This is a genomic window from Actinoplanes sp. NPDC051859, assembly GCF_044452725.1.
Classification (GTDB): Bacteria; Actinomycetota; Actinomycetes; order Mycobacteriales; family Micromonosporaceae; genus Actinoplanes.
In genome coordinates this window covers 227528-339510 of sequence record NZ_JBITBX010000005.1, presented here as the reverse complement: position 1 = coordinate 339510, position 111983 = coordinate 227528, and the positions used below count along the sequence as shown (strand labels likewise).

Annotated in this window: 113 protein-coding genes (2 of these 113 running past the window's edge); 74 read left to right on the top strand and 39 right to left on the bottom strand. The window is 70.2% G+C overall.

Annotated features, from left to right (window positions below; translation table 11 throughout):
* Together ACIA1L_RS15565 and ACIA1L_RS15560 are read right to left on the bottom strand one after the other, a co-directional pair.
* On the bottom strand, window positions 1-102 hold the 5' portion of the coding sequence (locus ACIA1L_RS15565; protein ID WP_396073367.1) for a transglycosylase domain-containing protein. 2043 nt of this gene lie to the left of the window's left edge; the window shows 102 of its 2145 coding nt (coding positions 1-102); its start codon is at window positions 100-102; its stop codon lies beyond the left edge, outside the window.
* A 160-nt stretch (window positions 103-262) separates the two neighbouring features.
* Window positions 263-1246, bottom strand: coding sequence for an alpha/beta hydrolase family protein (locus ACIA1L_RS15560; protein WP_396073366.1), 984 nt, complete (start codon window positions 1244-1246; stop codon window positions 263-265).
* Between the two features lie 124 nt (window positions 1247-1370).
* On the opposite strand from ACIA1L_RS15560, the gene ACIA1L_RS15555 reads away from it, so the two are divergent.
* Window positions 1371-2153: an LLM class F420-dependent oxidoreductase gene (locus ACIA1L_RS15555; RefSeq protein ID WP_396073365.1), complete on the top strand. Its 783-nt coding sequence runs from the start codon at window positions 1371-1373 to the stop codon at window positions 2151-2153.
* 57 nt (window positions 2154-2210) lie between these two features.
* Here ACIA1L_RS15555 and ACIA1L_RS15550 read toward each other — a convergent pair whose 3' ends face one another.
* The gene (locus ACIA1L_RS15550; RefSeq protein ID WP_396073364.1) at window positions 2211-3674 is read right to left on the bottom strand and encodes a GntP family permease; all 1464 of its coding nucleotides are present in this window, start codon (window positions 3672-3674) and stop codon (window positions 2211-2213) included.
* 98 nt (window positions 3675-3772) lie between these two features.
* Between ACIA1L_RS15550 and ACIA1L_RS15545 the strand changes: the two genes are divergently transcribed.
* The 5 genes from ACIA1L_RS15545 (at window position 3773) to thrS (ending at window position 7847) form a co-directional block, all read left to right on the top strand.
* Window positions 3773-4354, top strand: a complete 582-nt coding sequence (locus tag ACIA1L_RS15545) for a GNAT family N-acetyltransferase (RefSeq protein WP_396073363.1) — start codon at window positions 3773-3775, stop codon at window positions 4352-4354.
* Window positions 4347-5207, top strand: a complete 861-nt coding sequence (locus ACIA1L_RS15540; RefSeq protein ID WP_396073362.1) for an amidohydrolase family protein — start codon at window positions 4347-4349, stop codon at window positions 5205-5207. The genes ACIA1L_RS15545 and ACIA1L_RS15540 overlap by 8 nt, the downstream gene beginning before the upstream one ends.
* Window positions 5208-5301: 94 nt before the next feature.
* A complete protein-coding gene (locus ACIA1L_RS15535) occupies window positions 5302-5457 on the top strand; it encodes a hypothetical protein (RefSeq protein ID WP_396073361.1) in 156 nt (51 codons plus the stop codon).
* A gap of 40 nt (window positions 5458-5497) precedes the next feature.
* Window positions 5498-6391 carry a PfkB family carbohydrate kinase gene (locus ACIA1L_RS15530; protein WP_396073360.1) on the top strand — a complete coding sequence of 298 codons (894 nt, stop codon included), beginning with the start codon at window positions 5498-5500 and terminating at the stop codon, window positions 6389-6391.
* A 202-nt stretch (window positions 6392-6593) separates the two neighbouring features.
* A complete protein-coding gene (thrS, locus tag ACIA1L_RS15525) occupies window positions 6594-7847 on the top strand; it encodes a threonine--tRNA ligase (RefSeq protein ID WP_396073359.1) in 1254 nt (417 codons plus the stop codon).
* Here thrS and ACIA1L_RS15520 read toward each other — a convergent pair.
* The 4 genes from ACIA1L_RS15520 to ACIA1L_RS15505 form a co-directional block, all read right to left on the bottom strand.
* Window positions 7844-8239 (bottom strand): HIT family protein, encoded by a 396-nt coding sequence (locus tag ACIA1L_RS15520; protein WP_396073358.1) that lies wholly within the window; start codon window positions 8237-8239, stop codon window positions 7844-7846. The genes thrS and ACIA1L_RS15520 overlap by 4 nt on opposite strands.
* A 74-nt stretch (window positions 8240-8313) precedes the next feature.
* The gene (locus ACIA1L_RS15515; RefSeq protein WP_396073622.1) at window positions 8314-9324 is read right to left on the bottom strand and encodes an NADP-dependent oxidoreductase; all 1011 of its coding nucleotides are present in this window, start codon (window positions 9322-9324) and stop codon (window positions 8314-8316) included.
* Between the two features lie 67 nt (window positions 9325-9391).
* Entirely contained in the window at window positions 9392-11236 is a 1845-nt protein-coding gene (gene htpG, locus ACIA1L_RS15510) for a molecular chaperone HtpG (protein ID WP_396073357.1), read from the bottom strand.
* 59 nt (window positions 11237-11295) lie between these two features.
* A complete protein-coding gene (locus ACIA1L_RS15505; protein WP_396073356.1) occupies window positions 11296-12228 on the bottom strand; it encodes a hypothetical protein in 933 nt (310 codons plus the stop codon).
* Between the two features lie 174 nt (window positions 12229-12402).
* Here ACIA1L_RS15505 and ACIA1L_RS15500 point away from each other — a divergent pair, with 174 nt between their 5' ends.
* From ACIA1L_RS15500 to ACIA1L_RS15490, 3 genes are all read left to right on the top strand, one after another.
* Complete coding sequence (locus ACIA1L_RS15500) at window positions 12403-12672, top strand: hypothetical protein (protein ID WP_396073355.1); 270 nt, start codon at window positions 12403-12405, stop codon at window positions 12670-12672.
* Between the two features lie 46 nt (window positions 12673-12718).
* The gene (locus tag ACIA1L_RS15495) at window positions 12719-13498 is read left to right on the top strand and encodes an alpha/beta hydrolase (RefSeq protein WP_396073354.1); all 780 of its coding nucleotides are present in this window, start codon (window positions 12719-12721) and stop codon (window positions 13496-13498) included.
* Window positions 13499-13572: 74 nt separating this feature from the next.
* Window positions 13573-13941, top strand: a complete 369-nt coding sequence (locus ACIA1L_RS15490) for a hypothetical protein (protein ID WP_396073353.1) — start codon at window positions 13573-13575, stop codon at window positions 13939-13941.
* Here the strand turns inward: ACIA1L_RS15490 and ACIA1L_RS15485 are convergent.
* Window positions 13907-14281, bottom strand: coding sequence for a hypothetical protein (locus ACIA1L_RS15485; RefSeq protein WP_396073352.1), 375 nt, complete (start codon window positions 14279-14281; stop codon window positions 13907-13909). The genes ACIA1L_RS15490 and ACIA1L_RS15485 overlap by 35 nt on opposite strands.
* 91 nt (window positions 14282-14372) lie before the next feature.
* Here ACIA1L_RS15485 and ACIA1L_RS15480 point away from each other — a divergent pair, with 91 nt between their 5' ends.
* Window positions 14373-15257 carry an ABC transporter substrate-binding protein gene (locus ACIA1L_RS15480; RefSeq protein WP_396073351.1) on the top strand — a complete coding sequence of 295 codons (885 nt, stop codon included), beginning with the start codon at window positions 14373-14375 and terminating at the stop codon, window positions 15255-15257.
* Window positions 15258-15301: 44 nt separating this feature from the next.
* On the opposite strand, the gene ACIA1L_RS15475 is transcribed toward ACIA1L_RS15480, so the two are convergent.
* Window positions 15302-16096: a CDP-alcohol phosphatidyltransferase family protein gene (locus tag ACIA1L_RS15475; protein WP_396073350.1), complete on the bottom strand. Its 795-nt coding sequence runs from the start codon at window positions 16094-16096 to the stop codon at window positions 15302-15304.
* 113 nt (window positions 16097-16209) lie between these two features.
* Between ACIA1L_RS15475 and ACIA1L_RS15470 the strand changes: the two genes are divergently transcribed.
* The 10 genes from ACIA1L_RS15470 to recQ all read left to right on the top strand — a co-directional run bounded on the left by ACIA1L_RS15470 (window position 16210) and on the right by recQ (window position 26492).
* Window positions 16210-17193, top strand: coding sequence for a zinc-binding alcohol dehydrogenase (locus ACIA1L_RS15470; protein WP_396073349.1), 984 nt, complete (start codon window positions 16210-16212; stop codon window positions 17191-17193).
* A complete protein-coding gene (locus tag ACIA1L_RS15465; protein WP_396073348.1) occupies window positions 17194-17592 on the top strand; it encodes a 6-pyruvoyl trahydropterin synthase family protein in 399 nt (132 codons plus the stop codon).
* Window positions 17589-18626: a glycosyltransferase family 4 protein gene (locus ACIA1L_RS15460; protein ID WP_396073347.1), complete on the top strand. Its 1038-nt coding sequence runs from the start codon at window positions 17589-17591 to the stop codon at window positions 18624-18626. The genes ACIA1L_RS15465 and ACIA1L_RS15460 overlap by 4 nt, the downstream gene beginning before the upstream one ends.
* Entirely contained in the window at window positions 18623-19420 is a 798-nt protein-coding gene (locus ACIA1L_RS15455) for a class I SAM-dependent methyltransferase (RefSeq protein WP_396073346.1), read from the top strand. Before ACIA1L_RS15460 ends, ACIA1L_RS15455 begins: the two co-directional genes overlap by 4 nt.
* 32 nt (window positions 19421-19452) lie before the next feature.
* Window positions 19453-20505, top strand: coding sequence for a lysylphosphatidylglycerol synthase transmembrane domain-containing protein (locus ACIA1L_RS15450; RefSeq protein ID WP_396073345.1), 1053 nt, complete (start codon window positions 19453-19455; stop codon window positions 20503-20505).
* A 37-nt stretch (window positions 20506-20542) separates the two neighbouring features.
* Window positions 20543-21232 carry a RibD family protein gene (locus tag ACIA1L_RS15445; protein WP_396073344.1) on the top strand — a complete coding sequence of 230 codons (690 nt, stop codon included), beginning with the start codon at window positions 20543-20545 and terminating at the stop codon, window positions 21230-21232.
* Window positions 21233-21283: 51 nt separating this feature from the next.
* Entirely contained in the window at window positions 21284-21931 is a 648-nt protein-coding gene (gene ribA / locus ACIA1L_RS15440) for a GTP cyclohydrolase II (protein WP_396073343.1), read from the top strand.
* 104 nt (window positions 21932-22035) lie between these two features.
* Window positions 22036-23949, top strand: a complete 1914-nt coding sequence (locus ACIA1L_RS15435) for a SpoIIE family protein phosphatase (protein ID WP_396073342.1) — start codon at window positions 22036-22038, stop codon at window positions 23947-23949.
* Window positions 23950-23995: 46 nt separating this feature from the next.
* A complete protein-coding gene (locus tag ACIA1L_RS15430; RefSeq protein WP_396073341.1) occupies window positions 23996-24595 on the top strand; it encodes a DsbA family protein in 600 nt (199 codons plus the stop codon).
* A gap of 55 nt (window positions 24596-24650) precedes the next feature.
* A complete protein-coding gene (recQ, locus tag ACIA1L_RS15425) occupies window positions 24651-26492 on the top strand; it encodes a DNA helicase RecQ (protein WP_396073340.1) in 1842 nt (613 codons plus the stop codon).
* Between the two features lie 196 nt (window positions 26493-26688).
* Here the strand turns inward: recQ and ACIA1L_RS15420 are convergent, their stop codons facing one another.
* Together ACIA1L_RS15420 and ACIA1L_RS15415 are read right to left on the bottom strand one after the other, a co-directional pair.
* The gene (locus ACIA1L_RS15420) at window positions 26689-26838 is read right to left on the bottom strand and encodes a hypothetical protein (RefSeq protein WP_396073339.1); all 150 of its coding nucleotides are present in this window, start codon (window positions 26836-26838) and stop codon (window positions 26689-26691) included.
* A 35-nt stretch (window positions 26839-26873) separates the two neighbouring features.
* A complete protein-coding gene (locus ACIA1L_RS15415; protein WP_396073338.1) occupies window positions 26874-27332 on the bottom strand; it encodes a hypothetical protein in 459 nt (152 codons plus the stop codon).
* Window positions 27333-27608: 276 nt separating this feature from the next.
* Between ACIA1L_RS15415 and ACIA1L_RS15410 the strand changes: the two genes are divergently transcribed.
* The 7 genes from ACIA1L_RS15410 (at window position 27609) to ACIA1L_RS15380 (ending at window position 32937) form a co-directional block, all read left to right on the top strand.
* Window positions 27609-28046, top strand: coding sequence for a hypothetical protein (locus ACIA1L_RS15410; RefSeq protein WP_396073337.1), 438 nt, complete (start codon window positions 27609-27611; stop codon window positions 28044-28046).
* 50 nt (window positions 28047-28096) lie between these two features.
* Window positions 28097-28378, top strand: a complete 282-nt coding sequence (locus ACIA1L_RS15405; protein WP_396073336.1) for a DUF6412 domain-containing protein — start codon at window positions 28097-28099, stop codon at window positions 28376-28378.
* 135 nt (window positions 28379-28513) lie between these two features.
* The gene (gene yidC / locus ACIA1L_RS15400; protein WP_396073335.1) at window positions 28514-29248 is read left to right on the top strand and encodes a membrane protein insertase YidC; all 735 of its coding nucleotides are present in this window, start codon (window positions 28514-28516) and stop codon (window positions 29246-29248) included.
* Between the two features lie 57 nt (window positions 29249-29305).
* Window positions 29306-30505: an acyltransferase family protein gene (locus ACIA1L_RS15395; protein WP_396073334.1), complete on the top strand. Its 1200-nt coding sequence runs from the start codon at window positions 29306-29308 to the stop codon at window positions 30503-30505.
* Window positions 30453-30824 (top strand): YybH family protein, encoded by a 372-nt coding sequence (locus ACIA1L_RS15390; RefSeq protein WP_396073333.1) that lies wholly within the window; start codon window positions 30453-30455, stop codon window positions 30822-30824. The genes ACIA1L_RS15395 and ACIA1L_RS15390 overlap by 53 nt, the downstream gene beginning before the upstream one ends.
* Entirely contained in the window at window positions 30821-31699 is an 879-nt protein-coding gene (locus ACIA1L_RS15385) for a class I SAM-dependent methyltransferase (RefSeq protein ID WP_396073332.1), read from the top strand. The genes ACIA1L_RS15390 and ACIA1L_RS15385 overlap by 4 nt, the downstream gene beginning before the upstream one ends.
* Window positions 31700-31704: 5 nt before the next feature.
* The gene (locus tag ACIA1L_RS15380; protein ID WP_396073331.1) at window positions 31705-32937 is read left to right on the top strand and encodes an EAL and HDOD domain-containing protein; all 1233 of its coding nucleotides are present in this window, start codon (window positions 31705-31707) and stop codon (window positions 32935-32937) included.
* A gap of 64 nt (window positions 32938-33001) precedes the next feature.
* Here ACIA1L_RS15380 and ACIA1L_RS15375 read toward each other — a convergent pair whose 3' ends face one another.
* A complete protein-coding gene (locus ACIA1L_RS15375) occupies window positions 33002-34003 on the bottom strand; it encodes a 3-oxoacyl-ACP synthase III family protein (RefSeq protein ID WP_396073330.1) in 1002 nt (333 codons plus the stop codon).
* 182 nt (window positions 34004-34185) lie between these two features.
* Between ACIA1L_RS15375 and ACIA1L_RS15370 the strand changes: the two genes are divergently transcribed.
* The 3 genes from ACIA1L_RS15370 (at window position 34186) to ACIA1L_RS15360 (ending at window position 36859) form a co-directional block, all read left to right on the top strand.
* Window positions 34186-35748: a M4 family metallopeptidase gene (locus ACIA1L_RS15370; RefSeq protein ID WP_396073329.1), complete on the top strand. Its 1563-nt coding sequence runs from the start codon at window positions 34186-34188 to the stop codon at window positions 35746-35748.
* Between the two features lie 73 nt (window positions 35749-35821).
* A complete protein-coding gene (locus ACIA1L_RS15365) occupies window positions 35822-36094 on the top strand; it encodes a hypothetical protein (protein ID WP_396073328.1) in 273 nt (90 codons plus the stop codon).
* A 63-nt stretch (window positions 36095-36157) separates the two neighbouring features.
* Window positions 36158-36859 (top strand): hypothetical protein, encoded by a 702-nt coding sequence (locus ACIA1L_RS15360; RefSeq protein WP_396073327.1) that lies wholly within the window; start codon window positions 36158-36160, stop codon window positions 36857-36859.
* Here the strand turns inward: ACIA1L_RS15360 and ACIA1L_RS15355 are convergent.
* Together ACIA1L_RS15355 and ACIA1L_RS15350 are read right to left on the bottom strand one after the other, a co-directional pair.
* A complete protein-coding gene (locus ACIA1L_RS15355; RefSeq protein WP_396073326.1) occupies window positions 36810-37640 on the bottom strand; it encodes a polysaccharide deacetylase family protein in 831 nt (276 codons plus the stop codon). The genes ACIA1L_RS15360 and ACIA1L_RS15355 overlap by 50 nt on opposite strands.
* Before the next feature lie 130 nt (window positions 37641-37770).
* Window positions 37771-40641, bottom strand: a complete 2871-nt coding sequence (locus ACIA1L_RS15350; protein ID WP_396073325.1) for a M36 family metallopeptidase — start codon at window positions 40639-40641, stop codon at window positions 37771-37773.
* Window positions 40642-40787: 146 nt separating this feature from the next.
* Between ACIA1L_RS15350 and ACIA1L_RS15345 the strand changes: the two genes are divergently transcribed.
* The 3 genes from ACIA1L_RS15345 to ACIA1L_RS15335 are packed head-to-tail and all read left to right on the top strand — an operon-like array spanning window position 40788 to window position 44661.
* Window positions 40788-42239 (top strand): FAD-linked oxidase C-terminal domain-containing protein, encoded by a 1452-nt coding sequence (locus ACIA1L_RS15345; protein ID WP_396073324.1) that lies wholly within the window; start codon window positions 40788-40790, stop codon window positions 42237-42239.
* Complete coding sequence (locus ACIA1L_RS15340) at window positions 42239-43354, top strand: FAD-binding oxidoreductase (protein ID WP_396073323.1); 1116 nt, start codon at window positions 42239-42241, stop codon at window positions 43352-43354. Before ACIA1L_RS15345 ends, ACIA1L_RS15340 begins: the two co-directional genes overlap by 1 nt.
* Window positions 43354-44661 carry a (Fe-S)-binding protein gene (locus ACIA1L_RS15335; RefSeq protein WP_396073322.1) on the top strand — a complete coding sequence of 436 codons (1308 nt, stop codon included), beginning with the start codon at window positions 43354-43356 and terminating at the stop codon, window positions 44659-44661. The genes ACIA1L_RS15340 and ACIA1L_RS15335 overlap by 1 nt, the downstream gene beginning before the upstream one ends.
* Window positions 44662-44669: 8 nt before the next feature.
* Here the strand turns inward: ACIA1L_RS15335 and ACIA1L_RS15330 are convergent, their stop codons facing one another.
* Window positions 44670-45242, bottom strand: coding sequence for a TetR/AcrR family transcriptional regulator (locus ACIA1L_RS15330; RefSeq protein WP_396073321.1), 573 nt, complete (start codon window positions 45240-45242; stop codon window positions 44670-44672).
* 67 nt (window positions 45243-45309) lie between these two features.
* Here ACIA1L_RS15330 and ACIA1L_RS15325 point away from each other — a divergent pair, with 67 nt between their 5' ends.
* The 8 genes from ACIA1L_RS15325 to smpB all read left to right on the top strand — a co-directional run bounded on the left by ACIA1L_RS15325 (window position 45310) and on the right by smpB (window position 52145).
* On the top strand, window positions 45310-45843 hold the full coding sequence (locus tag ACIA1L_RS15325) for a hypothetical protein (protein ID WP_396073320.1): 534 nt from the start codon (window positions 45310-45312) through the stop codon (window positions 45841-45843).
* Window positions 45844-45951: 108 nt separating this feature from the next.
* Window positions 45952-46644 carry an SGNH/GDSL hydrolase family protein gene (locus ACIA1L_RS15320; protein WP_396073319.1) on the top strand — a complete coding sequence of 231 codons (693 nt, stop codon included), beginning with the start codon at window positions 45952-45954 and terminating at the stop codon, window positions 46642-46644.
* 148 nt (window positions 46645-46792) lie between these two features.
* Entirely contained in the window at window positions 46793-47224 is a 432-nt protein-coding gene (locus tag ACIA1L_RS15315) for a hypothetical protein (RefSeq protein WP_396073318.1), read from the top strand.
* A gap of 37 nt (window positions 47225-47261) precedes the next feature.
* Entirely contained in the window at window positions 47262-48575 is a 1314-nt protein-coding gene (locus ACIA1L_RS15310) for an extracellular solute-binding protein (protein WP_396073317.1), read from the top strand.
* Window positions 48572-49522 (top strand): carbohydrate ABC transporter permease, encoded by a 951-nt coding sequence (locus ACIA1L_RS15305; protein WP_396073316.1) that lies wholly within the window; start codon window positions 48572-48574, stop codon window positions 49520-49522. The genes ACIA1L_RS15310 and ACIA1L_RS15305 overlap by 4 nt, the downstream gene beginning before the upstream one ends.
* A complete protein-coding gene (locus tag ACIA1L_RS15300) occupies window positions 49519-50349 on the top strand; it encodes a carbohydrate ABC transporter permease (protein ID WP_396073315.1) in 831 nt (276 codons plus the stop codon). The genes ACIA1L_RS15305 and ACIA1L_RS15300 overlap by 4 nt, the downstream gene beginning before the upstream one ends.
* Before the next feature lie 24 nt (window positions 50350-50373).
* Window positions 50374-51591: an ABC transporter ATP-binding protein gene (locus ACIA1L_RS15295; RefSeq protein WP_396073314.1), complete on the top strand. Its 1218-nt coding sequence runs from the start codon at window positions 50374-50376 to the stop codon at window positions 51589-51591.
* A 74-nt stretch (window positions 51592-51665) separates the two neighbouring features.
* The gene (gene smpB / locus ACIA1L_RS15290) at window positions 51666-52145 is read left to right on the top strand and encodes an SsrA-binding protein SmpB (protein ID WP_396073313.1); all 480 of its coding nucleotides are present in this window, start codon (window positions 51666-51668) and stop codon (window positions 52143-52145) included.
* A gap of 33 nt (window positions 52146-52178) precedes the next feature.
* Here the strand turns inward: smpB and ACIA1L_RS15285 are convergent, their stop codons facing one another.
* On the bottom strand, window positions 52179-52661 hold the full coding sequence (locus tag ACIA1L_RS15285) for a hypothetical protein (protein ID WP_396073312.1): 483 nt from the start codon (window positions 52659-52661) through the stop codon (window positions 52179-52181).
* Window positions 52662-52741: 80 nt separating this feature from the next.
* Here ACIA1L_RS15285 and ACIA1L_RS15280 point away from each other — a divergent pair, with 80 nt between their 5' ends.
* From ACIA1L_RS15280 to ACIA1L_RS15255, 6 genes are all read left to right on the top strand, one after another.
* Window positions 52742-53644, top strand: a complete 903-nt coding sequence (locus ACIA1L_RS15280) for a hypothetical protein (protein ID WP_396073311.1) — start codon at window positions 52742-52744, stop codon at window positions 53642-53644.
* Window positions 53645-53789: 145 nt separating this feature from the next.
* Window positions 53790-55037: a helix-hairpin-helix domain-containing protein gene (locus tag ACIA1L_RS15275; RefSeq protein ID WP_396073310.1), complete on the top strand. Its 1248-nt coding sequence runs from the start codon at window positions 53790-53792 to the stop codon at window positions 55035-55037.
* Between the two features lie 226 nt (window positions 55038-55263).
* A complete protein-coding gene (locus ACIA1L_RS15270; RefSeq protein ID WP_396073309.1) occupies window positions 55264-55977 on the top strand; it encodes an energy-coupling factor ABC transporter permease in 714 nt (237 codons plus the stop codon).
* On the top strand, window positions 55974-56327 hold the full coding sequence (locus ACIA1L_RS15265; protein ID WP_396073308.1) for a PDGLE domain-containing protein: 354 nt from the start codon (window positions 55974-55976) through the stop codon (window positions 56325-56327). Before ACIA1L_RS15270 ends, ACIA1L_RS15265 begins: the two co-directional genes overlap by 4 nt.
* Window positions 56327-57088: a cobalt ECF transporter T component CbiQ gene (gene cbiQ, locus ACIA1L_RS15260; RefSeq protein ID WP_396073307.1), complete on the top strand. Its 762-nt coding sequence runs from the start codon at window positions 56327-56329 to the stop codon at window positions 57086-57088. Before ACIA1L_RS15265 ends, cbiQ begins: the two co-directional genes overlap by 1 nt.
* Window positions 57085-57825 (top strand): energy-coupling factor ABC transporter ATP-binding protein, encoded by a 741-nt coding sequence (locus ACIA1L_RS15255; protein WP_396073306.1) that lies wholly within the window; start codon window positions 57085-57087, stop codon window positions 57823-57825. The genes cbiQ and ACIA1L_RS15255 overlap by 4 nt, the downstream gene beginning before the upstream one ends.
* A gap of 7 nt (window positions 57826-57832) precedes the next feature.
* Here ACIA1L_RS15255 and ACIA1L_RS15250 read toward each other — a convergent pair whose 3' ends face one another.
* Entirely contained in the window at window positions 57833-58360 is a 528-nt protein-coding gene (locus ACIA1L_RS15250) for a LytR C-terminal domain-containing protein (protein WP_396073305.1), read from the bottom strand.
* A gap of 499 nt (window positions 58361-58859) precedes the next feature.
* Between ACIA1L_RS15250 and ACIA1L_RS15245 the strand changes: the two genes are divergently transcribed.
* Window positions 58860-59285 (top strand): STAS domain-containing protein, encoded by a 426-nt coding sequence (locus tag ACIA1L_RS15245; protein ID WP_396073304.1) that lies wholly within the window; start codon window positions 58860-58862, stop codon window positions 59283-59285.
* 94 nt (window positions 59286-59379) lie between these two features.
* Window positions 59380-59712 carry a hypothetical protein gene (locus ACIA1L_RS15240; protein ID WP_396073303.1) on the top strand — a complete coding sequence of 111 codons (333 nt, stop codon included), beginning with the start codon at window positions 59380-59382 and terminating at the stop codon, window positions 59710-59712.
* Between the two features lie 24 nt (window positions 59713-59736).
* On the opposite strand, the gene ACIA1L_RS15235 is transcribed toward ACIA1L_RS15240, so the two are convergent.
* Together ACIA1L_RS15235 and ACIA1L_RS15230 are read right to left on the bottom strand one after the other, a co-directional pair.
* Window positions 59737-60864, bottom strand: a complete 1128-nt coding sequence (locus ACIA1L_RS15235) for a LysR substrate-binding domain-containing protein (RefSeq protein WP_396073302.1) — start codon at window positions 60862-60864, stop codon at window positions 59737-59739.
* Window positions 60865-61030: 166 nt separating this feature from the next.
* On the bottom strand, window positions 61031-62305 hold the full coding sequence (locus ACIA1L_RS15230; RefSeq protein WP_396073301.1) for an erythromycin esterase family protein: 1275 nt from the start codon (window positions 62303-62305) through the stop codon (window positions 61031-61033).
* 103 nt (window positions 62306-62408) lie between these two features.
* Here ACIA1L_RS15230 and ACIA1L_RS15225 point away from each other — a divergent pair, with 103 nt between their 5' ends.
* Complete coding sequence (locus ACIA1L_RS15225; protein WP_396073300.1) at window positions 62409-63146, top strand: hypothetical protein; 738 nt, start codon at window positions 62409-62411, stop codon at window positions 63144-63146.
* Here the strand turns inward: ACIA1L_RS15225 and bluB are convergent.
* Complete coding sequence (gene bluB, locus ACIA1L_RS15220; protein ID WP_396073299.1) at window positions 63143-63769, bottom strand: 5,6-dimethylbenzimidazole synthase; 627 nt, start codon at window positions 63767-63769, stop codon at window positions 63143-63145. The two genes, ACIA1L_RS15225 and bluB, sit on opposite strands and share 4 nt — an antisense overlap.
* A gap of 102 nt (window positions 63770-63871) precedes the next feature.
* Here bluB and ACIA1L_RS15215 point away from each other — a divergent pair, with 102 nt between their 5' ends.
* Window positions 63872-64756, top strand: a complete 885-nt coding sequence (locus tag ACIA1L_RS15215) for a hypothetical protein (protein ID WP_396073298.1) — start codon at window positions 63872-63874, stop codon at window positions 64754-64756.
* On the opposite strand, the gene ACIA1L_RS15210 is transcribed toward ACIA1L_RS15215, so the two are convergent.
* Entirely contained in the window at window positions 64710-66569 is a 1860-nt protein-coding gene (locus tag ACIA1L_RS15210) for a SpoIIE family protein phosphatase (protein WP_396073621.1), read from the bottom strand. The two genes, ACIA1L_RS15215 and ACIA1L_RS15210, sit on opposite strands and share 47 nt — an antisense overlap.
* A gap of 166 nt (window positions 66570-66735) precedes the next feature.
* Entirely contained in the window at window positions 66736-67053 is a 318-nt protein-coding gene (locus tag ACIA1L_RS15205; protein ID WP_396073297.1) for a type II toxin-antitoxin system PemK/MazF family toxin, read from the bottom strand.
* Between the two features lie 211 nt (window positions 67054-67264).
* On the opposite strand from ACIA1L_RS15205, the gene gndA reads away from it, so the two are divergent.
* Window positions 67265-68698, top strand: a complete 1434-nt coding sequence (gene gndA / locus ACIA1L_RS15200) for an NADP-dependent phosphogluconate dehydrogenase (protein WP_396073296.1) — start codon at window positions 67265-67267, stop codon at window positions 68696-68698.
* Between the two features lie 3 nt (window positions 68699-68701).
* On the opposite strand, the gene ACIA1L_RS15195 is transcribed toward gndA, so the two are convergent.
* On the bottom strand, window positions 68702-71029 hold the full coding sequence (locus ACIA1L_RS15195) for a putative bifunctional diguanylate cyclase/phosphodiesterase (protein ID WP_396073295.1): 2328 nt from the start codon (window positions 71027-71029) through the stop codon (window positions 68702-68704).
* A 179-nt stretch (window positions 71030-71208) separates the two neighbouring features.
* Here ACIA1L_RS15195 and ACIA1L_RS15190 point away from each other — a divergent pair, with 179 nt between their 5' ends.
* Window positions 71209-73545, top strand: a complete 2337-nt coding sequence (locus tag ACIA1L_RS15190) for a histidine kinase (RefSeq protein ID WP_396073294.1) — start codon at window positions 71209-71211, stop codon at window positions 73543-73545.
* Window positions 73545-74198: a response regulator gene (locus ACIA1L_RS15185; RefSeq protein ID WP_396073620.1), complete on the top strand. Its 654-nt coding sequence runs from the start codon at window positions 73545-73547 to the stop codon at window positions 74196-74198. Before ACIA1L_RS15190 ends, ACIA1L_RS15185 begins: the two co-directional genes overlap by 1 nt.
* Before the next feature lie 4 nt (window positions 74199-74202).
* Here ACIA1L_RS15185 and ACIA1L_RS15180 read toward each other — a convergent pair whose 3' ends face one another.
* Window positions 74203-76521: a fibronectin type III domain-containing protein gene (locus tag ACIA1L_RS15180; RefSeq protein ID WP_396073293.1), complete on the bottom strand. Its 2319-nt coding sequence runs from the start codon at window positions 76519-76521 to the stop codon at window positions 74203-74205.
* A 76-nt stretch (window positions 76522-76597) separates the two neighbouring features.
* The gene (pgm, locus tag ACIA1L_RS15175; RefSeq protein ID WP_396073292.1) at window positions 76598-78241 is read right to left on the bottom strand and encodes a phosphoglucomutase (alpha-D-glucose-1,6-bisphosphate-dependent); all 1644 of its coding nucleotides are present in this window, start codon (window positions 78239-78241) and stop codon (window positions 76598-76600) included.
* 114 nt (window positions 78242-78355) lie between these two features.
* Here pgm and ACIA1L_RS15170 point away from each other — a divergent pair, with 114 nt between their 5' ends.
* Genes ACIA1L_RS15170 through ACIA1L_RS15160 form a run of 3 tightly spaced genes read left to right on the top strand, consistent with a single transcriptional unit; the run spans window position 78356 to window position 81230 of the window.
* On the top strand, window positions 78356-80041 hold the full coding sequence (locus tag ACIA1L_RS15170) for a copper resistance CopC/CopD family protein (RefSeq protein WP_396073291.1): 1686 nt from the start codon (window positions 78356-78358) through the stop codon (window positions 80039-80041).
* Window positions 80042-80082: 41 nt separating this feature from the next.
* On the top strand, window positions 80083-80424 hold the full coding sequence (locus ACIA1L_RS15165) for an STAS domain-containing protein (protein WP_396073290.1): 342 nt from the start codon (window positions 80083-80085) through the stop codon (window positions 80422-80424).
* A 20-nt stretch (window positions 80425-80444) separates the two neighbouring features.
* Window positions 80445-81230, top strand: coding sequence for a YaaA family protein (locus ACIA1L_RS15160; RefSeq protein WP_396073288.1), 786 nt, complete (start codon window positions 80445-80447; stop codon window positions 81228-81230).
* A 3-nt stretch (window positions 81231-81233) separates the two neighbouring features.
* Here ACIA1L_RS15160 and ACIA1L_RS15155 read toward each other — a convergent pair whose 3' ends face one another.
* Window positions 81234-81836 (bottom strand): FKBP-type peptidyl-prolyl cis-trans isomerase, encoded by a 603-nt coding sequence (locus ACIA1L_RS15155; protein ID WP_396073286.1) that lies wholly within the window; start codon window positions 81834-81836, stop codon window positions 81234-81236.
* A 402-nt stretch (window positions 81837-82238) separates the two neighbouring features.
* Between ACIA1L_RS15155 and ACIA1L_RS15150 the strand changes: the two genes are divergently transcribed.
* From ACIA1L_RS15150 to ACIA1L_RS15135, 4 genes are all read left to right on the top strand, one after another.
* Entirely contained in the window at window positions 82239-83078 is an 840-nt protein-coding gene (locus ACIA1L_RS15150; protein WP_396073284.1) for a hypothetical protein, read from the top strand.
* A 57-nt stretch (window positions 83079-83135) separates the two neighbouring features.
* Complete coding sequence (locus tag ACIA1L_RS15145) at window positions 83136-85919, top strand: efflux RND transporter permease subunit (RefSeq protein ID WP_396073283.1); 2784 nt, start codon at window positions 83136-83138, stop codon at window positions 85917-85919.
* Between the two features lie 76 nt (window positions 85920-85995).
* Window positions 85996-87486 carry an SDR family NAD(P)-dependent oxidoreductase gene (locus tag ACIA1L_RS15140; RefSeq protein ID WP_396073282.1) on the top strand — a complete coding sequence of 497 codons (1491 nt, stop codon included), beginning with the start codon at window positions 85996-85998 and terminating at the stop codon, window positions 87484-87486.
* A gap of 23 nt (window positions 87487-87509) precedes the next feature.
* Window positions 87510-88382, top strand: coding sequence for a GNAT family N-acetyltransferase (locus ACIA1L_RS15135; RefSeq protein WP_396073281.1), 873 nt, complete (start codon window positions 87510-87512; stop codon window positions 88380-88382).
* An 11-nt stretch (window positions 88383-88393) separates the two neighbouring features.
* Here the strand turns inward: ACIA1L_RS15135 and ACIA1L_RS15130 are convergent, their stop codons facing one another.
* Window positions 88394-88966, bottom strand: a complete 573-nt coding sequence (locus ACIA1L_RS15130; protein ID WP_396073280.1) for a TetR family transcriptional regulator — start codon at window positions 88964-88966, stop codon at window positions 88394-88396.
* 61 nt (window positions 88967-89027) lie between these two features.
* Between ACIA1L_RS15130 and ACIA1L_RS15125 the strand changes: the two genes are divergently transcribed.
* A complete protein-coding gene (locus ACIA1L_RS15125; RefSeq protein WP_396073279.1) occupies window positions 89028-89573 on the top strand; it encodes a TetR/AcrR family transcriptional regulator in 546 nt (181 codons plus the stop codon).
* Window positions 89574-90239 carry a lysophospholipid acyltransferase family protein gene (locus ACIA1L_RS15120; protein ID WP_396073278.1) on the top strand — a complete coding sequence of 222 codons (666 nt, stop codon included), beginning with the start codon at window positions 89574-89576 and terminating at the stop codon, window positions 90237-90239.
* A 160-nt stretch (window positions 90240-90399) separates the two neighbouring features.
* On the opposite strand, the gene ACIA1L_RS15115 is transcribed toward ACIA1L_RS15120, so the two are convergent.
* Window positions 90400-91356: a TIGR03885 family FMN-dependent LLM class oxidoreductase gene (locus tag ACIA1L_RS15115; protein ID WP_396073277.1), complete on the bottom strand. Its 957-nt coding sequence runs from the start codon at window positions 91354-91356 to the stop codon at window positions 90400-90402.
* A gap of 33 nt (window positions 91357-91389) precedes the next feature.
* Window positions 91390-91611: a hypothetical protein gene (locus ACIA1L_RS15110; protein WP_396073276.1), complete on the bottom strand. Its 222-nt coding sequence runs from the start codon at window positions 91609-91611 to the stop codon at window positions 91390-91392.
* 212 nt (window positions 91612-91823) lie between these two features.
* On the opposite strand from ACIA1L_RS15110, the gene ACIA1L_RS15105 reads away from it, so the two are divergent.
* On the top strand, window positions 91824-93548 hold the full coding sequence (locus ACIA1L_RS15105; RefSeq protein ID WP_396073275.1) for a hypothetical protein: 1725 nt from the start codon (window positions 91824-91826) through the stop codon (window positions 93546-93548).
* Between the two features lie 91 nt (window positions 93549-93639).
* Window positions 93640-94242: a class I SAM-dependent methyltransferase gene (locus ACIA1L_RS15100; protein ID WP_396073274.1), complete on the top strand. Its 603-nt coding sequence runs from the start codon at window positions 93640-93642 to the stop codon at window positions 94240-94242.
* Between the two features lie 7 nt (window positions 94243-94249).
* Here ACIA1L_RS15100 and paaE read toward each other — a convergent pair whose 3' ends face one another.
* The 9 genes from paaE to paaN all read right to left on the bottom strand — a co-directional run bounded on the left by paaE (window position 94250) and on the right by paaN (window position 102491).
* Window positions 94250-95308, bottom strand: coding sequence for a 1,2-phenylacetyl-CoA epoxidase subunit PaaE (paaE, locus tag ACIA1L_RS15095; RefSeq protein WP_396073273.1), 1059 nt, complete (start codon window positions 95306-95308; stop codon window positions 94250-94252).
* A gap of 1 nt (window position 95309) precedes the next feature.
* Window positions 95310-95813 carry a 1,2-phenylacetyl-CoA epoxidase subunit PaaD gene (gene paaD, locus ACIA1L_RS15090; RefSeq protein ID WP_396073619.1) on the bottom strand — a complete coding sequence of 168 codons (504 nt, stop codon included), beginning with the start codon at window positions 95811-95813 and terminating at the stop codon, window positions 95310-95312.
* 110 nt (window positions 95814-95923) lie between these two features.
* A complete protein-coding gene (gene paaC / locus ACIA1L_RS15085) occupies window positions 95924-96802 on the bottom strand; it encodes a 1,2-phenylacetyl-CoA epoxidase subunit PaaC (protein ID WP_396073272.1) in 879 nt (292 codons plus the stop codon).
* Window positions 96803-96812: 10 nt separating this feature from the next.
* A complete protein-coding gene (paaB, locus tag ACIA1L_RS15080; RefSeq protein WP_396073271.1) occupies window positions 96813-97109 on the bottom strand; it encodes a 1,2-phenylacetyl-CoA epoxidase subunit PaaB in 297 nt (98 codons plus the stop codon).
* Window positions 97106-98032, bottom strand: a complete 927-nt coding sequence (gene paaA, locus ACIA1L_RS15075; protein WP_396073270.1) for a 1,2-phenylacetyl-CoA epoxidase subunit PaaA — start codon at window positions 98030-98032, stop codon at window positions 97106-97108. Before paaA ends, paaB begins: the two co-directional genes overlap by 4 nt.
* Window positions 98029-98898, bottom strand: a complete 870-nt coding sequence (locus ACIA1L_RS15070; protein WP_396073269.1) for a 3-hydroxyacyl-CoA dehydrogenase family protein — start codon at window positions 98896-98898, stop codon at window positions 98029-98031. The genes paaA and ACIA1L_RS15070 overlap by 4 nt, the downstream gene beginning before the upstream one ends.
* Entirely contained in the window at window positions 98895-99629 is a 735-nt protein-coding gene (locus tag ACIA1L_RS15065) for an enoyl-CoA hydratase/isomerase family protein (protein ID WP_396073268.1), read from the bottom strand. The genes ACIA1L_RS15070 and ACIA1L_RS15065 overlap by 4 nt, the downstream gene beginning before the upstream one ends.
* Window positions 99629-100807: a thiolase family protein gene (locus tag ACIA1L_RS15060; RefSeq protein WP_396073267.1), complete on the bottom strand. Its 1179-nt coding sequence runs from the start codon at window positions 100805-100807 to the stop codon at window positions 99629-99631. The genes ACIA1L_RS15065 and ACIA1L_RS15060 overlap by 1 nt, the downstream gene beginning before the upstream one ends.
* Window positions 100800-102491, bottom strand: coding sequence for a phenylacetic acid degradation protein PaaN (paaN, locus tag ACIA1L_RS15055; protein ID WP_396073266.1), 1692 nt, complete (start codon window positions 102489-102491; stop codon window positions 100800-100802). The genes ACIA1L_RS15060 and paaN overlap by 8 nt, the downstream gene beginning before the upstream one ends.
* A 103-nt stretch (window positions 102492-102594) precedes the next feature.
* Here paaN and paaI point away from each other — a divergent pair, with 103 nt between their 5' ends.
* From paaI to paaK, 3 genes are read left to right on the top strand one after another with little or no spacing between them, the layout of a single operon-like run.
* Window positions 102595-102999, top strand: coding sequence for a hydroxyphenylacetyl-CoA thioesterase PaaI (gene paaI / locus ACIA1L_RS15050; RefSeq protein ID WP_396073265.1), 405 nt, complete (start codon window positions 102595-102597; stop codon window positions 102997-102999).
* Window positions 102996-103628, top strand: a complete 633-nt coding sequence (locus ACIA1L_RS15045; RefSeq protein ID WP_396073264.1) for a TetR/AcrR family transcriptional regulator — start codon at window positions 102996-102998, stop codon at window positions 103626-103628. Before paaI ends, ACIA1L_RS15045 begins: the two co-directional genes overlap by 4 nt.
* Before the next feature lie 38 nt (window positions 103629-103666).
* The gene (paaK, locus tag ACIA1L_RS15040) at window positions 103667-104974 is read left to right on the top strand and encodes a phenylacetate--CoA ligase PaaK (protein ID WP_396073263.1); all 1308 of its coding nucleotides are present in this window, start codon (window positions 103667-103669) and stop codon (window positions 104972-104974) included.
* 231 nt (window positions 104975-105205) lie between these two features.
* Here paaK and ACIA1L_RS15035 read toward each other — a convergent pair whose 3' ends face one another.
* Window positions 105206-106198, bottom strand: a complete 993-nt coding sequence (locus ACIA1L_RS15035) for a LacI family DNA-binding transcriptional regulator (RefSeq protein ID WP_396073262.1) — start codon at window positions 106196-106198, stop codon at window positions 105206-105208.
* A gap of 100 nt (window positions 106199-106298) precedes the next feature.
* Between ACIA1L_RS15035 and ACIA1L_RS15030 the strand changes: the two genes are divergently transcribed.
* The 6 genes from ACIA1L_RS15030 to ACIA1L_RS15005 all read left to right on the top strand — a co-directional run.
* Entirely contained in the window at window positions 106299-107468 is a 1170-nt protein-coding gene (locus tag ACIA1L_RS15030; RefSeq protein ID WP_396073261.1) for a Gfo/Idh/MocA family protein, read from the top strand.
* 29 nt (window positions 107469-107497) lie between these two features.
* On the top strand, window positions 107498-108514 hold the full coding sequence (locus ACIA1L_RS15025; RefSeq protein WP_396073260.1) for a sugar phosphate isomerase/epimerase family protein: 1017 nt from the start codon (window positions 107498-107500) through the stop codon (window positions 108512-108514).
* A gap of 118 nt (window positions 108515-108632) precedes the next feature.
* Window positions 108633-109499 (top strand): SDR family oxidoreductase, encoded by an 867-nt coding sequence (locus ACIA1L_RS15020; RefSeq protein ID WP_396073259.1) that lies wholly within the window; start codon window positions 108633-108635, stop codon window positions 109497-109499.
* Window positions 109500-109660: 161 nt separating this feature from the next.
* Complete coding sequence (locus tag ACIA1L_RS15015; protein WP_396073258.1) at window positions 109661-110068, top strand: hypothetical protein; 408 nt, start codon at window positions 109661-109663, stop codon at window positions 110066-110068.
* Window positions 110065-111471, top strand: coding sequence for a hypothetical protein (locus ACIA1L_RS15010; protein WP_396073257.1), 1407 nt, complete (start codon window positions 110065-110067; stop codon window positions 111469-111471). Before ACIA1L_RS15015 ends, ACIA1L_RS15010 begins: the two co-directional genes overlap by 4 nt.
* Window positions 111472-111515: 44 nt before the next feature.
* On the top strand, window positions 111516-111983 hold the 5' portion of the coding sequence (locus ACIA1L_RS15005; RefSeq protein ID WP_396073256.1) for a S8 family serine peptidase. 624 nt of this gene lie beyond the right edge of the window; only the first 468 of its 1092 coding nucleotides appear in the window; the start codon lies at window positions 111516-111518; its stop codon lies off the right edge, out of view.

Here is a 111983-nt window from a genome sequence, read left to right as displayed (position 1 = left end):
CGACGCCGCCGCCACCACCACGCCAGCGAGCAGACCGCAGATCACCAGCGAGCCGGTGTTGGCAAAGATGGAGCGATCACGTTTTCGGGTCCAGAAAGTCACCCGGCCCACGTTAGCCACGAACTTGTAGCACCGCCTCTCGACTGTTGGCCCTATTTGTCAGCAAAGAGGACCGTATCGAGGGATTACTGGCTCCGCCAGCCCCGCCGCACCTGAAAAGATGCTCAGGAGTGGAATCCATCACACCCGCGCCCGGTACGGATTAGAGCTGGTTCTCGAACGTGGCCACGCCACCGGTCGCCGCATCCTGAGGCAGCCTTGCCTTGGCGGCGGCGTCGCCGTACAGGGCCCAACGCAGGAAGTCTGTCGAGGTGGTGGTGACGGCCTCAAAATCGTCGCCCTGGGTGACGTGGCCGCCGTCGGTGATCGAGAGCATGGCCCGCGACCAGGGCACGGCGGAGAAGACCGCATGCCCGGCCCGGTACGTGACAGTCTCGTCCTTGCGCCCGTGCACGAACAGCATCGCGGCCGCCGGCCCGGTGAACGGCGTGCCCTGGAAGTCGGTTCCGTTGAAGATCAACCCGGCCTTGAGGCGCTCGTCACGCCGTGCACTGAACAGCCCCGCCGTGGTGATGCCGCCCGCCGAATGACCCGCCGCGGCGATCCGGTTCCCGTCGATGCCCCCGGCCAGCGGATCCCCCGGTGCCAGCATCGTGTCGATCACATGGGAGGCGTCGGCGGGCTGGTTGATGATGTCCGACGAGTCCAGGTGCTGAGCGCCGTTCGACGTGTTCGGATAGGTCGGGGCGGCAACGACGATGCCCGCCTGTGCCCACCGGGCCAGCATCGCCGCATAGTCGGCCGGTTGCGAGGTGAGCCCGTGGCTGAACAGCACCAGCGGAAACCGCCCCGAGGCGAGCGGCGCCTCATCGACCGGGTTCTGCGCCGCCGCGCCGGACGCCGGATAGAACACCGTGGTCGGCAGTGCCCGGTCACCGCGGCTGAAGGGCAGGACCCGCCGGCCGATCGCGTACGCCGTGACGGGCGCGGTGCCCGGCGGCGGCACGTACGCAGTGGTGACGCTCTGTGGTCCCAGGGATGACGCTGTGGTGGAGCCGAGGATCGGCACGGCCGAGGCCGAGGCGCTGGGCGCCGCCGGCACGGGCACCTGGGGAGCGGGGTCCGCCGAGCAGGCGGCCAGAGAGCCGACTCCGGCGAGTCCGAGCAGCAGTGTCCGTCTACGCATGGTGACCAGTGTGCAAGGCGTTGCTGTGATGACCTTGAGAAACGCGACGAGCCGTGCATCACATCCGGTGACGATGGCGCGTGGGGCGGGCCGGTCCGCACCGATCGGCATAGGCTTCCGGTTCATGACCAACCGGCCTGTGAGAATCGGGCTGCAACTGCAGCCGCAGCACGCGGAATACCCGGCGATCCGGCGGGCAGCCGCCGAGGCGGAAGAGCTCGGCGTCGACGTCCTCTTCAACTGGGACCACTTCTATCCGCTCTATGGCGAGCCCGAGGGTCTGCACTTCGAGTGCTGGACCATGCTCGGTGCCTGGGCGGAGGCGACCTCACGGGTGGAGATCGGCGCGCTCGTGACGTGCAACAGCTATCGCAATCCGGAACTGCTCGCCGACATGGCCCGGACCGTCGACCACATCAGCGACGGCCGGCTCATCCTCGGCATCGGCTCCGGTTGGTTCGAGAAGGACTACCAGGAGTACGGCTACGAATTCGGCACGGCGGGCGGGCGACTGGACGTCCTTGCTGAAGCCCTGCCGCGGATCGAGAAGCGCTTCGGCAAGCTGAACCCGCCGCCGACCCGGGACATCCCCGTCCTCATCGGCGGCGGTGGCGAGAAGAAGACCCTCAAGCTGGTCGCCAAGCACGCCGACATCTGGCACAGCTTCGGTGACGCCGACACCCTGCGGCACAAACTGACGGTGCTCGGCAAGCACTGCGTTGACGTGGGCCGCGACATCACCGAGATCGAGCTGTCCAGCGGAGTTCCGGCGGACAGCAAGCCCGAGGCCGCGGCTGGCCTGCGCGCCCAAGGCGTCTCGCTGTTCACGATCGGCATCGGCGGCCCGAAGCCGGACCTCGCCCCGCTGCGTGACTGGCTGGCCTGGCGCGACGAGCAGAACGGCTGACCGAGTCACGGTGCCAGGTGGCGGGCACCCCGGTCACGGAGGTGCCCGCCGGACGGCTCACACGACCAGGTCGAGCAGCAGCACGCAGCCGAAGCCGACCACCGAGATGATCGTCTCCATCACCGACCAGGTTTTGATGGTCTGACCCACGGTCATCCCGAAGTACTCCTTGACCAGCCAGAAGCCGGCGTCGTTGACATGCGAGAAGAACAGCGAGCCGCAGCCGATGGCGAGGGCGAGCAGGCTCACGCCCGGCTTGTCCAAGGTTGCGGCGAGTGGTGCCACGATCCCGGCGGCGGTGATGGTCGCGACGGTGGCCGAGCCGGTGGCGACCCGGATGCCCACGGCGACGAGGAAGCCCAGCAGCAGCGGGGACAGATCGGCGCTCTTGGCCGCGTCCGCCACCACCGAGCCGACGCCCGCGTCGACCAGCACCTGTTTGAAGCCTCCGCCGGCGGCCACGATGAGCAGAATTCCGGCGATCGGTGGCAGCGCACCGCCGATCACCGACGAAGTCCGCACCCGGTCGAAGCCCACGCGCTTGCCGAGCGTCCACATCGCCAGCAGCAGGCCGGCCAGCAACGCCACCACCGGATCGCCCGCCACCTCGAAGGCCGTCCGCAGATGCCCCTCGGCGAGAGTCAGCTCCGCAACGGCCCGCAGCAGCATCAGCACCACCGGCACCAGCACGGTGAGCACCGCGGCCCAGAAGCCCGGGAAGCGGCGGCCCGCGGGCAGCGCGGCGTCGGTGTCCGGCCCGTCAGCCGGCCCGGACACCGTGGGATCGACGACCCGACCGTCCGCGGCGCGGTCGGCATCCGTCGCCTCGCGCAGCGCGCCGGCGGGCACGGCAAGCGGCACATGCTTGGCGATGAAGGTGCCGAAGATCGGGCCGGAGACGATCACCGTGGGAATCGCGCAGATCAGTCCGAGGGCCAGGGTCAGGCCCAGGTCGGCGCCGAGGCTGGAGATCGCGACCAGCGGACCGGGGTGGGGCGGCACCAGTCCGTGCAGCACGGACAGGCCGGCCAGCGCCGGGATACCGATCTTCAGCAGCGGCACGTCCGTGCGTTGCGCGACCAGCAGCACGATCGGCACCAGCAGCACGACGCCGACCTCGAAGAACAGGGGTAGGCCGATGAGCGCGGCGACGCCCGCCATCGCCCAGGGCAGCGCGGAGCCGGACACCCGCCGCACGATGGTGCCCACGATGCCGTCGGCGCCACCCGATTCGGCCAGCAGGGCACCGATCATCGCGCCGAGGGCGATCAGCAGGCCGACGCTGCCGACCGTGCTACCGACGCCGGCCTTGAAGGAGGTGATGGTGTCGCCCGGCGCGGCGCCGGCGACGATCCCGAGCGCGGCCGCGCCGAGGATCAGGGCGAGAAACGGATGCCATTTCGCCCACGCGATGAGCAGGACGACGACCGCGATTCCGAGCACCGCGGCGACGACGAGTTGGCCGGTCCCGGCGGAGGTGATGGCCTCCGCCGCCCAGGCCGGAGCGGCATGCGCTGTCATGGGCGAGCCGTACCCGGATAGACGGCAATCGAATCTCTGGCGGACACGCGGGGCGGAATTCGCCGGCACGATGCGGCCCGACGGGGCACCATGGTCGCGTGCCGAGCCTTGATCACGCCGAGCTGCGTCCCGCCTATCCCGTCCGCACCGAGCGCCTGCTGCTGCGCCCCCTCACCGAGGCTGACGTGGACGACATGCTGGTTTACCGCAGCCGCCCGGACGTCTGCCGCTACGTGCCGTTCGCGCCGATGGACCGGCAGGTGCTGCTCGACCGGCTCGCCGGGCCGTGGGCTCGCACCGCGCTGACCGGCGAAGACCAGTCCCTGACCCTCGGCGTCGAACTCGCGGCGACGGGCCAGCTCGTCGGGGACGTCATCCTGTTCTGGCACAGCGCGTTGCATCGCGGCGGAGAGGTCGGCTACCTGCTCGATCCCCGGTTCACCGGCCACGGCTACGCCACCGAGGCGGCAGCCGCCATGCTCCGGCTGGGCTTCGAAGAGCTGGGACTGCATCGCATCATCGCCCGCCTCGACGAACGCAACGAGGCCTCCGCGGCGGTGGCCCGGCGACTCGGCATGCGCCTGGAGGCCCGGCTGGTGCTCAACGAGCTCTTCAAGGGCGAGTGGAGCACCGAGCTCGACTTCGCCATGCTCGCCGACGAATGGCGACAGCGTGGCTGATCTCGCCGCAACGCTCGGCCTGCCCGGCCTCGCCGACGTGCACACGCACTTTCTGCCCGAGCGCATGCAGCGCCGGGTCTGGGCGCACTTCGACGAGGCGGGGCCGCTGATCGGCCGGGAATGGCCCATCACCTACCGGGGCACGGAGGCCGAGCGGGTGGCCGAACTCGGCCGGCTCGGCGTTCGGATGTTCACCGCGCTCGCGTACGCCCACCGCCCCGGTATGGCCGCCGACCTCAACGCCTGGAGCTGGGACTTCGCGGCGCGTACCCCGGGCTGCCTGCCGAGCGCCACCTTTTTCCCGGAGCCGTCGGCGGCCGATGACGTACGGACGGCGCTGGACCGTGGCGCCCGGATCTTCAAACTTCATCTGCAGGTTGGCGGGTTCGACCCCCGCGACGAGGCATTGGACGAGGCGTGGGGGTTGCTCGCCGAATCCGGGACGCCGGTGATCGTGCATGCCGGGTCGGGCCCGGTTCCCCACGGGTTCACCGGTCCCGGGCCGATCGGCGAAGTGCTCGCCCGGCACCCGCGACTCGCGATGATCGCCGCGCACCTCGGCGCCCCCGAGTACGCGGGCTTTCTCGCGCTGGCCGAACGTTATGAGCGCGCCGGGCTCGACACCACGATGGCGTTCACGCGGTTCTTCGACGACCTTGCGCCGTTCCCCGCGGACCTGCTGCCGCGGCTGAAGGAGCTGGGCCTGTCCGGCAAGGTTCTGCTGGGCAGTGACTTCCCCAACATCCCCTATCCGTACGCCCACCAGCTCGAGTCCCTCGCCGGGCTGGGCCTCGGCGACGCGTGGCTGCGAGCGGTGTGTTGGGACAACGCGGCAGCATTATTCGGCCTGTGACGGCGTGCCCGCGGCGACCGGGCCAGCGTCGCTGTGCCACGATATCGATCTCCCGGGCTACCACCACCCGGGAGCGCAGCGGGAGGTGAACGGCATGAAGAAGGCCCTCGGATGGATCCTGCTCGCCCTGCTCCTCTTTTACATCGGCACCAACCCCGGGCCGGCCGCCGAAACCGCTCGGGGCGTCGGCAGCGGCATCGCCGACATCTTCCGCAACATCGGCGTCTTCTTCTCCGAGCTGGCCTCCTGACCATCGTGCGCCTCGTCCGCGGCCACGCCGATCCGAGGTCATGAACGCCGTGCGCCTCAGTTTCGTCGGCTTGTCGACCGTGGACCTGGTGCAGCGCGTCGACCGGCTGCCCGGTCTGGACGAGAAGGCCGAAGCGGTATCCGCCGAGGTGGCTGCCGGCGGCCCGGCCACCAACGCTGCCGTCACCGCGGCCGCGCTCGGCGCCGAGGTCACCCTGGTCACTGCGGTCGGGGCGCACCCACTCGGCGACTTGATTCGCGCTGACCTCGCGGCGCACGGCGTCACCCTGCTCGACGCGGCGCCGCACATCACCGCCGCTCCGCCGGTCTCTGCGGTCACGGTGTTGGACGCCACCGGGCAGCGGACGATCGTGAGCCGGAACGCGGGCGGTGTCGCGGTGGGCGTACCCGAGGATCTGGATCGGACGTTGCGCACCGCGGACCTGGTGCTGGCCGATGGGCATCATCCCGCGCTGGCCCGGGCCGCCGCGGCCAGCGGTCGGCCCCTGGTGTTGGACGCCGGTTCCTGGCGGCCGGTCTTCGCCGAACTGCTGCCGGTCGCCGACTTCACTGCCTGCTCGGCGGCGTTCCGGCCCCCCGGTGACCAGCCGGTCGAGCAGGGGTTGCGCAACCTCGGAGTACGGCGCGGCGCGATCACCCGCGGCCCGGACCCGGTGCGGTGGTGGGACGAGGGCCCCGCGGGCGCAGTCGCCACCGAAGGCGACATCGAGGTCCCACCGGCCGCCGCGGTGGACACTGCCGGAGCGGGCGACGCGTTCCATGGCGCGCTCTGCGTGGCGTGGGGGCGCGGCGCGGGCACGGTGGAGGCACTGCAGTTCGCGATCGCTGTCGCCGGGCTCCGCGTCCGGCATCGGGGCGCGCGTTCCTGGCTGGCGGCACTGCGGGAAGACCCCGTCGCGCAGCAGTGGCGTTGAGCTCCGCAGCGCCGAAATTCCCTGTGCCGGGCGGCGGGCGCGGCCTAGCATCAGGGCCATGAACCTCAGGATGGTGACGACCACGCCGGACCGACCCGGCGATAGTTCGCGCTGAATCCTGCGACGACCTGGCCCCGGGCGAGCTGCCCGGGGCCGTCTGCTGTCCAGGGTGATCTCTCCCGGCAGACCCGAGGAGACCACCATGCTTGCCGACCACCGCCGACTCGGCCGTGACCTCGACATCTTCGACTCCGACCCACTCTTGGGCGCAGGCCTGCCGTTCTGGCTCCCCGCCGGCGCCGCGGCCCGCTACGAGGTCGAGTCCTACGTGCGTGACCTGGAGAAACGCGCCGGATACCAGCACGTGTACTCGCCCGTTCTGGGCAAGCGCGAGCTCTACGAGCGCTCCGGCCACTGGGCACACTTCGCTGACGACATGTTCCCGGCGATGCCGGTCGGCGGCGGAGACGACGCACTCGTGCTGCGGCCCAGCCTGTGCCCGCACCACGCGCTGATCTTCAAGTCCCGACCCCGGTCGTACCGGGACCTGCCGCTGCGGATCGCCGAGCTCGGCTCGATGTACCGCGCGGAACGCTCGGGCGTCCTGGGCGGACTGACCCGGGTGCGCGCCATCTCCCTCAACGACGGCCACGTGTTCTGTGCTCCTTCGCAGGCTGGGGCGGAAGTCGCCGAAGCGCTGCGGCTGATGGGCCAGGCTCACGCCGCACTGGGACTGCGAGTGTCGTCCTACCGCGTGTCGCTGCGCGGGGCGCAGGCTGACGGCCCGTCGGCGGGTGGAGACAAAGCCGGCGGCGGATATGCGGGTGGCGACAGCGCGTGGGACGCGGCTGGGCGGGTGCTGCGCGAGGCCCTCGAGGATGCGGGGCTGCCTTACGAGGTGGCCGCCGGCGAAGCGGCGTTCTACGGTCCCAAGATCGACGTGCAGATCGCCGACCCGGTGGGGCGGGAGTCCACCCTGTCGACCGTCCAGCTCGACTTTCACCAGCCGGCACAGTTCGGCTTGTCCTTCGCCGACGCCGCGGGCGGCCGGGACCGGCCGGTGATGGTGCACCGCAGCCTGGTCGGCTCGTTCGAGCGGCTGTTCGCCCACCTGCTCGAGGCCTTCGACGGCGCGCTGCCGCCGTGGTACTCCCCGGTGCAGGTCGTCGTGCTGCCGGTGGCCGCCGAGCAGGACGCGGCGGCCGCAGCGTTCGCCCGGGACGCCATCGCTGCCGGGCTGCGCGCCGAGGTGTCTCACGACGGCTCCCTCGGCGCGCGGATCCGGGCCGCGGCTGGGCGCAAGGTCCCGTACCTCGCGGTGGTGGGGGCCAGGGAAGCAGCACGGGGTGAGGTGGCGTTGCGGCTGCGGGACGGTCGGCAGCTTGCCGTCCAGCCGGGAGCGTCGGCCGTGGCCCGGATGAGGGCGGCGGTGGCAGCGCGCGCGATCGAGGTCTAGCCGAGCGCGTCCAGGATGCGCTTGTGGTGCGCGTCCAGCTCGTCGCCACTCACGTTCGGGTTCGCCCTGGTGAAGTCGAACTCGGCCATCTCCCACGCCGGGAAGACGTGCACGTGGGCGTGCGGCACCTCGAACCCGGCGACCACCAGGCCGACCCGGGGCGCGTCGAACACCCGCTTCAGCGCGGCGCCGATGGTGTGGCTCACCGTCATCACTCGGGTGAGCAGCTCCGGCTCGAGGTCGGTCCACTCGTCGATCTCGGCGCGCGGCACGACCAGGGTGTGGCCGGAGGTCAGCGGCGCGATGGTGAGGAAGGCGGCGACCTGATCGTCGGACCAGACGATCCGGCCGGGCAGTTCACCGTTGATGATTTTCGAAAAGATCGTCGGCACAGAACAACCTTCCTACGGGTACGCCGGACGCGTCCATGACATCACGACGAGTGCGTCCGGCGTACCACCGCCGGTCAGGCGAGCCGCACGAGGTTCTTGCCGACGCCGTCGCCGCGGAGCATGGCGAGGAAGGCCTCCGGTGCGGCCTCGATGCCGTCGAAGACCGTCTCGCGGTGCTTGATGGTGCCGGCGGCGACCAGCGGCGCTACCTCGCGGACGAACTCGTCGCGCAGATCGCCGTGGTCGCTGACCAACATGCCGCGCAGGGTCAGCCGCTTGGCGATCACCATGGCGAGGTTGCGCGGCGCCGGGGTGGGCTCGGTGGCGTTGTAGACACTGATCATGCCGCAGACGCAGATCCGGCCGTGCACGGTGAGCGACGAGATCGCCGCTTCGAGGTGATCGCCGCCGACATTGTCGAAGTAGACGTCGATGCCGTCCGGGGCGGCCGCGCGCAGCTGGTCGCGGACCGGACCGTCGTGATAGTCGAAGGCCGCGTCGAAGCCCAACTCGTCGCGCAGGTACGCCACCTTCTCCGCGGAGCCGGCGCTGCCGATCACCCGGGCCGCGCCCCGATGCCGGGCGAGCTGGCCGACGACCTGCCCCACAGCGCCGGCCGCGCTGGAGACGAAGACCGTGTCGCCGGGCTTGAACTCGGCGGTCCGCAGCAGGCCCGCGTACGCGGTCAGCCCGGTCATGCCCAGCACCCCGAGGAACGCGCCCAGCGGGGCCACCGACGGGTCGACCTTCGCCACCCCCTTGGCCGGCAGCAGCGCATACTCGCGCCAACCGAGGCCGTGCAGCACCATGTCGCCGGACTTCAGGTGGTCGACGCCGCTGCTGACCACCTCGCCGACCGCGCCACCCTCCAGGGCCTTACCGACCTCGAACGGCGGCACGTACGACTCACGGTCGTCCATCCGGCCCCGCATGTACGGGTCGACGCTCATCACCTGATTACGGACGAGCACCTGGCCGGGGCCGGGATCGGGCACCTCGGTGCGGGCAACCTCGAACGTGTCGGCGGTGGGCCAGCCCTGGGGCCGGGCGGCGAGACGGATCTCGGTGGAATTCACGCTCATGATCCGACCCTAGACCGCGATCCCCGCCGCCCGGACCCGCTCTCGGCCCCGGGCGACGAAGATCTCTGTTTCAGACGGTACGGGCCAGCCGGTCGGCGAGCAGCTTGGCGAACCGGGCCGGGTCGGCCAGGTCCCCGCCCTCGGCGAGCAGGGCGGTGCCGTACAGCAGTTCGGCCGTCTCCGGCAGGTCCACGGCGGCGGCGTCCCGGGCGTACGCGTCGCGCAGGCCGGTCACCAGCGCGTGCTCCGGGTTGAGCTCGAGGATCCGCTTGACGGGCGGCACGTCCTGGCCCATCGCCTTGTACATCTTCTCCAGGGTGGGTGTGATGTCGTCGGCGTCGCTGACCAGGCAGGCCGGCGAGTTGGTGAGCCGGGTGGACAGCCGCACCTCCTTGACCTCGTCGAGGGTCTCGCCCAGCCAGGTCAGCAGCGGCGCGAACTCGCCAGTCTGTTCCTCGCTCGGCTTGGAGTCCGAGGGCAGGTCGACGTTGCCGCGGGCGATCGACTGGAGCTTCTTGCCGTCGTAGTCCGGCACGGCGTCGACCCAGATCTCGTCCACCGGGTCGGTGAGCAGCAGGACCTCGTACCCCTGGGCCTTGAAGGCCTCCATGTGCGGGGAGTTCTCCACCTGCGCGCGGCTCTCGCCGGTCATGAAGTAGATCTCCTCCTGGCCCTCCTTCATCCGGGACACGTAGTCGGCCAGGGTGGTCGGCTCGTCGGTGCCGGTGGCGGCGAAGGAGGCGATGTCGAGGATGGCCTTGCGGTCGTCGGCCTCGCCGAGTAGGCCTTCCTTGACCGCGCGGCCGAACTCGCGCCAGAAGGTGCGGTACTTCTCCGGGTCCTTCGTCAGCATCTCCTTGACGGTGGACAGCACCTTCTTGGCGAGCCGGCGCCGGATCAGCTGGATGTGCCGGTCCTGCTGCAGGATCTCGCGGGAGATGTTCAGCGACAGGTCAGCGGCGTCCACCACACCCTTCACGAAGCGCAGGTAATCCGGGATCAGCTCGCGGGTGTCGTCCATGATGAACACGCGCTTGACGTAGAGCTGAATGCCGCGGCGGCCGTCGCGCTGGAACAGGTCGTGCGGGGCGCGGGCCGGAATGAACAGCAGCGCCTCGTACTCGAAGGTGCCTTCCGCCTTGAGGTTGATGGTTTCGAGGGGATCGGTCCAGTCGTGGCTGATGTGCCGGTAGAACTCGGCGTACTCCTCGTCCTTGACCTCGGACCGCGGCCGGGACCACAGCGCCTTCATGGAGTTCAGCGTCTCCGGCTCGCCCTCGGCCTTGACCAGGCGGACCGGGAACGAGATGAAGTCGGAGTAGCGCTTGACGATCTCCCGGATCTTCCACTCGTCGGCGTAGTCGTAGAGCGCGTCCTCTTCGTCCTTCGGCCGCAGGTGGACGGTCACGGCGGTGCCGACGGGCGCGTCTGCCACGTCCTCGATCGTGTACGTGCCCTCGCCCGCCGACTCCCAGCGCGTGCCCGTGTCCTCGCCGGCCTTGCGGGTGACCAGCGAAACGTTGTCCGCGACCATGAACGTCGAGTAGAAGCCGACGCCGAACTGGCCGATCAGTTCGGCGGACTCCTTGTTCTCCTTGAGCTGGCGCAGCATCTCGGCGGTGCCGGAGCGGGCGATGGTGCCGATCAGGCCGACGACCTCGTCACGGGTCATGCCGATGCCGTTGTCCCGGACGGTCAACGTGCGTGCTTCGGTGTCGGCCTCGATCGCGATGTGCGGGTCCTCGGCCTTCAACGCCTCGTCGTGCAGGCCAGCAAGGCGCCGCTTGTCCAAGGCGTCGGAGGCGTTGGAGATCAGCTCGCGCAGGAAGATGTCCTTGTTCGAGTAGATCGAGTGGACCATCAACTGCAATAGCTGGCGGGCCTCGGCCTGGAACTCCAGCGTCTCGGTGCTCATGAACGTCCCTCCGTGCGTACGGTGTCTTTCCGCCGCTGATCGTATGACCCGCCGTCGGGCTACTCGAACGGGTCGCCGGTGGGCACGACCGGCGGCCAGTCCACCGAGCCCGGTCCCGGGAGCCCGCCAGTGCCGGGCAACCACGGGAATTCGTGGTCGTCATCGTCCTTGGCCTGCGACTTTGCCGGTTGCGGCGCGGACGGCTGAGGTTGCGTGGCGGGTGTCGTGGCCGGTGTGGTCGCGGGCGTGGTCGCCGGAGTCGTGGCGGGTGTGGTCGCCGGAGTCGTGGCGGGTGTGGTCGCCGGAGTCGTGGCCGGCGTCGTCGCGGGCGTCGTGGCCGGTGTGGTCGCGGGCGTGGTCGCCGGAGTCGTGGCCGGTGTGGTCGCGGGCGTCGTGGCCGGAGTCGTCGCGGGCGTCGTCGCGGGCGGGCGGGTGGTCGGGGTGGTGGGGGCGGGAGTGGTGGGGCGCGGGACCGGTCGGGTGGTGGGGCGATCCGGGGTGGGGCGAGCCGGGGTGGGCACCGGCGGCTGCACGACCAGCGGAGGCGGCGAGAATCCCGGCGGCCGGGCGCCGGTGGTGGATGGCTGCGGCACGGTGATCACGGGCAGGGGCCCGGAGGTGGTCGCCACCGGAGTCGCGCCGGTCGCAGGCGGCGGGGCCTGAGTTGCCGGTTCCTGCGTCGTCGGGTCCTGGCCTTGAGCCGCGGCAGCGCCGGCCGCGGGCGGGGTGGTCAACGTCAGAATCCGCGAAGGTGTCCTCGGCACGGCACCGTTCTGTCGAGGCACCACCCGCACGCCCGGCGCCGCGCGCAGTGCCGAGCCGATCTCCGCCTCCGCGCCGGCGGCCACGGTCCGGTCTTGCCGGGCCGGACCGGACTGCTCGCTGGTGGCACCGAGAAAGACGGCACCGGTGCCGGAGACCACGCACACCACCGCCATGCACCCGATGATCTGCTTTTCCCGCATCGTCAACTCAACCATGGAAATGGTCATACCGGCATGAAGGTGATTTTTATGGCTGTTCCACAATATTTCCCTCCGTGTCGCCACTGGCGAGAATCATCGCAAATTTCACGCTGAGCAACCCTTGCTGGGCCTCAATTACCCTGGGTATCGTCGCCCTGCACACCGCCAGCGCCCAGCTGACGGGCGGATCAGAGGACAAGTGTGAGACTCAGCGAGATCGCCATGGCGGCGGCTGTGACCGTGAGTGTTTGTGGCGTCTCTTACGCTACGTTAGATTCACGCAATGGCGTCGAAGCGGCCACCAAAGCCGCTCAACGGGCCTCCTGCCGGACCGTCCAAGCCGCGATCATTGCCTACGAGGTGCAGCACCAGACCGCGCCGACCCGGATTGCCCAGCTCAAGCCCCTCGTCGACGGTGATATCTCGAAGTACCGCATCGTCAACGGACGGGTCGCCGGCCCCGGCTGCTGACACTCGGCGACCGTCACGCCAGCCAACGTGCGACGTTGCACGGTTCATGAACAGGCGCACCGTCCTTACCGCTGCCTCTGCCGCCGCCGTGGCCTCGATCGCCGTGGCCGCTGGCGGCTACGCGCGGTCCCGCTATGCCGCCGAACCCGTCATCCCGGACGTGCCGGTGGGCGACGAGCGCCTGGAACAGCGTGAGTCACGAGCACGCGGCCGCACGGTCGACTTCTACACCGCCGTACCCGCCGGCTACGGCGACGGCCGCGGCCTGCCGGTGTGTCTCGTCCTGCACGGCGCGTCGAAGACCGCAACGGACTTCCCTGCGCTGGGGTTCGCCCGGTTCGCCACCGACTCGGTGCGCCGGGGCAACCCGCCGTTCGTTTTCGCAGGCGCGACCGGCGGACGGCTGGCCTGGCGCCCCGCCGGCGCGGACGATCCGCAACGGATGGTGCACGAGGAACTGCCCGCCTGGTGCGCGGAACGCGGCTTCGACAGCAGTCGGCTCGCCGTCTGCGGCTGGTCGATGGGCGGCTACGGCTCACTGCTGCTGGCACAGACCTTCCCGGGCTTCGTCCGGGCCGTCGCGGCCTTCTCCCCCGCCGTGTCGCCGGGCGACGACACATTCACTCACGTGGCGGCATTGCGTGACGTGCCGGTCGGCCTGTGGTGTGGCACCGACGACGGGCTGCTCGCGGACGTCCAGGCGCTGGAGCGGGCATTGCCGCAGCCCAAGGCCGCCGGAACGTACGCCGAGGGGCGGCACAACTTTGCGTACTGGAGCACGTGTCTGCCCGCCGCGTGCGACCTCGTCGCGCGAGTGAATGGGTAGCGACCTTTACGACATCCCCGACCTTCCGTAGCGTTACCACTCAGTGCAACGATTCCGTAACGCTCGGAGGAGCCATGCGCCGTACCGCCGTCCTCATCGGAACCGTCCTCGCCGCGCTCTGGGTCGCCGTACCCGCGCAGGCGTTCGCCCACAACGCCGTCCACCACGCCGGGATGCACGCGCTTCTCGACGGCCTCACCCTCGCAGTCGCCTCCGCACCGGTGTGGACGGCGCTGCTGTGGCGCGGCTCGCACCGCCTGTGGCTGGCCGCGCTGATCAGCGTCGTGCAGATCCCGGTCGCCGTCATCGGTTTCGTGCCGATCGCCAACCCGTACCTGCATCTGACGCTGTTCGCCGTGGCCCTGGGTCTCACCGGCGTCTCGTTGCACCTCGTCCGGCGCAGCGCGCTCAGCGCACCGGCACCGGCGGCCGACCGGCAGTGACCCACTCGCCGGACGGCGTCCGGACGGCCAGGCCCGACACCGGGTCGTCCGGGGCCGCACCGGCCCGCAACACTCGCACCACCGGACAGCCCGCGGTTTCGGGATGCCAGAACCCGGCCGGATCACGGACGGCCGACCAGCGACAGTGCTCCTCGTCGGTGAAGCCCCAGGCCAGCAACAGGTCCCGACCGCCCATCGAATACCGGCCGGCGGAGGCCACCCGGTCCCCGTCGGCACGGTGGAAGTAGTCGGCCCGCAGACCCGGCACGGTCACGCCCTCGAAAGCGGCGTCAGTAACGGTGCGGTGCGGGGTGTAGAAGTCGAGCTCGGGCATCGGCACGCAGAGACCGTGCCACGGAGGCCGGGCGGCCCAGGCGCAGGACACGGCAAGGGAACCGCATCGAGTGACGAATAGGGCAGACTCAGGCGTCATGCGCCTCGTCTCCCTGCTGCCGTCCGCCACCGAAATCGTGTACGCCCTCGGCCTCGGCGACGATCTGATCGGCGTCACCTTCGAATGCGACGAACCGCCCTCGGCCCGCACGGACAAGACTGTCGTAGTCGGCGGCCGGGACACCCGTGGCATGACGCCCGCGGAGATCGACGGCTATGTGAAGGAGCAGATGGCGGCCGGCGCCGACCTCTACACCCTGCACGCGGGGGCGCTGGCCGGGCTCGATCCTGAACTGATTTTGACGCAGGACCTCTGCCGGGTGTGCGCGCTGCCGTCCGGGCAGGTCTCTGGTGCGCTGGATCACCTGGGCTGCCGGGCGGACGTGCTGTCGCTGGATCCGTACACCCTGGAGGAAGTGCTTGCCACATTCCTCGAGGTGGGTGACCGGGCTGGCGTGCCGGAGCGCGCCGCTGAACTGGTGGCCGACCTGCGGAAGCGGCTCGGCGCGGTGGAGGCAGCGGTAGCCGGGCGGCCACGACCGCGGGTCGCGATCGTCGAGTGGGTGGATCCGCCGTTCACCGCCGGCCACTGGGTGCCGGACCTGATCACCGCCGCGGGCGGCGAGCCGGTGGCGGCCCGCGCCGGACAGCGGTCCGTGGAGACCACCTGGGCAGACCTCGCTGGACCGCAGCCCGACATTGTCCTGGTCACGCCGTGCGGCTTCCACCTGGCCGGCGCGGTGGGCCAGGCCGCTCAGGTGGTGCCGCATTTCCCTGAGGCGCAGGTGTGGGCGATCGACGGTGACGCGCTGGTCGTCCGGCCCGGTCCCCGGGTGGTCGACGGGGTCGAGGCCATCGCGGCGATCCTGCACCCGGACGCCGTCCCGGCCGCGCCGGCCGAAACGATCCAGCGGGTCGCCTGAAGCGGGCTACTTCCGAAAGGGGTCGCCCGAGCAAGCCGTCCGGCTCAGACGCCGACCGAGGCCGGGCGGCGGGTGCCGCGGCGCGATGGCGCAGTGCGACGGGTCAGCGGCACCACCACGGCGGCGCGACGGGCCTGCTCGGTGCGCCACAGCCAGGCGACGTCGCGCCCGAACGACCAGGTGAGCGAGACCAGAGCCGCGGCCAGCGCGACGAGTGACACCGCGTCGGGCAGCAGGCTCGCGGTCGCGACGACCAGGACGATGCCCTGCGTCGCGGCGACGACCTTGCGGGAGAACTTCGGCGGCAGCGCGCCGGACAGCCAGGGAGCGGCCCACGAGGCGGCGACGAACACGTAGCGGAAGGCGCCGAGAGCGATGGTCCACCAGCCGAAGGTGCCGGCGACGAAGACGCTCAGCACGAGGATCAGGAACGCGTCGATCTCCATGTCGAAGCGGGCGCCCAGCGGTGTGGTGCTGTTCATTCGACGGGCCACCTGACCGTCCACGCCGTCCAGGGCCAGGGCCACGCCGACGAGCGCTACCAGCACCGGCAGCACGACCGGCTGCGCGAAGGAGGTCGCCACCAGTGCGGTGACTGCGCCGACCAGCGTCGCGCGACCGAGGGTGACCGCGTTGGCGGGACCCAGCGCGCGCATCCCGGCCCGGCGCATCCCGCGGCTGAGCAGGACACCCAACGCCAGCGCGTAGACCGTGCCGGTCAGCCAGCCAGCCAGGCTCAGCCCGGTCGTGGCGGCCAGCAATGCCATGAGGCCGATCTGGACGACCACCCCGGTCAGGGGTCCCCGCTCGATGCGGGCGGTCATCGTGTCGATACTCATAGTCACGCGCCTCCGGGTCTGGTGATCGGGGTCCCCGCTATGGTTGCCCGTGCTGCCCCTGAACACGCATCGATCGCGTGATCGGTTCACCGCACCCGAGGAGATTCACCCCCATGCCCCCTACAGCCGAGGCGTTCTGGCTGGTCAAGCCCGGTTCTGGGGAAATCCGACCGACGCCGGTTTCCGCTCCCGGACCCGGCGAGGTGCTGGTTCGCACGCTGCATTCGGGCGTGAGCCGAGGCACCGAGACGCTCGTCTTCCGCGGTGGCGTGCCGGAGAGCCAGCACACCGCGATGCGCGCCCCGTTCCAGGACGGCGACTTCCCGGCCCCCGTCAAGTACGGCTACCTCAATGTCGGCGTCGTCGAGCAGGGACCGGCCGACCTGCTCGGCCGGACGGTGTTCTGCCTCTACCCCCATCAGACCCGCTACGTGGTCCCTGTCGAGGCGGTGACCGTCGTGCCGGACACCGTGCCGCCCGCACGGGCCGTCCTCGCCGGCACGGTGGAGACCGCGCTGAACGCGCTGTGGGATGCCGCACCGCTGGTCGGTGACCGGATCGCCGTCGTGGGCGCCGGCATGGTCGGCGCCGGGGTCGCGGCGATTCTGTCCCGCTTTCCGGGCGTACGCGTGCAAGTGGTGGACGCCAACCCGGACCGGGCCGACGTCGCCCGCGCCCTCGGGGTGGATTTTGCCCTGCCCGCCGACGCCACCGGCGACCGCGACCTCGTGGTGCACGCCAGCGCCACCGCAGCCGGCCTCACCCGCTCGCTCGAGCTGCTGGCCGACGAGGGCACGGTGATCGAGCTGAGCTGGTACGGCGACCAGCCGGTCAGCGTGCCCCTGGGCGAGAACTTCCACTCTCGACGGCTCACCATCCGCAGCAGTCAGGTCGGCGGCATCGCCCCGGCCCGACGTGGCCGCCGCTCGTACGCCGACCGCCTCGCCGTCGCGCTCGATTTGCTTGCCGACCCGGTCTTCGACACCCTGCTGACCGGCGAATCCACCTTCGCGGAGCTCCCCGCGGTCCTACCCCGGCTGACATCGGGCGAACTTCCCGCCCTGTGTCACCTGATCACCTATCCCAGTGGAGACTGAATGTTCAGCGTTACCGTCCGTGACCACATCATGATCGCGCACAGCTTCGCCGGCGAGGTTTTCGGACCTGCCCAGAAGCTGCACGGCGCCACGTTCGTGGTGGACGCCACGTTCAAGCGTCCCGAGTTGGACGCCGACAACATCGTGGTCGACATGGGCCTCGCCGGGGCCGAGCTGAAGGCGATCTGCGGCGCCCTGAGCTACCGCAACCTGGACGACGAGGCCGACTTCAAAGGCGTCAACACGTCCACCGAGTTCCTGGCCAAGGTCATCGCCGACCGGCTCACCGACAAGATCGCCGCGGGTGACCTCGGTGCCGGCGCGAGCGGGATCACCGGCATCGCCGTGACCCTGCACGAGTCGCACATCGCCTGGGCCGGCTACGAGCGGACGCTGTGACCGATCCGCTGTGGGCGGTGCTGCCGGGCGACATCGACGACCCGGCAGCACCCAGCGGCGGCAACACGTACGACCGGCGGGTGCTGACCGGGCTCGCCACGATCCGGACGGTGCACGAGATCGCGGCCGCCGGGCGGTGGCCGTATCCGTCGGCGGACGACGAGGCTGGGCTGGCTCGTGCCCTCCGCGCGATCCCGGACGGTGCGACGGTACTCCTCGACGGGCTCGTGGCCTGCGCGGCGCCGGACGTCATCGAGGGCGCGGCCGCCCGGTTGCGGCTGGCCGTCCTCGTGCATCTGCCGCTGGGTGACGAGCTCGGCGCCGCTCCCGAGTTGCCCGCCCGCGAACGTCGCACCCTGCACGCCGCCCACGCGGTCGTGGCGACCAGCGCGGGCGCGGCGCGGCGCCTGGAAAGCCTGCACGACCTCCCGGCAGGGACCGTGCACGTGGCGTTGCCTGGTGTCGACCCCGCGCCCGAAGCCGTCGGCAGCGCGACCGGGAACCGGCTGCTCTGTGTGGCATCCCTCACTCCGCGCAAGGCACAGAACGTGCTGGTGGAGGCGCTGCGTTCGCTAGACGACCTCGACTGGACCTGCGAATGCGTGGGCGCGCTCGACGCCGTTCCGGCCTTCGCCGACCGGGTCCGCGCCCGGGCCGGCGACCGCGTGCGATTCCGGGGAACCCGCGCCGGCGCCGCGCTGGAAGCCTCCTACGCGGACGCTGACCTGCTGGTGCTGCCGTCGCTCGCCGAGACCTACGGCATGGTCGTCACCGAGGCGCTCGCCCGCGGCATCCCCGTGCTCGGCACCCAGGTCGAAGGCGTGCCGGAGGCGATCGGCCAGGCCCCTGACGGCACCGTGCCGGGTGGGCTTGTGCCGCCCGGCGACGTAGAGTCCCTGGCCACGGCCCTGCGGCGGTGGCTCACCGACGACGAGCTGCGCCGCGACTGGCGGACCGCGGCCCGAGCCCGGCGCGGCAACCTGCGCGGCTGGGACGAGACCACCCGACGACTGAGCGAGGTATTACACCCATGACCGGAGAGTTCAGCACCGGCTGGCTGTCGCTGCGCGAGCCCGCCGATGCGGCCGCCCGCGCCACCGACCTGATCGACCAGCTGTCGATCGGCGGTGACCTCGTCATCCGCGACCTCGGCTGCGGCACCGGGTCGATGGCCCGCTGGCTGGCCCCGCGGCTGCCCGGTCCGCAACGGTGGATCCTGCAGGACCGCGACCCGGCACTGCTGGCGTACGCCGCCGCGCACGTGCCCGAGGCCGCCGCAGACGGCAGCGCGGTGACCGTGGAGACGGTCGAGGCGGACGTGACGGCCCTCACCGCCGCCGATCTGAAGGGCGTGTCGCTGGTCACCTGCTCAGCGCTGCTCGACCTGTTCACCGCCGAGGAAGTGCGGGCGTTGGCCGAGGTCTGCGTCGAAGCCGGCACCCCGGCCCTGTTCACCCTCTCCGTGGTGGGCGAGGTGCAGCTGGACCCGCCGCACCCGCTCGACGCCGAGGTCGCCGCCGCGTTCAACGAGCACCAGCGCCGCGAGCACGGCGGCCGGTGGCTGCTCGGAGGAGAGTCCGTCGGCGCTGCGGCGGAGGCTTTCGCCACCGCCGGGGCAACCGTGACCACCCGACCAAGCCCCTGGCAGCTGGGACCCGAGCAGGGCGCACTGGCCGCCGAATGGCTGCGCGGCTGGGTCGCCGCGGCCGCCGAGCAGCGCCCTGACCTGGCACTCGACGACTACCTCGCGGCCCGGACAGCCGCTGCGGAGGCGGGCGAACTCCAGGTCACGGTCGGGCATCAAGATCTTCTGGCGCAGAAAGTCTGAACCGCCTGCCACTGTCCGGCCGTATGAGTTGCATGAAGGCAACGCGGAGGGACGGGGCGATGAACCGATCGATCTGGGCTTGGGTGCGAGTGCTCGGTGGGGTGGCCATCCTCGCCGTGCTGCTCTGGCGCCTCGGCACCGGCGCGTTCCTCGACGGGCTGCGGGTCATCGACGCCGGCACGCTCGGCACGGCCTTCGCGATCGGCGTGGCAACCACGGTGCTCAGCGCCTGGCGCTGGTGCCTCGTCGCCCGTGGGCTCGGCATGAGGCTCTCGCTGCGGACCGCGATCGGCGACTACTACAAGGCGCTGTTCATCAACGCGGCCCTGCCGGGCGGCATCCTCGGCGACGTCGACCGGGCCGTCCAGCACGGCCGTGACGCCGGCGACGTCGGCCGTGGCGTCCGGGCAGTGGTGCTGGAGCGTACGGCCGGGCAGATCGTGCTCGTGACGGTCGGACTGACCGTGCTGCTGACCGTACCGTCGCCGGTGTTGACGCAGTTGCGTGAGCACGGCCAGACGGTCGCCGTCGTGGCCGCGACCACCGCGGCGCTCGCGGTGGTGCTCTTCCTCGCGGTCGGCAAGCTCCGCGGCGGCGCCTCGCGGTGGGCGAAGGCGGCGCGGACCGGGGTCAGCGAGATCCGGGCCGGGCTGCTCGCCCGGCGCAACTGGCCCGGCATCGTGCTCGCCTCCACCCTCGTGCTGGCCGGACACCTGTCCACCTTCCTGGTGGCGGCCCGCGCGGCCGGGTCCGAGGCCACGCTGCTGCGCCTGGCCCCGCTGCTGCTGTTGGCGTTGCTGGCGATGACGCTGCCGCTGAACATCGGCGGTTGGGGACCCCGGGAAGGAGTCACCGCGTGGGCGTTCGGCGCCGCGGGGCTCAGCGCCACCCAGGGCCTCACCATCGCGGTCGTCTACGGGCTTTTCGCCTTCGTCGCCGCCCTGCCCGGCCTGGTCGTCATCGTGACCCGCGCCCTGGCCCGGACCCGGGCGAAGACTCCGGTGGTCGCCCCGGCCGCAGAGGTCATCGTCCTCCGTCCCGCCGCCCCGCGGCCCGTCCGGGACCTGGTCGGCAGCAGTGCGTGAGTGTGCCATCACGCTGGATGCCGATTATGTTGGATCAGTGGAAGATCGACCGTACGTGTTGCTGAGTTGCGGCATGTCCATCGACGGATATCTCGACAGCGCCGGCGACGAGCGGTTGATGCTGTCCAACGACGCCGACTTCGACCGGGTCGACGAGGTCCGGGCCAGCTGCGACGCCATCCTGGTCGGCGCCGGCACCGTCCGGCAGGACAACCCACGGCTGCTGGTCCGCGACGCCGCCCGGCGTGCGGCCCGAGAAGCCCGCGGACAGCGGCCCGACCCGGTCAAGGTCACCGTCACCGGCACCTGCGACCTCGACCCCGAAGCCCGCTTCTTCACCCTCGGCGAGACCGAGAAGCTGGTCTACTGCGCCACCCCCGCCATGGAATCCGCCCGACACAAGCTCGCCGGACGCGCCACCGTCATCGACGGCGGCCACCCGGTCGACCTGGCCCGGGTGACCCGAGACCTCGCCGGCCGCGGTATCCGCCGGCTGATGGTCGAGGGCGGCGGCAGCATGCACACCCAGTTTCTGACCGCCGGGCTCGCCGACGAGCTGCAACTGGTGGTCGCACCCTTCTTCGTCGGTGACTCCAAGGCACCGCGCTTCGTCAGTGACGGCGCGTTTCCCTGGGGCCCGCACCGCCGCGCCGACCTGATCGCGGTCCGCCAGATCGGCGACGTGGTCCTGCTGCGCTACGCCCTATCCGAGAAGTTCCGGGAGTAACGAGTGACCACTACGACACACCACGACACCGAGCGACGAGATGGGGGCCCGATGTCTGACACGCTGGGTTGGAAGGACGTTCCGCAGGCCACCGTACGGACCCGCGTGACGGTTCCCCTGCGCTTCGCCGACGGGTACTCGACCACCGCCCACGTGCTGACCTTCGACGGGCTGGCCGACGGACGCGAACACCTGGCCCTCGGCCTCGGCGACTACGAGCACGCGATCGGCGACGTGCCGCTGGTCCGCCCGCACAGCGAATGCCTCACCGGCGACGTCTTCGGCAGCCAGCGGTGCGACTGCGGACCCCAGCTGCGCGAAGCGGTCGAGCGCATCACCCAGACCGGCGGCTACCTGCTCTACCTGCGCCAGGAAGGCCGCGGCATCGGCCTGTACGCCAAACTCGACGCGTACGCGCTGCAGGAGGCTGGGCTCGACACGTACGAGGCGAACGTGGCGCTGGGCCGGGGCGAGGACGAGCGCGACTACACAGCGGCCGCGCAGATGTTGCTGGCCCTCGGCGCCGACAAGATTCGGCTGCTCAGCAACAACCCGGACAAGGCCGCGCAGCTGCAGGCGTACGGCGTGGAGATCAAGGAGCGGATCCCGACCGGGGTGCACCTGTCCCCCGCCAACCTGCGTTACCTGTCCACCAAGGCCACCCACACCGCGCACACCCTCGACATCCCCGGCCTCTGACCCCGCCCTTTCCATCGGGCGGTGGAACCCAGCCCGGACGGGGTGCGGTTGCGCGGGGTGGGCAGCATGATGTCCCCCAGGGATCGACGGAAAGCGCGGGTGCGATGGACGACGAGGAGTTCGGCGATCCGGCGGTGATCACGTCGGCCGCCGAGCAGATGCCGTTCATCGTCATCGTCTGCGAGGGTCCGGAGCTGCGGATCGCGTACGTGAACGCGGCGACCCGGGCCCTGATCCCGGGCCGGGACATCCTCGGTCGGCCCCTGCGCCAGGTCTTCGCGGACGTCGACGGCCAGGGCTGGATCGACATGTACGACCAGGTGCAGGCCACCGGCGAGCCGATCGCCGGGGCGGAGTGGCGGGCGACGCTGGACCGGCCGGACGGTTCGGTGCACGAGCTCTACACCAACTTCACCATCACCGCCTGGCGCCGCCCCGACGGCAGCATCCGGGGTGTCATCGGCGCCGGCTTCGATGTGACCGCCAGCGTGCACGCCCGGCTCGCCGCGGAAAGCCGCACCGCCGAGCTGCGGGAACGCTACGAGCAGACCCACGACGTCATCACCGCCCTGCAGACCGAACTGCTGCCCGACGGCCTACCCGTACTGCCCGGTGTGCAGATCTCGGCCAGCTACCTGACCGCCGACAGCGATCGGACGGCAGGCGGGGACTGGTACGACGCCATCGTCCGGCCCGACGGCATGGTCGCGCTCGTGGTCGGCGACGTCGTGGGTCACGGCGTCACGGCGTCCGGCGTCATGGGTCAGCTCCGGGCAGTGCTGCACGACCGGCTCGACAGCGGCGCGGACGTCGGCGAGGCATTGGCCGCGGCCGACCGATTCGCCCGGCGGCTGCCCGCGGCCCACGCCACCACGGTCTGCCTGGTCCTCGTCGACCCCTCGACCGGCGCGGTCACGTACTGCACCGCGGGGCATCCGCCGCCGCTGCTGGTCACCGCCGCGGGCGAGACCCGATTCCTGGCATCGACCGGCGCCGCCCCGCTGAGCACCGGCGCGAGATTCCCCGTCCGCACCGACACGCTCGACCCCGGCGACGTGCTGCTGCTCTACAGCGACGGCATCCTCGAACGGCCCAGCCTCACCGTGCCGCAAAGCCGCGCCGAGCTGGCCGGTACGGCGGCACGAGCGGCGGGCGGCCGTGCGTTGCACGCACCAGGCACCACCGCCGCGGAGCGGGTCTGCGCCCAGACCGTGGAGCTGCTGGTCCGAGCCACCGGGCACGTCGACGACATCACCCTGCTCGCCGCCCAGCGGGTCCCCGCCCCGGACCGGCTCGACCTGCAACTGCCCGCTGACCTCGGCGCACTGCGGGTGGCCCGATCCGCCCTAGCCGGCTGGCTGGCCGAGGCCGGCGCCGGCGAAGAGGACTCCTTCCTGCTCCAGCACGCGCTGGGTGAGCTCCTCACCAACGCCATCGAGCACGGCTATGCGGGCCTGCCGGGCAAGGATGTCCGGCTCACCGTGGCCCTGACCGCTGCGGGTGAGGTGACCGCCGAGATCACCGACCACGGGTCCTGGCGCGAACCGGCTCGCGAGTCGGCGCGCGGCCGGGGACTTGCCCTCACCGCCCAGCTCGTGACCGACCTTCGGGTCGTCCCTGGCGAGAACGGCACGGTGGCAACAGTCCGCCACCGGCTGCGCCGTCCCGCGCACTCCCCCGGCCAGGGAGATCCGCCCGCTGCTCCGCCACCGCCCGTCGAGACGCTGCACATCGAAGCGACCGGCGAGACCGGGGTCCGCATCACGGGCACGGTCGACGCCGCCAGCGCCCCTGACCTGCAGCACGAACTGCTGCGCCGGACTCGCGGCGGCAACCTCCCGCTGGCCGTCGATCTGACCGGCATTTCCCACCTCGCCAGCGCTGGCGTCTCGATCCTGCACCAGGTCGTCGAGCACCACCGGCAACAGGGCGGCGACCTGCACCTGCACGCCGCGACGGGCAGTCCAGCCCAACTCGTCCTCGACCTGGTAGCCCTGCCGCACCGCAGGGATCCCTAGTGCGGCTTTCGCGGCGGATCCCCGGTGTCGGGCCTATCGTCGGACCATGACGCGCGTCGACTTTTACTTCGATCCGGCCTGTCCCTTCGCCTGGATCACCTCCCGCTGGATCCTCGAGGTCCAGCAGCAGCGCGAGCTGGACCTGCGCTGGCATGTCATGAGCCTCTACGTCCTCAACGAAGGCAAAGACGTCCCCGAGGGCTATCGCGAGTTGATCGACCAGACCCTCGGCGTGGTCCGGGTGGTCACCGCCGCCGCCCAGCAGCACGGCGACGAGGTACTCGGCCCGCTGTACACCGCCCTCGGCACCCGCATCCACAACCGCGGCGAGAAGGACCCCGAACGGCTGATCAGCGAGTCGCTGGCCGAGGTGGGCCTGCCCGCTGAGCTGGCCGCGGCGGCCAAGACCGACGAGTACGACGCCGAACTGCGCCGCAGCCACCACGAGGGCATGGACCCGGTCGGCGACGATGTCGGCACGCCCACGATGCACATCGACGGCGTCGCCTTCTTCGGCCCGGTGCTGTCCAGCATCCCGCGCGGCGAGCAGGCGGTGAAGGTCTTCGACGGTGCCGTGGCCCTCGCCAGCTACCCGGACTTCTTCGAGCTCAAGCGCACCCGGACCGGCGGCCTCAGCTTCGACTGACGTCGTCGTCCACAGGGTGCGACCCACCGCTGTGCGAAGTCACTAAACTCGCGGGGTGACTTCCGCTCCCCCGCTGGCCGGCCCCGCCCATGACGTGCTCAACCGCATCTTCGGCTACGCCGACTTCCGTGGTGGGCAGCGCGAGATCATCGAGCACGTCATCGGTGGGGGCGACGCCCTCGTGCTGATGCCCACCGGGGGCGGCAAGTCGCTCTGCTACCAGATCCCGGCGCTGGTCCGACCCGGCACCGGTGTCGTGATCTCCCCGCTGATCGCCCTCATGCAGGACCAGGTCGACGCGCTGCGCACCCTCGGCGTCCGCGCCGGCTTCCTCAACTCGACGCAAGACCTCGACGAGCGCCGGATCACTGAGCAGCTCCTCGTCGCCGGCGAGCTCGACCTGCTCTACGTCGCCCCCGAAGGCCTCGGCGTCGCCGCCACCCAGCGGCTGCTCGACCGCGGCCGCATCGCGCTCTTCGCGATCGACGAGGCGCACTGCGTGTCGCAGTGGGGCCACGACTTCCGGCCCGACTACCTCAACCTGTCGATGCTGCACGAGCGCTGGCCCGACGTGCCCCGCATCGCCCTGACCGCCACGGCCACCAGTGCCACCCGCGACGAGATCGCCGCCCGGCTCGACCTGACCGCAGCCCGACACTTCACCGCCAGTTTCGACCGGCCCAACATCCAATACCGGATCGTCGCCAAGAACGAGCCCCGGCGCCAGCTGCTCGACCTGCTCCGCAACGAACACAAGGGCGACGCGGGCATCGTCTACTGCTTGTCCCGCGCCTCAGTGGAGAAGACCGCGGAATTCCTGACCCAGAACGGCATCGCCGCGCTGCCGTACCACGCGGGGCTGGACGCGGGCACCCGCGCCCGCAACCAGAGCCGGTTCCTGCGCGAGGACGGCCTGGTGATGGTCGCCACGATCGCCTTCGGGATGGGCATCGACAAGCCCGACGTCCGGTTCGTGGCCCACCTCGACCTGCCCAAGTCGGTCGAAGGCTACTACCAGGAAACCGGCCGAGCCGGACGCGACGGGCAGCCGTCCACGGCCTGGCTGGCGTACGGGCTGCAGGACGTGGTCCAGCAACGCAAAATGATCGAGACCTCCGAGGGCGACTTCGCGCACCGCCGCAACCTGGCCGCCCACCTGGAAGCGATGCTGGCCCTCTGCGAAACCGTCCAGTGCCGACGCCGCCAACTCCTGGCCTACTTCGGCCAGGACGCCGACACCACCTGCGGCAACTGCGACACCTGCCTGACCCCGCCGGAATCCTGGGACGGCACGGTTCCCGCCCAAAAACTGCTGTCGACGGTGCTGCGCCTGCAGCGCGAACGCGGCCAGAAGTTCGGCGCCGGCCAGTCCATCGACATTCTGCTCGGCAAAACCACCGACAAGATCACCCAGTTCCGCCACCACGAGCTATCCGTCTACGGCATCGGCACCGACCTACGCGAACAGGAATGGCGCGGCGTCGTCCGCCAACTCCTCGCCCAGGGCCTGCTCGCCGTCGAAGGCGAATACGGCACCCTCGCCCTCACCGACTCCAGCGCCGACGTCCTCCGCGGCGGCCGCCAGGTGATGATGCGCCGCGAGCCAGAACGCACCCGCGCGCCCCGCGCCCGCCGCGCCTCTTCGGCCGCGGCCGCCCCAGCCGCCGACCTCGACCCGGCTGCCACCGCCGTCTTCGAACGCCTCCGCGCCTGGCGTGCCGCAGCCGCCCGCGAAGCCGGCGTCCCCGCCTACGTCATCTTCCACGACGCCACCCTGCGCCAGATCGCGGCGCTGGGCCCCGGTTCGCTCGCCGAGCTGGGCACTGTCGGCGGCGTCGGCGAGGCCAAACTCGCCAAGTTCGGGCAGCAGGTTCTGGAAACCCTCGCCGCCGAATAGCGGCTGAGTGCCGGCAATGCCTGCGCTCCGCGGTGATGGGGACCTGCGCCCGTGCATGGGGCTCTCCCGAAAGCCATTCGCTTGTGGAGTTGTTTGAGGCATCACCCGGACAGGCGAATCCCCGGCCGGGTTTCGGGTGGTTGACCTTCGGTGGTCCGACCCGCCGGCGGTGGCCCCCGTCCGTCGCCGGCGGGGCTCAGCCGGGCAGTTCCTCGAAGTTGACCGTGGCCTCGAGCGCGATGAGCTGCGCAAGCACGCCGCGTTCGACGAATACGCCGCCCAGCTCACCGTCTCCACCGGCCGCGGCCGCGGCCGCCGGCCGTCCCCGATCACCGCTGTCACACATGGGGCATCGTTGGCCGACCGCATCCGTCAGCGAGGTCAGTCACTCTCGTCTGAACGGTTCGTCGGACCATGCGGCCCATGGCGAAGCGTGTCGGCTGCCGCCCTCAGCTCCTTCGAGCAACGATCGAAGTAGTGCGCCAGCTGGTCCGGATCATAGGAGGGTCCGGACTCGGCGGAGCCGCGGGTGAATCGCTGGGGCTTTCGCCGGACGGAGGTCGCCAGGTTGTCCATATAGCGAGCCAGGAACTCGACCGTGTCGTGCGCGAAGATCCAGGGCTCCTCGACGTTGGGGTGTGTGTCGACGAGGTCTTCAAACTCGCTCGCCTTGGCGATCGCCGCGCCGACCGCGGCCATGTGGTAGCCAGCACGGATGATGGTTCCGCCGGTAACCGGCGCTGGCACGGTCATCGCATTCATCAGCCTTGCGGCGTCATCCGTCATATCGCGGTCCACAGTGTCGTACCAGCCGAGGGGTTCTTTCGCATCAAGCCACATGTAGGCACCCTAACGGGATGAAGTGGACCATCAGGTCGGGGTCTGCCGGACGCAGCAAGGACCCGTAGCCCAGCACTCCTTCTAGCTCCGCCAGCACTGAGATGATGTTGAATTCGACAAGCAGGCGCCGCATGCGTCGTCGCTCCAGGCCCTCCCGTAGTTGCTTATCGTGTAAGGATGATCACGGAATGGCGAGATCTCACCGCGCGGAGGCTGCAGCTCCTCCGGCAGCGGTTGAAGCGATCGCACAAGCCACGCCTGCGCCAGCGATGGGCGATGGGCGATGCTAGCGCTGGTACTGCCGTGGCCCCCGCCGCGGTGCGCGAACTGACCGGCGTGCTGGTGTGCTCGACGGGGACCGCAGGGGCATGGGTGTGGTGGCGGACGCCGCGCGCGAGCCAGGGCGCAGCGGCGCCTGGTATGGCTGCCAGCCAGTACCTGATGGCACTCACCCGCGGCACCGAGGAAGAAGGCTTGACCGACGTGCTGGACGACGAGCACGAGGACGAGCTCCTCGCCGGCTGGCGCGCCTACCGCGATGCGATGAAGCACACCGAAGAGATTCAGCTCAGCCTCGGGACGTGGACGGTCGGACCAATCGAGGACCGTAAGAGCACCGTGTCGATCACCCTCCGGTCAGGATGTCTCGCGACGGCTGTGGGGCGGGTGGAAACTGGCCGACTTGTATCCGATCGGCCCTGCCAGACCTGGTGAACCAGTAGTCCAGCTCATTCACCCTTGCGCCGGCTGCGTACGGTGGCGGCGTGATCTGGTTCGAGGCGTTGTGGCGGTTGGTCGGTGCGCTGACCGACGCCGGCCCGACCGGACTGCTGCTGGGCACCGGCGCGATCGCGGGCCTGCTGCTGATCGTTGCCGTCTCCGCCGTGGTGGCGCTGAGTCGCCGCCCCGCCCAGGCCGGAGTGCAGAACCTTCGTCGAGCACTGCGGGAGTGGGCCGGCCGTGCCGGCGTGCCCCGTCATCGCGATCCCGATGCTGCGGGACGCACCCGGCCGCGGGGACCTACCGGTCTCCTCGCGGCCGCCTGAGCGACTCTTCGCTCATTTTATGACCACCGCTCACAGCGGCCGCTGGTGACTGTCCACATCGTCCACACCAGTTCCGGCTTCCGCTGTGAGGGGTTCATCATATCCTATATCTACGAGGCGGTTTCCGCCGTTCTGTTGTTCTGGCACGCGGCCTGGGAGCGGGTGCTGGGCGACGCGTCCGGCTGGCACACGAACTGGTCGTGGGCGCTCGGCATCGTTTTCCTCGTGCTCACCGTCCGGGTGGCGCTGATCCCGCTCGTAGTCCGGCAGGTCAGGTCGCAGCGGGCCTTGCAGGTACTGCAACCTCGGATCAAGGCGCTGCAGGAGGAGCACCGGGGCGACTTCGGCACGCTGCAGACGAAGCTTCGAGAGCTGTACCGGGCTGAGCGGGTCAGCCCGCTGGCGAGCATCCTGCCGATGCTGGTGCAGGCGCCCATCCTGTTCGGCTTGCTGCACGTGCTGCGGCATCTTCGGCCGGCGGTGACCAGTGCGGGGGCGCGCACCCTGTACGGCTGGACGCTGACCCAGTTCGACAGCGCGGCGAGTGCGAAGCTGTTCGGGGCGCCGCTCGCCGCCACCCTCGGCGCCGGGGGTCCGTCGCTGATTGTCGCGGCGGTCCTGATCGTGGTGATGGTGGTGGCGACGTTTCTGACCAGCCGGCAGCTCATCCGGTCGACCGGGTGGGCGGCGGAAGCGCAGGGGCGGTTGGTGCAACGGCTGATGCTGGTCGGCGTACCGGCGTCGTTGCTGGTCTCCGGCGCGTTCTTCCCGCTGGGCGTCGTGCTCTATTGGACGACGCAGAGCCTTTTTGCGTACGCGCAGCAGACCTGGATCCTGCGCAGATTCCCACCGGTGCCGGCAACACATTGATGAGTCGCCGAGCTCCTTGACGCTGGCGAGACCAGCCGATCGCCAGGATCGACCGGCATGGTCCCGCAACAGTATGGATGGCATGACTCGGTCGCCCGGGAATTCCCCACCGTGGCGCCGAAGGCCCGCGCAGGCTGGGCGGACGTCGCCAAGGGGTGCTGCATCCTGCTGGTGGTGCTGTGGCACGTGATCATGAAGCACTACCTGCAGATCGATTGGCAGTTGAGCCTGCCGTTGCCCGGCCTGTGGGGGTTCCTCGGCGATCAACTGCTCCCGCTGCGGATGCCCGTGTTCTTCACGATCTCCGGAATGTTCGCGGCGTCGGCGGTGCTGCGCCCGTGGCGGGTCGTCGCGCGGAGCCGGATCGCCAAGTTCTCCTACCTGTACGCCCTCTGGTTCGCTGTCCACACTGTGGTCTTGGCGCTCGTTCCGCGGTTCGACACCCTGGCTGCGCACAGCGTGCGGGACGTGGTGGAGCAGCTCACGATCACGCCGACCAACCTGTGGTATCTGGTGGCGCTGGCCGGGTATTTCGTGGTCGCCAAGCTGACCTGGCGGTTGCCCGTCGCTGCGGTGCTCGGTCCCGCCCTGCTGCTCTCGGCGGTGGCCTCGGCGGGGCTGCTCGCCGCGCCGGGCAACCGGGGGCAGCTCTATCAGAACCTGTTCTTCTTCCTGGCAGGGCTGCGGCTGAAGCCGTTCGTCGAACGCTGGGCCCGGATGGTGAACACGCGGATGCTGTGGATCGGCGGCAGCGGCTACCTCGCCGTCATGCTGGTGCTGGGCCACCTCGGCGTGCAGCGCTGGTTCGGGGTGTGGCCGGCGGTCAGCGTCCTCGCCGTCCTGGTGGGAATCGCCGCGGCCGTGCACCTGGAACGGCTCCGCCGGATCGGCGGGCTGCTGGCCAGGCTCGGCCGCACTACGCTGCCCATCTATGTGCTGCACATGCCGCTGCTAGCGCTGCTGCACGCCGTCCTGCTGGGCCCATTCTCCCGGGCGGGAACGCTGGTTCAGCTGGTGCTCGCGGTCCTGCTGCCGGTGGCCCTCACCGCGCTGCTGGTCGTGGTCTGCCTGACCCTGCACGGCTGGGTGCAGGCCGTGGGCGGGCACTGGATGTTCGATCTGCCCGAGCGTAAATCCGCTGCCCGACCGGGCCCGGGATGGCATGCTGCGCCGGAACTGCCCCTGCAGGAAGGACCACCACCGCATGTCGTTCGCCCAGGCTCTCGAGCAGCATCTCGCCACCATCAGCGCACGTGACCTGGCGGCGTTTCTCGCCACCGTGCACGACGACGTCTCCCTCATAGCTCCGAACGGGCGGCTGCTGGCGGGCCGCGCCGAGGTGGGCGACTTTCACCGCGGCTGGTTCGCCGATCCGGACTGGTCGTGGACGCTCGAGCCGCTGCGGCGCACCGAGGCCGGGGACACCGGCATCGCCGCGTACGCGGTCACCTATCACGACCTGGACGCCGACGGTCGGCCGTACACGATGAACTATGTGTTGACCTTGGTCTTCGCCCGGGTGGCGGAGACCTGGCTGTTGCTGCACGACCAGAACACGCTTAGCTCGCAGGCATGACCGACTTCTTCGACGAAGCGACCCGGGCCCGGATGACGAGCATCGAGGCCAACTGGGACGAGCGCACCCCGATCCACGTGGCGAGCCTGTTCTACGACGTGGCGGGCCGCGATCCGCAGGACTGGTTCGCCGGCTATGAATGGGCCGACCTGGGCGATCTCGCCGGGCTCGACGTGCTGCACCTGCAATGCCACCTGGGCACCGAGACCGTGGCGTTCGCCCAGCGCGGCGCGCGCAGCGTCACCGGCCTCGACCTGTCCGGTGCGGCGGTGGCCGAGGCCCGGCGGATCGCCGCCGACCAGCGAGCGGCCGTCGAGTACGTGCACGGCAACGTGTACGACGCGGCGGACCTGCTCGGCGGGCGCCGGTTCGACGTCGTCTATACCGGCAAGGGCGCCCTCTGCTATCTGCCTGACCTGCAGCGCTGGGCGGCGACCTGTGCTGGCCTCCTCCGACCGGGCGGCCGGCTCTACCTGGTCGAGTTCCATCCCGCGCTGGTCGCCCTCGGGCTGATGCCCCGGGATCCGGCGGAGACCGGGCTGACGCTGCGCGGCGACATGATCGGTGGCCGTGGCCCCGCCGAGCTCGACGCCACCCACACCTATACCGACGGACCGGCGCTGACTCGGGCGACGACCAGCTACGAGTGGGTGCACGGGCTGGGCGAGGTGGTCACCGCGCTCAGCGGAGCCGGGTTGCAGATCCGGTCGCTGCGGGAAAGCGACGAACTGCCGTGGCCGCGCTGGCCGCACATGGAGCAGACGCCACGCGGCTGGTGGCGGCTGCCGGAAACCGCACCCAAAGTTCCCCTGTTTTACGCCCTGCTCGCAGAAGCCTCAAGCGGCGGGGAGCGCGGCCGATCAAAGACAACGTGATCCCTATGGTGCCGTTCCCGCTGCCGGGCACTCAGCTCGTGCACGTCGGCCGGCAGCCGATCTTCGACATGACCGGCGACGTCGTCGCCTATGAGCTGCTGTTTCGCGGCAGCATGGCGGCGGTCGAGGCAGGGCGACGCGACACGTACGCGACCAGCCAGGTCATCGTCAACACGTTCACCGAGTTCGGCATCGACGAGGTCGTGGGCGATCGCACCTGCTTCATCAACATGACCCGCGAGTTCCTGACCGGCGAGCTGAAGCTGCCGTTCGGCCCGGAACACGTGGTGCTGGAGGTGTTGGAGACGGTCGACGTCGACGACGAGGTGATCGAGGGCGTCACAGCGCTCGCCGAGCAGGGTTACCGGATCGCGTTGGACGACTTCGAGTGGGGCTCCGGACACGAGCGGCTGCTGCCGCTGGCCGACTTCGTCAAGCTGGACCTCCTCGCCGCGGACCGGGAGCACCTCGACGCGATTGTGGCAGCCTGCCGGCAGCACCCCAAGATCCAGATCGTCGCCGAGGGCCTGGAAACGGGCGAGCAGCTGGCCCTGAGCAACCGGTACGGCTTCGAGCTGCGCCAGGGCTACGTGCTCAGCCGCCCGCAGGTGTTGACAGCGGCCAGCCTGACCCCGTCCAAGCTGCGCCGCCTCGAACTGATCAGCGCGCTCTCCGACCCGGACGCCGACCTGGAACAGGTGCTCGGCATCATCGCGGGCGACCCGGCCCTGACGATGCGGGTGCTGCGGGCCAGCAACTCGGCCGCCGTGGGCGCTACCAGCCGGGTGTCGTCCGTCCGCCAGGCCGTCGTCATGCTCGGCCTCGCGCACATCCGGCAGTGGGCGATGCTCATGGTCGTCGACGACGTCTCCGAGGCGACCGAGGCGCAGATGGCGGACGCGTTGACCCGCGCCCGGCTCTGCGAGAGCGTCGCCCCGTCGTACGGCGCGAGTCCCGACGGCGCGTTCATGGCCGGGCTGATCACCGCTGTGGCGCAGATGATCGGGCTGAGCCCGGCGGCGATCGCGCACCAGCTGCCGCTGAGCACCGAGATCGCGAAGGCGTTGGCACGCGGCACCGGTCCGCTGGGACAGGTGTTGCGGGTCGTCGATGCCTATGAGCGGGGTGACCTGCACGAGGTGGCGGCCGCTTATGGGGGTGAGGACCTGCCGGGCACGGTCATGGCGGCCATGCGCTGGTCGACGAAGGCGGTCGCCGCCACGCAGAGCGCCGCGTAGATACTCGAAAAGCCCGGCCCACAATGACGTGGGCCGGGCTTTTTGGTGTTCGCGGGCGGCGGGATCAGCCGCGGTGCCAGCGCACCAGTGTCGCGCCGACCGACATGCCGCCGCCGAAACCGGCGATCAGCACCAGCTCGCCGTCGTGCAGCGCTCCCGAGCGCGCCGCCACGTCGAGGGCGATCGCCGCGGAGGCGCTTCCGGTGTTGCCATACCGGTCCAATACCAGATGGGTACGCGCGGAGCTGAGTCCCGCGGCCTCGACGAGCTCCTGCAGCATGACGCCGTTCGCCTGGTGCGGCACGAAGTGGGCGACCTCGCCGGCCGTGACTCCCGCCCGCTTGAGCAGGTCGTGCAGGACCGGCGGAACCCCGTCCAGCACGAACTCCCGCACGCCGCGGCCGTTCATGCGGAAGTAGTGGTCGCCCGCGGCAACCGTCTCCGCCGAGGCGGGCAGGCGGCTGCCACCGGCCTTCACGTGGATCAGTTCGTGGGCGTCGCCGCGGGTCACCAGTTCGACGTCGACCAGGCCGTACGGCTCGGGGACGGCACCGACCACCGCGGCGCCGGCACCGTCGCCGAACAGGATGGCTGTCCGGCGGTCGTCGAAGTCCAGGATGCGGGAGTACACGTCGGCGGCGACGACCAGGACGACCGCGTCGGGGCGGGCCGTGACGAGGCTACGGGCCAGTTCCAGGCCGAAGACGAAGCCGGCGCAGACCACGTTGATGTCGAAGGCGGCAGCCCGGTGGGCGCCGATGGCGTGCTGCACGAGCGAGGCGGTCGGCGGCTGCGGCGAGTCGCCCGTCGACGTCGACACGATCAGATAGTCGAGCCGGTCCGCGGCGATGCCCGCACTCGCCAGCGCCGCCCGTGCCGCGTGCACGCCCAGATCGGACGTGGCCTCATCGGGGGCCGCGAACCGGCGCGCCTCGATCAGCGTCTTGCGGGTGATCCACTCGGCGGTGGTGTCGGGCACCCGCTCCACCAGGGCTTCGTTGGTGACCTCGTGCTCGGGCACGTACGAGCCCGTGCCGAGGATGCCGGCGCGTGTTGTCGAATGCATGACCGCACCCATCGGCGCGGCGGTAACCGGGTTGAGAAATCAGCGCCGGATTGTGTCAGTGACGTCCATATATGTACCTGGCGAGTCACAGGTTTGTCACCGAAAGGTCTTCCCATTTTGCTTCGTATTCACAAAGATCGATGCCAGTCGGCCATACCCGGCCGGCCACGAGAGGAGAAACGGTGCGCACCAGAGCCATCGTCACCGCCAGCGCGCTCGCCGCCTCGGCCGCGCTCGCCGCCCCCGTCGCGGCGCAGGCAGCCCCCGAGCCGCAGCCGGTTACCCCCGCCCTCGCCATCAGCCGCGCTAACAGCGCCATCGGCAGCCACGCGGCCGCCTTTGCGGCTGGCCGGGGCGACTCCTTCGCCCAGCGCGGTGTGGTCGTCGAGAACAGCGGCGCCAGCCACGTCCGCCTCACGCGTACCTATCAGGGCCTTCCGGTCATCGGCGGCGACGTGATCGCCCACCTGTCCACCGGCGGGGCGCTCAACGCGGTCACCAAGACCCAGCTCGCGCCGATCACCATGACCACGGCGCCGACCCTCACCGCCGCCAAGGCGGTCAAGGCAGCGACCAAGGCCCTCGGGGGCAAGGCGATCGCCGGCGCGGACACCACGCTGGCCGTCAACGCGCTGCCCGAAACGCCCGGCCTGGTGTGGCGCACGCTCATCGCCGTTCCCGACGAGCACGGCGACAGCGAGACCCACGTGCTGGTCGACGCGCACAGCGGCAAGGTCGTCGACAAGTGGTCCGAGGTGCAGCACGTCGAGGGCACCGGCACCGGCTACAACGTGGGCCAGGTGCCGCTGGAGACCACCAAGTCCGGCTCGACATACCAGCTCAAGGACCCCACGCGGGGCAACAACTACACCACCGACATGAACAACCGGCGGTTCGGCAAGAGCACGCTGTTCACCGACGCCGACAACGTCTGGGGCACCGGCCAGCTGAACAACCGGCAGACGGTGGCGGTCGACGCGCAGTTCAGCGTCGCCGAGACCTGGGACTACTTCAAGGAGAAGTTCGGTCGCGAGGGCATCGCGGGCGACGGCAAGGGCAGCTTCAGCAAGGTCCACTACGGCACCAAGTACAACAACGCCGGCTGGTCCGACAGCTGCTTCTGCATGCTCTACGGCGACGGGGACGGCGTGAACTACGGCCCGTTCACCTCGCTCGACGTCGGCGGTCACGAGATGACCCACGGCGTCACCTCGCGGACGGCGGGCCTGGTCTACAGCGGTGAGTCCGGCGGCATCAACGAGTCGATGAGCGACATCTTCGGCACCCTGGTGGAGTTCCACTCGAACAACACCTCGGACGTCGGCGACTACCTGATCGGCGAGGAGATCGCCCTCGACCACACGCCGCTGCGCTACATGGACGACCCGACCAAGGACGGCGACTCGGTCGGTTGCTGGAGCAGCTCGGTCGGCAACCTCAACGTGCACTACTCCTCGGGCGTCGGCAACCACGCCTTCTTCCTGCTCGCCGTCGGCAGCGGGGCGCACACCGTCAACGGCGTGCAGTACAACAGCCCCACCTGCAACAACAGCAGCGTGACCGGCATCGGCAACGACAAGGCCGGCGCGATCTTCTACAAGGCGCTCACCACGTACATGACCTCGGGCACCAAGTACGCCCAGGCCCGTACGGCCACCCTCAACGCCGCCCGCGACCTGTACGGCGCCGGCAGCGCGGAGTACAACGCGACCGCCGCCGCCTGGTCCGCGGTCAACGTCGCCTGAACCACAGCCACAGCAAGAGTGGGGTCGCGCGTCTTCCCGCGCGGCCCCACTCCGCGTAGAGATAATCTTGAGTGTGACTGTGACCAATTGGGAGTACGCCCGGCTCGAGTACCGCGCGGCCGGCACGTTCGGCGCCGACAAGTTCATGGACTGGACGGCCACCTTCTATCACCCCGGCGGCGTCCTGCGCTGGGGCACCGATGAGCGGTTCGACGATCTGCGCCACCTCAACCGGGCGGGCTCAGCAGGCTGGCAGGCCTACGACCGCGCCGCCATCCATGTGATCAACGAGCCGCACCGGCTGCACGGCGTCACCTACTCGATGCGTCGCCCGATCCCCGGCTGACCCCTTACCGAACGCTCACAGATCCGCGCAGAATCGGTGATCTGTGCTGCTTAGAGTGCCGGTATGGAACCACCGTCCTGGTCCGACCGCCTCCTGCCGCCGGGCGCTCTTTTTGTCGCCGCCTGCACCGACTTCCTCGCACCCGTACGGTTCGCTGACGGCGATGTCGGCGTGGGATTTGCCGGCTGGCTGGTCTTCGTGACCGGTTTCGCCGGCCTGCTGGCCGCCCCGATCCTCCTGCTGTTCCTCGGCCTGCCCACCCGTCTGCTGAGGATCGCGATCGTGACCCAGGTCCTGCTCGGACCGCTGGCCTTCTGCGCCGGCGGCGACCTCACCCGGGACGGCTACCTGGCCGTGGTCGGCCGCCCGGTGTCCGCGTCGGTCGCCGACCGTGACCGGGAATGCCACTCGGGCACCGTCGGGCCGGCCAGCGACCGCCCGGCCGGCTGCGCCGACTACCTGTGGCTGCAGCGTCCGAACGGCAGGCCCGTGTCCGGCCCGAAACTCGGCGACGGCGCCGCGGGTATGGCCGCATTCGCCACCACCAGCGGCCCGGTCGAGATGATCGAGGATCCGCTGGGCCTCGCGCGCGCCATCCCGGCCGCGGACCGCGACCCCGCTACCACCCGCGACTGGATCGTCGGTGTCCTGCTCGCCACCGGCTGGGTGTTGCTGCTCGGCAGCCTGTCAGCCGGACTGGTCGCCAAACTGCGACTCAGGGGACGTAATCCTCGAGCAGAGCCGGAGTCAGTCCTGCCTTCTTGATGGCCTTCAGCGCCGCCAGGTAGTCCTTGACGAACGCCGGCCGGAAGTGCATGAGCAGGATGTCGCCCGGCTGGACCTTCTTGCCCTCCTGAAAGCGGACCTTGCCCTCGTGGACGGTCTCCTTCCACATGAACCCAGCCTTCATCCCGCAGTCCCGCGCCGCCTTCAACGTCGTGTCGTCCTGGTTGCCGAACGGCGGCCGGAACAACGTCGGGCGCTTGCCGAACCACTGGGCCAACTTGTCGGCAGACCCGCACAGCTCCTTCTTCTGGACCGAATACGGCTGTCCCCGCAGATCGTTGTGGGTGATCGTGTGGCTCTCCACCACCGCCCCGGCTTCGATCATCGGCTTGAAGTAATCCGGGTCGTCCTTGATCGCATCCGTGGTGAGGAACAGCGTCACCGGAACCCCGGCCGCCTTGATCAGCGCCGGCGCCTCCGGATGCTTCAGGAAGCCGTCATCGATCGTCAGGAACGCCACCTTGCTCTTCGTCGGAATCCGCAGCAGGTAGGGGGCACTCCCGCCCGGCGGCAAGGTGATCTTGTCCGGCGCCGGCGCCGGACCGAACGTCGGGATGTCCGAGTCCTTCCACCCGTTGTGCTGGCGGTCAGGCTTCGCCGCCGCGGGGCCGGACGCGGACGGCTGCGCGCCGGGGGACGCCGCCTGCGCACCAGCAGCCGCCGGCGGCGCACCAGCCTTACTCGAAGAATCCGAACCCGATGAACAGCCTGCCAGCACCAGAGCCGCCGTCACCGCGGTCACCGCACGCAAGATCGACATGGTCCGACATGATGCAGATCACCGTGTCAGACCCCGGTGAAGTGCCTCCCCGCACTCAGAGCGCGACGGATGGTCACGGACAAAAGCGCGAGGGTACGCGGCCGCCACCGCGTACCCTCGCCGTCTTTTGTCAGCTGCTGAAGACCTGGAACTCGGCAGCGACGGCGTTGCCCGCTGCCGGGGAAGCGGTAGCGCAGTCGGTCACCGAGCGGGGGTCGTTCTCCTGCTCGCCGGCGTAGAGCGGGTTGGCGATGCACTGGTTGCTCAGGACGCGGAGCTTCACGTGCGTTGCCGGGGTCGGCCGGACGTTGAACGACTTCAGCACCAGGTTGGGCACCTTGGGTCGGAACTGGCCGGTGTCGAACGCGTTGGCCGGGCTGGTGTAGGTGACCCGGTAACCGGCGTCGCTCGCGCAGTCCGCACCCGCTGCCGCGTTGCAGGTCAGGATCTCGAACTGGCGAACCGTGCTGTACATGGTGGAGGTTGCCGCGCCAGCGCCGGGGTAGGCGCTGAGCTGGACCCGGGAAACCAGCTTGGCGGCGTCGGTGGGCAGGTCGACGGTGACCTGACGGCCGACCGCTCCGCCGGTGGCGGTCCAGGCGGTGGCTTCGGCGTCGTCGATGAGACGGGACGGGGCGCTGCCGTCACCGGTGATGGTGGCACCGGAGCTCGCCGAGGCGAGGTTGGTGGGCATGACCACGCCGACCTGGGCGGTGACACCCGCGTACACGGTCTGGGTGAAGCGCTTGTGGCCGAAGCCGGCGCCGATCGCCAGGAACTTGTAGGTGCCCGGGGCCAGGGTGACCGTCTCCGGCAGGGCGGTCGTCGGGTCGGTGTCCGCAACCGGCACCGAGCCGTTGTCGAAGTCACCGATGTAGAGCCGGACCGGCTTGCCGGCGGCCTCACCGAGGGCCTTGAAGCTCACCTCGGAGTTCTCCACGTACGGCGAGGCGAAGCTGGGCACCGGGTCGGCGTCGGACGGGCCGCTGGCGGCGCCGGCGCCCATGCCGCGGGTGGCGAAGGTGTTCCACAACAGGTCGGCGTTGGCACCGTTGAACCGCAGGGCGTCCGCGGTGATCATGTTGTCGCGCATGTCGAGCATGCTGACCGAGCCGGTGGCGGCCAGCAGGAACGAGTCGAAGACCAGCTGGATCCAGCGGCGGTTGCCCGGGCACTCGGTGGCCGGGGTGGTGCCGGCGGCGCAGCTCTCCTGTTGGGCGCGGGTGCCCGAGCCGTACCGGGCGATGAGGGCGCGCCGGACGTCGAAGTTCGTCGCGCTCCAGATCTCGCCGTCGGAGTGCACGGCGGCGCCGCGGTCGTAGCCGACGTTGGAGTAGTTGAGCGGGCTGTTGCTCATGTCGAAGTTGCGGATGCCGGTGACGACGTCGCCGGTCACGTACGCGCCGGTCACGTACGGCGTGTTGCCGCGCGGGGCGTAGCCGCTCTCGAACAGGTACTCCATGGCGAGCAGGTCGGACCAGCTTTCGCCCATGGCCCCGCCCTGCGACGAGCTGATCCCGCTGTCCGGGCCGGCGATCATGCGGTTGCTGATGGCGTGGCCGTACTCGTGGCCGATGACGGTCATGTCGAAGTCACCGTCGACGCACGGCGGGTACGCGGACCCGGCGAACGGCTGCCACATGTACATGTTGCTGGTCGGCTGCATGCCGTCCGGCGGGGTGGCCTGGTTGGCGTTGTTGCGGGTGGTCGCGGTGGCCGCGCCCTGCTGGGCGTTGCCACGCTCGGCGTCGGCGCCCTTGCCGTACGCCCCGGTGTTGACCTTCTGCAGGTTCCAGGTCGCCTCGGTGAAGCCCAGCTTGTACGACCAGTCGTGCATCCGGTTGTGCATGGCGAACAGGTTGGCGGTGGCCGCGTCGGCGTCGGCCTGTTCGGGCGTGGTCAGCGAGTTGGGGTCGCACTTACTGCTGTTCCACTGGTTGGTGAACGGGTAGACGTACTCCCGGTCGGCCTTCGGCGCGGCGGGGAGCGCCGGGTTGCCGTTGCCCCACAGCCGGACGGTCTCGGCCGAGTTGCCGGTGGTGGTGTTGCTGGGGGTGCCGGTGACGGCGTCGACGTCCCAGGCCTTGCCGGTGGCCGGGTCGACGACGCTGCGGGCGCAGCCGGTCGCGGTGATGCACCAGGTCTGCCGGGTGTCGGCCCCGTTGGTGGGCGGCGTGGCCGGGAAGACCTTCCAGTGCGGGTCGCCATCGGCGAAGTTGACCAGGTTCTCGCGCAGCAGCACCTTGCCGTCGATGGCGTCCACATAGGTGGTGTAGCCGAGCGGATGCTCGGCGTCGTTCGCCATGACCACCACTTCGTAGGCCGCGCGCGGGTCGGCGCCCGGCATCGGCACTGCGACCAGGCGGACCCGGGAGTCGCTGAGCTTGTCACGGGTGATCTTCGCGTCGGTGAGCGCCGCGGCGAGGGCGTCGTCGGCGCTGAGGCTCGCGGCGGCCGGCTTGGCCGTGCGCGGGCTGAGCGAGGAGGTGACCCGCAGGACGTCGCCGCCCTTGACCGCGACGGCAACAAGGCCGTCGTGGGCGGCGGGCAGGCCGCCGTACCGCTGGCGCATCAGCACGACGGAGCCGGCGCCGACCTTGGTGGTGGCAACGGTTTCGAGGTCGTCGACGCTGCTCGCCTTGAGCGAGAACAGGCCGAGGCTGCCTTTGAGGTAGCGCCGGGCAACGGTTTCGGCGTCGCCCGCCGGACCACGGGCGAGCCGACCCTTCAGCGGGGTGACCGACGCCGGGGTGCCGAGCTTGTTCCAGCGGGTGACGACGGTGTCGGCGCGGAGTTGGGCGCGCTGGGCCGTGGTGGGCGCGGCGGCCCCGCCACGGTTGTCGACGAAGGCGTACTCGTCGCCCACCTGCTCGCCGGTCAGCGGCGTGGCCGGGCCGGGCGTCGGGTGGGCGGGTGCGGCGTTCGCGCTCAGCGGCACGGACGCGAGGATGGTGGTAGCGGCGAGGATTCCGGCGACGGCGGACCGTCTGCGTATGCGCACGCAAGCCTCCTGAAGTCGGCCTGGAGGATGTTCCAGACGACGAGACTGTACGTGAACATAGACGTTCGTAGATGAATTTTCGGTTGCGACAATGACGGAGATCGATTCCCGACCGGCCTTGCTACGTTGTCCCGAGGAGGTCACCAATGACGTCGCTCACACCGCTGGCCGCCGAGCTGCGGGCCGCGCTCGGCCCCGACCGGGTCGTGTCCGACCGGCAGGAGCTACGCACGTACGAATGTGACGGTCTTGCTCTTTACAAGGTGACTCCCGGGCTCGTGGTGCTGCCGCGCGACACCGACGAGTGCGCCACGACCATCCGGGCCTGCGCGGCGGCCGGCGTGCCGTTCGTAGCTCGCGGCTCGGGCACCGGGCTGTCCGGCGGGGCGCTGCCGCACGCCGCCGGAGTCCTCGTGGTGACCTCGAAGATGCGCACGATCGTCGAGGTCGCGCCGGACGACGAACGGGCCGTGGTCGAGCCGGGCGTGATCAACCTGCACGTGAGCACCGCCGCGCGACCGCACGGCTACTACTACGCGCCGGACCCGTCGAGTCAACAGATCTGTTCCATCGGCGGCAACGTGGCAGAGAATTCCGGCGGCGCCCACTGCCTCAAGTACGGCTTCACCACCAACCACGTGCTCGGCGCGGAGATCGTGACGCCAGACGGCGACGTCGTCGAGCTGGGCGGACGGGCGCCTGACGTCCCCGGGTACGACCTGCTCGGCGCGTTCGTCGGGTCGGAGGGCACGCTGGGCATCGCGACCCGGGTCACCGTCCGGCTGACCCGACTGCCGGAGTCTGTGCGTACGCTGCTCGCCGCTTTTGCCAGCACCGACGAAGCCGGCGCCGCCACCTCGCAGATCATCGCCGCCGGGGTGGTCCCCGCCGCGATCGAGATGATGGACGCGCTCGCCATCGAGGCCGCGGAGGCGGCCGTGGCCTGCGGTTATCCGCCGGGCGCCGGGGCGGTACTGATCGTCGAGCTGGACGGCCCCGCGGCCGAGGTGGAGGCTCAGTTCGGGCAGGTCACCGCCCTGTGCGAGGCCGCCGGGGCGACTGAGGTGCGGATCGCGGCTGATGAGGTCGAGCGGGCGTTGATCTGGCAGGGCCGCAAGTCGGCGTTCGCGGCGGTCGGGCGGATCAGCCCGGACTACATCGTGCAGGACGGCGTGATCCCGCGGACTGCGCTGCCCGAGGTGCTGCGGCGCATCGAGGAGGTCGCTCAGTCGCGCGGCGTGCGCGTGGCAAACGTCTTCCATGCCGGCGACGGCAACCTGCATCCGCTGGTGCTTTTCGACGGCGAGGCCGCAGGCGAGGCGGAGCGGGCCGAGGAAGTGTCCGGAGCGATCATCGACCTGTGCATCGAGTACGGCGGCTCGATCACCGGCGAGCACGGCGTCGGGGCGGACAAGGCCAAGTACATGCCGCGAATGTTCACCGCCGACGACCTGGAGACCATGCACCTGCTGCGCTGCGCGTTCGATCCGGCCGGGCTGTCCAACCCGGGCAAGATCTTTCCCACTCCGCGCCTCTGCGGCGAGGTGCCCCGCCGACACCGGGCCACGGACCCGCCACCCGCGGCGGAGCTCTTCTGATGCGCTGGACACCGCCCTCCGACACCCCCGTCGTCGCGCCTGCGTCCACCGAGGAGGCCGCAGAGGTCCTGCGCGCTGCCGCCGCCGACGACCTCGCCGTGCTGATCCGCGGCAACGGCACCAAGCTGGCGTGGGGCCTGCCGCCGCGCCGGCTCGACCTCATCGTCGACACCCGCCGGCTGAGCGGAGTCGTCGAACACGCGGCCGGCGACCTCATCGCCGTCGTGCGCGCTGGCACGCCCCTCACCGACCTGGACTTCGGCACGCAGCAACTCGCCCTCGACTCCCCGCTGCCGGGCGCCACCATCGGCGGCGCCATCGCGGCGGGCACGAGCGGGCCGCGCCGGCTGCGCTACGGCACGGCCCGCGACCTGCTGATCGGCATGACGGTGGTCCGGCCGGACGGGACGGTCACCCGCTCCGGCGGCAAGGTCGTCAAGAACGTCGCCGGGTACGACCTCAGCAAACTGTTCGCCGGCTCGGCCGGCACCCTCGGCCTGATCACCGAATGCGCCTTCCGCCTGCATCCCGCCCCACCGGCCCAGGCCGTCGTCGTGCGCGAAGCGCCCGCCGCCGAGTTGGGCGCCCTGCTGGCGGCGATTCGTGCAGAGCAGGTCGTGCCCAGCGCGGTGGAGATTAACCGCCAGGACACCGGGCCGGTGACGCTAGCCGTGCTGGTGGAAGGCACCGCTGACGGGGTCGGCGCCCGGGCGGCCCGGCTCGAGAAGGTCCTGTCGGGCACCATCGGCACCGTTCCGCCCTGGTGGAACGTGCTGCCGTGGCCGCCGGACGGGGTGGGCGTCAAGCTCACGGCCGCCCTGTCGCAGGTGCCGGCGCTGATCGAGGCGGCATCCGGCGGCACCATCCGTGGTTCGGCCGGGACCGGCGTGTTCTACGCCCACGTCACCGGCGACGGTCCCACCACGGTCGCCAAGCTGCGGGCCGCTGCCACCCGAGCGGGCGGGCATGCCGTCGTGGTGACCGCGCCGGAGCAGATCCGGCAGCAGGTCGACGTGTGGGGGCCGGTGCCCGGCCTGGACCTCATGCGCCGGGTGAAGGACCGTTTCGATCCCGGGCATCAATTCGCGCCCGGCCGTTTCGTCGGAGGCATCTGATGACCACCCCAGCCTTCGACGCCGACCGACCACCCAGCGCCGCACTGGCCGGGGACTGCGTGCACTGCGGGTTCTGCCTCACCACGTGCCCGACGTACTCGCTGTGGGGTGAGGAGGCGGACTCGCCCCGGGGCCGGATCTCCCTGATCACCTCCGCGTTGGAGGGTGAGCCGCTCACCGAGTCGACGGTGCGGCACGTCGACAATTGCCTGGGCTGCCTGGCCTGCGTCACCGCGTGCCCGTCCGGGGTGCGTTACGACCGGCTGATCGAAGACACGCGGGCGCAGGTCGAACGGCGGTTCGAGCGGACCGCCCCGCAGCGGGCACTGCGGGCGGCCATCTTCGCCGTCTTCCCGTACCCGCGGCGGTTGCGGTTGCTGCGGGGGCCGCTGCGGGCGTACCAGGCGGTCGGGTTGCGACGGCTCATCGACCGGACCGGCCTGCGGGAGCGGCTCGGACCGACGCTCGCCACGCTCGAATCGCTGGCTCCGCGGCTGCGCCCGGTCCCCCGGCCGCCGCGGCTGGTGCCTGCGAAGGGCGAGCGACGCGCTGTGGTCGGCGTGCTGACCGGGTGCGTGCAGAGCGCCTTCTTCCCGGACGTGAACGCCGCGACGATCCGAATCCTCGCCGCGGAGGGCTGCGACGTGGTCATTCCCGCAGCTCAGGGCTGCTGCGGGGCGCTCAGCGTCCACAACGGCCGGCGGCCCGAGGCGCAGCGCTTCGCCCGGCAGATCGTGGACACGTTCGCCCGGGCGGGGGTGGATCAGATCGTGGTGAATGCGGCGGGCTGCGGCTCGGCGATGAAGGAGTACGCCGATCTACTGAGCGACGATCCCCGCTATGCCGGACCCGCCGCCGCCCTCGCCGCCCGGGTGCGCGACCTGTCCGAGCTTCTGGTCGCACTGGGGCCGGTCGCGAAACGGCACCCCCTGCCGCTGACGGTGGCCTACCACGACGCCTGCCACCTCGCCCACGGCCAGGGGATCCGCGCCCAGCCGCGGGCGCTGCTGGCGGGCATCCCCGGGTTGGCCGTCCGGGAGATCGCCGACCCGGAGATCTGCTGCGGTTCGGCGGGGGTCTGGAACGTGCTGCACCCCGAGCCGGCGGCCGAGCTGGGCGAGCGTAAAGCCCGGCAGGTCCTGGACACCGGCGCGGATCTGCTGGTCACGGCGAACCCGGGCTGCCTGATGCAGGTCGCTGCGGCGGTCCGGCGACTCGGCGGCGAGGTGGCGCTCGCGCACACTGCTCAGGTGCTCGATGCGTCGCTGCGCGGCCTCGACGCACGGGAGCTCCTCAGCGCCCGATGACGGGCGAGTCACGGGGCCATCAGGTCGTCCAGGTAGGCGGTCAGGTCCGCGGCGGCCTCGGCCGGGGTGAGGTGGCCCGCGAGGATGTGCACTGTCAGGCCGTCGACGACCGTGTGTAGCCGCCGGGCAGCGCGTTCCTGCTCAGTAGCGCCCGGAAGCAGAGCCTTGATCAGGTCGAGGCAGAAGCCCGCCATCGCGGTGAAGTGCAGGCGTTGCACCCGGGCCAACTCCGGGTCGTTGAGGCTCAGCGCGAGGAAGGCAAAGGCGATCGAGGACTCGAGGTGCCTACGCTCGTCCAGGGGCATGGTCTCGCGCAGCAGAACCTCGGCAGCCTCCCGTACGGTGCCGGCAGGCTGGATGGCTTCGATCCGCTGGGTGACCGTGGCGACGACTTCTTCGCAGGCGAAAGCCAGCAGCTCGGCGCGGGTCGCGAAGTAGTGCCGCAGCGCCCCGGATGACCACCCCGACTCAGCGGCCACCGTCCGGATAGACACCTCGGTCACCCCGTCGCGAGCGATGACCCGGCTGACGGCGGCGGCTAGTTCCCGGCGACGCGCACCATGATCGACAACCTTGGGCATTTCCCGATTATCGCACGCATGTGTTATCAAGGATAAGACACGGTCGTGCGAAAACGGGGAGGACGACGTGATCGCTGCGCTCATCGCGTGCGAGATCGGTTTCTGGGTGCTGCTGGCCGCCGGGCTGCTGACGAGATACGTGCTGCGGCGCCGGCGCCTCAGCACCGTTCTGTTGTGGTCCGTCCCCCTGGTGGACGTGGCCCTGCTGGTCTTCGCCGTGTTAGACCTGCGGACCGGAGGCGAGGCGCGGCTGGCACACGGGCTGGCTGCGGTATACCTAGGCGTCACAGCAGTCTTCGGGCATCGAATGATCCGCTGGGCCGACGAACGGGTCGCCCATCGGTTCGCCGGCGGCCCCGCCCCGGTACGGCCACCGCGGACAGGTCCCGCCCACGCAGCCCGCGAGCGACAGGGGTGGCTGCTGCATCTGCTCGCCTACGCAGTCTCGGCTGCCATCCTCGGCGTCTTCACCCTGCTGGTCGGTGATGCAGACCGCACTGCGGCCTTGTGGGCGGTCATGCGGCCATGGGGCTTGGCGGTAGTGATCGACTTCGTCCTTTCGTTCAGCTACACGCTGCGCCCTCGCCGTGAGCAGGGTTGACCGTGAGTCGAATTCGCATTTCTGAGTGCGGAGTCGGGGATTCATGAGCAAATAGGGGCTGTGCATCGGCGCGGGTTCGCTCTCCTGGCGGCCCTGATCCTGCTCATCGTGAGCGCGTGCGGGTCAGGGCCGCACCCGCCCGCGCCGCCGGCTGCCACACCGCCGCCCAGCCCCTCGCCCGCAGCGGTCCCGCCGGCACCGCTGCGGGTGATGCTGCTCGGCGACTCGATCACCGGGTCGCCGGGATGCTGGCGGGCGATGCTCTGGCGCCGGCTGCCCGCCGAACGGGTGGACTTCGTCGGCAGCCGGGCCACCCACGCGTGCGGCACCGACTATGACGACGACAACGAGGGGCACAGCGGTTTCCTGGCTACAGCCATCGCGAATCGGGGCCTACTGCCTGGCTGGGTCGCCACCACCCGCCCGGATATCGTCCTCATGCACCTCGGCACCAACGACGTGTGGCACAACCAGCCGCTGCCGGCGATCCTGGACGCCTTCACCATGCTGATCACGCAGTTGCGCGCGGCGAACCCCGCGATCCGCGTCGTCGCGGCCCAAATCCTGCCGATGAAACCCGCCAACTGCGAGCAATGTGGGCAGCGGGTGGCCGATCTCAACGCGGCCCTGCCGGGCTGGGCCGCCATCCTGTCGACGCCGGAGTCGCCCATCACCCTGGTCGACCAATGGACCGGCTTCGACACCGCGACCAACACCAGCGACGGTGTGCATCCGAACCGAGCGGGCGACCGCTGGATCGCCGACCGGTGGTACCCGGCCCTGCTGGCCGCGCTCGACTGAGGATTCCGGGCGTGCCGCGACCCTGGGTTCAGATGGTGCCAAGGCGCTAAATCGAAGCAGTGTTGACATGGACCATCGGTGCGCGGAAGCTACGAGCAGTCAACTGTTGATTTCTTACCGTTAACTCGCTCGTCGCTGAGGATCCGCCATGGACCTCGTGAAAGTCGGCCAGCTCGCCCTGCTCATGGTGTCGCCCACGCTGATCGTGGGCGCGGCGCTCTACACACCCCGCGTTGTCCGGGCGCTCTGGCAGCTCGCCCGACCAGCACCCCACCCACCGCTACCGGCCACCCCGCCCATCGAGCAGCTCGCCCGACAGCTGCGCCGGCTCATGCACCAGCACGACGACCTGCGCACCAGCACCCGGCCGGGACCGCGCAGCGTACGGCTCCACGCCCTCGAGTCGGCCATCACCGACCTGGCCGTCGCAGCGGCAACCGCACTCGACGTGCCGATGGTCGCGGCCGTCCCGGCGGCCAGCCTGCCCCCGGCCGAGCTGCGCCGATTGCTGCACGACCTGATCGACGCGGGCCTGTCCCTGCCCACCGTCGGCCTGCTGGCGGGCGACCGACCGCGCTGACCCGGCGACGGGTTCCGAGCACGAGAGGAGTACGCCCGTGATCGGCAGCAGAACCTCCGGCCGCCGCAGATCAGTGGCTGCGGCAACCGTGGCGGTCCTCGCCAGTACGGGTCTGGTCGGCTGCGGTGGTGACGCCGGCGGCGCCCGCACCCTGAACTGGTACATCAACCCGGACAACACCGGGTCCACCCAGGAGGTCGCGACGCAGTGCAGTCGCAACTCGAACGGGCGCTACACCATCGCGATCTCGGTGCTCCCCGCCACCGCGGACGGGCAGCGCGAGCAGATCGTGCGCCGGCTCGCCGCCGGTGACCCGTCGATCGACTTCATGACCATCGACCCGCCGTACAACCCGGAGCTGGCTAGCGCCGGGTGGCTGTACGAGTTCAGCGAGCAGGAGCGCGCCGCGCTGCTCACCGACATCCTCGAATCGCCGATCGAGTCGGCCGAGTGGAAGGGCAAGCTGGTCGGGGTGCCGTACTCGGCGAACACCCAGCTGCTCTGGTACCGCAAGTCGGTGGCGAAGGCGGCCGGTGTCGACCCCACCTCGCCGGACTTCACCTGGGACACGATGATCGACGCCGCGGTCCAGACCAACAAGATCATCTCCGAGCAGGGCAAACGGTACGAGGGCTACATGGTGTGGGTCAATGGGCTGATCGAGTCCGCGGGCGGCGCCATCATTCGCGACAACGAGCGCGGCCGGGACGCGACCATTGCCATCGACTCCCCCGAGGGCCAGGAGGCCGCCCGGATCATCAACAAGCTCGCGACCTCGCCCGCCGCCGATCCCGCGCTCTCCAATGCGGACGAGGAGGTCGGCCGGAACACCTTCCAGGGCGACCGGGGCGGGTTCATGCTGAACTGGCCGTACGCGTACGCCTCCCTGCAGGGCAACATCGCCGACGGGATCACCGACCCGTCCGTCCTCGAGGACGTGGCGTGGGCCAGGTATCCGCGGGTGAAGGCGAACCTGCCGAGCAAGCCGCCGATCGGGGGCGCCAACATCGGCGTCAGCAAGTTCAGCACGAAGAAGGACCTCGCCGTCGAGGCGATCCAGTGCCTGGTCTCGGCGCCGATGCAGAAGATCCGCTTCCTCGGCCTGGGCGATCCGGTCGCCACCGGCGCGGTGTACGACGACCCGGACGTCCGCGCCAAGTATCCGATGGCGGACCTCATGCGCGAGTCCATCAACGACGCGGGTCCCCGCCCGATCACCCCGTACTACGGGGACGTGTCCGCGGCGATCCAACGCACCTGGCACACGCCGGCGAGTGTCGACCCGGCCACCACGCCGGCGGAGTCGGCACAGCTGATCGACGACGTCCTGCACGACCGGAGGCTGCTGTGACGCTCACCCGAGGTCCATCGGCGCAGGCAAGAGCGGCGCGTCGGAAGGCTCCCCCGCTCGAGCTCTCCGATCGTGCCCTGCACGAGCGTCGGCTGGGCTGGCTGCTGTCCGCCCCCGCGTTCATCCTGATGCTGGCCGTCACGGCGTACCCGATGGCCAATGCCGTTTATCTGTCGACCTTCAGCTATCGCCTCACCGACCCGGCCGGAAAAGAGTTCGTCGGACTCGGCAACTACCTGGTCGTGCTGAGCGATTCGTTGTGGTGGCAGGACGTGGGCACCACGGCACTGATCACCCTGGTCACGGTGTCGCTCGAGCTGGTCATCGGCTTCACCCTCGCGATGGTCATGCACAAGATCATTTTCGGCCGCCGGACCGTCCGCACCTCGATCCTTGTTCCGTACGGCATCATCACGGTCGTCTCCGCCTTCGCCTGGCGTTACGCGTTCGCCCTAGACTCCGGCTTCGTCAATGGCTGGCTGGGCCTCGACGACTTCGACTGGTTCGGCCAGCGCTGGTCGGCGCTGCTCACCATCTGCGCCTCCGAGATCTGGAAGACCACGCCGTTCATCGCCTTGCTGCTGCTGGCCGGGCTGGCCCAGGTCCCCGACTCGTTGCTGGAAGCGGCCAACGTGGACGGCGCGACGTTCCGCCAGCGGCTCTTCAAGGTGATCATTCCCAACATGAAGGCCGCCATCATGGTGGCGCTGCTGTTCCGCACGCTGGACGCCTGGCGGGTCTTCGACAACGTCTTCGTCATGACCGCCGGCGCCAGCGGCACCGAAACGCTGTCCTTCCTCACCTACCGACAAAGCATCACCCGGGTGGCGCTCGGCATCGGCTCAGCCGTCTCCGTGTTGCTGTTCCTCTCCGTCCTGCTGATCGCCTTCATCTTCATCAAAGGCTTCAAGACCGACCTCGGACAGGTACGGGGGGACCGCCGATGACCACGTCCCGACGCGAACAGGCGGCCTGGATTATCGGCGCCGTCCTGATCTTGCTCTACACGCTGACCCCGATCGCGTGGATGGTCTCGCTGTCCCTCAAACCCGGCGACGACATCTACAACAAACAGTTCCTGCCGACCGAGTGGAGCCTGGAGAACTACCGGACGGTGTTCCAGACCGACCTGTTCACCAGCGCCCTGCGCAACTCGATCGGCATCGCGTTCATCTCGACCACCCTCAGCGTCGTCATCGCGATGTTCGTGGCGTACGCGATCGCCCGCCTCGACTTCCCCGGCAAGAAGCTGATCCTGTCCGTGGCGCTCGCGATCGCCATGTTCCCGGTGATCTCCCTGATCGGGCCGCTGTTCGACATGTGGCGGGCGGTCGGGTTGTTCGACACCTGGCTCGGACTGATCATCCCGTACATTTCCTTCACCCTGCCCTTGTCGATCTGGACCCTCTCCGCGTTCTTCCGGGAGATCCCGTGGGAGATGGAGCAGGCCGCCCAGGTCGACGGCGCCACACCCTGGCAGGCCTTCCGGCGCGTGATCGTGCCGCTCGCCGCACCCGGCGTCTTCACCACGGCGATCATCGCGTTCTTCGCCGGCTGGAACGACTTCGTCTTCGGCGTCTCGCTGACCTCGACCGACGCCGCCCGCCCGGTCCCCGCGGCGCTCGCCTTCTTCACCGGGGCCTCGCAGTTCCAACAGCCCACCGCCGCGATCGCCGCGGCCTCCGTCGTCGTCACCGTCCCCATCGTCATCGTCACGCTGATCTTCCAGCGTCGCATCGTGGCCGGACTCACCTCCGGTGCCGTCAAGGGCTGAGCCCGGCTAGCGAAAGGACCCGAGATGGCAGCCATCACGATCAAGAACGTGGACAAGAAGTACCCGGACGGCTACCACGCCGTGAAGGACGTCAGCCTGGACATCGCCGACGGCGAATTCATGATCCTGGTCGGACCGTCCGGCTGCGGCAAGTCCACCCTGCTACGCATGATCGTCGGCCTCGAGGACATCACCGCGGGCGACCTGCTCATCGGCGGGCAGCGGATGAACCAGAAGGCGCCCCGCGACCGCAACCTGTCCATGGTGTTCCAGAACTATGCGCTCTACCCGCACCTGACCGTGTTCGAGAACATCGCCTTCCCGCTGCGCCTCAAGCGCACCCCCGACGCCGAGGTCCGCGAACGGGTCAACGCCGCCGCGGACACCCTGGAGCTGGGCGAACATCTCGACCGCAAGCCCAGCCAGCTCTCCGGCGGTCAACGCCAGCGCGTCGCCATGGGCCGCGCCATCGTCCGCCAGGCCGACGCGTTCCTGTTCGACGAGCCGCTGTCCAACCTGGATGCCAAACTGCGCGGACAGATGCGTACGGAGATCCTGCGCATGCAGCGTCGACTCGGCACCACCACCGTGTATGTCACCCACGACCAGACCGAGGCCCTCACCCTCGGCGACCGGGTGGCCGTGCTCCGCAAAGGCGAGCTCCAGCAGGTCGCCAGCCCGCGCGAGCTCTATGAAAGCCCCGCGAACCTGTTCGTCGCCGGCTTCATCGGCTCACCCCCGATGAACTTCCTGCCCGCCGCGGTCCGCGATGGACAACTGCGCCTGCCGTTCCTGAGTTGTCCCCTGCCCGACGCGTTGGCCGAGTCGGTCACCGACGGCCAGATCCTCATCGCCGGCATCCGCCCCGAATACTTCGAGGACGCCACCCTCGTCGACGACCGCAAACGCGACCGCGGGGTCACCTTCTCGGTCGAGGTGGACGTCACGGAATGGCTGGGCAACGAGCAGTACGCATTCATTCCGTACGAGGCTCCGGCGGACATTGCCGAACAGCTCGCCAGTCTGGAACGGGAGCTCGACAGCGAACGGATGCGCACCCAACTGGTGGTCTCCCTGGATCCGACCAGCCGGGTCCGCGACGGGGAGAAGGCGTCGCTGTGGCTCGACCCGTCCCGCATCCTGCTGTTCGACCCGCGTACGGGAGATAATCTGACCCGTCGGGAAGCCGGCGGCCGCCACGCCGAGGCCGAGGCACCCCCGCAGCCCGCGGTGGAGCCCTGATATCCGGTCGGCTGCGGCGGGGCGGGCACGTAGGCTCGGGCGGTCAGCGCAGAGCCCGAGTCGAGGAGACGCCCGTGCCCCGGGAGACCGGCCACAAGATCATCGCGTCGAACCGGAAAGCGCGGCACGACTACGCGATCCTCAAGACCTATGAAGCCGGCCTCGTCCTGGCCGGCACCGAAGTGAAATCCCTGCGCGCCGGCTACGCCTCGATCGTCGACGCGTTCGCCCAGGAACACGAGGGCGAGATCCTGCTCTACAACCTGCACATCGCCGAATACGGCTTCGGTTCGTGGACCAACCACGCGCCGCGGCGCACCCGCAAGCTCCTCCTGCACCGGGTCGAGATCGCCCGCATCCTCGACAAACTCCGTGAACCAGGCATCGCTCTGGTGCCGCTGTCCCTCTACTTTCAGGACGGCTGGGCCAAGGTGGAACTCGCCCTCGCCAAGGGCAAGCGCGAATACGACAAACGCCAGACACTCGCCGAACGCGACGCCAACCGCGAGATTGCCCGTGCCCTGGGCCGACACCTCAAAGGCCGAACCCGCTGAGCCCACGCCACCGCCGATCGTCGCCCTCGACCACTAGCGGCCCTCGCCGGGCAGCGGAAGCTCGGTCGCCTCGGCCGGACCGAGGGAGCGCGGCGAATGCTCCGGTGCGGCGAGGTCGCTGCGCGAATACCTGCCCTGGTGGCGCGTCACGCTCACGGCGATGACCTCGATCGGCGGCGGGGCGTCCGCGATGCGACCCGGACCCCACCGCACCCAGAACGGGATGCGGCCCTCCTCGGCCTCAGCGAGGAGCTTCTCGACCGTACGTTTGCGGTCGGTGTGATCGACCTCCACCACGACCGGCGGCGCGCCGGGCCGAGCCAGCGCGACATCCAGGACGGAATGCTGACGTTCCATGGGCGGCGGCAGCCGCATAACGCTCGGTGCCCGCCGGTAGACCCGCCAGCCCTGCTCCTCACCCCACTCGACGACCGCATCGATCAGCAGCGCCGTCACCTGCTCCTGGGTGAGCCCGCTGAACGTCAGCGCCGTGAGCCGGTCGGCCAGATCGTCCACCAGGGCAGCCTATCGACCCGGGAGCAGCCCGCCACGCCTCGGTACCGCGCGACGCACCCCGGTGATGACAGGATGCCCGTATGACGACCCTCGATCCGGTGACAGCGCCCGCACCCGCCACGACGACGCTCGATCCAACGGTGGCCCGCGAAGCCTGGCGCCTCGCGGAGCCGCTGCACGCGATGGTCTACTTCGCGCCCGAAGCCAACGAAAGGTTCGAGGCCCTGGGCATCTCACCGCGAGCGGGCTACTTCGCATCCCGCGGCGGCGCCTTCGGCCCGGTCGGGCCGGGACCGGTGACCGCAAGCTTCTACAACTTTCACCCCCGCTTGGTCGCACGCTACCTGCCGGCGGTCTGGGAGCTGACCGACCCCGCAGCCGTCATCCAGGCGCGCCTCGACGCGGCCAGCGCCGCCCTCACCCGCGGCCTCGGCACCGAAACTCTGCGCAGCGACCAGGTCACCGAGGCCGCGACACTGATCCGCCGTGCCGCAGAATCAGCACCCGCCCACCTGTCCGGCCGCCCGCTGTACGCGGCACACACCGACCTCGCCTGGCCCGAGGAGCCGCACCTCGTTCTCTGGCACGGCCAGACCCTGCTCCGGGAATTCCGCGGCGACGGCCACGTGGCGGCGCTACTGTTCGCCGGCCTCAGCGGCCTCGAATCGATGGTCCTGCACACCGCCTCCGGCGAGGCCGACGAGCGTTTCCTGCGGACCAGCCGCGGCTGGAGCCAGGACGAATGGACGGCCGCAGCGGACAGCCTGCGCGCACGTGGCCTGCTCGCCGACGACGGACTCACCGACGAGGGCCACACCCTCCGAGCCCACATCGAAGCGCACACCGACCGGCTCGCCGCACCGGCCTACGAGGTGCTCGGCGTCGACGGCTGCCAACGGCTGGCGGAGCTCGTACGCCCCCTCAGCCGCACCCTGGTCAAGGCAGGCTTCCTCGCCGGCGCCCTCCCCGCCCGGTCGAACTGACCCGGTTAGCGCCCCAGGGGTTCATTCCTCCCGGTCAACCTGGGAGTCTGCGCGGGGATCGACGGCGGTTCGCTGCCTGACCAGGAACGGCACTCCCCTATGATGCGCCGGACATCCGCATCAAGAAGCGTCCGGAGGCCCAGTCGTGGCACAGTTCCTCTACCTCCTCGCCGGGCTCGTGATCGGTGTACTCGCCGGTTGGCTGCTGCGAGGGCGCCAAGTCACCGCAGCCCAGCAGGCCGAGGCGCACACCGCCACGTCCGCAACCCCCGCCCCTGCCCCCGTCGTGCTCCCCAGCTCGGAGCCGACGACGGCAGGGGACGTCGATTCCGCGCCGGCAGTCACCGGTGCCGAGCCGGCCCCAGCAGCCACCAGCGCCGAGCCGGCCCCAGCAGCCACCAGCGCCGAGCCGGCCCCAGCAGCCACCAGCGCCGAGCCGGTGCCGACAGCCACCAGCATCGAGCCGGTGCCGGCAGCGGTTACCGAGCCTGCCGTCGCCGCGGACGAGTCCCCGGAGCCGGCCGTGATTCCGAAGCCGGCCGCTCCGGCAGAGCCGATCACCAGCCTGGAGCCGGTTGACGAGACCGAGGTGACCCTGCGCTTCGACCCGGCCGTCGCCGCCGAGCCGAAGAGCGACACTGCGGTGACCGAGCCGAGCACCGACCTCGCATCGGCACCTACGTTCGGGGCGGCGACTGCCTCCGAGCCGGTCCGCACGGGAGAGCCGGACTTCACGGCCGCGTCTGACCGCACGGCCGTCCCGGTTGAGTTGGTCGGCGCAAGCGAGCCGGGCGGGGCTACCGCTGTGAACGAGTCGGCGGTGCAGGGCGAGCCGGTTGTCAGCAGCTTCGAGCCGAGCACGGTCTCGACCAGCCAGCTAACTTTCGAGACGGCGTCGATTACCGCAGACGTGCCGGACCGCGCGGCGAAGCCGGCGCCCACCGATGAGCCGGACACAGCGACGAAGCCGACCACCACCGAGCCGGCTGCCACCACCGAGCCGGCTGCCGTAACGGAGCCCGCGGCCGAGCCGGTTGCCTCGGCCGAGCCGGCTGGTCAGGCGGGGGTTGTCCCGGTGGGGACGTTGGTGACCAAGCCCGTAGTCCAGTCGCTGACCGCGATCCCGGTGCAGGGCGGCTCCGCGGACTCACCTTCGGCGCCGGACGGCTCCGCGGACTTCGCGCTGGTGCATGAGCCGGACGATCTGACGAAGATTGCTGGCATCGGGCCCAAGATGGCGATGGCGCTGGCGGCCGGTGGGATCACGACCTACGCGCAGCTTGCCACGTCGGATGAGCAGACCATTCGGGCTGCCATCGCCGCGGCCGGGATGCGTTCAGCGCCTAGCCTGGCTGCTTGGCCGGAGCGGGCTCGGGCGCTGACTCAGGGCTGACATTCACTGAGCGACATGCCCTGAATACATAGCGTGGCTGATTTCGCCCGTCCGGTGCATACCGGGCGGGCGATTTCGCGTCGGGCCAGGGCAGCCGCATGCACTACCGGATTCCGTATGCGCGGCGTCTCCGGGACCTGCCCCTGTGACCTAGTTGCCACCCCTAGGCAACAGCAGGTCATGCCCAATATGCTGGCCCCGCCACGACCAGCACCAGGGAGGCCCAATGGACACCATGGCGATGCACATCGCCAACGGGATCGTGAGCGGCCCGGTGTCGGCAGTCTTTGCCGCCTTCGCCGCGCTGGCGCTCGCGTTCTGCGTGTGGCGAGCCCGCGCCGATCTCGACGACCGACTGGCACCGATGGCGGGCCTGGTGGCCGCGTTCATCTTCGCCGTCCAGATGCTCAACTTCCAGGTGCTGCCGGGTGTCTCCGGGCACCTGCTCGGTGGCACGCTCGCCGTGGTCCTGGTGGGACCGTGGGTCGGCGCGCTGTGTGTCTCCACCGTGCTGATCGTGCAGTGCTTGCTCTTCGCCGACGGCGGCCTCACCGCGCTCGGGTTGAACATCACCAACATGGCCGTCATCGGTACGGCGGCCGGCTACCTGCTCGTCGCGGGCCTCATGCGAGTGCTGCCCAAGACCCCGGCCGGCGTCGGCTCCACCGCATTCGTCGCTTCCGTCATCGGAGTGGTGCTCGCCTCGCAGGGCTTCGTGTTCGAGTACTGGCTGGGCGGCACCACCGAGCTGAACATGACCACCATCGCCGGGACGATGGCCGGGGTGCACACGCTGATCGGCATCGGCGAAGGGTTGATCGCCGCCACGACCGTCGCCACCGTGGCCCGCGTACGCCCGGACCTCGTTTATGCCCTGCGCCGGTTCCGCACGGCGCCCGTCGTGGCCGAGCCGGCCCCCGTCGCCGGAGGTGTCGCGTGAGCAAGCGATTCGGCTGGTTCCTCGCCTCAGGGCTTCTCGTCGCGCTGCTGCTCGCCGGCGTGGTCAGCGCCTTCGCCTCCGGCAGCCCGGACGGCCTCGATGCGACCGCGCGAGAGGGTTGCACCTTCAACGCGGAAGACGAGATCACCGGCGGCAAGTGCATGGTCCAGCAGGAAGCCGACCACCAGCTGGCCGACAGCCCGCTCGCCGACTACGGCATCAAGGGGCTGAGTGAAGGCCCGCTGTCCACCGGACTCGCCGGGGTGCTCGGCGTGTTCGTCACCTTCGCCATCGGCGGCGGATTGTTCTGGCTGGTCCGGCGACGCCCGGAATCAGAAGCCAAGGTCTAGTGGGCGCCGGCCACGCCCACCCGTTGCACCTGGACCGGCCCAGTCCGGTCCACCGGCTCGCACCGCAGGTCAAGATCCTCGCGATGCTGCTGTTCACCCTGGTAGTCGTGGCGACTCCCCGGGAGGAATTCGCGGCCTTCGGCGGGTACGCCCTGCTGCTCGCCGCGGTAGCCGTCGCCGCCCGCGTTCCAGCCCTGTGGCTGACCAAACGCGCCACCATTGAACTCCCGTTCGTGCTGCTCGCCGTAGCCCTGCCCTTCGCGGGCCACGGCGAGCACGTCGAGTGGCTGGGCCTGTCGCTCTCCGTCGACGGCCTCTACGGCGCGTGGAACATCTTCGCCAAGGGCACCCTCGGCGTCCTCGCCTCACTCCTGCTCGCGGCTTCCACCACGATGCGTGACTTGATTCTGGGACTCGATCGGCTGCGCTGCCCCGCGGTGTTCACCCAGATCGCCACGTTCATGCTGCGCTACCTGGACGTCCTCGCCGACGACGCGCGGCGGATGCGCATTGCTCGGCTGTCCCGCGGTTACGATCCGCGGTTCCTCTGGCAGGTGAAAGCGTTCGCGGTCAGCGTGGGATCCTTGTTCCTGCGAGCGTACGAACGGGGTGAAAGGGTCTATCTGGCGATGGTGTCACGCGGCTACGACGGACGGATGCCCCGGCCCGACACGGGTGGCGCCTCCGCGGCTCAGTGGGCCCAGTCCGCGGTTCTTCCCGCCGCGGCTGTCGCCATTGCCGTCACAGCGGTGCTGCGATGAGCCTGCGCGTCAGCGGCCTCACGTTCGCGTACCCGGATGGCACCGTCGCTCTTCGTGGGGTGGACCTCGACCTCGCCGAGGGCGAGCGTGTCGCCCTGCTCGGCCCCAACGGCGCCGGCAAGACCACGCTGGTGCTGCACCTCAACGGCATCCTGCACGGCGGCGCCGGCACGGTCGACGTCGGCGGCCTCCGCGTGGACGCCCGCGACCGGGGACGACTCGCCGAGATCCGGCGCCGGGTCGGTATCGTCTTCCAGGACCCGGACGACCAGCTGTTCATGCCGACGGTCGCCGAGGACGTCGCCTTCGGCCCGACCAACCTCGGTCTGCGCGGCCCCGAACTCGCCGAGCGCGTCGACGAGGCCCTCGCCGCGGTCGGTATGTCCGCACATCGCGACCAGGTGCCCCACCACCTGTCGTTCGGGCAGCGCCGCCGCGTCGCCGTCGCCACGGTCCTCGCCATGCGCCCCGAGCTGCTGGTGCTCGACGAACCCTCGTCCAACCTGGACCCGGCAAGTCGCCGCGAGCTCGCCGAGATCCTTCAGCGGCTGCCCGTGACCGTGCTGATGGTCACGCACGACCTTCCGTACGCGATGCAGCTCTGCCCGCGCTCGGTCATCCTCGACGGCGGCCGCATCGCGGCCGACGGAACGACCACCGACATCCTCGCGAACGACGAGCTGCTGCGCGCCCACCGGCTGGAGCTTCCTTACGGCTTCCATCCGGTGGGCCCGTAGCTCCTTCTCAGGTAGCGGCGCGGCACGACCCGGGCGGAGGCGTCGGCTCGCCCAGGTAGCCGATCGACTGGTTGACCTCGGTCAACGTCCCGAGCTGCTGGTAGCCCTTACCGATCACCACATCCACCACGGCACCCTTACGCTCGGCGTCGTAAACAGGCTCCGCCTTGTTCAGGAAGTACGCCTGCACGAGCTGGGCGGCGCCGACAGCTTCCGGACCGAAGCGCAGAACTGCCACGCCGTCGAAGCGCTTCTTGTTCTCCGCGGGCTTCTGCACCTGGAACCTGCGGTTGGCGAAATCACCCGACACACCCTCGGCCAGCCCCTGCGTCGCCGTGCCGTTGAAGATCTTCACCGTGACGTGCTGCGGTCCGTTCGGCACTCGCAGGCTCGCCACCGGCGCCCCGGCCGGGCAATCCGCTCCGGCGACGGCGGCACCCTGCGTGTCGCGGATGACCGCGACGATGACCACCACCAGCGCCGCAACGGCGAGAAACCCGACAAGGAAGAAGGCACGGACCCGTGTAAAGCTCACGGATCGCGACGATAGCGGTCGCCAGCAAGCCCGCCGCCACCGGCCGCAAGGCCAACGAATGGCGCCGCCGGGTCCACCATCATGTGGCCGCACGATTGGCGAACATCGCGCCCGTACGAAGGCCGGCCAGGACCGCTCCCGCACGAAGGCCAGCCAGGACCGCGCCCGCATGAAGGCCGGTCAGGGCCGCGGCCGCGCACGGTGTGCGTCATGCGGCGGCTGCGCGAGGTGGGTGAGCGCGGTGCGGTGCTGGTTCTGGGGTAGGGCTGAAGGGGTGGCGAAGCCGGCGCATGGTCTCAGCGCTGTGGTCCGGGACCCGGGTCTCGGTGGACGGGTCATTCTCGGAGGTCGCGGCAAGGAACAGGGAGGTCATGGGAGGTTCCTCTTCGGTCGGTGCTCGGGGATAAACCACCACTACCCCCACTTGGTCCGGCCAATCCGGACAGCGGCGTCGCCCGATCGAGGGATACGCAAGGCCGCGATTGGTACAAAGGTTGCCATGCACGCAGACCACTTCTCCGTTACCCGGGTCATGATCGATGGCGGGCGCGAAATCTGCGTCCGTCTTGCCGGCGATCTGGATGCCGACGCCCGCACCGTGCTGCGCCGCGAGCTGTACGACGCCGTCCACGACAACGGGGCGCCGTTGCTCGTCGTTGACCTGCAGGAGACTGCTTTCGTGGGGTCGGAGACCATCGGCGCACTGCTGGACGGTCTGGTGCGGGCGCAGGAGGCGGGCAAGGCAGTCCAGATTGTCAACGCGCGGGGTGTAGTGCGAACTGTCCTGCAGGTCACGGGGGTGCTTGACCTGTTCGGAGCGACGGCCGAGTCGTCCGCGAGGCTCGCTGCCTTTGACGGGGGTGCAGTGCTGCCGTTGCCACCTGCCCCCGCCCTACCGGCGCATTGGGGCCGAGCAGCAGGCTGAGCGGTAAAGCTCGAGCACCTGCGCCAGACCTTGCACCTTGGCAAGGAATACCGATTTATCATGGTTGTTCAGGCCAAGGTGAGGCGGGGGCGCCATGACGCACGCACAGCCGGAGTTGCCGGTGCCGGAAGAGCTGGAATGGGCACTGGACGAGGCGAACAAGGAAGTCGTGGCGATTGCGCCCGGGTGGTTTCGGGCGTGGCCGAGTGGCGACGAGAAGTGGTCCGCGGTCAATGTGCGGGCGGCTACTCAGGTGATCGTCAACCACAGTCGGGAGGACGGTCGTCATCCCGATGCCTGGACCGTACGGGCGTTGTTCGGCGACAAGGCAGTGGAGCTGCGCGTCGGCCCGTACGACAACCGGGCTCAAGCGATCTGGGTCGCCAACGCTGTCCTCAGCATCGCCTTCGCCGGCGACCGTCGATGAGCGACGCCGCACGGGTGAGGCGCTTCACTTTCCCTTTGTCGTGGCAGCTCGGCTGCCTCGGGGACCAGAGCGACCCGATTCTCCCGAACCCGCTCCGGGACGCTTGACCGAAGCCGGATGCGCTTCCGGCCGCTTCACGGAGGCAGGATGCGCGTCTTGCCGCTTCACGACCGCCGCCACGGGCGCCAGCGGCCGCGGCTCCGGAGCGCCCGGCAGCGCAGCGCTGGGGAGTGGCTCCCCCAATCCTTCCCGGTCCAGCTGCGCCGCGGTGGCAACCAGCGCTCCCACCGTCGCCCGGATGGCAGGTCGGTCCGTGGTCTCGGCGCGCCAGACGGCGTACACGTGGCGGGCCAGGGTGGGGGTGATGTCCACCAGGCGGACACCGGGTGGGACGCGATCGCGGCCGAGGCGCGGGATGAGGGCGATGCCGAAGCCGGCGGAGACCAGTGCGAGCTGGGTGGCGTATTCCGCGACGGCGTGTTCGATGTGGGCGTCGACGCCGTATTCGCGCAGGGTCAGACGCAGCCAGTCGCCGCAGACGGTGCCGCGGGGCCAGCTCACCCAGGTGTCGCGGGCCACTTCGGCGATGTCGACGGTGGCGCGGTGGGCGAGTGGGTGGGTGACCGGCAGGGCCAGGTCGATCACGTCGCTCATCAGGCTGGTCTGTTCGAGGTCGCCGGTGAGCGACAGCGGGGCGTTGAACGAGTCCTGGACGACGGCAATGTCGATGTCGCCGCGCACCACCCGCGGGATCGACTCGATCGGGTCCTGCTCGTGCAGGACCGTGTGGAGCTGCGGATAGTCGGTGCGCAGCCGGGACATGGTGCGCGACAACAGGCCGCGGGCCGCGGTCGGGAAGGCAGCGATCGACAACCGGCCGACCACCGCGCCGCGGTGGTCTTCGAGGGCAGTCTCCGCCGCGTCCACCAGGGACAGAATCTGCTCGGCGTGGTCGACCAGCAGCTTGGCGGCCTCGGTGAGGCGGACGCCGCGGCCGTGCCGTTCCAGCATGACCTGGCCGACGTCGCGTTCGAGTTTGGCGAGCCGCTGGGATACGGCCGAATTCGTGATGTGCAGCGCGTCGGCAGCCGCGTTGATCGAGCCGCCGGTGGAGACCGCATGGAGTGCGCGCAGCAAGCTGAGTTCAAGCATGGACTTCCACCTGATCCCACCCCCCGTGCCGCATGGCTTCCTTGGGAGGTATTCAACAGGTATCCGCGCCGGACCGCCACCGGGCCGGGCAGCATCCGTGCTGACATGGTCCGATCGGCCGAGGCGGACTACTGTGGACGGACCAGGTGACCCCCCCAGGGCAAAGTCAGACACCCGAGGGGAACGTTTCCGGCTCTCGGGTGTCGATGCCGACCGTGTGCAGCGGGCGAACGGCACTGGTGTCGTCGAACCACAGGAACGCGTCGTAGCGCTCCCCGAGGACGGTCGGGACGTAGTTGCCCCAGCGTTCGCGTTCCGGGCGGTAGACCACGCCGATAGCCCGGTGCGTCAACTCGTCGGTCAGCAGCGGCGGTTGCTCGGCGCGGGGTGGGAAGACGAACAGGGCGCGCTCCGGCGCCGTCGCGTGCAGCACGTCCTCCAGCGAGTCGGGCCGCGCGGGTGGCACACCCAGGACTTCCATCGGCGCGCCCCAGGCATTGCCCGCGATCACCGTGCCGCGGTGGCCGCCGAAGCCGACGAGCAGCACCCGGTCGGCGCCGTACCGTTCGCGGGCGAGCTCGCCGATGGTCACCTCGCCGTGCAGCGACTGGTCGGTGGCCCGCGCGTCCCCGATGTGCGTGTTGTGCGCCCAGACGACCGCCTTGGAGGTCGGCCCGTAATGGTGGAGGAGACGGTCCAGGGTGTCGTCCATGTGCCGGTCGCGGACGTTCCACGACGCGGGACCGCCCAGCACCATGGCGCGGTAGTACTGCTCGGCGCCGGCGATGACCTCAGCGTTCTGCCAGGCAGCGAAGGACCGCGCTGCGGCCCGCTCGCGCAGGTCCACCAGCAAACGGATGACCTCACGCTCGCAGGTCGCGCCGACGAAGCGGGTCGCCCAGGCATAGGACTGCGGATCTTCCGCGTACGGTTCGAAGCATCGGTACGCGTCCAGGGCTGCGCCCACCTGATCGGGATCGGTCTCACGCAGGTACACGAGGATCTCGCGCAGCGACTCCCAGAGCGAGTAGACGTCGAGCCCGTGGAAGCCGATCGGGCGTTCCCGCGCCCGGTTGTAGACGCGCAGCCATTGACAGAAGTCGACGACCTCCTCGTTGGCCCACATCCACGTCGGCCACCGGTCGTACGCCAGCAGCGCCGCACGGGGATCGTCCGGCGCGCCGGGAGCCGCCCGCACGCTGCGGTCGACCCGCTCGCAGTCGGGCCAGTCCCCTTCGACGGCGACGAAGGAGAAGCCCTGTTCCTCGATCAGGCGCCGGGTGAGAGCGGCCCGCCAGGCGTAGTACTCGTGGGTGCCGTGGCTGGCCTCGCCCAGCATGACGACCCGGGCACCGGCGGCACGATCCACGAGGACGTCGAGGTCACTGGGGTCGGTGAGGCGGGTCGCCAGCGAAGCGACTTCGTCGCCGTAGCGGGACATAAGGCCTGACTACCCGGCTCCGCAGCCGGCATACGTCCGATGATTGACCGTCGCCGTGCACCGGCGGCGAGACCACGGGAACCCGCCTGCCACAATCGCGATCATGAACGTGGTGACGGTGACCGAGCCGGTGTCGGTACGCAGGTGGCGCTGGTCGGACGCGGTCCGGATCCTGCTGGCCGTGCTGTGGCTGGTGGCCGCGGCGACCACCTGGTGGACGACGCCCCGCCAGGTCGATTTCGCGGACGCGCAGGCCGCCCTCGCCGACGGTCAGGTGACGGTGTTCCAGTGGGGTGACCTCTGGGACGGCTCCGAGGATCTGTGGTTTGGCGACCCCCAACTGACGTCGTCCGGTTCGCGGGGTCCTTTGTTCGCCTGGCGCACCCCGGACCACCGGGTGTTCTGGGTCGAAACCGGAGAATTCCACCAGAGCTCTGCGTCGGACCCGGCCGACGGGGATTACGCCAGTGCCGGCGCGGCGCTGCTCGGACATGACTTGGACACTCGCGGACTGGGCCATCGATCGGGCAACCTCACGCCCCTGCACACGCTGGTCGCCGTCCTGACGATCGTGCTCGGCCTGACCTTCCTCGTGGTGCTCGTCAACGGCGCGGCACCCCGGCGCGCCACCCGGTGGTACTGGTTCTGGATCGGCCTGCTGGTCCCGTACGGAATCGGCCTGCTGTTCTGGTTGGGCCGGGATCGCTCGGCAGGAGCGGAGCAGCGAGCGAGTGGGTTCGTCGGCCTGGGTTTAGGGGTCGCCGCGATGCTCTTCGGCGGCATCCTGATGGTCGGGCTGAATGCCGTCTTCGGTGACCGTTGGGTGCCGCTGAGCCCCTAGCCGTTCCAGCGGTCCTCGTGCCGGGCCAGGTGCAGCGGCCGGCGGCGGCGCCAGCCATGCCGCTCCAGGTCGGGCACGTCGTGTAGCCGGCTGACCGGGCCGACGCAGAGCCAGGCGACCGGCCGCACCCCGGCCGGGATGCCGAGCAGGTCCTGCAGGTAGTCCTCACGGTAGAACGAGACCCAGCCCACCCCGAGGCTTTCGGCGGTGGCCGCCAGCCAGAGGTTCTGGATTGCCAGGCACACCGAGTAGAGGCCGGCGTCGGCGATGGCGTGCCGGCCCAACACCGCCGGCCCGCCCCGCTGCGGATCGTAGGTGACCACGATCGACAAAGTCGACTCGCGCACGCCGTCGATCTTGATGCGGGCAAACCGGGCGGCTGCCGCGGCGTCCAGCGTCGCCGCGAAGACGTCCCGTTCCTGGCTGATGTGCTGGTGGAAGGCTGCGCGGACGGCGTGGTCGCGAATGACGACGAAGTCCCAGGGCTGGGACAGGCCCACGCTGGGCGCAGCGTGCGCGGCCGCCAGGATGCGGTCCAGGGTGGCGTCCGGGATGGGCGCGCCGGTGAACTCACCACGGACATCGCGGCGGCGGTCGATGACGTCATACAGGTCGTGAATCATGTCGGGCAGGGCACCTCGCAGACAGTTCGTGCCGTGGGAACGCTATCAAGTCCACCAACGCGCGCACTGTCCGCTGTGGAGAGCATCTGCGACGATGCGACCGTGATGATTCGCGACCTCGTGACCCCGTTCGCCGCATTCGCCGCCGCACCCGCCGGCGACGACCTGGTCGGCCGGTGGCGTGCGCAGGTCGTCGAGCCGCATGCGGAGCTGCATCGCGCGATCGCACCCTGGCTGGACCCGGCCGATGCCGCCCGGCAGTTGCCGGACCTCGTGCAGCGGCGCGCCGACCTTGTCAGCCGAGGGCGGCGTGCCCACGAGGCCGTCCAGCGGGCCGCCGTCCTGTTGCGGCAGGTCCTGCCGGACGCCGGCGCGGTCGACGCGGTGGTGCTCGTGGGGCTGGGCCGGGCAAACGGGTGGGCCACGGCCGTCAGCGGCGTGCCGACGCTGTTCATAGCAGTCGACAAGCTGCCGGAACCCGGCTACGACGTGGCGTTGGCACTGCACGAGCTGCTCCACGCTGAACACCTCCGCCGAGCGGCCCGGGATTGGCCCGAGGACCGCGTCGACGCCGACCTCTTCCGGGAGGGGCTGGCCGTGCACCTGACGGCCCGGCTGCTCCCCGAGATCGACGCCAGCGGTCAGCTGTGGTTCGAGGCGGGCCAGGACGGTTGGATCGACCGCTGCGCGCGGGCGGAACCCGTGTTGCGACACCGGGCGCTCGCCGAACTACGCCGCAGCGACGTGTCGACCCGCTGGTTCAGCGGTGCCAGCGATCGCGTCGGTGAGCTGCCCGGCCGGTGCGGGTACTGGCTCGGGTGGCGCCTGGTCGAGCACCTGCTCGCCGACACCCCGCTGGAGGTGGCGCTGCACTGGTCGTTGCCCGACGTCTCCACCCGCCTGCAACACCTGCTCGAACTGCCGAACGGCTGCTCCGACGTCAGCGGCTCCGCAGGAAGTGCCGCAGATCCTGCGTCTCGCCGGTGATCGGTCGCACGGCAAGGATGCAGGTGTCATCGTCCGGGTTAGCGCGACGCAGCCGGCTGAGCAGCTCGGCGAGCGGCTGGCGGGGCGAGGCCGCGACCGCCGCGTCGACCGTACGGATGACCGCCTCCAGGCCGTCGTCGAGGCCACGACTGCGGTGCTCCACCAGGCCGTCGGTGTAGCAGAGCAGCACGTCACCGATGTGCAGGTCGAGAGTGGCGCATTCGTACGCCGCGTCCTCGACCACGCCGAGCATGGGGCCGGCCGGGCGCGGCAGCGGTGCGGTGCGGCCACCGCGGGACAGCAGGGGTGGCGGGTGGCCCGCCTGCGCCCAGGTCAGGCGGCGCCGGACCGGATCGAAACGGGCAACGATGGCGGTGGCCGCGGTCTCCGGCGTTTCCGCGTCGAGGTCGCAGGTGAGCCGGTTGAGATGGCCGAGCAGCACACTCGGGTCGTTGGTGGTCACGGCGAGCGCCCGCAGGGAGTGCCGCAGCTGGGCCATGGTGGTGGCGGCCTGGGTGCCGTGACCGGCGACATCACCGACGGCGAGCAGCACAGAGCCGTCGCGCAGGGCAGCCGCGTGGTACCAGTCGCCGCCGACCATGCCCTCCTGTTCGGCGGGAAGGTAGCGAACCGCCACCTTGAGGCCGGGCAGCGCCATCGGGCCATCCGGGATGGGCAGGATGATCTGCTGGAGCCGCGCGGCCAACTGGTGTTCGGCGTCGAGGGAACGGCGCTGCTCAGCGAGCTGGGATTCGACTTCGGCGAGGCGCTGGTCGCTGGCCTCGCGGGCGGTGACGTCCTGGACGATGCCGAAGATGCGCAGTGGTGCACCACTGGCGTCACGGACCGCGTCGACGACCGACCGCAGATATTTGATCCGGCCGTGGAGAAGAATCCGGGTGGTCACGTCGACCTGCTCACCGCGATGGAACGCCTCGGCCGCGGCCAGGCGCAGCGGGAGGTCCTCGGCAACGGCCAGGGCCTCGGACTCCGCACGGGGCAGCGGCCCGAGCGCGGGATCACGCTCGTAAATGCGGTAGAGCTGCGCGGACCACCGCACTTCGCCGCTGATCAGGTCCCATTCCCCCCAGCCGAGATTGCCCAGCCGCTCGGTGGCGGCGATGCGCTCCCCCGCTGCGGGATGGTGGTCGTGGCGTTCCCAGGTCACCAGCAGACCGGGGCCGAGCCGGTGCGCGCGCACGGTGTAGCGGCCGCCGGGGTGGTCGAAGGGGCCGATCTCCGCGGGTTCGCCGGTGTCGAGGATCCGTTCGTAGCGCAGCCAGCGCTCGCTGACCAAAGTCTGGGGGAACAGCTCACCCATCCGGGTACCGGTCAGGCTGCGGCCGTGCCGACCGTCGGCGCTGACCGCTTCGGGGCTGACGGCCGCAAACTCCAGGTCGGCGAGGCGGCCGTTCGCGTCGCGGAGCGGAATCAGCAGCGCGTGCTGGCCGGGAATCGCATCGAGGACCGCTTGGACCGTGTGCGGCCAGGCGTCGGGGCCACCGACCGGTGGCGCGCCGGGGACCGCCGCCGGATCGAGCCACAGCGGCCCGGGATCCGGGACCAACTCGGTGGTCTGCTCGGGCACGTCGAGCAGGCTGATCACACCCGCGGCGACCTCGACCAGATCGCGGCGCTGCTCGTCGCTCATCCGCAGCAGGTGGCGGTGAGCGTCGGCAAGGAGGCAGCGGGTACGCCCGGCGAGCAGCCCCACCGCCCGGTCGACAACAGCGCGAGCGGCGTCGCCGGAGGGCCGGTGCGCGGCCGTACGCAAGCTCTCCATCGCCTCGAGGTACGCCTGCCGACCACCCATTCGGGTCACTGCCCCCTCCCCCTACGCCGGCACCGCCGACCTCCGCATGTCCCTCTTGGATACGCCAGGGCGCGCCGGAGCGTCATCCCCCGAACAACCCCACCCACATCCCACCAGCGGCGCGATCACACCGGGATCACCCGGACGGGCTACCGTGGGCGGCTGATCAGAGCTCGAAGAACTCACGCATCGCGTCGGTCAGGCGGGCCATGCTGGCGCCGGTGATCATGCCGATGCGCTCGACCCCGACCGAGTCGGGCAGCCGGCGCATCCGGTTGATCACGACGACGCCGGTGATGGGATCCTGCTCAGTGAGCGCCACCGCGTACGGCGGGAGCTCGGTGACGCCGCGCTGCCGCACGATCGGCGCGCAGAACGGCGAGGCGTTGGTCCGCTCGTTGTAGCTGTCGGAGGAGAGCACGAGGACCCGGTAGCGCAGGTCGGTGCGGCTGCTGCCGATGGTCCAGATCTCGCCGCGCTTCACGCGCCGAGCGTACCGTCGCTGCCGATCTCCCTGCGCGGTGGCGTCGCCGCGGCGCGTCCGTTTCCTGCCAGGCTGCGAGCCGTGCCCGACCGCAGAATGAGGCTTCCTCGCGACTGGTCGAACCCTGGTCGTGGTGAATCCGTAACAATAAGCGCAACGGCTTGCGACGGACGGGGAGTCAGCCCGCCTCTCGCGTGGAGGAAGGACGTTCATGACGGAAAAGGCCCAAATCGGGGTAACCGGCCTGGCGGTGATGGGCCGCAACCTGGCCCGAAACTTTGCCCGCCACGGGCACCGGGTCGCCGTGCACAACCGCAGCTACGGGCGGACCAAGGACCTCGTCGAGGAGTTCGGCCACGAGGGCACGTTCCTGCCCGCGGAGCGCGCCGAGGACTTCGTGGCGAGCCTGGAGCGGCCGCGCCGCGTGGTGATCATGGTGAAGGCCGGCACACCGACCGACGCGGTGATCGAAGAGTTCGCGCCGCTCCTGGAGCCGGGCGACATGATCATCGACGCCGGCAACGCGCATTTCGCGGACACCCGCCGGCGGGAAGCCGCGCTCAAGGAGCAGGGCTTGCACTTCGTCGGCGCCGGGGTGTCCGGCGGCGAGGAGGGCGCGCTGCACGGTCCCAGCATCATGCCCGGCGGCTCGAAGGAATCCTACGAGTCGCTCGGCCCGCTGCTGGAGGACATTGCCGCCAAGGTCGACGGCGAGCCCTGCTGCGTCCACGTCGGCCCGGACGGCGCCGGCCACTTCGTGAAGATGGTGCACAACGGCATCGAGTACGCCGACATGCAGCTCATCGCCGAGGCGTACGACCTGCTCCGGCAGGCAGGCGGGCACACGCCGGCGCAGATCGCGGACGTGTTCGGCGACTGGAATTCCGGCCGGCTGGGCTCGTACCTGATCGAGATCACCGCCGAAGTGCTCAAGCAGGTCGACGCCGAGACCGGCAAGCCCTTCGTCGATGTCGTCGTGGACCAGGCGGAGCAGAAGGGCACGGGCCGCTGGACCGTCCAGTCCGCACTGGACCTGGGCGTACCGGTCAGCGGCATCGCCGAGGCTGTCTTCGCCCGCGCCCTCTCCGGCGGTGCGGACGTCCGCAAGGCCGCGGCGGGCAAGCTGCCCGGCCCGACGGCCAGCACCGGTGCGGGCGGGTCGGACCTGCAGGCCGATGTGGAACAAGCGCTCTTCGCGTCCAAGATTGTCGCGTACGCGCAGGGCTTCCAGCAGATCCAGGCCGCCAGCACCGAATACGGCTGGGACATCGACCCCGGCGCGATGGCCAAGATCTGGCGGGACGGCTGCATCATCCGGGCCAAGTTCCTCGACCACATCAAGCAGGCGTACGACAAGCAGGCCGGCCTGCAGACGCTGCTGGTGGACGACTATTTCCTGGATGCGGTCAGTGGCGCCCAGGCCGCGTGGCGCCGGGTCGTGGCGCTCGCCGCGGAGCAGGGCATTCCCGCGCCGGGCTTCGCCTCCGCGCTGGCCTACTACGACGGTCTGCGGGCGCAGCGGCTTCCCGCGGCGTTGATTCAGGGACAGCGCGACTTCTTCGGTGCGCACACGTACCACCGGGTCGACAAGGACGGCGCGTTCCACACCATGTGGGGCGCGGACCGCAACGAGGTCTCCGCCTAGGCCTCAGACCGTGACGGACGTGGTGGCGGTCCCGAGCATCAGGGCCGCCATCTCGCCCGGCGGTAACGGCTTCGCCATGTGGTATCCCTGGCCCAGGCGGTAGCCCATCTGCCGCAGCCGGTCCAGCTGGTCGGCGCTCTCGATGCCCTCGGCAACGGCGTACAGGTCGAGGTTGTCGGCGAGCTGCGCGACGGCTGCCGCCACGGCGAGCCGGCCGCGGTCTTCGCCGTCGCAGATGCCGTCCACGAAGGACTTGTCGAGTTTGAGCACATCCACCGGGAACGCCCGGAGCAGGCTGAGGCTCGACTGGCCGGTACCGAAGTCGTCGAGGGCGAGTTTGACGCCGAGGGCGTGCAGCGCTTCCAGGGTGCCGCGGACCTGACGGCCGTCGAGCACGGACGACTCGGTCACTTCCAGCACGAGGTTCGCCGGCAGTAGGCCGGTCTCCCCCAGCACCGCGGCGACCTCGTCGACGAATCCCGGGTCGCGCAACTGCCGGGCGGCCACGTTGACGTTGATCGAGCTGATCGCCGCGGTGCCGTGTGCGGCCTGCCAGGCGGCAAGCTGGCGGCACGCCTCCCGCAGCACCCAGCCCCCGAGCGGCAGGATCAGGCCGGAGCGCTCGGCGACCGGCACGAACTCGCTCGGCGGAACGTTGCCGCGGGTGGGGTGGTTCCACCGGACCAGGGCCTCGGCACCGGCCATCCGCCCGGTGACGATGTCGAAGACGGGCTGGTACATCAGGTACAGCTCGTGCCGGATGATCGCGTTGTGCAGCTCGCTGCCGAGCCGGGCCAGGTTGACCACTTCCTGGCGCATCCGCGGTTCGAAGCGGGCCCACGACGCTTTGCCTGCGGCCTTGGCCTCGTGCAGGGCGATGTCAGCGTTGCGCAGCACCTCCTCGGCGCTGTCACCTTGACCAGCCAGGGCCACACCGATGCTGGCGTGTGCGAGCAGCTGGTGCTCACCCACCCGGAACGGCACGGTCAGTGCGGCCAGCACCCCGGCCGCGATCTCCTCGGCCGCTTCGGGGTCCTCGGTGTCCAGCAGGACGGCAAATTCGTCCGCACCCAGCCGCGCCGGCAGGTGGGTCTCCGCGCTGCCCTGCCGCAGCCGCTGCGCGACCTCGCAGAGCAGCTGGTCGCCGGTCGCGTGGCCCATGGTGTCGTTGACAGTCTTGAAGTCGTCGATGTCGATCATCAGGACGCTGGCGTCCCGGTGCGCCGTCAGCCGCTCGGCGAGCGCCGCCTGGAAGCGGGCCCGGTTGGCGAGACCCGTCAGCGAGTCGTGCATCGCCAGGTGTTCGAGCTCGGCCTGCTGGCGGCGGACGCCCTCCAGGATCAGGTCGCCGGCACGCCGGCCCAGCAGCTGCCGGGCGACCACGAAGGCGGCGATCAGGACCGCGCCGACGATGACCACCCGCTGGCCGGAATTCAACTGCCGCGCCGACATGGTGATCACCAGAGCGGTCGTCGCGACCACCGCCGCGATCGGCAGCACGTTCGTGAAGCTGCGCCGGGGCGGGCCGGTCGGTGCACCGCCGGGCCGAGCCAACACCACCTGCTGCCGGTACGCCGCCAGCGCCATTGCCGCACCGATCGCCGGCACGGACAGCACCGATAGCCAGAGCCGGCCGGTCTCACCGCCCACGATCAGCAGCACTGACACCACCACGCCGGTAAACGGCGGCACAGCGAGGATGCGCAACGCCATCGGATCGACGACGCTGGCCGGGCTCATCGCGGCGCGGCCGATCACCACCAGCGCGACGAGGCCACCAACACCGACGATCGCGGCGCCGTACTGGGTGAAGGCGCCGAGTCCGGGCGGGGCGAGCTGAAGGACGACGTACCAGAAGAAGAGCGCACCCGCGACGGCGACGGTCGCGCCGTCCAGCATGAGTTGCGCCCAGCGCAGAGCCGACCGCTTCTGCCGCGGCAACTGCATGAACGCCAGCATCAGCAGCGCCACGCCCAGCAGCAACGGCACAGCGACGTACGGCGAAATTCCGGGCCGGTTGTTCGACAGCCCGAAGCTGACCGCCGCACCGATCCCGACGCAGATCGCGGAGTGCGAGTAGAGCCGCCAGAAGGCGCGAACCGGGCGGGCGACGACGACTGCGCGGCCGATCCGGTGGCAAGCGAAGAACGCCGCGGCCATGGCGATCGGACCGGCGGCGAAGCCGGGCCGGATCGAGCCGTGCGGGTCGCGCACCAGCAGCCACACCAGCACCGCAGCCACCGTTGCGGCGGCGGCCACGAGCGGCAGCGGACCCGGGCGGACCTGCATCCGCGCGTTTCCGGTGCCCAACCGTGTGGCTGGTGACGTCATGCTGAAGTCCGGTTCCTACTCGCCGTGGCCTGATTTCGTGCGAAGGACAAGTCGGCTCCGGGGGCGCGAAGCTGAGCTTTCATCGCACCCGTCGTGCAACCTGAACCTCCGATAGAGATCGCCATCGCACTCCGGGCCGATGCGGGTGGGTGCGCGGGTTACATAGGGTCACAGGCGTCATGGAACGCATCCCGGTTTGGCTCGTACCCGCCGCCCTCGCCCTCTTGCAGCTGATGGGGTGGTTCGGGCGCCCTTTGCAGGGCTATGAACCGGGCTCCGCCGCGGAGACCGCCACCGTGCTGGCAGTCACCGCCGTGACGACGGTCGCGCTGGTGTGGCGGCGGACCGCCCCGCTCGCGGCCACCGCCGTCGTCGTGGCGGCACTCACCCTTGGTAACTGGACGCTGCCGCCAGACTCGTTGGCCGGGAACATGGAGGTTGTCGCCCTCTACAACGTGGCGCTCCGACGGACGCAGCACACCGCGCTCCTGACCGGCCTGGGCATCATCAGCTGGGCCAGCGTCACCCTGAAATTCCGCGGCGACCTCGGCGCCGACTTTCCCTTGACCTGCTCCGTGGTGACGGTCTTCTACGTGACGGTCATCGCGCTCGGCCGGGCCCGGCACCGGCGGCGCGCCGACCAGGACCGGGCAGCCGCCGAGCTGGCCGACGCTGAGGACCGTCGGCTGCGCGCCGCGGACACCGAACGGCACCGGCTGGCCCGCGAACTGCACGATGTGACCGCGCATCACCTGACGTCGATCGTGGTGATCGCGTCCGCGGCGCAACGGATCGGCGCCACCCGACCCGAGCTGGTGGCCGAGGCCCGCGACTTCGCCGCACGGACCGGGCGGGACACGTTGGCCGCCCTCCAGCGCCTCGTCGCGCTCCTGCAACGCCCCGACGAGCGGCCGATCGCCACCCCGCGCCTGGAAGAGCTGGCCGAAGGTTTTCGCCGGCTCGGCCAGCGGGTCACGGTGACCTCAGCGGCGACGCCGGCCCCGGCAGCCGCCGAGGCCGCGTACGGGATCGCGCGGGAGGCTTTGACCAATACGCTGCGCTACGCCCCGGGCAGCACGGTGGCCGTCGCGCTCGACGAGGCGCCGGACGGGGTCCAGCTGACCGTGACCGACGACGGCCCCGCGGCCAGCGACAAGAAGTCGGCAGCGAGCCGGCTCGGATCGGGCCGCGGCATGACCGGGATGCGCGAGCGCGCCGAGGCCCTCGGCGGCACCTTCGAAGCCGGACCACGCGACGATCGAGGCTGGCGGGTACGCGCGATCCTGCCCCAGCTGCCCGGCCCGCACGCCGGCTCCCGGCGCCCGGACGCCGAGCGGATCATGGACGCGACGGTGCTCCTGCTGGCCCTGATCGTCCCGACCCTCACCCTGCTGCTGGTGCTCAGCGAGCCGGGCCACGGCATGGGCTGGCTGGCGCCGTCGGCACTGACGCTGGTCGCGCACGCGGTGCCCCTGGTGTGGCGGCGCGACCGGCCGTGGATCGTGCTGGCAGTCGTCTGCGTCACCACCTGGGCCTGGCCGGCGCTGGTCGGCTTCGGCGTGGTGCCGCTGGAGTTCGGGGCGATCGGGCTCACCGGGTTGGGCGTGGAGATCCTGGCGGTGCACGCGGTCGCCCGCTACGGCCGGGACTCGGTGCTGACCTGGCTGTCGATGGTCGCCGTCGTGTTCAACTCCTGCCCGGCCTTCGCGGTCCTCATCCTCGTCGACCCGCCGCAGGACATGGCCGAGGACTCGGCGGGATCCCTGCTGATCCTCACGTCGGCGACCTGCGCGGTCACGCTGTGCCCGCTGCTGCTCGCCTCCTGGTTGAGCGGGTTCGTGCTGCGCCGCCGCCGGGACCGGGAACGAGCCCGGCAGCATCACGCGGTGGCCGTCGCCACCGCCTGGGCGCACGCCGAGGCACACGCCGAACGGGCGAGGGTCGCCGCCGGGCTGCGCGCCGCGGTGCTGCGGGACACCGAGCGGGTCGCCGACGCCGCCGACCGCGGCGATCTGGACGAGGTGCTGAACTCGGCGCGGGCCGCTCTCGACGGCATGCGGGGCCTGCTCAACGACCTGCGGGAGGTGCCTGCCGGCGAGTCCGCTGCCGGCGCTCGCGCGCCGCAGCCGACCATCGCATCGGTGCCCGCCCTGGTCGAACGCTGGCGGGCCAACGGCCGGGAGGTGGCGGTCGAGATCACCGGCGCGGACCGTACGCTGAGCCCGGACGTGGACCTGTCCGCCTACCGCGTGATCGAGTTGCTGCTGGCCGGGGACACCGGCCCGGTGAGCGTCAGCGTGGATCTGTCCGGCGACGGCGTGCGGATCGCCGTCACACCGATGCCAGCCGACCCCGGGGGCGAGGTCGCGGCCGGCCTGCAGGCCCGGCTGACGGCGGTCGGCGGTTCGCTGGGCACGACCTCCGCCGGCGACCCGGAAATTCGGCTCCCGGCCGGTCCGCCCGTGGTGGGCGCGGCCCCCGACGAGGAAGAGGTGGCGTCATCGCAACGCGCGTGATGGTCGTCGACGACCAGCTCATGGTCCGCGCCGGAATCGCGGCCATCGTCGACGCCGAGCCCGACATGGAGATCGCCGGTGAGGCCGGCGACGGCACGGCGGCCCTGGAGGTCGCCGCCCGGGTACGCCCCGACGTCGTCCTGATGGACATCCGCATGCCGGGCATGGACGGGCTGACCGCCACCAGCCTGCTCACCGCCGCGCCGGAGCCGCCCCGGGTGCTGGTGCTCACCACCTTCCACCAGGACGCGTACGTCTACGAGGCACTGAAGGCGGGCGCCTCCGGGTTCGTGCTGAAGGACACCGAGCCGGCCGACCTGTTGGCGGCCATCCGGGTGGTGGCAAGCGGCGAGGCGATGCTGAGCCCCGCCGTGACCCGCCGTTTGATCGACGCCTTTGCCGGCGGCACGGTGGTGCCCGCGACGACGGAGGACCAGCGGGTGACCGGGCTGACCCCCCGGGAACGCGAGGTGCTGGTCAGCATCGCCCGCGGCCTGTCGAACGCCGAGATCGGCGCTGCGCTGGGCATCACTACGGGCACGGTGAAGGCGCACGTCAACGCTCTGCTGGCCAAGCTCGGCGTTCGCGACCGGGTGCAGGCGACGATCGTCGCCTACGACCTCGGCCTGGTCCGGCCCCAGGCGCGCCCCTAGACGCTCAGCGCAGGACGAGCACGATCACCCGACGGTTCTCGGCGCGGCTCTCCCGGGAGCCGCCGACGACGACCGGTCGCTGCGGGCCGTACCCGCGGGTGGTGTAGGTGACATCGGCGCCGGCGGCGCGCAGGGCGGCACAGACCGTGCGGGAGCGGGCCCGGGACAGGGCGTACTCGTGGCTGAGGTCCGCGCCGTAGTCGGTGTAGCCCTCGCACCGGATCGCCGAAGCCTGGGCCAACGCGGGGACGAGCAGGCGCACCTGGCGCCGGCCTTCGGCGGTGAGCACGGCCGAGTCGAACTCGAACAGGCCGTTGCCGGAGAGCACGCCGGCCTGTCGGGGCGCCAGCGGGCGACCGGCGAGCCGGGTGATGGGGTAGGTCAGCTGGTTGTTGTAGGCGCGGTACCGCGCTTTCGTGAACGCGCGCTTCCCCTTGTAGCTCTCGGGCCGGGCGGGTACGGCCACTTCAGCCGCGCGGGCGCTCACGGGCACCGGGTCCGCGAACCACGTGCGGGTCTCGATGGTCACGGCCTCGCTGGCCGGGCCGGCGCCCGCGGCGTTGACGGCTCGGACCAGCACCCGATAGGGGCGCCCGCCGAGCAGGTCGGTCAGGGTGGCCGAGCGGGTCACCCCGCCCCGGGTCGGCAAGGTCTGCCAGCCGTCCGACCCGGTCCAGGCCGCCTCATAACGCGTGATCGGTGATCCGTTGTCGTTCGGCCGCCCGAAGCTCAACGCGAGGGAGTCGTCGCTTCCGGTGCCGGTCAGCTCGATCGGAGCGTCTGGCGGCAGCAACTGCGGCTCGTCCGGCGGCGTCGTCGGCGGCGTCGTGGTGGGCGGCGCGGTCGTCGGCGGCGGGGTGGTCGGCGCTGGTGTGGACGGCGCCGGAGTGGTCGGGGTAGGCGTCGGTGTGACCACCGGCGGGGCGTTCGGCGTGACCGGCGCGCTGGTCGACGACGCGCCGGGTCCGGCGCTGTTGCGGGCGCGGACCTGCACGCTGTACTGGCTGCCGGCGGTCAGGGCTACCGACGCGTCGTACACCGGGCCACCGGAGTAGTTCAGCGCGGTCCAGGTGCTGCCGCCGTTGGTGCTGAACTCGTATCCGGTGATCGCAGCACCGCCGTCGTCGACAGGTGCCCGGAACTGCAGGGCGGCATACCCGGGGCCGGGCACCGCGGTCAGGTTGACGGGTGCGTCCGGCACGTCGGGCACGAGGCTCAGGACGGCGTTCCAGCTCTCCGAGGAGAAGTAGATGTTGGAGGTGCCACGCACCGCGATCCCGGTGATCTCGCCGAAGGCCAGCGAGGTGGCCACGCCGGTCGTGATGGTCGACGAGTAGGCGCCCGTGCCGGCGAAGATGAGCAACTGGCCGGTGCCCGACGTCGGGTCGGTGATCTTCATGGCGCGCCGGGCGCCGTCATCCGCCAGGTAGAGGTCGCCCGCGGTGTCGACGGCCATCTGCTGGACATCACCCAGCGACGATGCGGAGGCGAGGCCGTTCGCCGGCGTGCCGCCCGCACCGATGGTGCCCGCCACCAGGGACAGGGTGCTGGCGTTCTGGTCGAGCAGGAGCACAGCGTTCGAGTCGCCGATGTAGACGTTGCCGGCGGCGTCCACGGCGAGAGATTTGATGTTGGCGAAGGTGCTTGTCATCGCGTCACCCACCGTGGGGGCGCCGTTGGCACCGGAGCCCGCGATGACGGTGAGCGTGCCGTTGACGACCTTGAATACCTGCTCGCTGGTGGCACCGTAGATCGCGCCGTCCGCGCCGACGGCCACTTCGAGGGGCTCGATGGCGGTGCTCAATGCCGCACCCCCGGAGACGATCGGCGTCCAACTCTGGGAGCTGCCGCTGCCCACCACGAAGTGCAGCACGCCCGCGGTGTCGACCTTGAGGATTCGGCGGGCACCGTAGTCGGCGATGTAGACGTTGCCCGCCTGGTCGGTCGTGATCGACTCGGGCGACGACAGCTCGGTCGACGTGGCGAGCGCGCCGTCGGTCGGCTGGCCGGAGTTGCCGATCTGACCGGCCAGCACCGTCAGGTTGCCATCGGCGTCGATCTTGTCGACGACGTACTCGTAGCCGGCGGAGACGAAGACGTTGCCCGCGTTGTCAGCGGCGATCTGGCTCGCGTAGTAGAAACCGGAACTCAGCGCAGGCCCGGGAACGGTGGAGTAGTTGCCGTCACCGGCGATCACCACGGCGTTGCGCGTGTTGAGCGGCCCCGCTGCGGCGACGGTCGGCACCATCGTGGTGGCGGCGACCATGCCGACCACTAGTAGTCCCAGACCGCCGCACCGCGCCGAAATGTTTCGTTTCTCCATGACGCCCTCCCCGTCGAGTCAGACGTCAGCGTAGGGAGGTTCGCCCTGCTCCGAGCCCGAACCGGGAGATCCGGCATCAGCCCCGCAGTGCGGCAGAAACCACGGCCCGAGCCTCCTCCTGGATGCGGGCGAGGGCTTCCGGGCCGCGGAACGACTCGGCGTAGATCTTGTAGACGTCCTCGGTGCCGGAGGGACGCGCGGCGAACCAGCCGGACTCCGTGGTCACCTTGAGGCCACCGATCGGCGCGTCGTTGCCCGGCGCCGTGGTCAGCACGGCGGTGATCGGCTCCCCGGCCAACTCACGGGCGGAAACCTGGGCTGGGGAAAGCTTGGCGAGAACCGCTTTCTCGTCGCGGGTCGCGGCGGCGTCAATCCTCGCGTACGCGGGCGCGCCGAACTTCTCCGTCAGGTCCGCATAGTGCTGGCTGGGCGTCCGCCCGGTGCTCGCGAGGATCTCGGCGGCGAGCAGGTCGAGCAGAATGCCGTCCTTGTCGGTGCTCCACGGGCTGCCGTCGCGGCGCAGGAAGGACGCTCCCGCGCTTTCCTCGCCGCCGAAGCCGACCGAGCCGTCGAGCAGGCCGGGCACGAACCACTTGAAGCCCACCGGCACCTCGTCGAGCTTGCGTCCCAGGTCGGCCGCCACCCGGTCGATCATCGACGACGAGACCAGGGTCTTGCCGATCGCGGCAGCCGACGGCCAGTCCGTGCGCACCTGGAACAAGTAGGAGATCGCGACGGCGAGGTAGTGGTTGGGGTTCATCAGGCCGCCGTCCGGGGTGACGATGCCATGCCGGTCGGCGTCCGCATCGTTGCCGGTGGCGAGCTGGAACTTGTCCTTCTGCGCGATCAGCGAGGCCATCGCGTACCGCGACGAGCAGTCCATCCGGATCTTGCCGTCCCAGTCCAGCGTCATGAACCGGAAGGTCGGGTCGACGTCGGGGTTGACCACGGTCAGGTCGAGGCCGTACCGGGCGCCGATCTCGCCCCAGTAGGCGACGCTCGCACCGCCGAGGGGGTCGGCGCCGATCCGTACGCCCGCAGCGCGGATGGCCGCCATGTCGATGACCGAGCCGAGATCGTCGACGTACGCGGAAAGGTAGTCATAGCCGGACACCAGCGCCGACGTCCGGGCGCGCGCGGCCGGCATGCGGCGGACCTCTTTGAGTCCGCCGGCGATCAGCACGTTGGCGCGGTCCTGGATCCACCTGGTGGCATCGGTGTCGGCCGGGCCACCGTGCGGCGGGTTGTACTTGAAGCCGCCGTCGTCCGGCGGGTTGTGCGACGGGGTGACCACCACACCGTCGGCGAGCCCGTCCGTCCGCCCGCGGTTGTGGGTGAGGATCGCGTGCGACAGCGCGGGCGTCGGGGTGTAGCCGTCCCGGCTGTCGATCAGCACGATGACGTCATTGGCGGCGAAGACCTCGAGGGCGGAGATCAGCGCGGGCTCGCTCAGCGCATGGGTGTCACGGCCCAGAAACAGCGGGCCGTCCGTGCCCTGCGCCTTGCGGTATTCGACGATGGCCTGGCTGGTAGCCACGATGTGGTCCTCGTTGAAGGCCGCCCGCAGGCTGGAGCCGCGGTGCCCGGAGGTGCCGAACGCGACCCGCTCCCCCACGACCTCCGGATCCGGGTGCTCGGTGTAGTAGCGCGAGATCACCCGGGGTACGTCGATGGTGTCGCGGGAGTCGGCGGGGGTGCCGGCGCGGGGGTGCACTGTCATCGAGGGCCTCCTTGGGCGGGCGCGTGCCCGGATCGTATCGATGCTGCCGTACCCGATCGTCCGGATCGGTAAGCGGGATTGAACCTTTCACCGCCCGGATCCGAACTAGCTGACGTGACTCGGGTTCGAGCGGCTGGGGGGCCGCGGGCGGTACGCGCCTTCATTCTGCTCGTCGTCGCGCTCGCCACCCTGGTGCTGCTTCCTCCGGCGCCGGCGAACGCGCACGCGGCGCTGGTCGGCGCGAGCCCCGAACCGGGCTCGGTGATCGACACACCGCCGTCGGAGATCGTCGTGCGGTTCACCGAGCCGGTGGCGCCGGTGACGGCCCGGATCCAGGTGCTCGCGCCGGACGGCAAACGCATCACCGGCACCGTCTCGGTGAACGGCCCCGAGCTGCGCATCCAGGTCCGCCGGGCCGGCCAACCACTGGGCACGTACCTGGTCAGTTACCGGGTCGTCTCGGCGGACAGCCACCCGATCGGCGGCGCCATGACCTTCTCGGTGGGCGCGCCATCGGCGCGACCGGCCGAGGGCGACCCCACCGGCGTGCATCCGTCGGTCGCGGTCGCCGGTCCCACCGTCAAATTCGTCGGGTACGCCGGCCTGACCCTGATCGTCGGTCCGGTCCTCTTCCTCGCCCTGTTGTGGCCCCGGCGCGCAGCGTCCCGACGTGGCCCGATCCGACTGGTCCGCACCGGCCTGGTAGCCACCGCCGGGGCGACGCTCGGGGCGCTGTGGACCCAGGCCCCGGCCAGCAGCGGCGCGCCCTGGTGGGACGTCTCAGTCACCGAGTTGTCGGACGTGCTCGGCAGCCCGTACGGGGTGATCCTGCTCGCCCGCCTGGCCGTGCTGGCCGTGCTGGCCGCCCTGCTGCCGCCGATCCTGCACGGCAAGCGCGACCGGGTGCGGGACGCAGCAGTGTTGATCCTCGGTCTCGCCGGGCTGACGACGTGGCCGCTGACCGGCCACGCCGTGGAGTCGCCGCTGCGGGCCGCGATCGTCGTTGCCGACGTGGTGCACATGGCGGCGATGGCGGTCTGGCTGGGCGGCCTGGTGACTCTCGCGGTCTTCCTGCTGCGCCAGGCACACCCGCGGGTGCTCGGCCGGATCCTGCCGGTCTGGTCGCGGTGGGCCGCGCTGGCCGTCGTCTGGCTGATCGGCGCCGGGATCGTGCAGTCGGTGGTGCAGCTCGGCTCGGTCGGCGCGCTGTGGAACACCGGTTACGGCCGGCTGTTGCTCGGCAAGGCCGCGATTCTGGCCGGTGTGCTCGCGATGGCGGCGGTGGCGCGGCGCTTCGTCCTGCGCGCGCAGGTCACGTCGACCGGCGCCGGGCCGTTGCGCCGTACGGTCGGCATCGAGGTTGCCGCGACCGTCGTGATCCTCGGGCTCAGCGCCGTGCTGGCGCAGACGACGCCGGGTCGCAGTGTGGGTACCGAACGCACGGCCAGCACCGAGAAGGGCGTCTCGCAGACGCTCACCTCGAACCTGTTCACGCTGCAGTACTCGGTCTATCCCGTGGAGCTGGGCGAGTTCAACACCGTGCACGGCTTCACCTACACGCCCGAGGGCAAGCCGCTGCCCGCCCAGGAGTGGACCGTGACGACCCGCCTGCAGGGCCAGGACCTCGAGCCGATCACCGCGCCGATGCTTCCGCTGCACCCCCGCAACGACGCCCTCGGCTCGTTGACCTTCCCGCTGCCCGGCACCTACGAGGTCACGTTCACCGTGCGGACCACGGAGATCGACCAGGCTACGGTGAAAACGACGATCACGGTTCCGCAGGTTCCGCGCCGGCCCTGAGTGGGCATCGAGAAGTCTCCGTCGATGCGAGGAGACCGATCGTGCACGTGTCCGTCATCGGCAACCCGGACGACACCGTCGTCGTCACTGTCCGTGGCAACCTGGACGTCGACACCGCCCCGGTCCTGCGTACCACCCTCGATCAGGTGCTCGACGGGCCGCTGCCCCGAGTCGTGGTCGACCTGTCCGGCGTCGAGTTCTGCGACTCGACCGGGCTGAGCGCGTTCGTGGTGGGCCACCGCCGGGCGGCTGCCCTGGGCGGCTGGCTGCGGCTGGCCGCGCCGGGCGAATGGCTGCACGGCCTGCTGCGCACTGTGGGCTTGGTCCCCGTCCTCGACGTCTACTCCAGCGTGGCGGACGCCCTCACCGAACCGCCCGCGTGAACCGCTTGTAACCTCGCGGCGTGCTCATCCTGCTCCCGCCCTCCGAAGGAAAGACCGCTCCTACCGCCGGAGAACCGGTCGACCTGACCACGCTGTGGCTGCCCAAGCTCGCCGCCGCTCGGCGCCGGGTGCTGAGCAAACTGGTCGCGCTGAGCCGGCGGCGCAGTGCCCGCGCGGTCGCCGAATCGCTGGAGGTTCTCGGGCTCAGCGCCGGTCAGCGCGCCGAGCTCGACCGCAACGCCGCACTGTTGACCGCGCCGGCTGCGCCCGCCGCCGAGGTCTACACCGGCGTGCTGTACGAGGCTCTCGACCTGCCCACGCTCGCCGGGCCGGCCCGGACCTGGGTGGATGAGCGGGCCGTCGTCTTCTCCGGCCTGTGGGGTGCCGTCCGGCTGACCGACCGGATTCCCGCGTACCGGTGCGCGGCGGGGGTAACGCTGCCGGTCGTCGGCGGGCTGACGCCGTACTGGAAGCCGGCGCTGACGAAGCACCTCCCGGACGTGGGCCCGGTGCTGGATCTGCGCTCGGGCGCGTACGCCGCGATGGCCGCACCGGGGCCGCGGTCGGTGGCCCTGCGGGTGCTGCACGAGCGGATCGTCGACGGGGTGCCGCGCCGGGCGGTGGTCAGCCACTTCAACAAGGCGACGAAGGGGCGGCTGGTGCGCTCGCTGGCAGTCGAGGGTGTGGCACCGCAGTCGGTGGACGAGCTGCTGGATGCGCTGCGTGACCTCAGATACACGCTCGAGGAGCGGCCCGTCGCGGCGGGCCGCCCCCGGCAGGCGGACGTCATCGTCCGCGAGTTGTGACGGCTACTGGGCGGCCAGCACGTCGACGATGAACCGCAGGTCACCGGCGGGACGGCCACCGCTGGCCTGCTCGCCGTAAGCGAGGTCGGCGGGAATGTCGAGCTGCACCCGGCTGCCCACCGGAATGCCGACCAGGCCCTGGTCCCAGCCCTTGATGAGCTGGCCGACACCGACCGGGAACTCGGCGGGCTGGCCGCGGTCCCAGGACGAGTCGAACTGCTTGCCGTCCTTGTAGGTGATGCCGACGTAGTTGGCCTGGATCGTCTGCCCGGCGGTGAGCTTCGGGCCCTTGCCGGTGATCAGCGACGTGACGACGAGTTTGGTGACGTCCCCCTCGCCGGCCTTGATGTCCGGCTTCTGCTGCAGCGCCGGGTCGAGCTCGCCCTGCGGGGCCGCGGCGCTGGGAGCCGGCGCACCGGCAGCCGGCGCCGTGGTGGTGGTCGCGGCGCCCGCCTTGGCGTCCGTCTTGTCGTCCGTCTTGTCGTCGTCCGACATCTTGATGCCGACGAAGATCGCGACGAGTAGGGCGATCACGGCGACGCCGGCAAGGGCGCCCGTGAGCGCCTGGCCGCGACCCTTACCGGCCTTCTGGTCCTGAACAACCATCTGCTCTGACTACTCCTCGTCGGATCGGACCGCGCTTGGCCCTGCTCGGTGGGGACGCGCGGGAGACTTCGGTCACCGTACTCGCCTCGGCCGCTCGGACGGCGCCGACCTCCGCCGAACCGCCGACCCGGGTGATCAACAAAACGGTTGGTTACTCAATTCGCTCTTCTCCGTCACTCACTGAAGGTGAGACGGTGTACCACTCAGCCAGAGAATGCATCTGTACCAGGGACTACCGCGCCCGTGAACGACCGGGAGGGTTCGGTGCCGGACGACGACCGTTCGACAGGTCGCCAGCCACAGCCCGAGGGACACTCCAGGAAGCCGGGACCTCGTCGCCGGCCGCCGGCCGCCCCTCGGGCCGGATACGGCTATCGCACCGCCGGGCGCCGGAGCGCCGCCGTGCCCGCCGAGCTCCTCGAGGACCGGCCGCGGCGACTCAGCGAGATCCTCATGCCCGCCTCGGTGATCCTGGCCGGGGTCCTGATCGTGGTGGCCTTCGGCTTCATCATCAGCAACACCTCCCGCAACGACGACCAGGCGACCCTGCCCGTGCAACCGCCCGCGCTCGCCGACGTGCCGCTCAACCCGCCGGACCAGTTCCCCATCCCGCTGCCCAGCGCCTCCGACAGCCCGTCACCGAGCCCGACGCCCAGCAAGCCGAGCGCGGCACCGTCGACGAGCAAGCCGTTCCCCGGCTCGGTGTCGATCGCCCGTACCGCCATTCCGGCCGTCGTCAACCTGGCCGCCGAGGGCACCCGCGACTGGGTGCACTGGGGTGAGCAGGGCACTTTCTCCCTCGAACGCAAGGCAGAAGGCGACTTCGCCATCCTCGAGGGCGCACCGACCGCCCCCCGCTTCCGGCACGGCTTCAGCACCCAGCGGTACGCCTGGAGCGGCGGCTCGCCGATCAGCAACTCCGACGGCACGCCCACCGGGATCCGCACCTGCGGCAAGGGCAACGGCTTCACCATTTCCGCCCCGGCGAGCTCGACGGCGAGCACGCTGAAGGTCTACGTCGGCGCCCTGGCCGGGCGCGGCACCTTGACCGCAAAGCTGTCCACCGGCGGCCCGGTCGCCACCGCCAGCTTCGAGGAACGGGGCAACAACCTGGCCACGGTCGCGTTCGTCGTGACGTACCGGGCGCCGAAAAACGGCAAGATCAACCTGAGCTGGGTCACGGACGACTCGTTCGATTCCGATTGTGGTGGCGTTGCGCTGGAGGCTGCGACGCTGCGCTGAGCCCGTACGTCTGGCTCAGGGTAAGGGGGACCTTTGTTCGCCGGGTGGGGTTCTTTCGTGTCCCGGTTCCGCTGGGCCGTGCTGCTGGTGACCGTCGCCGCGGTCGCCGGTGCGGGCGTGTGGGGCTTCGGCGTGTTCGGCCAGCTCTCCGAGGGCGGTTACACCGACCCGGGTAGCGAATCCAGCCAGGCCGCCGACGTGGCCGCCGCCGAGCTGGGCAGCGAGGGCGCCGACGTCGTCGTGATCTATCGGCCCGCGAAGGGCACGATCGACGACGCGGCGCTGAGCGCGCGCATCCAGGAACGGCTGGGCGCGTTGCCGAAGTCGGTGGTGACCGAGGTGGGCGGCTACTGGCATGGCAAGGCGGCCCAGTTCGCCGCGGCCGACCGCAAGAGTGCGGTGGCCGTCCTCACCCTGGCCGGTGACGACGACGGCGAGAAGCTGGAGTCGTACCGGGAGATCGACGACAAACTGACCGTTGCCGGCGCCACCGCTCAGCTCACCGGCGAGGCACCCCTGAACGACGCCGCGTCGGGGCGCTCGACCCGGGACCTGGCCTTCGCCGAGGCGATCTCGCTACCGGTCGTGCTCATCCTGCTGCTGTTCATCTTCGGCTCGCTCGTCGCCGCATCGCTGCCGGTGCTGGTCGGCGGCTGTGCGGTCCTCGGCTCGCTGGGCGTGCTGCACGCCGTCGCCAACAGCCACGACGTCAACTCGTTCGCGGTTAACGTGGCGAGCCTGCTGGGGCTCGGCATGGCGATCGACTACGGGCTGTTCATGGTGGGACGGTTCCGGGAGGAGCAGGCCTCCGGGCGTACGCCCGCCGAAGCGGTCATCCGGACCGTCGCCACCGCCGGACGCACCGTGGTGTTCTCCGCGTCGCTGCTGATGATCGCGCTGGCCGGGCTCCTGCTGTTCCCGCAGGGCTTCCTCAAGTCGCTGGCCTACGGTGGCCTTGCGGCCGTGGCGCTCGCGGCCCTGCTGTCCCTCACGCTGCTGCCCGCACTGCTGGCCGTCCTGGGTCCCCGGGTCGACAAACTCCCCGTACGCCTGCCCCGTCGCACCAACCGCAAGCCTGAAGGCTCCGGCTGGACGGCGCTCGCCCGGTTCGTCCTGCGACGCCCGGTGCTGGTGGCGTTGCCCATCCTGGCGGGGCTGCTGATCCTCGCCGTACCGATCAAGGGCGTGCAGTTCGGCGAGAGCGACGAGCGGGTCCTCCCGGAGGGCGACGCGGCCCGGGTTGCGGTCGAGACGCTGAAGGCCGACTATCCCGCGCTGAGCAGCTCCGGGATCCAGATCGTCGTGCTGGGCGGCAACGGACCGCCGAAGGGCCTGGAGCCGTTCGCGCAGGCCCTCGACAAGATCCCCGGCATCGCGGCAGCCACCCCGGCGGGCGCGGGAGGCAAGGCAGTCACCTACGTCGCCACCCTGCGCGGCTCCGACCCGTTCAGCCAACAGGCCCGTACGGCCGTGGAGAAGATCCGCGCCCTGCCCGCCCCGGCCGGCACGAAGGTGTTTGTCGGCGGCACCACGGCCCGCAGTGTCGATAGCATCTCGGCGACCGCCGAGCGGCTGCCGCTGATGGTCGGCCTGCTCGTCGGCGCCACGCTGATCCTGATGTTCCTCGCGTTCGGCTCGATCCTGCTGCCGGTCAAGGCGGTGCTGATGAGCGCCCTGAGCCTCGGCGCGACCTTCGGCATCCTCGTCTGGATCTTCCAGGACGGCCACGGTGCGAGCCTGCTGCAGATCACTCCGGCGCCCCTCGAGGTGGGCATCGTGGTGCTGATGGCGGCGGTCGTGTTCGGCCTCTCCACCGACTACGAGGTTTTCCTGCTGTCCCGCATGGTGGAGGCCCGCACTCGCGGGGCCAGCACGGCCGAGGCGGTGAGCACCGGCCTGTCCCGGACCGGCCGGGTGATCAGCGCGGCGGCGATCCTGCTCATCGTGGTGACCGGCGCCTTCGCGCTGTCCACCGTGACGACCATGCGCTTCGTCGGCGTCGGCATGATCGTCGCGCTGTTCCTGGACGCGACGGTCGTCCGGATGCTGCTGGTCCCGGCAGTGCTCCGGCTCATGGGCGACGCCGCATGGTGGGCACCCGGCCCGCTGCGACGTCTGCAGCAGCGCGCCGGCCTCGCGGAATACGAGCACGAGGACGCCGGCGACGCAGGTGTGGATGATCAATCAGGTGGCCGGCACGCCGTCCGCGAACCAGCTGGCCTCTACCAGCGGCCCGACTCGCTTGCGGCTGCCGACACGTGGTCAACCTCGCACCTTTCGCCCGCTTCATCCGATTGGGCCAGCTCGCCCACGTCCGCTTGGGCCGCCTCGCCGGACTCAGCACGCGACAACGCGCCGCCGCGGGAGGGCTACCGGGCAGCGCCGGAGCCGGCCAGCGCCGGGTGGGCGTCCGAGACGGTTGATACCGGGTGGGCGTCCGAGTCGGCGGATACCGGGTGGGTGTCGGGGGCTGTGGTGCCAGGCTTGCCGGTGGCGGGCTCGGCGCCCGTACCCATGCCTGAACGGATGCCTTTGGCCTTCACCACGCCGGAGGAACCGAGGTCCGAGTTGCCGCGGCGCGCATCTCAGGACAATTACCGCAACGCGCCGCCGAAGAGCGCCCGGCCCGAGCCGCAGGTGTCCACGTCGTCCGGCCCCGCGTTCTTCGGGCCGGTCCGGGCCAGCGCGTCGGTGCCCCGGCACGCGCCAAACACTCCGCCGGTGCCACCCCCGCCGACCCCGCCCGTCTCGGACACCACGAACGATCCGATGGCGATCTACCGGCGACCGCGGGACCTGTCGGAGGCCGAACCGCCCGGCCACCGCGACGCCCGTTCCTGAGCCGCGGCGGCACCGCAGCGGCACGGAAAGTACAGTGCCCTGCGGACGATGGGGTATCTACCGGAACAGGATGAGCATGACCGCGACAGTTGACGAGACCGCCCGGCCCGACGGCCCCGCCGAGTTCCCGGCGCCCGGGATCGACGCCGAACGGCTCGCGCTGTGCCTCGCCGTCATCGCCGAGGCCGAGAAACTGGACGCCGAGCACCCGGACGCGGTCGCCCTGCGCCGGGCCACTGCCGGGTTGTTCAAGGCCGTGAAGCTGCGCCGCCGCAAGGACCGGCGCGACGCCATCCTCGCCAACGACCGGGCGGTGACCGCCGCGACCGCGACCGGCGCCCCCTCGCGGATCGACGACGAAACCGCCGGTCTGCCGCTCAGCACCGCGACCACCGGCCAGGTCGCCGGGTTCCTCAAGCAGGCACGCGGCTGCTACGTCTGCAAACAGCGCTACACCCAGGTCGACGCGTTCTATCACCAGCTCTGCCCGCGGTGTGCCGCCGAGAATCACGCCCGCCGCGACGCCCGCACCGACCTGACCGGGCGCCGGGCGCTGCTGACCGGCGGGCGCGCGAAGATCGGCATGTATATCGCGCTGCGGCTGCTCCGCGACGGAGCGCACACCACGATCACCACGCGGTTCCCCAACGACGCCGTGCGCCGGTTCGCCGCGATGCCGGACAGCGCGGACTGGCTACACCGGCTGCGGGTGGTCGGCATCGACCTGCGCGACCCCGCCCAGGTGGTCGCGCTGGCCGAGTCGGTCGCCGCCCACGGCCCGCTGGACATCCTGATCAACAACGCCGCCCAGACCGTACGCCGCTCGCCCGGCTCCTACTCCGCCCTGGTGGCTGCCGAGTCGGCACCGCTGCCCGGCGGCACCCTGCCGGAGCTGGAGTATCTCGGCGGGCACACCGCGACGGCGCACCCGGACGCGCTGACCGGCGGCGAGCTGGACCACGGCGCGCCCACGTTCAGCGCGCACGCCCTGACGGCACTGGCGCTGACCGGCGGCTCGGCGAGCCCGGCCCGGATCGCCGACTCGTCCGCGGTCGACGCCGGTGGCCTGATGCCGGATCTGGCCGCGACCAACAGTTGGAGCGACCGGGTGCACGAGGTCGATCCGCTCGAGCTGCTCGAAGTGCAGCTGTGCAACGTCACCGCCCCGTTCATCCTGGTCAGCCGGCTGCGCGCGGCGATGACCAGCTCGCCCTTCCCCCGCCGGTACGTCGTGAACGTCTCGGCCATGGAGGGCGTGTTCCAGCGCGGCTACAAGGGCGCCGGGCACCCGCACACCAACATGGCGAAGGCTTCGCTGAACATGCTCACCCGGACCAGCGCGGAGGACATGTTCACCGACGGCATCCTGATGACCAGCGTCGACACCGGCTGGATCACCGACGAGCGGCCGCACCCCACCAAGATGCGGCTCGCCGACGAGGGTTTCCACGCGCCGCTCGACCTGGTGGACGGCGCGGCCCGGGTGTACGACCCGATCGTGCGCGGCGAGCAGGGCGAGGACCTGTACGGCTGCTTTCTCAAGGACTACGCACCGATCGCCTGGTGATCGGCCCGACGTTGGATAATGGCGTGGTGCAGATCACCGCGTTGCGTGAGCCCGAGCCCGGCCCGTCTTCGTACCGGCTGGCCTGGGTGGCTACCGGTGCGGATGGGCACCCGGTCGGGCTCGCCTACCTGAGGGTGCCCACGGCCATGGGCGCCGAGCACCGGGCCGAGGCGGAAATCCAGGTGCACCCGGCTGAGCGTCGCCAGGGCACGGGCAGCGCCCTGCTCGCCGCGGCTGTCGACGCGGCGCGAGGTCTCGGCCGCCGCGCGGTGACTACCGGCCCGGTGACCGGCGACGCGCCGTTCTTGGTCGCGCACGGGTTCCGGCCGGTGCTCAACCTGACGTTCTCGCGGCTGCCGCTGACCGAGGCGGTAGCACCCCGGATGGCGACGCTGGCTGAGGAGTCGCACCCCGGCTATCGACTGCACAGCTGGGAGGGCACGGTCGCGGGCGATCTGGCCCCGACGTTCGCCGCGTCGCGCCGGGCGATGGACGACATGCCGATGGACGAGACGGACGTGGCCGCCGAGGTGTGGGACGTCGAGCGGGTTCGGGCCATCGCCGCCGCCGTGACGAAACGGGGCGACATCCTGTGCACCGTCGCCGCGATGCACGAGGCGGACGGCACGATTGTGGGCTTCTCGGAGTTGGTGGTGCCCGGCGACGGGGTCGGGGACGCCCAGCACTACGGCACCGGGGTGCTGCCGGCACACCGCGGGCAGGGCTTGGCCCGCTGGATGAAGGCGACCGCCGTGCAACACGTCCAGGACGCCCATCCGCGCATCGGCGGCCTGCTCACCGACACCGCGGACAGCAACGTGACGATGCGCCGGATCAACGACTCACTCGGGTACGAGCCCACCCATCGTTCGGTGCTCTGGCAGCTCGATCTGTGAGCCCGGCCGGCTCAGCGGCCGCGGACGGCTGCCACGGCGTCGTCGTACAGATCCTCGATCGAGCCGGTGGCGCCGCCGCGCAGCCACGCTTCGATCGCGACGTCGAGGCAGGCGAGGGCGCTGGAGACGATGGCGGCGGCGCGCGGGTCGGTGTCGCTGCCGGGTGGCACGCCGAGCCTCCGTTCGATGTCCGGCACCAGCATTTCCAGCCATTGCAGGCATTTCTCGACGCGGCGCGCCCGCAACGAGGGAGTCTCGTGCACCATCGCGGCGATCCGGACTGCCTGCGGGCCCGAGGCGTGGGCCAGGCTCTCCAGCGCGGCCCGCAGCGCTTCCCATGGTCCCTCGTCTGGCGGTCGCGCTTCGAGGACCTGGCGCACGGCGCGCCCACGCTCCACGAGGTCGCCCACGACCATGTCCTCTTTGGTGGCGAAGTAGCGAAACAGTGAGCGCCGGGAGACCCCGGCCTCGGCGGCGATCTGGTCCATCGTGGTGGCGTCGAAGCCGTGGTCCAGGAAGAGCTGCATGGCGGTGGCGGCGATATCTGCCTGCACCGCCTGGCGCGTCCGTTCCCGCAGGCTCATGGGGCGATCGTACCGGTGCCGCAGGTAGACACTGTCTACGCACCTCTGGTAGACAGTGTCTATGCCCGATGACCTGCGCGCCCGCCTCGTTGCCGCCGGCGTCGAGCTGCTCGCCGAGCGGGGCACGGACGCGCTGTCCCTGCGGGAGATCGCCCGCCGCGCCGGGGTGTCGCACGGCGCACCGCGCCGCTGGTTTCCCACCCACCGTGATTTGCTCGCCGCGGTGGCCGAGGTCGGTTTCGCCCGGCTGTCGGCCCGGTTCGCGGCACTGCAGCCCTGCGGAGAGCCACGCGCCGACCTGCTGACGCTCGGCCGAAGCTTTCTCCGCTTCGCGCTCGACGAGCGGGGCATGTTCGAGCTGATGTTCCGCCACGAGCTGCTCAGCGGCAACCAATTAGGCCTGCGCGCCACCAGCCGCGAGGTGTTCGCCGACCTCGTCACCCGACTCGGGCGCGACCGCCGCGACGCCGAAGTGGTGGCCGGCGCCTTCTGGGCCACCCTGCACGGCATCGCCCAGCTCCACCTGTGGGGCAGTCTGGCGGCGGCCGGCACCGGCGATGCCGACGCTCTGCTGCGCACCGCCGTCGACGCGTACGTGGAGGATTGAATGCTGGTGCCCCGCCTGGCCCGCGCCGTCTTCGTGCCGGTGACGCATGTCGCCTTCCGTCCGACAGTCGAAGGCCGCGAGCACATTCCCCTCAACGGCGCCGTCATCCTCGCCGCGAACCATCTGTCCTTCCTGGACAGCTTCATCATCCCGCTGATGTCGCCACGGCCGGTGGCATTCCTGGCCAAGCAGGAATACTTCACCCGACGCGGGCTCCGCGGCTGGATCGACCGCACCACACTCACCGCGGTCGGCGCCATCGGCGTGCCCCGCGGCGCGCACCGGGCCGCACAAGAGGCATTGGAAACCGCCCTGCGGGTGCTGAAAGACGGGCAGGCGTTCGGCATTCACCCGGAAGGCAGCCGATCCCGCGACGGCCGGCTCTACCGCGGCCGCACCGGCGTGGCCTGGCTGGCGCTGGCCTCGGGCGCGCCGGTCGTGCCCGTCGCCGTCCTCGGCACCGACCGGGTGCAACCGGTCGGTGCCCGGTTCCCCCGCCCCGGCCGGGTGACGGTCCGCTTCGGCGAACCGCTGCGCTTCTCGCCCCCGACCGGCAGCGCGGCGAAGGCCCGCCGCGACGCGACCGATCAGATCATGGACGCGATCGCGGCGCTGTCCGGCCAGGAGCGGGCTGCGGCCTACAACGAGCTTTCGGGTACGCCCTAGGGTGCGTCTTGCGGCTCATGGCGACGCCGAGCCGAGGTCCAGGTTTCGTCTCGCAAGTGGGCCGGGCGGGCGAATGCCGGTGTTGTATTCGCCCGCCCGGACCGCGCCGCGAGGCGGAAGCTGGGGCCGGCGCAGGCCGTCATGAGCCGCAAGGCGTGCCCTAGCGCACCGCCGGCAGCACCTTTGCCCCGAACGTCTCCACGAATCCGGTCAAGTCCTGCCCCACGTGGTGCAGATAGATCCGGTCGAAGCCCAGCGCCGCATAATCGCGCAGCCACTGCACGTGCCGGTCCAGGTCCGCGGAAATGTTGACGACCTCGCGAACCTTGGCGAGGGGCACATGCTCCGAGATCACGTCAAAGTGCTCGGCCAGCTCCAGGTCCCAGCAGACCGGCGGCGCAAACACGTTGCTGCGCCACTGGTCGTACGCGATCGCCTCCGCCGCGGCCTCGGTCGACGCCCAGCTCAGATGCACCTGCAAACAGACCGGACCCCGCCCACCCGCATCCCGGTACGCATCGATCATCGCCCGCAGGTGCTCCTCGGGCGCATTCACCGTGACCAGGCCGTCCGCCCACTCGGCGCACCAGGCGGCGGTCTTCGTGCTGATCGCCGCCCCGATCAGCGCCGGCGGCGTCTCCGGCCGGGTCCACAGCTTGGCCCGGTCCACCGTGACTAGCCCGTCGTGGCTCACTTCGGCGCCACCCAACAGCTCCCGGATGACGTCAACGCATTCCCGCAGCCGGGCGTTGCGGACCTCCTTGCGCGGCCACGGCCCGCCGGTTACGTGCTCGTTGCTGTACTCGCCGGAGCCCAGCGCCGCCCAGAAGCGGCCGGGAAACATCGCGCCGAGCGTCGCGATCGCTTGCGCGATGATCGCCGGGTGGTACCGCTGGCCGGGCGCGTTCACGATGCCGAACGACAGGTTCGTCGCCTGCATCGCGGCACCGAGCCACGACCAGGCGAAGGCCGACTGGCCCTGCCGCTCGCTCCACGGTGAGAAGTGGTCGGAGCACATCGCCGCATCGAACCCGGCCCGCTCGGCGGCGATGACCGCGGTCAGCAGCTCGGCGGGCGGGATCTGCTCGTGGGAACAGTGGAGGCCGTATTCCGTCATGGCCCGGTTACCTACCCCACCGGACACCGGTGTCTAACCCCGGTAGTCACCCCACCGTCTGACGCGGGCGGCGATGTCGAACTCAAGTCGCTGCTGGCGGTGCTGGTTACACTCACCGATCGTCCGGCGCAGCAGGTCGCCGCCGGGACCAGCAGCGGGTGCCCCCGACGCGGGCCCCGCCACCTCGATGATCTCCAGACCTTCTCGAAAATTCCTGAAGAAAAATCGCCGGGCATTGAACCCGTCCGTATCCACCGAACGGACGATGCCGGAGGATAGCAAGCCCGAACATATTTCTTCCTTAATTCGCGCATACGAATGCGTAAAGAATGCGGCGGGCAATGGCTTTCGGCGACTCGCGCTCTTACCGTCTGGAGGCCAGCTCACAAAGGGGGCCGGAAACGGCGTCGGCAGATCTGCGAATGGTCGCTGACGATGAGCGTGAGACTACAGAAGAGGTATCACCCATGCGAAGGTCCTACCGCCGGGCCGCTACCCGCCGGGGCCCCGACCGTCGTGTCATCGCCGCGGTGGCGGTGCTCGTCGCCTTCGGCGGCGTCATCGGCGTCACCCAGATCTCGAACGCCGACGAGAACACGCTGGCGGCGTGCACCGCACCCGCTGCCGGCGCCCAGGCCGCCTCGGGCGCCTCCGGTGCCGCGACGGACCCCAAGGTCGGCACCTACACCGACAAGGACGGCGACCTCCAGCACAAGGGCGACGGCCAACTCGCCAAGGGTGAGCAGGCCAAGGCGCCCGAGCCGGCCAAGGAATGCCAGCAGGGCAACTCGATCAAGAAGACCGTCAACGGGCTCGAGATCACCACGGACACCTGCGCGGACAGCCGCCTCCAGCCGCACGACGGCTTCCAGAAGGGCGACCGGTGCATCTCCACCGAGTTCGGTGAGGTCGGCGACGCCGCGAAGAACCCGACCCTGCTGATCACCGAGTTCCCGGAGCAGGTCCAGGTCGGCCAGCCGTTCACCCTCAAGGTGAGCACCCGCAACCTGGTCCGCGACCGCTTCCTGGCGGCCGGCCAGGGCGGCTACTACGTGGAGAGCTCCGTCCTCACCGCAGAAGGATTGGTCCGCGGCCACTTCCACACCGCCTGCCGGATGCTGGAAAGCACGAACGCCGCAGTCGACCCGTCCCCCGTGCCGGCGTTCTTCGTCGCCACCGAAGACAAGCGCGGCGGCGCCGAGCCGGACACGGTGACCATCCAGGTCCCGGGCATGCCCCAGGAAGGCACCGCCCAGTGCGCGTCGTGGGCCGGCGACGGCTCACACCGCGTCCCGATGATGCAGCGCGCCAACCAGACCCCGGCCATCGACGCGGTCCGCCTCACCGTCCAGGGCGGCGGCGGCAATAACAACGACGGCGACGACGACCAGGACAACGGCGGCAACAACGGCGGCGGCCAGAACAACGGTGGCGGCCAGGACGACAACGGCCAGGGTGACGGCGGCCAGAACAACGGCGGCGGCCAGAACGACAACGGCCAGGGTGACGGCGGCCAGAACAACGGCGGCGGCCAGAACGACAACGGCCAGGGTGACGGCGGCCAGGACGACGGCGACCAAGGCAACGGCCAGGACGACAACGGCGGCAACCAGGGTGGCAACACTGGTGGCAACCAAGGTGGCAACACTGGTGGCAACCAGGGTGGCAACACTGGTGGCAACCAAGGTGGGAACACCGGCGGCAACCAAGGTGGGAACACTGGTGGCAACCAGGGTGGCAACACCGGTGGCGACGCTCCGGCGCAGCCAACCACGCCAAAGACCGATGCCGGCACCACTCCGCCGAAGGCGCCGACGGTGACCATTCCGCCGAAGACGGGCAGCGGCCAGAACGCGGGCAAGGCCACCACCGCGCCGAAGCCTGCGGCGACTGAGACCGTGAAGGACGACGCGACGACCGCGCCGGCCGGCACGGCGGGCAAGCCGACCGCCAAGGCCACTGCGGCTCCCCAGGAAACAGCGGCCGAGGAGGGTTCGGACGCTGCAGAGGTCGAGGCGACCGAGCAGCCGGCCGCAGCGCAGGACACCGAGACCACCGAGGTCCAGGCGTCCGCCGACGACCGTCTCGCCCTCACCGGTGCGAACGTGACGACGGTCGCCCTCGGCGGCGCAATCCTCATCCTGGGCGGCCTGTTCGCCCTGAGCGTCGCGCGGCGGCGTCGGCAGGACTGAGCGCGTACGTTGAGCACGGGTTTCGGTCCGGGTCGTCAGCAGACGGCCCGGACCGATGCCGTTTTCCGCGCGACGCGGTAGGTTGCGCCTCATGGAGGCTTTCGATCAGCTCGCCGAGCTTTATCAGGGCGAGCACAGCCGCAATCCGCACCAGGCCGCGCTCATCGAGAAGATCGAGTCGATGGTTCCCACCACCGCCGCGATCCTCGACCTGGGCTGCGGCACCGGCGTGCCGACCGCCAAGGTCTTCACGGAGTCCGGCCATCGGGTCGTCGGCGTGGACATCGCCGAGGGCATGCTCCGGCTGGCCCGCGAGCAGGTGCCGGCCGCCGAGTTCATCCACGCCGACCTGCGCGAGCTCCCCGCCGATCTGGGCCGGTTCGGCGCCGTCACCGCTTTCTTCTCCCTGCTCATGCTGAGTCGCGCTGACATCGAGAAAACCCTGGTTCGGATCGCCGGCTGGTTGACGCCGGGCGGCCTGCTCGGGCTGGGCATGGTAAATCTGGATGCAGACTCGCTGCCGGTCGAGTTCATGGGCGTACCCGTCACGGTGTCCGGCTATCCGCAGGATGCCCTCGCGGCGCGAGTCACGGCGGCGGGGTTGGAGATCGTCAGCATCGAGACGGTCGAGTTCGTCCCGCCGGGCGGGCCGCCGGAAAGCCAGATTTTCGTCCTCGGTCGCCTGCCCGCCTGAGCACGCTTCAGTCGTCGAAGTCGACGATGACCTTGGGTGAGGTGGGGACCGACTGGCAGGTGAGGACGAAGCCGGCGTCGACCTCGTGCTGTTCGAGCGCGAAGTTGCGCCGCATCTGCACGTCGCCTTCGACGACCCGGGCGCGGCAGGTGCCGCAGACGCCACCCTTGCAGGCGAAGGGCAGGTCGGGACGGGACCGCTGGGCGCCCTCGAGGATGGTCTGTCCCTCGGGGATGCTCGCGGTCGTCGACCGACCGTCGAGCACGACGGTGACCTCGCTGCTCGGACCGGACGGTTCGCGTTCGGCGCGCAGCGGTTCGGGCGGCGCCTCGTCGACCCAGAACAGTTCGCGGTGGATCAGCTCGGGTGCTACGCCGGCCTCGCTGAGGACGTCGGTGGCGTCGGTGACCATGCCGAAGGGCCCGCACAGCCACCAGTGGTCGACGGCAGGCACGTCGATCAGCAACGGCAGCAGGGCACGCAGCTTTTCCGCGTCCAGCCGCCCGGTCAGCAGGTCGACCTCGCGGGCCTCGCGGGAGAGCAGGTGCACGAGTTCGAGCCGTGACGGGTACAGGTCCTTCAGGTCGGCGAGCTCTTCGGCGAACATGACCGAGTCGGCGCGCCTGTTGCCGTACAGAATGCTGATCTGGGCGTGGGGGCGCTGCAGCAGCGACGCGGCGATGGACAGCAGCGGGGTGATGCCGGACCCCGCCGCGATGAGCACGTGTCGCCCGCCAGCCTCGAGGTCGGGCGTGAAAGAGCCGGTGGGCGGCGCCACCTCGACCAGGTCGCCCGGCCGCACCTCACGGACCAGCCAGGACGAGACGAGTCCCCCGGGCACCTCGCGCACGCCGATCCGGGGCGCTGCTCCGGCGGGCGCACAAATCGAGTAGGTACGGCGTTCGTCGGCGCCGTCGTGGACGTGCCGGACGGTCAACGACTGTCCTGGTTGGAACGCGTACCGATCGGTCAGCTCGTCGGGCACGGCGAAGGTGACGGCGACGGCATCGTCGCAGAGGCGTTCGACAGCAGCGACCCGCAGCGGATTGAACTCGCGGACCACCACGTCAGATCTCCTTCACGTGCTCGAACGGTTCCCGGCAGGCCGGGCACCGCCGCAGCGACTTGCAAGCGGTGGCGCTGAACGCGGCGATTTCCTCGGTGTCCGCGGTGCCACATCGGGGACAGGGGATCGATTGCCGGGTCGCGCCGAGGGTCAGCGGGATCGGGCCGGTGGTCCGGCGCGGCGCCGGTCCGGGCGGCGAAATCCCGGCGGCGGCGAGCTTGTCGCGACCCGCTTCGGTGATCCAGTCGGTGGTCCAGGCCGGGGTCAATACGGTACGCACGTGGACCCGCGGAAAACCGGCCTCGCGGAGCGCCCAGGCCAGGTCGTCGCGGATGGTCTGCATGGCAGGACAGCCCGAGTAGGTCGGCGTGATCGTGACGACGACCTCGTCCGACGTTTCCTGCACCTCCCGCAGGATCCCCAGGTCGGCCAGGGTCACCATGGGAAGCTCCGGGTCGGCGACCCGCGCGGCGACCTCGGCGGCGGTTTCCCCGCTCGCGGCCACACCCGGGCCGGTAGCCGACGCACCGCTGGAGCGCTCGGCGTCCTGGGTCAGGGCGCCCTGCACCGCGGCCAGGAGAGGGTCGTCCGCTGAAGTCCACACCTCAGCGCCAATCACCAAACACCCCCGGGCAGGTTTCGTGCCAGGTTCTGCAGTTCGGCGAGGATGTCGGCCATAGCCGGGGTGTGCACGCCGTCCCGGCCGCGGGGTCCGTCTACGCCCGACGGCGGGACCTGGGCGGGCGTGAGTGTCGCGGCCTGCAAGACCTGCGCCCACACAGAGTCGAACTCCGCCCGTAGCGTCGACGGATCCACGGCGACGGCTGTCGACAGGCGCGACTCGATCTCATGTGTCGCGAAGAGCTCCGCGGTCAACGGCGCCACCGCGTCCACCGCCGCCTGCATGCGGTCGTGGGACAGCGGAGTGCCGTCGCCGAGCCGCACCACCCACTGCGCCGCGTAGTCACGGTGGTAGGTGATCTCCTTGACGCCCTTTGCGGCGATCGCGGCCAGAACCGGATCGGCCGACGCGGTCAGCCGGTCGAGCAGAGCCAGTCGCCAGGTCGCAAAGGCCAGCAGGCGGGCGGCGAGCTGGGCGAAGTCGTCATCCGTACGCTCGACCAGCTGCACGTTGCGGAAGTCGGCCTCCTCCCGCAGGTAGGCGAGCGCGTCCTCGTCGCGGCCGGCCTGTTCGACCGCACCGGCGCGGGACAGCAGCAACCGGGCCTGACCGAGCAGGTCGAGGGCGATGTTGGCGATCGCCAGCTCGTCCTCGAGCTCGGGCGACCGGGTCACCCACTGCTGGAGCCGATGCGACATGATCAGCGCGTCGTCGCCCAGCATCAGGCAGTACGCCGCCAGGTCGGCCCGGTCCACCCCGGCGGGCACCGCGGTGTCCACCCCGGCGAGCGGGTCGGTGAACCCGGTGCCGTACGCCCAGCGTGCGTCGTCGTCGTGGTCGGTGAGCGCCTCGTAGGCGGCGTCGAAGGACATGATGATCGCCTCAGATGTGCGGTACGGAGTCGGGGATCGCGTAGTACGTCGGGTGGCGGTACATCTTGTCGCCGCTCGGCGTGAAGAACGCGTCCTTGTCGCCGGGGCCGGAGGCGGCCACGTCGTCAGAGCGCACCACCCAGATGCTGACGCCCTCGTTGCGGCGGGTGTAGAGGTCCCGCGCGTGGTGCAGTGCCATCTGGTGGTCGGCGGCCCGCAGCGAGCCGACGTGCACGTGGTTGAGTCCGCGCTTGGCCCGGACGAACACCTCGAACAGCGGCCATTCGTGCTTGACGTCGTCGCTCATGCCGCCGCTCCCGCTTTCTTCGCCGCGTGGGCCGCGGCTGCCTCGCGCACCCAGGCGCCGTCCTCGTCGGCTTTGCGCCGGTGGGCGATCCGCTGGTCGTTGCAGGGTCCGTCGCCGGTGATGACCCGCTTCAGCTCGGCCCAGTCGGGGGTGCCGAAGTCGTAGTGGCCGCGCTCCTCGTTCCACCGCAGGTCCGGGTCGGGGAACGTGACGCCCAGCGCCTCGGCCTGCGGCACGCTCATGTCGACGAACCGTTGGCGCAGCTCGTCGTTGCTGTGCCGCTTGATCTTCCACGCCATCGACTGCGCCGAGTTGGGCGACTGGTCGTCGGGCGGGCCGAACATCATCAGCGACGGCCACCACCAGCGGTTCACGGCGTCCTGCACCATGTCGCGCTGCGCTTCAGTGCCGCGCATCATCGTCATCAACAGTTCGTAGCCCTGCCGCTGGTGGAACGACTCTTCCTTGCAGATCCGGATCATGGCGCGCCCGTACGGGCCGTACGAGCTGCGGCACAGCGGCACCTGGTTGCAGATGGCGGCGCCGTCCACCAGCCACCCGATGACGCCGACGTCCGCGAAGGACTTCGTCGGGTAGTTGAAGATGGACGAGTACTTCTGCTTGCCGTCGATGAGCCGGCGGGTGAGGTCGCCCCGGTCGGCGCCGAGCGTCTCGGCGGCGGAGTACAGGTAGAGACCGTGCCCGGCCTCGTCCTGCACCTTGGCGAGCAGGATCGCCTTGCGCCGCAACGACGGCGCCCGGGTGATCCATTCGCCTTCGGGCTGCATGCCGATGATCTCGGAGTGCGCGTGCTGGGCGATCTGCCGGATCATCGTCTTGCGATAGCCCTCGGGCATCCAGTCGCGCGGCTCGACCCGCTGGTCCTTCGCGATGGTGTCAGCAAAGACCTGTTCGTCGCTCATCGGCCCTCCCCCGGCTTGGTGGCGTTCCAGTCGTAGAAGCCCTGTCCGCTCTTGCGGCCCAGCTCTCCGCGGGCGACCTTGTCGCGCAGCAGCTTCGGCGGGGCGAACCGCTCGCCCAGCTCCTTGTGCAGGTGCTCGGCGATGGCAAGGCGCACGTCGAGGCCGACGAGGTCGGTGGAGCGCAGGGGTCCCATCGGGTGCCGGTAGCCGAGCTCCATCGCCCGGTCGATCGACGCCGCGTCAGCCACGCCCTCCTCGAGCATGCGGATCGCTTCGAGCCCGAGCAACACACCGAGGCGGCTGGTCGCGAAGCCGGGCGAGTCCCGCACGACGATCGGCGTCTTACCGAGCGCCTCCGCCCAGGACACCGCAGCGTCGCGGACGCTGTCCGTGGTGCGCGGCCCGACGACGATCTCGATGAGATCGCTGGCCGGGACCGGGTTGAAGAAGTGCATGCCGACGAACTGCTCCGGCCGGCGCAGCCCGGCGGCCAGACCGTCGATCGACAGCGAGCTGGTGTTGGTGGCGAGGACGGCGTGCTCACCGACCAGTGCCTCGGCCGCCGTCAGAATGCCGGCCTTCATCTGCGGGTCCTCGGGCACGGCCTCGATCACGAGCTCGGCGTCGGCGGGAACCGCAACGGCCAGCTCAACCCGCTCCAGCACGGCCGAAGGCTCCTCGCCGAGCTTGCCGCGCTCAGCGGCCCGCTGCAGCCCGGTCGCGACCCGCTCCCGCGCGGCTGTCGCCGCGGCTTCGTCGCGTTCCACGACCGTCACGACCGCTCCGGCAGCGGCGAAGACCTGCGCGATGCCCGCGCCCATCCGCCCGCCGCCGATAACCCCGACCCGCTTCGGTACGCCGTTCATCGTCGTTCTCCTGCCAGGAAGGCGTCCATGCGCGATCGCTTGTCGTCGGACTCGAACAGGATCGCCTGGGCCAGATCGTCGGTGACGGGATGACCGCCCGGAGCATCGGCAACCAGCTTGGTGAGCCGCAGTGCCAGCGGTCCGGAGCGGGCCATCCGGTCGAGCAGGGCATGCGCCCGCTTGAGCAAATCGCCGGCCGGCACCACCTCGGCGACCAGCCCGAGCCGAAACGCGTCGTCGGCGTCCAGCCGCCGGCCGGCGAGCAGCACCTGCTTGGCTACCGAGGCGCCGACGAGCTCCCGCAGCCGCCAGCAGGCGCCCGCCGCGGCGAGGATGCCCAGCCCGGGTTCCGGGTTGCCGAACACCGCGCTGGGCGACGCCAGTCGCACATCACACGCGTACGCCAGCTCGGCGCCGCCGCCCAGGGCGTACCCGTCGACAGCGGCGACCGTGGGCAGCGGAAGCCGGGCGATCCGGTCGAAGACGCGGCTGTTGATGCCCTGCAGGGCTTGCTCCCGGCCGCGTTCACGCAGCTCGGCGATGTCGGCGCCGGCGGCGAACGTGCCGCTGTCACCGGTGAGCAACAGCAGGCGCGGACGCTCCTCCAGCAGCGCGCACACGTCGTGCAGCTCGCGCACCATGGCCGCGTTGATCGCGTTGCGTGCCTCGGGGCGCGACAGGGTCACCACGACCCGGTCGTCGCGCTCCTCGACCTGCAGGGTGGTGGTCATCAGATCCGCTCCACCAGCATCGACACGCCCTGACCGACGCCGACGCAGAGGGTGGCGAGGCCGCGCCGGGCGTCCTCGCGTTCCATCCGGCCGAGCAGCGTGACGGCGATCCGAGCGCCGGAGCAGCCGAGCGGGTGTCCGAGCGCGATAGCACCACCGTCGGCGTTGACCCGGTCCTCGTCGAGCTTGAGGCGCCGAATGACGGCCAGCGACTGCACGGCGAAGGCCTCGTTGAGCTCCACCGCGTCGAGGTCGCCGACGCCCCAGCCCGCCCGGGACAACGCCTTCTCGGTGGCCGGTACGGGACCGACGCCCATGATGTGCGGGGACACGCCCGCGCTCGCCGACACGACGATGCGGGCGCGGGGTGTCAGGCCGTACCGTTCGACGGCCTCGCCGCTGGCAACCATGATCGCGGCGGCGCCGTCGGACAGCGGCGACGACGTGCCGGCGGTGACCACGCCGTCCTTGCGGAATACCGGCTTGAGGGCGCCGAGGCGCTCAAGTGTGCTGCCGCGCCGCGGGCTTTCGTCGACCGTGACTTCGCCACCCTTGACCGGAACGGGAACGATCTCGGCGTCGAAGCGACCGGCGTCGATCGCGGCGATGGCCCGCTCGTGGCTGCGCAGCGCGAACGCGTCGCTGTCCGCCCGGGTGATGCCGTCGAGGGCGGCGACCTCCTCGGCGGTCTCGCCCATGGTGAGCGTCTGCTGCGCGCTGAAAGCCGGGTTGGTGAAGCGCCAACCGAGCGAGGTGTCGGCCACCTCGCCGGGCCGCGCCCAGGGCGTGCCGGGCTTGGCCATCACCCAGGGCGAGCGGGTCATCGACTCGACACCGCCCGCGACCACCAGGTCCACCTCGCCGCTGCGCACCGCGCGGGCGGCGGAGACGATCGCGGTCAGGCCGCTGGCGCACAGTCGGTTGACCGTGTAGCCCGGAACGGTCTCGGGCAGGCCGGCCAGCAGGACGGCCATCCGGGCGACGTTGCGGTTGTCCTCGCCGGCCTGGTTGGCGGCGCCGAGCACAACCTCATCGATCGCTTCGGCGGGCACCCCGGCCCGCCGAACGGCCTCGCCCACCACGAGGGCGGCGAGGTCGTCGGGACGAACGCCGGCGAGCGCCCCGCCATACTTACCTTGCGGGGTGCGGACGCCGCCGACCAGAAACGCTTCAGGCATGGGTTTCCTCGCTGATGTGGTGCCGCGACTGCACGGTGAAGAAGCGGCCGGTCACGAACGCCGGGTCGGACAGCGATGCGGTGGCAGCCGGGTTGGCGGCGGTGCCGTGCAGATCGCTGAACGCGGCCGTCTGGTTGACAAATACTCCACCGAGCAGGTTCTGCGAGAGGTGCACACCGGCGTCCAGCGCGGCCTCACGCGCCGCGGCAAGCACGCCGGCCGAGGTGGAGTAGACCGCGGCGGTAAGGGCGCCGTGGTGGCGCACCGTCTCGGTGAACAGGCGCAGGCTGTGCTCGGTCGACTCGGTGGTGATCACAAACGAGATCGGGCCGAACCACTCCCGGGTGTAGGCCTTGTCGTCGGCCGCCGCGTCTAGCCGGGCGATCAGCGGGGTCCGCAGGGTCGCGCCCGGGAACTGCTCGTCAGCGACCTCCGTCGAGGGATGCACGACCGACGGCAGCGAGCCGGCCTCGGCGAGCCGGGCGAGCACGCCCTCGTTGACGATGGCACCCAGCGTGCCCGCAGCACGCTTCGGGTCGCCCAGCAGCTTGCCGACTGCCGCACCGAGGTCGGCAGCGAACTCGTCGGCGCTGCGGTGACCCGCGTCGGTCTCGATGCCGGCGGCGGGCACCAGCAGGTTCTGCGGGGTCGTGCACATCTGGCCGCTGTAGAGCGAGAGCGAGAAGGCCAGGTTGCGCAGCATGGCCTTGTAGTCGTCGGTCGAGTCGATGATGACCGTGTTCAGACCGGCCTTCTCGGTGTAGACGGCGGCCTGGCGGGCGTTGGCCTCGAGCCAGTTGCCGAACTCGCTGGACCCGGTGAAGTCGACGATGCGGACGTCGGGGTGGGTCGCCAGCGTGGCGGCAATGCCGTCGCCGCGCTCCTCGACGGCCAGCGTGACCACATTGGGGTCCTGACCGGCCTCGGCGAGCACCTCCCGGGCGATCTGCACGGTGATGGCCAGCGGCAGCACGGCACCGGGGTGCGGCTTGACGATGACCGGGTTGCCGGTGACCAGGCTGGCGAACAGGCCCGGGTAGCCGTTCCAGGTGGGGAAGGTGTTGCAGCCGATCATCAGCGCGACACCGCGGCCCACCACGGTGCTGGTCTTCTCCATGCGCAGCGGGTCGCCACCGCGCTGGGGCTTACTCCACGTGGTGACCGCGGGGATCCGCGTCGACTCGGCCAGGGCAACCGCGATGGCCTCCAACGCGCGGTCCTGCGCGTGCGCGCCCCCGGCCTGGAATGCCATGACGAACGCCTGGCCGCTGGTGTGCTGCACGGCGTGGGCCATCTCGAAGATCCGCGCATTGATCCGGCGCAGGATCTCGGCGGCGATGCCTGCCCGGCCCTGCGGACCGACCGCACGCCAGCCGGGCAGGGCAGCCCGGGCGGCAGCGATCAGGTCGCCCGGGTCACCCTTCGGGTAGCGGATGCCCAGATCGATCCCGTACGGCGACCGCTCGGTGGCAACATGCGAGGTGGCACCGGGCACCTCGATCGGGAAGTCCTTGCCGAGCAGGGCCTGGAACGCCTGCTCACCGTCCGCGGCAGCGGTCTCACCGTAGATCGACTTGCTCGGCGACTCGGGATAGGCCGACCAGTAATCACGCACACCGGCGGCCTCGATCGCCTTGTCGAGCAGCTCGCGGTGCGTCTCGTAGAACTCGGCGGGGGTTGTCACCGGCGCTCCTTTGCGGTTGGGTGTACCTATTATCTACCGTCCGTTCGGTCGGTAATGCAAGCCCTAGCCGGGAACGCAAGCCCTAGCCGGGATCGGGGGACAGATGACACAGACTGCGGCACACGAGATGTTCGGGCGCGACAGGGCCTCCCAGGCACTCGGAATTGAGCTCGTTTCCGCAGGTGAAGGCGCTGCGGTCGTCCGGATGAAGGTCACAGCCGCGATGGTGAACGGCCATGGCATCACCCACGGCGGGTTCGTCTTCCTGCTGGCTGACACCGCTTTCGCCTGCGCGTGCAACAGCCTAGGCCCGGTCACGGTCTCCGCGGGGGCGGACGTCGCGTTCCTGCGACCGACAGCCGAAGGCGACATGCTGGAGGCGCGGGCGCACGAACGGGCCAGCAGCGGCCGCAGCGGCCTCTACGACGTCACCGTGACCCGCGACGGGGACGTCGTCGCGGAGTTCCGCGGACGCAGCCGGGTGATCAGTCCAGGACGGCCGCAATGACCGCGAAGGAGTCCGTTCACCTGCTGATCCAGCAGGACAGCCGGGCCCGCCGCGGACGCCCCGGCCACGACCTCGACGCGGTGCTGACCGCCGCAGTCCAGCTCTTCAACGAGCGGGGCTACGACGCGACGAGCATGGACGACTTGGCCCGGAAACTGAAAATTACCAAATCAAGCATTTACCACCACGTACGCGGCAAACAGGAGCTGCTGCGGCTGGCGATGGAACACGCACTCGACGGCCTCGGTGAAGCTATGGCAGCGGTCCAACGGATGCCGGACGCGCCCGCGCTCGAACGCCTCGAAACGTTGCTCCGCCTCAGCGTCGAGGTCCTGGCCGAGCGGCTCCCCTACGTCACGCTCCTGCTGCGCGTCCGCGGCAACTCCGACGTCGAAACCGAGGCCCTTCGGCGGCGCCGACTCTTCGACCACCAGGTCACCCTGCTGGTCAAACAGGCACAGGCCGAAGGAACCGTACGCGCCGACGTCGACCCCGCGACCGCATCCCGCCTGGTCTTCGGCATGGTCAACTCGCTCATCGAGTGGTACAGCCCAGAACGCGGCGGCACCCAGGAGCTCGCCGCCACCATCACCGCGCTGGCCTTCGACGGGCTGCGCACCCGCCAGTAAAAGACCGTCAGGGTCATCGACCTCGTGAGGAGTCGACGATGCAGGACCGCTCACCCCGCCTCGAGGACCTGGATCCGATCGAACGCGCTTCCGTCGATGAGCTCCGTGCCACACAACTGGAGCGCTTACGGTGGTCGCTGCGGCATGCCTACGACAACGTGCCGTGCTACCGGGAGATGTTCGAGGCTCACCAGGTCCATCCCGATGACCTGCACGAGCTCACCGATCTGGCGAATTTTCCGTTCACCGACAAGGAAGTCCTGCGCTCCCACTACCCGTTCGGAATGTTCGCGGTGCCGCGAGAGCGCATCTCGCGCCTGCACGCCTCGTCGGGGACGACCGGCCGGCCGACAGTGGTGGGCTACACGGCACAGGACCTGAGGACCTGGGCGCACCTGATGGCCCGCTCGATTCGGGCGTCGGGCGGGCGACCGGGCGACCGCGTGCACGTCGCCTACGGATATGGCCTGTTCACCGGCGGCCTCGGAGCCCACTACGGCGCCGAGGAGTTGGGGTGCACCGTCATCCCGGTCTCCGGTGGCATGACGGAGCGACAAGTCATGCTGATCCGAGACTTCGAGCCGGACATCATCATGGTCACGCCCAGTTACATGCTGGCGATCGTGGACGAAATGCACCGGCAGGGCGTCGACCCGCGCCGCACCTCGCTGTCCGTCGGCATCTTCGGCGCCGAACCTTGGACCCAGGACCTGCGCACGGAGATCGAGCAGCAACTCGGCATCCACGCGCTCGACATCTACGGCTTGTCGGAAGTGATGGGGCCCGGCGTCGCCACGGAATGCGTCGAGACCAAAGACGGCCTGCACGTGTGGGAGGACCACTTCTATCCGGAGATCATCGATCCGCAGACCGGCGAGGTGCTGCCCGACGGCGAAGTGGGCGAGCTGGTCTTCACCTCGCTGACCAAGGAAGCCATGCCGGTCGTCCGATACCGCACCCGCGACCTGACCCGCCTGCTGCCCGGCACGGCCCGCCCGATGCGCCGCATCGAGAAGATCACCGGACGCACCGACGACATGATCATTCTGCGCGGCGTCAATCTCTTCCCCGCCCAGATCGAAGAGCTCATCCTTCGTACGCCTCACCTCGCCCCGCACTTCCAATGCGTCCTGCACAGCGCCGGACGGCTCGACGCGATGACGGTGAAGGTGGAACGGCGAGCCGACACCCCGGCGCCTGCCGCTGAAGAGGCCGGGCGACACCTTGCCGCACTGGTGAAGAACACGATCGGGGTCAGCGTGGCGATCGAGGTGATCGAGCCCGACGGCGTGGAGCGCTCGGCCGGCAAGATGCGCCGCATCGTGGACCAACGCCGCCAGGGCTGAGGACCAACCAGCACTGGGCCGCACACCCTGCACGGGACTGCGCCCCGCAAGCGTCGCGGGAACTGGGCGAGACCGTGCCACGCAAGCGTCGCGGGAACTGGGCGAGACCATGCCACGCAAGCGTCGCAGGAGCTGGGCGAGACCATGCCACGCAAGCGTCGCAGGAGCTGGGCGAGACCATGCCACGCAAGCGTCGCAGGAGCTGGGCGAGACCGTGCCAAGCGAGCTGGCTCATGGCGGTGGGGCCGTGCTGCCGCGAATCACCAGGTGCGGGTTGAGCACGACCTCCACTCGCTCTGTCCTGCCTTCGTCAAGGCGCTCCACTGCGGCGCTCACCGCGAACTTCGCCTGAGCGGGGGCGTCTTGGTTGACCGTGGTCAGGTCGATGTGGGCGAGGCGGGCCAGGCTGCTGTCGTCGTACCCAATGATCGACATGGCCTCGGGAAGCACCCAGCCGCAGCGGACCAGGGCGTCCATGAGTCCGACGGCACAGCGGTCGTTGCTGGCGACGACCGCTGTCGGCGGGTCGCTGTCCGCGGCGAGCAACCGGCCCGCGCGGATGCCGCCCTCTTCGGTGTGGTCGCCCGAGATGATCCTGATGTCGTCGCGCAGCCCGGCCTGGCGCATGGCATCGCGATAACCTCGCCGGCGCGCGGAAGCGACCGCGCCGCGGCCCCCGTCGAGGAACGCGATCCGGCGATGGCCGAGGTCGATCAGGTGAGACAGCGCCTCAGCCACGCCCAGATGATCCGCCGAGCGGACCACGTCGACGGGGGCGGCGACACGTCGCCCGATCGCCACCATCGGCACCTGACCGGCGAGGACACTGAGCCGCTCGTCGGCGAGGTCCGGCCCGAGCAACAGGACGGCCTCGCAGCGGAAATCCAGCAGCGTCTCCACCGCCCGCTCCTCGGCACGAAGCCGAGTCACAGTAGACAACACCACCTCGTAGCCGACGCCGTCCGCCGCGACCTGGACCTCCTCGACGAGCTCCGCGTGGAAGGGGTTGCGAATGTCGAGCAGCACACCGAGCAGATGCCGCCGCCGCCGAGCCAACATGCTCGCCGATCGATCGGCGCGATATCCCAGGTCGGCGGCTGCTTCGAGCACCCGTCGACGGGTTTCCGCACTCGGACCCGGGGCACCACGCAGGACCAGCGAGACCGACGCTGTGGAAACGCCGACGCGTGCCGCGACGTCACCGAGCCGCGGCCGATGATCCATATCGATGCCTCCTTGACAGGCCATGCGAACGAGATGGATAGTACTGGAAATTAAAGCGCTTTAAAAGCGCCTCGGGCTCCTCTCTCCCGAAGGTCCTCGCATGAGTGATCCGTCCCTCGGCGTGGCTGTGATCGGGGCCGGCATGGTCGGCCGCGCGCACGCCTACGCCTACCGCAATGCGTCCACCGTCTTCGGCCCTGGCCTGCCGCCGGTGCGCCTGGTCGCCATCGCCGACGTCCATGAACCGTTCGCCAGCGACACGGCCCAGCGATACGGTTTCGCACGCGCCGAAACCGACTGGCGCGCCGTCATCGACGCACCCGACATCCAGGCGGTCAGCGTCGCCGTCGCCAACCACCTGCACCGCGAGATCGTCGAGGCGGCCCTCGCCGCAGGCAAACATGTCCTCTGCGAGAAGCCGCTCGCACCGACCGTGACCGATGCACAGGCCATGGTGGACGCTGTCGCCGCCACCGACCGGATCGGCGCGGTGGGCTTCACCTTCCGCCGCTCCCCCGCGCTCAATGCCATCCGGGAAGAGATCGTCAGCGGGCGCCTCGGCCGGGTGCGGCACCTCGTCGGCAACTACTGGACCGACTACGGCTTCGACCCCCAACGCCCGATGAGCTGGCGTTACCAGGGCGGCCCCGGCTCCGGCGTGCTCGCCGACATCGGCAGTCACCTGGTCGACCTGGCCGAGTTCTTCTGCGGCCCGACCGCCGGCGTCCAAGGCGCCGCCATGACCACGCACATCACCTCACGGCCTCAACCGCTCGGCATCGCGGTCGGACACGCGGGTGGCGTCCAGCTCAGCGACGAGCGGCACCCCGTCAGCAACGAAGACATCTGTACGTTCACCGCGGCCTACCACGGCGGAACACTCGGCACCTTCTCGCTGTCCCGAGTGGCGTACGGGCACGCCAACACCCTGCGGCTCGACCTGTTCTGCGAGAACGGCACCGCTTCCTTCGACCTGACCCGCCCCGGCGAGTTCAGCATCATCGACGGCACTCCTGGCGAGCCGGTCAACGGTGCCCGGCAGGTGTTCATCGGGCCGTGGCACCCGTACGGTTCCCGCGGACTGCCGATGGACTTTCCCACCGTCGGGCACGGACAGAACGATTTCTTCATCTACCAGGCCCGCGCCTTCCTCGGTCAGATCGTCGGCGAAGACAAGCTCCCACCCTGCCCCGATCTAGCCCACGGACTCCACAACCTGCGCGTGCTCGAGGCGGTCGTCGCCGCCACCGACAAACCGGTGCTGCTCTGAGCCCCCCTTTCCTCCCGAGAGGTCACACCATGAAGTTCGGTGCGTACACCGCCTGCCTGCACGACCGTCCCCTCGACGAAACCCTGAAGATTCTCGCCGAGCTGGGCCTCAACAGCGCAGAAATCAACGCCGGCGGTTTCATCCCAGCCCCCCACCTGCCCTCCGACGACCTGCTCAGCAGCGCCGGCGCCCGCGAGGACTACCTCGGCCGGTTCGCTCAGGCCGGAGTCACGCTCACCGGGCTCAACGTCAACGGCAACCCGCTCAACCCGGACCCTGCCGTCGGTCGGAAGCACGCCGCCGACGTGCGCCGTGCGATCGACCTCGCCGCCGCGCTCGGGGTTCGGCGCGTTGTCACCATGTCCGGCCTACCCGAAGCGCATTCCGGCAGCACCACCGCCAACTGGGTCGTCAACCCGTGGGACAGCCAGTTCCTCGACATCCTCGACTACCAGTGGAACGAGGTCGCCGTCCCCTTCTGGAGGGACATCAACGCCCGCGCGGCAGCCGCCGACGTCAAGGTCTGCATTGAGATGCATCCGCAGAACCTCGTCTTCAACCCGCCCACTCTGCAGCGCCTCGTCGAACAGACCAACGCCACCCACGTGGGCGCCGAAATGGACCCGAGCCATCTCTTCTGGCAGGGAATGGACCCCGTCGCCTGCGTCAAATACCTCGGCGAGCTGGTCTTCCACGCGGCCGCCAAGGACACCCGGATCAACACCGACAACATCCAGGTGTACGGGGTGCTGGACGACCGGTTCACGCGTACGCGGCCGGAAGAAAACCCCCTCAATCTCGGCGGACGGAACACCCTCAATCAATGGCCGCAAAGCCCATCGTGGGAATTCGTGGCGGTCGGCCGCGGCCACAGCGTCGACGACTTCTGGGTGCCGTTCCTGCGGGCGTTGCACGCGGTGGATCCGGAAATCGCGGTCAACATCGAACACGAAGATCAGGAATTCGACCAGATCGAAGGCCTGCGCCTAGCCGCTGAAAACCTCCTGCAAGCCGCCACCAAAGCCGGGCTCCGCAACGGGCATTGACGCTCCAGGCGGACCACTCACCCGGGGGTTCGCCTGGCCGGGGCCGTCTCCCGGCATGGGATGGCGATCAGCGGGAAAGATCTTTCCGCAGGGTCAATGCGCCAAGGGAAGGACAGGCATGGAAACCTCCGCCACCACCACACCCCGGGTCTGGTTCATCACCGGGGCAAGTAGAGGCCTCGGCCGCGCCTTCACCGAGGCAGCTCTCGCCGCCAGCGACAAGGTCATCGCCTGCGCCCGCGACGTTACGCCGCTCGACGGCCTTGCCGACCAACACCCGGAACGGCTACTAACGGTCCCGCTTGACGTCACGGACCGCGCAGCGGTCTTCGACGCCGTCAGCCGAGCTGTTCAGCACTTCGGCCGACTCGACATCGTCGTCAACAACGCCGGCGCCCTCTACACCGGCATGGTCGAGGAGTTCACCGAAGCCGCCGCCCGCGCCCAGCTCGAACTCAACTTCTTCGGCGCCCTCTGGGTCAGCCAAGCCGTCGCGCCGCAACTACGGGCACAAGGCCGCGGCCACCTCGTGCAAATCTCCAGCATCGGCGCACTCGGCGGCTTCCCGAGCTCCGGTCTTTACAGCGCGAGCAAGTTCGCGCTGGAGGGAATGAGCGAGGCCCTCGCTGCCGAGCTCGCCCCATCTGGAATCAAAGTGACCATCGTGCAGCCTGGCGGGTACTGGACAGGCCTCTACTCCCGCAGCACAGCAACCACCCCCAATCCTGCGTACGACTCGCTGCGGGCGGAGCTAGAGAAGCAGTGGGCTGAAGGCTCCATCGACAGCGAACCCCGATTGGCCGCCGAGGCACTGATGACCCTGGTCGCCAGCGACGACCCGCCGCTGCGCCTCCTCCTAGGCAGCATGGTCTACGACGTAGCCTTCGACATCTCCCGCCGCCGCATGGACACGTGGGCCAGCTGGGAACAGGTCAGCCGCGCCGCCGAAAAGGCCGTTCCGAACCCGGACGAGACTCCAGCCTGACTGTGCCCGGTGCGGGCACCTTGTCAGCAGGAAGTGACGACGGCACGGCGATCGACACTCATTGTTCCCGTATCGGGAGTCACTGCGCCCGGCTGCGGGGTGTCGATATCTACCGGTAGCCCGATAAACTCACTACCGGCAGGGACACGGGGAGGAACAAAGTGGGCATTCTGCACGACGGAAACGGCATCGACGTACATATCGATGGCCTGCGAGACCTAGCGAGGCAGTTGCGGAACGAGTCCGACAAGGCGCTCGGTCACGTCAACCGACGCGTTCAGTCGACCTTCGGTGCCGGCACGCCGTTCGGCGCCACCTCGCAGAGCGGCTACGTCTTTGCCGCCAAGCATCGCTACGACGCGGCCGCCCGCCGCGCACTCGACACCCTCAACGCCTACGCCCTGCGAGCCGCAGCGCTCGCCGACGCTGCTGAGGCAATCGCCGCGAAGTACGGCGACTCAGACGCCTTCGCCAAGGCCGAGGCCAGCGACGTGCACCGCGAATTCGCTCTAGCTCTGACCAGACGACAGCAGCAAGCCGCTGGTACGAAGCCCGGGGAGGCAGCATGACCGAGCAGAGCCCGGGTGGCTGGTGCACGAACTGGTCTGCGTTCAACGTCGAATCCATCTGGCAGATGGTCGAGGGCGAAGGTGCCGACGACAGCTGGGAGCAGGTCCACCGCTGGGCCGACATCGAGTCCGTCGTCAACGGCCACTCCGCATGGTTGGCAGCATTCCAAGCCGAGGTCGAACGCGTGTGGCCCTCAAGCGGAGCAGCATCCGCCGCATTCGGAACGCAGATCAACGTCCTCAAGGCGAACATGGAACAGACTGTGATCGCCGCCGGCCGTACAAAGCACGCCCTCGACAGCATCCTGAACAACCTCAACGAGACTAAGGCGAAGATCGCCGAAGTTCGCGGCGACTACGCTGAGGCATCGGACGATCTCGTAATCCGCCAGATCGACGGCGCCGAGGACGAGCTGAACGATAAGGCCCGCCGCATCATGGCCGACTCCGAAAACGTGGTCCGCCAGCATACGGTCAGCATCGTCGCACCGCCCGAGTTCCTCGATCCGGGCATTCGCACGCCGAAAAAGGACGATGGGCCGGAAGGGCCAAAGGGGGCCGGCGGGGCCAGTGGGGCCGGAAGCGTCGGTGCCCTCATCCCGCCTGTGCCACACAATCCGCCTGCCCCGATCGCCGGTGTCGATCCCATGATGCCGGACGGTAAGGATTGGCTGTCCCCTGTCGTCGGCGGATCGCCAAGCGACAGTCCTGGAGGTACTGGACCTGCGCTTAGTGGGGCCATCACATCGCCGGCTATAGATCCCGCCCGTACCACGGTAAACCCGACCGTCGCTCCCGGAGCACCAGCAACCGGTAGCTCACATCCGGCTGGGATGCTGCCGGGCCTCTCCGGACCAGGTATCGGCGGCGGAGCCGGTGTAATCGGCGGACCGCCTCGTGGCGGGACGACTCCATTCGCCTTGACGCCCACGGCGGGGCGACCAGTGAACGGCGTCATCGGCGGAGCAGGCGGCAGTTTCGGTGGTCGTGGCACCGGAGTCGGCGCATCGGGCGGCGGCGCCGGGATCGGCAGCGTAGGTCGAGGCGCTGGAGCCAGCGGTGCGGGCCGAGACGCCGGAGCCGGTAGCCGCACGTCAGGTTTGCCGAACAACGGCGTCATCGGCGGCGCTCCGGCCGGCACTCGTCCTGCGGCTGGCCGAGGTCCGTCCGGCATCTCTGGCGCGACAGGTTCCTCCCCCAGTGCGCGGCCGACAAGTTTGGGTCAGGCGGCCGGCCTGCACCCGGCGAGCGGGCGGCGTCGGGAATCAGGACCCGAACAAGATTCCCTTCATTGGGATCCCGATAACCCTTGGGAAGTCGCCGAAGGCGGCCCGGCCGTCATCGAGCCGGATCTTCGCGACCACCGGCACGACGCCGGTCCCGGCGTCATCGGCGCGTCCTGATGCCGCTCGGCACAGCTTCGTTACGGCTATCGGTCGCGAGTGTGGTGGCTACGCTGACGCTCGTCGCGGCGCCGCCACCCGTATGGGCAGATCAGGTTCGGGACGCGCAGTGGCATCTCGACTACCTAAAGATCACGCAGGCGCACGCCATCACCAGGGGTGCTGGCGTAACGGTGGCGGTCCTAGACAGCGGTGTGGATGCTCAGCATCCGGATCTCAAAGGAGCGATTCTTCCGGGCGCCAACCTGACGATTCTGAAAGAGGGAAGCCCGGTCGGGTGGACCGACGAGGATGGTCACGGCACAGCGATGTCCGGCCTGATTGCCGCGCAGGGCAAAGCCGGCTCTGGCGCACTCGGCATCGCCCCAGAAGCAAAGGTCTTGCCAATCCGGCTACAGACTGATCGGACCACCCCTGTCTCAGGGTTCGAAGAGGCCCTCAAGATTGCAACTGCTCGTGGCGCCAAAGTGGTCAACATGTCTTTTGGATCACCAACGTTCGACTCCATCAAC

What these genes read in the sequence shown, in the direction of transcription:
- ACIA1L_RS15560 (WP_396073366.1), bottom strand. Translation starts at nt 1,246, where the DNA reads ATGCGTAGACGGACACTGCTGCTCGGACTCGCCGGAGTCGGCTCTCTG.
- ACIA1L_RS15555 (WP_396073365.1), top strand. Translation starts at nt 1,371, where the DNA reads ATGACCAACCGGCCTGTGAGAATCGGGCTGCAACTGCAGCCGCAGCAC.
- ACIA1L_RS15550 (WP_396073364.1), bottom strand. Translation starts at nt 3,674, where the DNA reads ATGACAGCGCATGCCGCTCCGGCCTGGGCGGCGGAGGCCATCACCTCC.
- ACIA1L_RS15535 (WP_396073361.1), top strand. Translation starts at nt 5,302, where the DNA reads ATGAAGAAGGCCCTCGGATGGATCCTGCTCGCCCTGCTCCTCTTTTAC.
- ACIA1L_RS15530 (WP_396073360.1), top strand. Translation starts at nt 5,498, where the DNA reads ATGAACGCCGTGCGCCTCAGTTTCGTCGGCTTGTCGACCGTGGACCTG.
- thrS (WP_396073359.1), top strand. Translation starts at nt 6,594, where the DNA reads ATGCTTGCCGACCACCGCCGACTCGGCCGTGACCTCGACATCTTCGAC.
- htpG (WP_396073357.1), bottom strand. Translation starts at nt 11,236, where the DNA reads ATGAGCACCGAGACGCTGGAGTTCCAGGCCGAGGCCCGCCAGCTATTG.
- ACIA1L_RS15505 (WP_396073356.1), bottom strand. Translation starts at nt 12,228, where the DNA reads ATGACCATTTCCATGGTTGAGTTGACGATGCGGGAAAAGCAGATCATC.
- ACIA1L_RS15495 (WP_396073354.1), top strand. Translation starts at nt 12,719, where the DNA reads ATGAACAGGCGCACCGTCCTTACCGCTGCCTCTGCCGCCGCCGTGGCC.
- ACIA1L_RS15490 (WP_396073353.1), top strand. Translation starts at nt 13,573, where the DNA reads ATGCGCCGTACCGCCGTCCTCATCGGAACCGTCCTCGCCGCGCTCTGG.
- ACIA1L_RS15480 (WP_396073351.1), top strand. Translation starts at nt 14,373, where the DNA reads ATGCGCCTCGTCTCCCTGCTGCCGTCCGCCACCGAAATCGTGTACGCC.
- ACIA1L_RS15475 (WP_396073350.1), bottom strand. Translation starts at nt 16,096, where the DNA reads ATGAGTATCGACACGATGACCGCCCGCATCGAGCGGGGACCCCTGACC.
- ACIA1L_RS15470 (WP_396073349.1), top strand. Translation starts at nt 16,210, where the DNA reads ATGCCCCCTACAGCCGAGGCGTTCTGGCTGGTCAAGCCCGGTTCTGGG.
- ACIA1L_RS15465 (WP_396073348.1), top strand. Translation starts at nt 17,194, where the DNA reads ATGTTCAGCGTTACCGTCCGTGACCACATCATGATCGCGCACAGCTTC.
- ACIA1L_RS15455 (WP_396073346.1), top strand. Translation starts at nt 18,623, where the DNA reads ATGACCGGAGAGTTCAGCACCGGCTGGCTGTCGCTGCGCGAGCCCGCC.
- ACIA1L_RS15450 (WP_396073345.1), top strand. Translation starts at nt 19,453, where the DNA reads ATGAAGGCAACGCGGAGGGACGGGGCGATGAACCGATCGATCTGGGCT.
- ribA (WP_396073343.1), top strand. Translation starts at nt 21,284, where the DNA reads ATGTCTGACACGCTGGGTTGGAAGGACGTTCCGCAGGCCACCGTACGG.
- ACIA1L_RS15435 (WP_396073342.1), top strand. Translation starts at nt 22,036, where the DNA reads ATGGACGACGAGGAGTTCGGCGATCCGGCGGTGATCACGTCGGCCGCC.
- ACIA1L_RS15430 (WP_396073341.1), top strand. Translation starts at nt 23,996, where the DNA reads ATGACGCGCGTCGACTTTTACTTCGATCCGGCCTGTCCCTTCGCCTGG.
- ACIA1L_RS15420 (WP_396073339.1), bottom strand. Translation starts at nt 26,838, where the DNA reads ATGTGTGACAGCGGTGATCGGGGACGGCCGGCGGCCGCGGCCGCGGCC.
- ACIA1L_RS15415 (WP_396073338.1), bottom strand. Translation starts at nt 27,332, where the DNA reads ATGTGGCTTGATGCGAAAGAACCCCTCGGCTGGTACGACACTGTGGAC.
- ACIA1L_RS15410 (WP_396073337.1), top strand. Translation starts at nt 27,609, where the DNA reads ATGGGCGATGCTAGCGCTGGTACTGCCGTGGCCCCCGCCGCGGTGCGC.
- ACIA1L_RS15395 (WP_396073334.1), top strand. Translation starts at nt 29,306, where the DNA reads ATGGTCCCGCAACAGTATGGATGGCATGACTCGGTCGCCCGGGAATTC.
- ACIA1L_RS15390 (WP_396073333.1), top strand. Translation starts at nt 30,453, where the DNA reads ATGTCGTTCGCCCAGGCTCTCGAGCAGCATCTCGCCACCATCAGCGCA.
- ACIA1L_RS15385 (WP_396073332.1), top strand. Translation starts at nt 30,821, where the DNA reads ATGACCGACTTCTTCGACGAAGCGACCCGGGCCCGGATGACGAGCATC.
- ACIA1L_RS15380 (WP_396073331.1), top strand. Translation starts at nt 31,705, where the DNA reads ATGGTGCCGTTCCCGCTGCCGGGCACTCAGCTCGTGCACGTCGGCCGG.
- ACIA1L_RS15375 (WP_396073330.1), bottom strand. Translation starts at nt 34,003, where the DNA reads ATGCATTCGACAACACGCGCCGGCATCCTCGGCACGGGCTCGTACGTG.
- ACIA1L_RS15360 (WP_396073327.1), top strand. Translation starts at nt 36,158, where the DNA reads ATGGAACCACCGTCCTGGTCCGACCGCCTCCTGCCGCCGGGCGCTCTT.
- ACIA1L_RS15355 (WP_396073326.1), bottom strand. Translation starts at nt 37,640, where the DNA reads ATGTCGATCTTGCGTGCGGTGACCGCGGTGACGGCGGCTCTGGTGCTG.
- ACIA1L_RS15345 (WP_396073324.1), top strand. Translation starts at nt 40,788, where the DNA reads ATGACGTCGCTCACACCGCTGGCCGCCGAGCTGCGGGCCGCGCTCGGC.
- ACIA1L_RS15340 (WP_396073323.1), top strand. Translation starts at nt 42,239, where the DNA reads ATGCGCTGGACACCGCCCTCCGACACCCCCGTCGTCGCGCCTGCGTCC.
- ACIA1L_RS15335 (WP_396073322.1), top strand. Translation starts at nt 43,354, where the DNA reads ATGACCACCCCAGCCTTCGACGCCGACCGACCACCCAGCGCCGCACTG.
- ACIA1L_RS15330 (WP_396073321.1), bottom strand. Translation starts at nt 45,242, where the DNA reads ATGCCCAAGGTTGTCGATCATGGTGCGCGTCGCCGGGAACTAGCCGCC.
- ACIA1L_RS15315 (WP_396073318.1), top strand. Translation starts at nt 46,793, where the DNA reads ATGGACCTCGTGAAAGTCGGCCAGCTCGCCCTGCTCATGGTGTCGCCC.
- ACIA1L_RS15300 (WP_396073315.1), top strand. Translation starts at nt 49,519, where the DNA reads ATGACCACGTCCCGACGCGAACAGGCGGCCTGGATTATCGGCGCCGTC.
- ACIA1L_RS15295 (WP_396073314.1), top strand. Translation starts at nt 50,374, where the DNA reads ATGGCAGCCATCACGATCAAGAACGTGGACAAGAAGTACCCGGACGGC.
- ACIA1L_RS15280 (WP_396073311.1), top strand. Translation starts at nt 52,742, where the DNA reads ATGACGACCCTCGATCCGGTGACAGCGCCCGCACCCGCCACGACGACG.
- ACIA1L_RS15270 (WP_396073309.1), top strand. Translation starts at nt 55,264, where the DNA reads ATGGACACCATGGCGATGCACATCGCCAACGGGATCGTGAGCGGCCCG.
- ACIA1L_RS15255 (WP_396073306.1), top strand. Translation starts at nt 57,085, where the DNA reads ATGAGCCTGCGCGTCAGCGGCCTCACGTTCGCGTACCCGGATGGCACC.
- ACIA1L_RS15245 (WP_396073304.1), top strand. Translation starts at nt 58,860, where the DNA reads ATGCACGCAGACCACTTCTCCGTTACCCGGGTCATGATCGATGGCGGG.
- ACIA1L_RS15240 (WP_396073303.1), top strand. Translation starts at nt 59,380, where the DNA reads ATGACGCACGCACAGCCGGAGTTGCCGGTGCCGGAAGAGCTGGAATGG.
- ACIA1L_RS15235 (WP_396073302.1), bottom strand. Translation starts at nt 60,864, where the DNA reads ATGCTTGAACTCAGCTTGCTGCGCGCACTCCATGCGGTCTCCACCGGC.
- ACIA1L_RS15230 (WP_396073301.1), bottom strand. Translation starts at nt 62,305, where the DNA reads ATGTCCCGCTACGGCGACGAAGTCGCTTCGCTGGCGACCCGCCTCACC.
- ACIA1L_RS15225 (WP_396073300.1), top strand. Translation starts at nt 62,409, where the DNA reads ATGAACGTGGTGACGGTGACCGAGCCGGTGTCGGTACGCAGGTGGCGC.
- bluB (WP_396073299.1), bottom strand. Translation starts at nt 63,769, where the DNA reads ATGATTCACGACCTGTATGACGTCATCGACCGCCGCCGCGATGTCCGT.
- ACIA1L_RS15210 (WP_396073621.1), bottom strand. Translation starts at nt 66,569, where the DNA reads ATGGGTGGTCGGCAGGCGTACCTCGAGGCGATGGAGAGCTTGCGTACG.
- gndA (WP_396073296.1), top strand. Translation starts at nt 67,265, where the DNA reads ATGACGGAAAAGGCCCAAATCGGGGTAACCGGCCTGGCGGTGATGGGC.
- ACIA1L_RS15195 (WP_396073295.1), bottom strand. Translation starts at nt 71,029, where the DNA reads ATGACGTCACCAGCCACACGGTTGGGCACCGGAAACGCGCGGATGCAG.
- ACIA1L_RS15190 (WP_396073294.1), top strand. Translation starts at nt 71,209, where the DNA reads ATGGAACGCATCCCGGTTTGGCTCGTACCCGCCGCCCTCGCCCTCTTG.
- ACIA1L_RS15185 (WP_396073620.1), top strand. Translation starts at nt 73,545, where the DNA reads ATGGTCGTCGACGACCAGCTCATGGTCCGCGCCGGAATCGCGGCCATC.
- ACIA1L_RS15180 (WP_396073293.1), bottom strand. Translation starts at nt 76,521, where the DNA reads ATGGAGAAACGAAACATTTCGGCGCGGTGCGGCGGTCTGGGACTACTA.
- pgm (WP_396073292.1), bottom strand. Translation starts at nt 78,241, where the DNA reads ATGACAGTGCACCCCCGCGCCGGCACCCCCGCCGACTCCCGCGACACC.
- ACIA1L_RS15155 (WP_396073286.1), bottom strand. Translation starts at nt 81,836, where the DNA reads ATGGTTGTTCAGGACCAGAAGGCCGGTAAGGGTCGCGGCCAGGCGCTC.
- ACIA1L_RS15140 (WP_396073282.1), top strand. Translation starts at nt 85,996, where the DNA reads ATGACCGCGACAGTTGACGAGACCGCCCGGCCCGACGGCCCCGCCGAG.
- ACIA1L_RS15130 (WP_396073280.1), bottom strand. Translation starts at nt 88,966, where the DNA reads ATGAGCCTGCGGGAACGGACGCGCCAGGCGGTGCAGGCAGATATCGCC.
- ACIA1L_RS15125 (WP_396073279.1), top strand. Translation starts at nt 89,028, where the DNA reads ATGCCCGATGACCTGCGCGCCCGCCTCGTTGCCGCCGGCGTCGAGCTG.
- ACIA1L_RS15120 (WP_396073278.1), top strand. Translation starts at nt 89,574, where the DNA reads ATGCTGGTGCCCCGCCTGGCCCGCGCCGTCTTCGTGCCGGTGACGCAT.
- ACIA1L_RS15115 (WP_396073277.1), bottom strand. Translation starts at nt 91,356, where the DNA reads ATGACGGAATACGGCCTCCACTGTTCCCACGAGCAGATCCCGCCCGCC.
- ACIA1L_RS15105 (WP_396073275.1), top strand. Translation starts at nt 91,824, where the DNA reads ATGCGAAGGTCCTACCGCCGGGCCGCTACCCGCCGGGGCCCCGACCGT.
- ACIA1L_RS15100 (WP_396073274.1), top strand. Translation starts at nt 93,640, where the DNA reads ATGGAGGCTTTCGATCAGCTCGCCGAGCTTTATCAGGGCGAGCACAGC.
- paaC (WP_396073272.1), bottom strand. Translation starts at nt 96,802, where the DNA reads ATGTCCTTCGACGCCGCCTACGAGGCGCTCACCGACCACGACGACGAC.
- paaB (WP_396073271.1), bottom strand. Translation starts at nt 97,109, where the DNA reads ATGAGCGACGACGTCAAGCACGAATGGCCGCTGTTCGAGGTGTTCGTC.
- paaA (WP_396073270.1), bottom strand. Translation starts at nt 98,032, where the DNA reads ATGAGCGACGAACAGGTCTTTGCTGACACCATCGCGAAGGACCAGCGG.
- ACIA1L_RS15070 (WP_396073269.1), bottom strand. Translation starts at nt 98,898, where the DNA reads ATGAACGGCGTACCGAAGCGGGTCGGGGTTATCGGCGGCGGGCGGATG.
- ACIA1L_RS15065 (WP_396073268.1), bottom strand. Translation starts at nt 99,629, where the DNA reads ATGACCACCACCCTGCAGGTCGAGGAGCGCGACGACCGGGTCGTGGTG.
- ACIA1L_RS15060 (WP_396073267.1), bottom strand. Translation starts at nt 100,807, where the DNA reads ATGCCTGAAGCGTTTCTGGTCGGCGGCGTCCGCACCCCGCAAGGTAAG.
- paaI (WP_396073265.1), top strand. Translation starts at nt 102,595, where the DNA reads ATGACACAGACTGCGGCACACGAGATGTTCGGGCGCGACAGGGCCTCC.
- ACIA1L_RS15045 (WP_396073264.1), top strand. Translation starts at nt 102,996, where the DNA reads ATGACCGCGAAGGAGTCCGTTCACCTGCTGATCCAGCAGGACAGCCGG.
- paaK (WP_396073263.1), top strand. Translation starts at nt 103,667, where the DNA reads ATGCAGGACCGCTCACCCCGCCTCGAGGACCTGGATCCGATCGAACGC.
- ACIA1L_RS15035 (WP_396073262.1), bottom strand. Translation starts at nt 106,198, where the DNA reads ATGGATCATCGGCCGCGGCTCGGTGACGTCGCGGCACGCGTCGGCGTT.
- ACIA1L_RS15030 (WP_396073261.1), top strand. Translation starts at nt 106,299, where the DNA reads ATGAGTGATCCGTCCCTCGGCGTGGCTGTGATCGGGGCCGGCATGGTC.
- ACIA1L_RS15025 (WP_396073260.1), top strand. Translation starts at nt 107,498, where the DNA reads ATGAAGTTCGGTGCGTACACCGCCTGCCTGCACGACCGTCCCCTCGAC.
- ACIA1L_RS15020 (WP_396073259.1), top strand. Translation starts at nt 108,633, where the DNA reads ATGGAAACCTCCGCCACCACCACACCCCGGGTCTGGTTCATCACCGGG.
- ACIA1L_RS15010 (WP_396073257.1), top strand. Translation starts at nt 110,065, where the DNA reads ATGACCGAGCAGAGCCCGGGTGGCTGGTGCACGAACTGGTCTGCGTTC.